This window comes from Sphingopyxis sp. (assembly GCF_016704835.1).
GTDB lineage: Bacteria > Pseudomonadota > Alphaproteobacteria > Sphingomonadales > Sphingomonadaceae > Sphingopyxis.
Map to the genome: position 1 here is coordinate 57,419 of NZ_JADIZJ010000001.1, position 111,182 is coordinate 168,600.

Here is a 111,182-nt window from a genome sequence, read left to right on the forward strand (position 1 = left end):
GTAAAGCTGCCGCTGTCGGCAACGGCGGCGAAACAGGCCCAGCCTTCATAATCGGGTAGCAACATCAAACCTTCCCGCTCTCACTCCGTTCGTGCTGAGCTTGTCGAAGCACCGTCCTTCTTCTTGCGACTGCCCGCAGACAGAAGAGCCGTTCGACAAGCTCAGGGCGAACGGATCGAACGACATAGATTGCCGTCAAAACGGAAACGATACATTTCCATCTACGCTATTTCAGAAACGATCCCAAACCCTATCTTGTCCTCAACACAGCAGCCCGCCGGGCATTCAGCAACGGCGCGACGGAAAGGACAAGGCAATGATCGACATTCGCAAATTCGACACGCTCGGCCACGCCGACCACGGCTGGCTCGACGCCCGCCACCATTTTTCCTTTGCCGATTACCATGACCGCGATCGCATGGGGTGGGGCGCGTTGCGCGTCTGGAACGACGACGCCATTGCGGCGCAGTCGGGTTTCCCCCCGCACCCCCACCGCGACATGGAAATCATCACCTATGTCCGCACCGGCGCGATCACCCACCGCGACAGCATGGGCAATCAGGGCCGTACCGCTGCGGGCGACGTCCAGGTGATGAGCGCCGGGACCGGCGTGACGCACAGCGAGTTCAACCTTGAGGACGAGGAAACAACATTGTTCCAGATCTGGATCATGCCTGACCGTGATGGTGGAAACCCCGGCTGGGGCGCACGCCAGTTTCCCAAGCATAACCGTTCGGGCCAGTTTGTGACGCTGGCAAGCGGGATCGAAAGCGACATCGACGCGCTGCCGATCCGCGCCAATGCTCGCGTCGCGGCGGCGACGGTGAATGCGGGGGAGAGCATCTCCTACGACCTCGAAGCTGGGCGCCATGCCTATCTGGTCGCCGCTAAAGGACGCGTTCGGGTCAACGGCACGGAAGCCGATCCGCGCGACGGCATCGCGTTGCGCGATGTCGGGATGATCACCGTCGAGGCCATCGACGACGCCGAACTGGTGCTCGTCGACAGTCTATGACGACGCCCACGGGCCGCCGTCTTGTCCCCTCCCTTGAGGCGGCGGTCCACCCTGGTGCCGCGAGTTCCCCCGGCTCGCGGCACCTCCCCATCGCTCCCAATCCAAACCAAAGGAGTCATCACATGTCCCATATTCTTCGCATCGACGCCTCGGCCCGCCACAGCGGTTCGACCACCCGTCAACTCGCCGACCAGCTCGTCACCCGCCTCGTCGAACAGGGCTATGGCAGCGCCGTCACCCGCCGCGACCTCGCGCTCACCCCGCCCGCGCTGCTGACCGAAAGCTGGGTCGGTGCCAATTTTACCGACGATGCCGACCGCAGTGACGACCAGCGCGCCGTGCTCGCCCATTCGGATGAGCTGATCGCCGAACTCGAGGCCGCCGACACGATTGTCATCGGGGTTCCGGTTTACAATTTCGCCATCCCCGCCGCGCTCAAGGCGTGGGTCGACCAGATCGCCCGCGCCCGCCGCACCTTCCGCTACACCGAAACCGGCCCCGAAGGGCTGCTCAAAGGCAAAAAGGCCTATCTGGTCGTCGCATCGGGCGGCGTGCCGGTCGGCAGCGACTATGATTTCGCCACCGGATACCTCCGCCACGTCCTCGGTTTCGTCGGGATCACCGATGTCACTGTGATCGAGGCGGGCCAGCAGATGATGGACGGTGAAGCGGTGACACGCGCGACCGCCGCCATTGATGAACTGAAGCAGGTCGCCTGACATGTCGAAGCGCCTTCTGCCGAGCCTGTTCCTTTCGCACGGTTCGCCGATGATGGCGCTCGAACCCAGCCCGGCGCGGGATTTCCTCGCCGGGCTGGGTAGCCTCTTCCCGCGCCCGCGCGCCATTCTGGTCGTGTCGGCGCATCATGACGCGGCGTATCAAGGCGGCCGCTCCGCGGTGACCGCTTCGCCTGCGCCGCCGACGATCCACGACTTCGGCGGCTTTCCGGACGAACTGTTCGCGATGCGCTACCCCGCGCCGGGCGATCCGGCGCTAGCGCACCGCATCGTCGGCCTGCTCGCCGACCATGGGGTCGCCGTGACCGCCGATCCCGACCGCGGGCTCGACCATGGCGCGTGGGTGCCGCTGTCGCTGATGTATCCGCAAGCCGACATTCCGGTCGTTCAGCTGTCGATCGCAGCGAACGCGCCACCCGAATGGCATTTCGCGCGCGGTCAGGCGCTGACGCCACTCCGCGATGACGGCGTGCTGATTATCGGGTCGGGCAGCATCACGCACAATTTGCGCGCGCTGTTTTCCGAGCGCCTCCCGATCGACGCCCCTGCGCCGACATGGGTCACCGGCTTCACCGACTGGATGGCCGATCGCATGGCGGCGGGCGCCGTCGACGATGTGCTGCATTGCGTCGAACGCGCGCCGCACGGTGCCGACAATCACCCGACCCCCGACCATATCCTGCCGCTGTTCGCCGCCATGGGCGCGGGCGGGAAGCAGTTCCATGCTGAGAGACTGCACCACAGTACCACTTATGGCTTGCTCGCGATGGACGTTTACGCTTTCGACTGAACGCCAGCCCGCCTATAGCGCGCCATGCTCCTTTCAGACCGTGTCCTGTTCCTCGATGGCGAGGCCCTCGTCATCGACAAGCCCGCTGGCCTCCCGGTCGACGCCCCGCGCGACGGCAGCATCAGCCTTGCGAATCATCTCGACCTGCTCAACTGCGGTGCACCGGCTCGACCGCGACACCTCGGGCTGCCTTCTGCTCGCGCGCAATCCCAAGGCGCATGGCCGCTTCACCCGCGCATTCGAGGACCGCGAGGTCGAAAAGCAATATCTGGCGATCGTCGACGGCGTACCCGACGCCGACAGCGGCACGATCAACCTGCCGCTGAACAAGGTGTCGAGCGCAGAGGATGGCTGGCGGATGGTCGGCGATCCGAAAGGCAAGCCGTCGATTTCGCATTGGGAAAAGCTGGCCGTGGTCGATGGCCGCAGCCTGCTGCGCTTTCGCCCCGAAACCGGCCGCACCCACCAGATCCGCGTCCACGCGCACGAAGGGCTGGGCTTCGCACTCGTCGGCGACCCCATCTATGGCCGTGGTGGGACGAAGACGCGCACGCTGCTCCACGCCGAACGGCTGGTCGTAAAACGTGACGTCAAGCCGTCAGTAATCGCCGAAGCGCCGTTCCCCGACGCCTTCGTCGCCTTGGGCTTTGCTGCGCCGGAGGGAGCGGAACCAACGCGTGGCTGAGATCTCCGAAAGCGCGATTTCGGAAAAGTTTCTCGCCGGGACGGGACCGGGCGGGCAGAATGTCAACAAGGTCGCGACCGCGTGCCAGCTGCGCGTCAATGTCTATGCGCTGGGGCTCGATCTCGAAACCTTCAAGCGCTTGAAAACACTCGCGGGCAGCCGGATGACGACCGACGGCGAGCTAATCATTCTGGCGCGCCGATATCGGACCCAGGAAGGCAACCGCGCCGATGCGCGCGAGCGGCTGTCGGCGCTGATCGACGCTGCGCTGGTGCGCCCCGAACGCCGGATCAAGACCAAGCCGAGCAAGGCCGCCAAAGCGCGCCGTGTCGACAGCAAGAAAGCGCGCAGCAGCGTCAAGGCCGGACGTGGACGGGTGCGCGGGTCCGACTGAAACGCTCACGATGACAAGTCTTTACCGTCTCGACGCTCCCGCCGCCGCGATCGCCGCGGCGTTTGCTGCCGAGGCGGGCGAAGACCCATGGACCGGCGATTATGTCGCCACCGGTCGGCCCGCGCCGGTGATCGTCAGCGACGGCCGCGGCGGCGCGCGCCGTTTCCTGCGCCCAAAGCTGTGGGGCGTGCCGCCCCCGCCGCGCGGCGACCGGCCGGTGACGCATGTCCGCAACCTGCAAAGCCCGTTCTGGATCGGGACGCTGCGCCACGCCGAACTGCGTTGCCTGATCCCCGCCACCGCCTTTGCCGAGTGGTCGGGACTGGAGGGTGCGCGCCGCCAGCGCTGGTTTTCGGTGCCGTCGCTGCCGATCTTTGCCTTTGCCGGCATTCACCGTCAGGGCGAGGACTGGCCCTGTTTTGCAATGCTCGCCACCGATCCCAACTGGCTGGTCGGCCAGTATCAGCCGCATGCGATGCCGGTGATCCTGCACCCCGACCAGCATGCCACCTGGCTGAGCGGTGAATGGCGCGACGCGCTAGCGCTTGCCGCCCCCTTTCCCGGCCAATTGATGACGGTCGCAGACACGCCGCCAATGTAGGCAAAATTCACCATGTCTCTTCACTTCGAGGTAACCACCGACGCGCTAGAAGCGTGGAAATGAACATATAGGACTGGGACCAAAGCAGTGCTGGGCAATCGCATCATCGAAACCAAACGACCCGCCGTCACCGGCCGCCGCGCCGAACGGGCACCCGTGAAAGGGCGCGCGCGCTATCGCGAGCCGGGGCTGAACCCCTTTGACGTTGAATTGTTCGACCTGTCGTCGACCGGCTTTCGCATGGTCACCTTTTTCCGCCCGCAGATCGGCAAGCATATCTGGGTCAATCTGCCCGGGTTGCAGCCGCTCGAAGCGGTCGTGCGCCGCGCCGACGGCAACAGCTATGGGTGCGAGTTCGTCGATCCATTGCATCCGTCGGTGGCGAAGCATTTGCAGGTGAAGCTGCGCTAATCGGTCGTATCAATCGGCCGTCATTGCGAGAAGCCGAAGGCGACGCGGCAATCCAGAGCAGCGCGAGTCCGCCTCCGGATTGCTTCGCTTCGCTCGCAATGACGACAGGGTTTAGCCCTCCGCTTTTTCCGACTTCTTCAAAATATGCTTCCACTCCTCAGGCGTCACGCGCCCGACTGAGAGCCGCGACTGGCGGATCAAATCCATGTCGGCGAGCTTCGGATCGGCCTTGATCGCCGCCAGCGTCACCGGATGCGTCAACGCTCGCACCGGTTCGACGCGCACCACGACCCACGGCGCGCCTTCGTCAGCGGTCGGGTCGGGGAACGCCGTTTCGGTGACGCGCATGATCCCGACGCATTCCTTCCCGATATTGCTGTGGTAAAACAACGCTTCGTCACCGATCTGCATCGCTTTCAGATTGAGCTTGGCAGTGTGGTTGCGCACCCCGTCCCAGATGCCGGTGCCTTCGCGCAACAGCTGCTCCCACGGATAGGCGTCGGGTTCGGATTTCATCAGCCAATATGATTTTGCCATGCCGCTCTCTTAGCAAGCATCGGCGGTTTGAAAAGAGCGAGCCTCTTTCCCTGCCCCGCCGACACCCCTACATGCGGGAACAGAGTCGCGGTCGCCCAAGCGCCGCCCCAAAATGGATGATGATATGACCGCCGCTGTTCCCACCATTTCGATGTCGCTTCCCGCCGACGAGTTCGCCCGCAATTTCGGCGCCTCGTTCGAACGCTTCGGCTTTGCGATGATCACCGATCATGGCATCGACCCGGCGCTGATCGACGATGCCTGGGACAAAGCGAAAGCCTTCTTCGCGCTGCCCGAAGACACCAAGCGCGCCTATCACATCCCCGGCGGCGGCGGCGCGCGCGGCTACACGCCGTTCGGGACCGAGATCGCCAAGGGCGCTAAGGAAGTCGACCTCAAGGAATTCTGGCACGTCGGCCGCGACCTGCCCGCCGGACACCGCCTCGCCGCGCAGCAGCCAAACAATGTCTGGCCCTCCGAGGTCGACGGATTTCGCGCCGTTTATGACAAATTGTTCGCCGAGTTCGACCGCGTCGGCGGGCAATTGCTGTCGGGCATCGCCCGCTACCTCGGCCTCGCGCCCGATTTCTTCGACGACACGGTGCTCGACGGCAACAGCGTGATGCGCCTGCTCCACTACCCCCCCGTCGAAGCGCCCGCAAAAGGCATCCGTGCCGAGGCACATGAGGATATCAACACGATCACGCTGCTGCTCGGCGCCGAAGAAGCAGGCCTCGAAATCCTCGACAAGGATGGCAGCTGGCTCCCGGTCAGCCCGCCGCCGGGTGCGATGGCGGTCAATGTCGGCGACATGCTCCAGCGGCTGACCAACAACAGGCTCCCCTCCACCACCCACCGCGTCCGCAACCCCGACGCGGGCCGGGCGAGCGTGGCGCGTTACTCGATGCCGTTCTTCCTGCACTTCCGTTCGGACTATCCGATCGAGACGCTCGAAAGCTGCATCGATGAGGCGCATCCGAACCTGTATCCGACGCCGATTACGGCGGATGCGTATCTGCAGGAACGTCTGCGCGAGATCGGGTTGAAGAAGTAGCCGATGTGAAACAGGAAAGACGGCGCTGGAATGCCAGCGCCGACCCCGGCATTCACTGCCCTTGGTAAAGTGACCGCGCGTATTGCAGCCTGCGAACACTTGATGCGTGAAACTCTCGGCGGTCTAGAGGTTGAAGCGGCAAAGCGGGCCGGGAATGCCGGTCCGGACCGATTCAAATCCTACACCGCGAAAATGCGCAAAGGGGACTTTGGTCAATTGTCCCACCGCCTCCGAACGAAGTTCAAACTTCCTGACGATCCTTGGCTCCAAATCTTAAAGGACGCCAAAGAAATGCAAAATGCAGTAGCGGATGATTTTTGGTCGCCAAATTATGCGCTTCTTCGATCTGAAACTGGAATTGAGATTATCGTTCGGCATTGCAATTTGCTCACGAGTCATTTCCAATATCTCGGCGAAGAACTGTTGCATGTGACAGGCTTGGGTTTGCAGGCTTCTCTTCAAACGATCGACGATCCTGGATTTATCGAAGATACGATTGTGGGTTTCGACGAGAAGCTGATGGCGGCCGACGTCGCCAGCGCGAATCTGCGACCGTGGGTTCACGCGATCAGCGCGGCCCTACCGCCCCTCCCAATAATCAAACACCGCCTGCTGCTGCTCGCGGATAAACCGCGCCGCCGCGGCGCCCTCCCACGGCCCGTCATAGCCGAGCAGCAGCGCAATACCGCCGACCCACCAACCCTGCCCCGGCAGCCGATCCGATTCCCGCACCACCAGCACCGCGAGATCGGGTTCGCCGTCGAGCGCGCACAGCCGGTCGACCTCGGCCAAGGTCTTGCACACGGCGCGCATCTTGGGTCGGGTGAAGCGAAACCCCAGGTCGCCGAGCAGTTCGGAGTAGCTGACCGCGCGGCCTTCGCGCGCGGCATCGGTCAGGATCGCGCGGATGCGCGGGGCGTCGCCGAGGGCGCTGGCGTCGGCGGCCAGCGCCGCACCGCCTAAACCTTGGTCTTTGGCGGCCATGGAATGAATCCGGAGGTTCGCGCGACATAGGCGGCATAGTCGGGCCGCGTCTTGTGCAGCCCTTTTTCGAGCAGCGCCTTGCCCGACCATTTGGTGAGGGTGAAGGTCAGGAACACCGGCCCGATCACGCTGGCCAGCGCGACCCACGGCCCGATGTCGGCGGCGATCAGCCACAGCCCCCACCATGTCAGTGCGTCGCCGAAATAATTGGGATGGCGCGTGTAGCGCCACAGCCCGGTGTCGAGCACCTGCCCCTGGTTCGCGGGATTCTTGCGAAACGCATCGAGCTGCGCATCCCCGATCGTCTCGAACGCGATGCCGATCAGCGCCGCAACGACGCCGATAGCGGCGAGGAGGCCGACGCCGCTCGCCGCCGCGCCGCCGCTCGCCCAGATGCCGATCTGCGCCGGCAGGCAGGTGACTAACAGCAACGGCGCTTGGGTCAGGAAAACGGTGAGCAACGCCGCCTTGGCCCAGCTCCACTTTTTTGTTTCGATCGTGCGCGACAGGATCTTGGTATAGCGCGGATCTTCGCCATGCTTGACCCAGCGCAGCCCCAGATGGATCGCCAGCCGCAGCCCCCACAGGCTGGTGAGGCCGAGCAGCAATTTGGCATGCAGCGCGTCCGATCCCGCCTGCCACGCCGCACCCCATGCCAGCAGCACCATGCCGAAAGCCCAGAAGGCATCGATGAACGACACGTCGCGGATCGCCACCGAGATCGCCCACAGAATCAGGGTCACCCCAAGCAATCCGGCGAAATTAAGTGCCAGCAGCAACAGCAGGTCGGTCATGCGCACATCTCCATCTCAGGTTCGTCGTCGCCGACAATATCATCGATCGAGCGCACCGCGCGGTCAGGAATTTTGGGGACGCAGGTGCGATACACCTCGAGCACCTTGAGCATATCGGCGCGAAAATCGCCGCTGGGCCAGATCAGCGGGCCGAGGCCGCCGGTCTTGGTGCCATAGTCCATGAATCCGACGACCATCGGCACCTTTGCCGCCAGCGCGATCTGATAAAAACCCGTGCGCCATTTCGTCGTCTTGCCGCGTGTCCCTTCGGGCGCGACGGTCAGCATGAATTCGGCGCGGCGCGCGAATTCGGCGACCATCTGCTCGACGACATTGCCGCCGCCGCGGCGATCGACCGGCACCCCGCCCATCTGCTTCATGAAGCCGCCGAGCGGCCAGCGGAACAGCGACAATTTGCCCATGAAATGTGCGCGCAGCCCCAGGTCGGCGGTGAGGCCGAGGAAATTGACGAAATCCCAGTTGCTGGTGTGCGGCGCCGCGATCAGGATGAAGCGCCGTGGTTCGGGCACCTGTCCCAATGCGCGCCAACCGCGCGCCCGATACATCGCCAGCAGCAATCGCCGCACCATCCGCGCCACCGGCCCCGGTGGAACATCGCTAATCGTCGTCACGCCGTCTCCTCTACCCGGCGCACGGCTTGCGCGAAAGATCGGGGCTTCGCAAGGGGGCGCGATGACGGGTTGCGGCCCGCGGCGCTTTCTGCTCCCTTCGTCGGCCGAACCAGAGAGGGAAATACGATGAAAATGCTGGCTGCGCTGCTGTTGTCCACGCTGACGGTGAGCACGCCCGCGCTCGCCGCCTACCCGGCACCGCGCCCCGACCAGCTGGCGTTTCGTGAAATCTACAAGGAACTGGTCGAAACCAACACGACGCTGTCATCGGGCAGTTGCACGCTGGCCGCCGAGCGCATGGCGGCGCGATTGAAAGCGGCAGGGATCCGGGACGCCCAGCTGACCCTGTTCGCGACCCCCGAAAAGCCGAAGGAGGGCGGCCTTGTCGCCGTCTATCCTGGCACCTCGAAGAGTGCAAAACCGATCCTGTTGATCGCGCATATCGACGTCGTCGAGGCGAAGCGCGAGGATTGGGAGCGCGACCCATTCGTGATGGTCGAGGAGAATGGCTATTTCTATGGCCGGGGCGCCGCCGACGACAAGGCTCAGGCGGCGGTGTGGGTCGACACGCTGATCCGCTTCCAGAAGGCGGGGTACAAGCCCAAACGCACCGTCAAGATGACGCTGAGCTGCGGCGAGGAAACCAATGGCGCGTTCAACGGCATCGAATGGCTGGCGGCGAACAAGCGCGACCTGATCGACGCCGAATTTGCGCTTAACGAGGGCGGCGGCGGCGACAGCGACGGGAAAGGCAAGGTGATCGGCCAGTCTGTGCAGGTCGGCGAAAAGACCTTCGCCAACTTCCGCCTCGAAACGCGCAACCCCGGCGGTCACAGCTCGGCGCCGGTCCCCGCCAACGCGATCTACCAGCTCGCGCGCGCGGTGACAAAGATCGAGGAGTATCGCTTTCCGCTCGAAATGACCGCCACGACGCGGCGCTTCTTTGCCGAGGCGGGCGCGGTGCGCGGCGATGCGACCGGCGCCGCGATGGTCGCGCTCGCCAAGAACAACGATGACAAGGATGCCGAGGCGATCGTCAACAAGGATCCGTTTCTGCACAGCAATTTGCGGACCACCTGCGTCGCGACCTTGCTCGACGGTGGCCACGCCGCCAACGCGCTGCCGCAGCGCGCCGGGACCAATATCAACTGCCGCATCTTTCCGGGGCACAGCATCGAATCGATCAAGGACGAGCTGGCGAAGGTGATCGGCGACCCCGGCGTCACCATCACCCAGCTGCCTCCCAAACGCCCCGCCCCGCCCGCACCACCGCTCGATCCCAAGATCATCGGGCCGATGGAAAAACTGGTCGCAAAATATTGGCCGGGGCCGAAGGTCATTCCGTCGATGGCGAATGGCTATACAGACGCGACCTTCCTGGGTGCGGTCGGCATCCCGACCTATGGCATCCCTGGCTTGTGGGGCGACCCGGACGGAAATGGCGTCCATGGCCTCAACGAACGGATGGAAGTGAAATCGGTTTATGTTGGGCGCGACTATATGTTCGATCTGGTGAAGGCCTATGCGGATTAGCCGTCGCTGAGCCGACCACTGGAACGAACTGGCAATGACCGCTGCGGACATCGATCTTCCCTGCCGCGAAGCGATGGGGAGGATCGGCCGGATGCCGCTCCTTATTTCAGACCGCCCCAATCGACGCCAACCGACGCCTCACCGGTCCGGCCCTGCCAACCGATGCACCGGCCCGAACTGCGCAACCGCTGCGCCGACGAACGGCAGCGCGACGAGCCATAGCCGCACCCCGGTCACACCTTCGGGGCTCGCAATGCTGATCGCCGCCGTGGCGCCGAGCCCCGCGCAGATGAGCAGCAGCCCGACGATCAGCCGCCAGTGCGGGACCGACCTGCCGCTGCCGCTCGCGCGCTCGTGGCGCGCAAAAGCCATGATCAGCGGAAAGAGCGTCACGATATAGAGGGCGAACCAGATCGGCCGGGTGAGCCACCACGCCGCGCTGCCCGGAGCGACGCCGAGGCCGATCCCGCCGAGCAGCCATGCCGCGATCATCACGAGCACAAACGCGGTGAGGTGCCACAGATAGATCGTCATGATCATTCCGTTGACGAGCACCACCGCGGTCCAGAGGCGTAAATTTTCGAGCATCCGCCGCCCCACTGGTTCCAGCGCAAGCGCGAAACCGCTTTGGGCAATGCCCAACGCAAGCAAGGCCAGCGTCGGCGGCATCGAATTGCTGAGCCCGCTCCCCGGCACGCCAATCATGGCGACCGGATAAGGTCCAAGGCCGACGAGGAGACCGAGCGCAAGCAGTCCGCCGAAGCCCCACGGCAGCGCCCTGCCCGGCGCCAGCCTCCCTTCGCTCCAGGCAAAGCCGAGCTGGTGGATCGCCAGCCAGACGAACGCGAAGTTGAGGAAATTTACGTGAGGGACATCGAAGCGTAGCGATACGACATCGATCGCGACTGCGGCCGCGACAAACATCCAGAAGGATGCGAACCCCCAGCGCTTCCAAGCCCTCCATGTCAGCGGCACCACCGCCGCGACCATCAGATACACCGCGAGGAACCACACCGGGATCAGCGCCAGTTGCGCCGCCATCGCAACCACGCCGCGCTCGATACCCAACATCGTGCCGAACAGGGCAACGATCGTCCAGATCAGGAACAGCGGTAGCACCGGGTTGATCAGCCGCTGCAGCCGTCCGCTGTACCAGCTGTCATAACTGCCGCCTTTTCGCAGCGTCGCCGCCCACGACATGCCGTTCGAAAACCCGCCAACAAGGAAGAACAGCGGCATCACCTGAAACCCCCAGGTCAGCCACTGCGTCCACGGCAAGATACCGAGCAGGTGCCCGCCCTCGACCGCGCCATCCTTCATATAGGGCGCAGCGACCAGCCAATGCCCGACGACGACCGCGAGGATCGACAGAGCGCGGAGGAAATCGACATAGCGATTTCGTTCCGGCGGTGCCTGCTCCGCCATCTCTTTGGCGCGCGACCAGACACTTTTGCGAACGGCGCCAGTGGTTTCGTTCAAAATGTCGTCCCTCTTGAGATTGTTCGCACAAGCTAGTGTCGCTCAACACTAACGCAAGCCTTTGCCTTGGCGCGCCAGCCTTGCTATCGCGCCGCGACCATGGCGACCACCACCGACGATCCCGACAATCCAGAACCCGTCCCCGGCATGACCGACACGCCGTTCGGCAGCGCGCTGTCCGAACGCTATCTGGTCTATGCGCTGTCGACAATCACCGCGCGCTCGCTGCCCGATCTGCGCGACGGCTTGAAGCCCGTCCACCGCCGCCTCTTGTGGGCGATGCGCGCGATGCGGCTCGATCCGTCGCAGGGTTACAAGAAATCGGCGCGCGTCGTCGGCGACGTCATCGGCAAATTCCACCCCCATGGCGACGTCGCGGTTTACGACGCGATGGTCCGCCTCGCGCAGGATTTCTCGCTGCGTTACCCGCTCGTCGACGGCCAAGGCAATTTCGGCAATATCGACGGCGATAATGCCGCCGCCTATCGCTACACCGAAGCGCGGCTGACACGCGTCGCGGTCGATCTGATGCAGGGTCTTGACGAAGGTACGGTCGATTTCAAACCGACCTATAATGGCGAGGATGAAGAACCTGAAATCATGCCGGGGCTGTTCCCCAACCTGCTCGCCAATGGCGCGAGCGGGATCGCGGTCGGCATGGCGACGAACATCCCGCCGCATAACGCCGCCGAGGTGATCGGCGCCGCGCTGCTGCTGATCGAGAACCCGCAGGCCGAGCTGTCCGAACTTCTCGAGCATGTCAAAGGCCCCGATTTCCCGACCGGCGGCATCGTCGTCGACAGCGCCGAGACGATCGCCCACGCCTATGCCACCGGCCGCGGCGGTTTCCGCGTCCGCGCGCGTTTTTCGATCGGCAAGGCCGACAGCGTGTGGGAAGACAGCGGGATTGAGAAGTTGCCCGGCGGCACTTGGCAGCTGGTGATCAGCGAGATTCCCTATGGGGTCGCCAAGGGCAAGCTGATCGAGCAGATCGCGCAGTTGATCGCTGACAAAAAACTGCCGATCCTCGAGGATGTGCGCGACGAAAGCGCCGAAGATCTGCGCATCGTCATCGAACCCAAGAGCCGCAACGTCGACCCCGAGATCCTGAAGGAAAGCCTGTACCGGCTGACCGACCTTGAGAGCCGCTTCGCGCTTAACCTCAACGTGCTCGACGCGACACGCACGCCGAAAGTGATGGGACTGCACCAGCTGCTCACCGAATGGCTGCAGCATCAGATCGTCGTGCTGGTCCGCCGCGCGCAGCACCGCATTGCCAAGATCGACGACCGGTTGGAGCTGGTTGCGGGTTACATCATCGCCTTCCTCAACCTCGACCGGATCATCGAGATCATCCGCACCGAGGATGAACCCAAGCCGGTAATGATCGCAGAATTCATCCTGACTGACCGGCAGGCCGAAGCGATATTGAACATGCGGCTGCGCAGCTTACGCAAGCTGGAGGAAATGGAGCTTAAGCGCGAGCAGGCGGACCTCACCGCCGAGCGCGAGGAGCTGGTCAAACTGGTCGAAAGCCCTCAGCGCCAGCGCACCAGGCTGCGCAAGGATCTGGAAAAGCTGCGCACGGTGTACGGCCTCGACACGTTGCTCGGCGCGCGACGCACGACAATATCCGAAGCCGCGCCGGCACGTGACATTCCGCTTGATGCGATGATCGAGAAGGAGCCGGTGACGGTGATCCTGTCGAAACGCGGCTGGATTCGAGCCCAGCGCGGCCATGTCGCCGCCGACCAGTGGGCCGAATTCAAGTTCAAGGAAGGCGACGAACTGCTGTTCGCCGCGCACGCCCAGACCACTGACAAGCTGCTGATCGCGGCGAGCGACGGGCGGTTCTTTACCATCGGCGCCGATAAGTTGCCCGGTGGTCGCGGGTTCGGCGAACCTCTGCGGCTTATGGTCGACATCGACCCCGAGGCACGGATCGCCGCGATGATTCCGGCGAGCGCCGACGGCCGACTGCTGCTCGCCTCGTCAAGCGGGCATGGGTTTATCGCGCAAATGGCAGAGGTGGTCGCTGAAACGCGCAAGGGCCGCAACGTCGTCAACCTCAAGACCGGCGCCCAGCTTGCTGTCGTGCGGCCGATCGCTGCCAGTGACGACAGTGTCGCGGTGGTCGGCGAAAATCGCAAGCTGGTCGTGTTTCCGATCAACGAAGTGCCGGTGATGGCACGTGGTCAGGGCGTCATGCTGCAACGCTATCGGGATGGCGGACTGTCCGACGCGGTCAGCTTCGCCTTCGCCGACGGGCTAAGCTGGGCGATGGGCGGCGATACGGGGCGGACGCGGACCGAGACCGACCTTGTCCCTTGGCGCGTCGCGCGCGGCGCTGCGGGGCGGATGCCACCGACCGGCTTCCCCCGGAACAATCGCTTCGGCTGACCGCATTTTCACTTTGCCGTAAATCGCTTCTTTACTCTCGGCCCCTTAGGTCATGGCCAATGGGGAAAGGTCGCACAAAACCCGCTGTTATGCCACTTGATCGAACCGGTGAAGACCGGCCCTTGCTGTTCGTCGGCTGGATCGACGCGCTCCCGGTGCCAGCGGCGCTGATCCGCCCGCTCGCGCGCGGCAATTTTCGCCTGCACGCCAGTAACGCGGCGTTCGACCGGCTGAGCCTGTCACCCGTCGGCGCCGACGCCCCGATACAGCTGTTGCGCGCGATCGAACGCGCGGCGCAATCACCCGCCGACACGCAAGAATTCAGCTGTCAGCTGGGGGATGGCGTCGCCGCGCGCGATCTGCGCGGATCGATAGGGCCGCTGCCAACCGAATCGGGCGACGAAAGCCTGTTCCTGTTGACGCTTATCGACCGCACCCAGGAAATGATGACCGAGCGCAATCTGCGCCGCGAGCTGGTGTCGGACAGCCTGACCGGGCTGCCCAACCGCGCCGGCTTCGAAGAAATGGTCGAACAGCGCGGCGTCACCGACGGCATCGGCGCTGATCATGCCGTCCTGCTTCTCGACCTCGCGCGCTTCAGCCGCATCAACGAACATATCGGCCCGATGGCGGGCGACGAACTGATCATCACCGTCGCACGGCGGCTGAAATCGAGCCTGCGCAGCGGCGACATCTTGGCGCGCACCGGCGGCGACGAATTTGCGATTTCGACCCGCGTTGCAGGCGGGCGCGCCGATGTGCGCGAAATGGCACGTCGCATCCGCGGCTGTTTTGACCATCCGTTCCGCATCGGCGAGCTCAAGGTCAGCGTCGATTGCGCGCTTGGCTGTGCAATCCAGCCTGCGACCGAAGCCGATGTCGCCGACCAGATCCGCCATGCCCAGATCGCGCTGAAGCGCGCCAAGCAGACCGACCGCATCGAAATTTACGAACCCGAATCCGCGATGTTGTCGGACAATCGCTTCGGGCTCGAAACCGAACTGCGCAACGCGATTGAGGAAGACCGGCTTCACCTCGCGTTCCAGCCCCTGATCGAGCTGGCGACCGGCAAGGTCGCCGGGTTCGAAGCGCTCGCGCGCTGGGACAAGCAGGATGGGCATTCGATTTCGCCCAGCGAATTCATCCCGATTGCTGAGGATTCGGGCCTGATCGTGCCGCTCGGCCAGTGGGCGATCGGCAAGGCCGCGGCGGTGCTCGCCGATTGGGACAAGGCGAACGACGGCAAGACGGTCGATTGCTATGTCTCGGTCAATGTGTCGGCGATCCAGCTGCTACGCGACGATGTGGCGGCGGTGGTGCGAGGCGCGCTCGCAAAGCACAAGATCGGCGGCGAGCGATTGATGATCGAACTTACCGAAAGCGCGATTATCGGCGATCCCGACCTTGCCTTGTCGGTACTCAGCGAGTTGAAGGCGCTCGACGCGCGCGTCGCGATGGACGATTTCGGCACCGGCTATTCGAACCTCGCCTATCTGCAGCGCCTGCCGCTCGACGTGCTCAAGATAGATCGCAGCTTTGTCGAACATATGGTCGACGACCGCGACAAGGTCGCGATCGTCCGCACGATCCAGAGCCTCGCCGAAGTGCTGGGAATGAAAACCACCGCTGAAGGGGTCGAGACCGCCGACCAGGCGCGGCTGCTGTCGGCGCTCGGCTGCGATTTCGGGCAGGGCTATTTGTTTGCACGGCCGCTGGAAGGCGCTGCGGCGCTCGATTTCTGGCGTCAGTCGCTGGTGCGCCCGATCTTCTGATCGACCAGTTCGGCGACACGGTCGGCGTCGGGGAAATCCTCGGCGACCCACGCCGCCTCGACGTCCTTCAGGATGCGCGCAACCTCTGGCCCGACCGCGATCCCGCGCGCGACGATGTCGCCGCCTTTGACCGGCAGTTGCGGCACCTCCCATCCCGCCAGGTCGCGCACCGCAGCGGCCTTGCCCGCGATCAGATGCACGTCGCGCGCCGTATCGACCCCGATCGCATGCGCAAGCTGCCGGATCGGCCGCGCCACATCGTCGCGATGCCCTGCCACGGCCGCCAGATATTTGCGCTGCCGCGTCGATAACCGCAGGCGGCTGGCCACCTGTTCGGCGCGCGCGGGATCGGCAGGAAGCAGCGCCGCAAGACGGCGGTACGCCGCAGCCGCCACCCCCGCCGCCTGCTCATTCGCGAGCAGTCGGTCGAGCGTCACGGAACAACCCGGATCGAGTTCGGGCAGCATCACCGCAAAGATGCCGTCCGCTGCCATCTGGGCGACGATCGCGCGCGGATCGGGCAGTGCCAAAATCTTCGTCAGCTCGTCGGCGATCCGCTCGCGCGACAGGCTTTTGAGCGACTGGCGCGCCGCAATCACCGCCGCATGGCTGACCGCGTCGAGCGCGCCGCGCCCGAAGCGCGCCGCGAAGCGGTAGAAGCGCAGGATGCGCAGATGATCCTCGGCAATCCGCGTCGCCGCATCACCAATAAAGCGCACACAGCCCGCGTTGAGATCATCGATCCCGCCGAAAAAATCGTCGACCGCGCCCGTTTCGGGATCGGCGTAGAGTGCGTTGATCGTGAAATCTCGCCGCGCCGCATCGTCGCGCCAATCGCTGGCAAAGGCGACCATCGCGCGGCGCCCGTCAGTTTCGAGATCATGGCGGAGCGTCGTAATCTCATGATGGTCGCCGCTGGCGATGGCAGTGACGGTGCCGTGCGCGATGCCGGTCGGGATCACCTTGATGTCTGCTGCCTCCAGTCGCCGCGTCACCTCCTGCGGCACGAGCGTCGTCGCGAGATCGATGTCAGTGGCGGCGAGGCCCAGCAACGTGTCGCGCACGGCGCCGCCCACGATCTTGACCGCTCCGCCGTCAGCGTTGAGCGCTGCAGAGATGCGGTGCAGCCCGGGCCGCACGCGCCATTCGGCGTCGGGCAATGCCGTCACCGGTGCCAGCCCGTCGGCATCCGCCGCGCCAGATTGATGATGATCCCCGCCGTCACGCCCCAGATCCGCCGTCCCTGCCAGTCCATGTCATAATAATGCCGGTCCTGACCCTGCCAATGCGCCTGCTGGCGCGCATAATTGGCGGGATCAAACAGGATGTCGAGCGGCACCTCGAACCAGTCCTCGACCTCGTCGGGATTGGGATCGAGCGGCAGATCCGGCGGGATGACGCCGAGCACCGGGGTGATGATATAACCGCTGCCCGACCGATAGGGTTCGCTCACCCCCGCCACCGTCACGTCGCGCGGGCTGAGCCCGATCTCCTCCTCGGCCTCGCGCAGCGCGGCGTCGATCGCGTCGCGGTCGTCGGGGTCGATCTTTCCGCCCGGAAAGGCCACCTGCCCCGCGTGGCTGCGCAACCATTGCGGGCGCTGGGTCAGGATGACGCCGGGGTCGGGACGGTCGGTAAAGGCGATCAGCACCGCGGCATCGCGCAAGGTCGGGGTGCCGAGATACGCCTCATCCTCCCCCGCATCGGGCAGCAGATTGTCGAGCGCGGCGCGCAATTTTACCGACAGCATCAGCGATCCACCAATGGAAATCGCGCGCCGTTCGACCAGATCGCGGGGGAATCGCTACCGTCAGCAAGCGCCATTTCGACGATCTCATAATAGAGCGCGCGATCGACCCGCGCCTCTAACCCATTGCCGATTGTACCGCGAACGTGCAGCCGCGGGTCGGGACTGTCGGCGTCGCTGCCAAAGCTCAGCGGATGGTCGGCGCCCGCCATGACCAGATCGTCGGTATCGAGTCGAAAGACGAGCCGGCGCGCGGTGCCTTCGCTGTCGGTCTTCATCTCGACGGCGCGGAAAGGGGTATCCTCGACCGCGATGCTCAGCTTCTCGGCGGGGGTGACGAGGACGTGGCTGCCATCAGCCTCGCGGCGCAGGATGGTCGAGAACAGCTTGACCATTGCGGGCCGGTTGATCCGCCCGCCCTCATGATACCAGCTGCCATCGGCGCGGATTTCCATAAAGCTGTCGCCGCTGCGCTCCGGATGCCATTGGTCGACCGGCGGCAGCTTGCGCGCCGCGAGCAGTTCGGCGGCTTCAGTGAGCGAGAGTTGCGCGAAGTCCTTGGGGAGTGAGGGCGCGGGCGTTACCATGGGACCGACATAGGGGGCGCGGCGGTGGGTGCAACCCCATCACGTCGCCCCCCGCGAAGACGGGGCTACGGGTAACCCGAACCAGCTTCGCCGCGTGAACCGGCGGCGGCCCCGCTTTCGCGGGAGCGACGGCGTTATCTCGGCCCGATCATCCCCGCCTCGGTCGGCAGGTCATGCCCGTTGATCGCGCGCGCCAGCAGCCGCTGCCGCTCAAACGGGCCCGGCAGATCCCACGCCGCGGTCGCGTCGGCATCGAAATGGAAAAAGCGCCCATAATATTCCGGGTCACCAATCATCATCAGCGCGCCGTCGGCCTCGCTTTCCGCCGCCGCCAGCATATGCGCCATCAGCACCCGGCCATGCCCGCCGCGCTGGAGGTCGGGGCGCACCGCGACCGGTCCGACCATCAACAGCGGCGTCGCGGTACCGCTGGCGTCGCGATGCGCGACCGGCCAGCACTGGATCGTGCCGATCAACACGCCATCGTCGACCAGGGCAAAGCTCAGCGCCGCAACCGCCTCCGCGCCAACGCGGATGCGGTACGCGGTTCGTCCAAAGCGATCGGCCCCGAAAGCGGCGTCGAGGAGATCCTCGACCGCCTGCGGTTCGATGTCCGACAATGGAAGTAACTCGACCAACGCGCGCCCTTTCGCTAATGCGGCGGCGCTTTAGGGTCCGAGGCCGACATTGCAAAGCCGAATGTCGCCGCGGCAGAAACAGGATTTCTTGTGACCGATACATTGTGGCTGGAGGTGGACGGGCTGATCGCCCAGGTGCTGACCGGCATTTATTCCGAAGAAACGCACCTGCCGCAACCGCTGCGCATCGGGGTTCGCGCGCGGCTGACCATGGCCGATCACTATGATCCCATGACGCCATTGAGCGCATCCAAAAATTACATGCACCTGAAATTCGCGGCGACCGAGGGCATTCCCAAGGATGTCCATTTCGTGCTGATCGAAAGTGTCGCCGACCATATTATCGACACGCTATTCCTGCAGGATGACAAGGTCGAGGAGGTCGAGGTGAAGATCATCAAGCTCGCGATCGCCGAGGACGGCGAAGCGATCGGCATCACGATGCGGCGGGCGCGCAAGTGACGCAGAAGCTCGCTCTCGTCACGGGCGGGCTCCACCGCGTCGGCGCCGCGATTTCGGCGCGGCTGGCGCGCGAAGGCTATATGTTGGCGATCCACAAGCGCAGTCCGGGCGATGCCGACGCGGTGCTCGCCGATGCGCTGGCCGAAACGGGCGCGCTCAGCCACCGCTTCGCCGCCGACTTGAGCGATCCCGTCGCAGTCGATGGCTTGATCCCGGCGGTCATCGCAAAATTCGGTCGCGCCCCCGACTTGCTCGTCAACAACGCCGCACTTTTCGCTGAGGGGGAGTGGGCCGACCTGTCTGCAACGGTGCTCGCCCAGATGATGCAGGTAAACCATCATGCGCCGGTAATGCTGGCGAAAGCGCTCGTCGCCGCAAGCGACGGCGCGCGTCCCGCGATCGTCAATATCGTCGATCAACGCGTCGCCCATCCAGTGCCCGATCAGCTCGCCTATAGCCTGTCGAAATCGGCGCTGTGGCAGGCGACGCAAACGCTTGCGGTCGCCTTTGGCAGCCGCGCGCGGGTCAACGCCGTCGCTCCGGGGCTGACGCTGGCAACCGACAATTATTCGCCAGCTCAGGTCGAGCGGCTCGCGGGGCGTATGCTCCTGGGGACGCTGCCAACTCCGGTACAGATCGGCGACGCCGTCGTCTATCTCGCGCGCGCCGAAGCGGTGACCGGGCAGACGATTTTCGTCGACAGCGGCGCGCATCTGGCGCCGATGGGCAGGGATTTCGTGGTGCTGGAGCGCAATTGAAATATAATCCTCCCTGTCGCGCAGCGATGGGGAGGTGGCAGCGCGAAGCGCTGATTGAGGGCCTTTGGCGCTGCCGCCGCCGCCCCTCCACCACGCGATTTGCCAGTGATCCCTCTCGCCATCTCTACGCCACAAGGTGGATCAATAGCGTCAACAAATATGCACCGCCTTGGTCACCAGATACCCATCCAGTCCTTCCGGCCCGCTCTCGCTTCCGAAGCCCGATTCCTTGATCCCGCCGAACGGCGTGTCGAGGGTCGAGATGACAAAGTTGTTTATCCCGACCATCCCGCTTTCGATACCATCGGCGATCCGGTTGATGCGGCGACCATTCTCGGTGAAAGCGAAGGCGGCGAGGCCGTAGGGTAGCCGGTTGGCCTGCTCCAACGCCTCATCCTCGGTCCCGAACGGGCGGATCAGCGCCATGGGTCCGAATGGCTCATGGTTCATCGCATCGGCATCCAGCGGGACGTCCGCGATTGCCGTCGGCAGAAAGAAATAGCCGTCACCCGTCGCCGCGCCCCCCGCGATAACGCGCGCGCCTTTAGCGGTTGCGTCGGCGATCAACGCCTCAAGCGCTGGCGCGCGACGCGCGTTGGCGAGCGGTCCCATCTGGGTATCGGCGTCGAGCCCGCTGCCGATCTTGACCTTCGCGGTCCGTTCGGCAAAGCCCTCGACGAACGCGTCGTAAATCCCCTGCTGAACATAAAAGCGCGTTGGCGAGATGCACACCTGCCCGGCGTTGCGGAATTTCTGCCAGACCACCTTGTCGAGCGTGGCTTCGAGGTCGCAATCGTCGAAAATCAGCACGGGGGCATGACCGCCTAATTCCATCGTGATCCGCTGGACGCGGTCGGCGGCCAGTTTCATCAGATGTTTGCCGACCGCGGTCGATCCGGTGAAGCTGACCTTGCGGATCACCGGACTGGCGAGAAGATGGCGGCTGATCATGTCCGGGTCACCATAAACGAGCTGGACGACGTCACCAGGGATGCCGGCGTCGGCGATGCAGCGCATGACTGCGCTGGTGCAGCCCGGGGTTTCCTCGGGCGCCTTGGCGATGACGACGCAGCCCGCGGCGAGTGCCGGGGCGATCTTTTTGACCATCAGGTTGACCGGGAAGTTCCAGGGGCTGAACCCCGCAACCGGACCGACCGGCTGGCGCAGCACCATCGTTCGCTGGCCAGCAGGCCGCTGAAGCACACGCCCCTCGATGCGCTTGCCCTGCTCGGCAAAATAATCGAACAGCCCCGCCGCCGACAGCACTTCGCCGCGGGCTTCGGCGATCGGCTTGCCCTGTTCGAGCGTCAGCAGCGTCGCGATATGTTCGATGCGTTCGCGGATGAGGGCTGCCGCCTTGTGCATCAACGCCCCGCGTTCGTCGAAGCTCTTGGCGCGCCACACTGGCCAGCCCCGCTCCGCCGCAGCGAGCGCCTCGTCGAGGTCGGCAGCGGTCGCGATCGGCAGTTCGCCAATCGTGCCCGCGGTCGCAGGGTTATAGACGGGCCGCCCTTCTCGCCCCTCGCCGCTCCGCCAGGCGCCGTTGATGAAGAGCTGGAGGTCGGCGTCGTAGGTGGCGGTCATTGAAGGACTTTCATTCTGGAGCGTCGTCATTGCGAGCGAAGCGAGGCAATCCAAGGCGGCTTACACCCACACTGAATTGCCGCGTCGCTTGGCTCCTCGCAATGGCGATGATGATATAGTCGCCCTCAGCGATAGTTAAAGCTGATGCTGATCCGCTCGCCCTTACCACTGTGCGGCATCACTTCGTGGCGCAGCCAGCTTTCCCACAGGAACACCCGCCCTGCAGCGGGCTCGGCATAGACGAAAGGCAGCAGATGCTCGGGCGCATCGTCGCTGCGGCCGGGCGCCGCCATCAGCATCGCGAGGCGCGGATCTTCGAGTTTCAGCGCACCCGATCCTGGCGGGACCGCGACGTAGAACGTCCCCGACACGATGCTGTGGGGGTGGATATGACCGCTGTGGGTGCCGCCCGGTTTCAGGACATTGACCCACAGGCTGTCGAGCTTGAGCGGCTTGGCGAGGTCGAAATGCGCCGCCTTGGCAAACGCCTTCACTTCCTTGTCCAACAGGCGCTTGAGGTCATGGAACGCTGGATCACGCTCGGGCAGATCGTTCAGGCTCGCATAGCTGGTATAGCCCGCATAGCCATGATCCCGGCTCCACGCGCGCCCCGCGCCATCTTCCTTGGCAAACATCCGGCCGCTGCCCTCCAGTTCGGCGAGCAAGTCGGGGGTGCCGATGTCGGCTTCGTAGAAAGTTGTGGCGAACAGCGAACGAACGGGCATGATGGCCGCAAAGCACAGCCAATGTGGACAAGCAAGGGGAGTCGAGGATGGCCGAGTTCGAATTGATCGCCGACGGATTGCGCTTTCCCGAAGCCCCGGTGGTGATGGACGACGGCAGCGTCATCGTCGTCGAGATCGAGGCGGGGCGGATCACGCGCTGCTGGCCTGGCGGGAAAAAGCAGGTCATTGCGACCCCCGGCGGCGGCCCCAACGGCCTCGCGATCGGCCCCGACGGCAAGCTTTACTGCTGCAACAACGGCGGCTTCAACTATGTCGAATCGGATGGCTACCTCGCCCCGCACGGCATCGCTGAGGATTATTCGGGCGGCCGCATCGAACGGATTGACATCGACACTGGCGCGATCGAGACCCTCTATAAATCGGGCGATCAAGGCGTCGTGCTGCGCGGCCCCAACGACATTGTGTTCGACGGCCATGGCGGCTTCTGGTTCACCGATCATGGCAAGGTCGACTATGCCAAACGCTGCCACGACATTGTCGGCATTTTTTACGCCAAGGCAGACGGCAGCCTGATCGAGGAAGTGATCTTCCCGTCAAACAACCCCAATGGCGTCGGCCTGTCACCCGATGGCGACGCGCTTTATGCCGCCGAGACGTACACGTGCCGCCTGATGAAGTTCAACATCATCGCCCCTGGCAAGGTCGCGCCTGACGCTGGCCCCGGCGGCCCCGGCATCCCGCTATATCGCCCCGCGGGCTATAAATTCTTCGACAGTCTGGCGGTAGAGGCGTCGGGCAATATCTGCGTTGCAACGATCGGCGAGTGCGGGATCAGTGTCGTTTCGCCGCAGGGAGAGCTGGTCGAATTCGTCGCCACCGACGATATCTTTACCACAAACATTGCGTTCGGCGGCTCCGACCGGCAGGACGCATATCTGACCCTGTCGGGTACCGGGCGTCTGGTAAAGACCCGCTGGGCCCGGCCTGGACTGCAATTACAATATTAAGGGGCACAGATGCACCGTGAAACCCACGCCGCAAGCCGCATTGGTTGGCTGCGCGCCGCGATCCTCGGCGCCAACGACGGGATCGTGTCGACCGCCAGCCTGATCGCCGGGGTCGCCGCTGCGGGCGCATCGGGCTCGGCGATTCTCGTGACCGGCACCGCGGGGCTGGTCGCGGGCGCCATGTCGATGGCGGCGGGCGAATATGTGTCGGTTAGCTCGCAGGGCGACGCCGAAAAAGCCGATATCGCCAAGGAAACCCTCGAACTCGCGACCGATCCCGAATTCGAGCTCGAAGAACTGACCCAAATCTACCAGCAGCGCGGGCTCGACCGTCCACTCGCCGAGCAGGTCGCCACGCAGCTCACCGCGCACAACGCGCTCGATAGCCATTTGCGCGACGAGCTTGGCCTGACCAGTGAACTGGCGGCGCGCCCGATCCAGGCGGCAGCGGCTTCGGCGGGGAGTTTCACTGTCGGCGCGGCGCTTCCTTTGGCGATCGTGCTGCTCGTGGACGGCCCGTCGCTGCCATGGATCGTTTCGGCGGCCTCGCTGATTTTTCTCGCCGTTCTCGGCGCACTCGGCGCGTGGGTGGGGAAAGCGCCGATCGCGCGCGCCGTCCTGCGCGTGGGGTTCTGGGGCGCCGTCGCCATGGGAGTGACGATGGCGATCGGATCGCTGTTCGGGACCGCAGTCGGCTGACGAGCGCGTCTTGCGCGATTGTCAGCGCGGGCTGCATCTGTATGACTGTCCGCCACTCCGCGAAAGCGGCACGACAATCGGAGGGGTCCGCAATGAACTTGAAGCGCTGGGCGATCGACATCGATCGCGACGATATCACGCAAGCCCAGCTGGTCGCCGACCCTGATACGCCGCTCGCATCGGGACAGGTTCGCGTCCATGTCGACAGCTATGCGATGACCGCAAACAACATCACCTATGCGGTGTTCGGCAAACCCGCAGGGTTGTTCGGAAACGACCAGGGCTACTGGGATTTCTTCGCCGAACGCGGCGCGCCCGGCCGCCTGCCCGTCTGGGGTTTCGCCACCGTCACCGAAAGCGCCGCCGAGGGCGTGGCGATCGGCGACCGCTTCTACGGCTATTATCCGATGGCGAGCGAAGCCGTACTGACCGTCGGCAAAGCCGGGGCGGGCGGCTTCACCGACGTCAACCCGCGCCGCATCACCTTGCCTGCGATCTACAACCAGTATCAGCGGATCGAGGCGCTGGCCGACTATCGCGCCGCTGACCATGATTATTGGCCGGTGTTCCGCCCGCTGTTCCTGACCGGTTGGCTGATCGCCGACCAGTTCGAGGATGAAGGCGACTATGGTGTCCAGCAGATCTTGATCGCGAGCGCGTCGAGCAAGACCGCGATCGGGCTTGGCTTCGCGCTCAAACAGCGCGCCGATCGCCCCGAAACGATCGGGCTGACCAGCGCCGCCAATGTCGAGGCGCTCGCCGCGCAGGGTATTTACGATCGGGTGATCAGCTACGACCAGATCATGACGCTCAATGCGGCCACGCCCGCGGCGCTGGTCGATATGGCGGGCAATGGCGCAGTGACGCGCGTCGTCCACAGCCATTTCGGCAATCAGCTGCTGGCGTCGATCATCGTCGGCAAGTCGCACTGGGACGCGCAGGCCGACGTTGAGGGTTTGCCAGGCCCCGACCGCCAGGGGTTTTTCGCCCCCGGACGTAGCCAGAAACGTATCGCCGACTGGGGCGGTGCGGTGTTCGGCCAAAAGATCGCCGCAGCCTGGCTCGCCTTCATGGATATTGCTCCGCGGCTGGCATCGGTCGATAAGCGCAGCGGCGGCGACGCGGCGCTCACCGCCTATCGGGAAATGCTCTCGGGACAGACCGACCCCGGAACGGGGATCGTCGTCGTCCCATGAGGGTCGTGAGCGAGCATCCTCGTCAGTCCGCGCCGGAAAGGATAGAACCATGCTCCGTACCCTGATTGTCGCCACGACCATCGCGCTTTCGCTCCCGGCCGCCGCCGCCGAAACGCCCAAGACCGTGCCCGCGCGCAAGGCCGACCTCGCCGACCGCGTCGCCGGCACGTACAAGGGCGCGGTCATTTCCGACGCGCGCGGATCGTCGCGCGACAATGTCACGATCACCGTCACCCGCGTCGGCGCTAACAAGGTCGAGGTCAAATCCGGCTATGCGCGCATCCCGTCGGTCACCATCCCGCTCGAAAAGGCGATGGACGCCATCCTCGCGGCCAACGGCCCCTATGTCTTTCTGCTCGACACGGTGAGGTCGCCCGATCGGCTCGATCTCACCATCGATGACGCCAGCTGGTCGGGCACGCGCGTCGCCAGCCCCGCCCCGAAATAAGGTTGGCCCTTTTTCCATGACCTGCAGCACCGTGATTTTCGATTTCGGCGGGGTAATCACCTCGTCGCCGTTCGAGGCGTTCAACCAGCTGGAGGACGAACGCGGACTGCCGCACGATTTCGTCCGCCGCGTCAACGCTGCCGATCCCGACAACAATGCTTGGGCGAAGTTCGAGCGCGCCGAAATCGACGCCGCCGCCTTCGACACATTGTTCGCCAATGAGGCGCGCGCGCTGGGGCATGCGCTGGAGGGCGAAGCGGTGCTCGCGGTGCTGGCGGGTGCGGTGCGCCCGGCGATGGTCGCGGCGCTCGACACGCTCAAGGCGGAGGGCTTTGCGATTGGCTGCATCACCAACAATGTGCCCAGCGGACACGGCGCGGGCATGGCGCGCAGCTTCGCGAAAGCCGAAGAGGTCGCCGCGATCATGGCGCGCTTCGACCATGTCATCGAATCGAGCAAGGTCGGGGTCCGCAAGCCCGATCCACGGATTTACGAAATGATGTGCGAAGCCCTCGGCGTTGCACCCGCCGCCTGTATCTATCTCGACGACCTCGGCATCAACTGCAAACCCGCCGCGCAGCTGGGCATGCACGCGATCAAGGTGACCAGCGGCGAGCAGGCGCTGGCCGACCTGTCGGCTGCGCTGGGGATGCCATTACCCTGACAACGCGCCTTGCGCTCGCGACCCGAGTGACCGTTTGGGCTGGAGAACGGACTTTTTCTATGTCGTCATCCCGGCGAAGACCGGGATGACGAGGTTGTTGATGGCCGCTTCGAGTCGTTCGCCCCCGCCCTGCTCAGTTGCTCACATCGGCAAGGTTAAGCAGCGCCGCGCGCGCAAAAATCTGCGTTAGCACCGGTTCAGTATCGGCGACGCGCATTGCGACCTGAAACTCGACCGGCGCCAGCGCGGGCATGCCCCCGATTTCCACGAGCGCGTCGCTTTCCACCTCGGCGCGCACCATCGGCTGCGGGAAAATGCCGATTCCCCCGCCCGCCTTGGCAATGTCGATCATCGTTCGCGCATTGTTGCACAGGTTGAGCGATTTTTGCGCGATCCGCGACGCCGCGATCGCCTCGCGCATCCGGCCGTGGATCGGCGAGTGGCTGGCGAGCGACCAGACGGGCAGACCGGTGTCGCCGCCCGCAAACGCTGACGCGACCGCCGGACTTGCGAGCCACACCAGTTCCACTTCACCGATCGGGCTGGTCTTGAGCGCCGGATGCGCGATCGGTCCGGCGGCAAATGCGATGTCGGTGCGCCCGGTCAACAGCTGCTGGATCAGGTTTGCGGTCAGATCGATTTCGATCTCGAGCCCGACGTTGGGCATGTCGGTCTTCAGGCCTGCGACGAAGGCGGGCAAACAGCTCGCCGCCGCGATCTCGCCCGCGCCGATCCGCACCACCCCGCTCGCCTCGCCATAACCGCCGCTGCGGAGCAGCGCATATTGCATGTCGCGCAGCAACGGATCGCAATCGCGCACCAGCTTGCGCCCCGCGGCGGTGAGCGACATCGTGCGGCCGTCGCGCCGGAACAGCGACGTCCCCAGGCGCTGCTCCAGCTCGCGCATCCGCGCCGACACCGTCGGCTGGGTGGTATTGAGTCGCTCGGCGGCCGCCGAAAACGTGCCGAGCCGGTCGATCCAGAGCAGGGTTTCGAGGTGATAGAGCGCGACACGATTGATCGACATCGTCTATGTATAAACACAAATTAGAACAATTAGAATTGATGAATTAAATGCGCCAAGGTCGGCACGCCATCACAGTCAGGAGAGCCATCCCATGGGAAAGAAGCAATATCCCACCGCCGCCGCCGCGCTGGAAGGTCTGCTCTTTGACGGCATGCAGATTTGCGCCGGCGGGTTCGGCCTGTGCGGCATTCCCGAGCGGCTGATCGATGCAATCCGCGATGCTGGAACGAAAGACCTCACCATCGCCAGCAACAACGCCGGGATCGACGGCGAAGGGCTTGGCAAGCTGCTGCGCACGCGGCAGGTCAAAAAGATGATCTCGTCCTATGTCGGCGAGAACAAGGAGTTCGAGCGACAATATCTGGCGGGCGAGCTCGAGGTCGAATTCTGTCCGCAGGGCACGCTCGCCGAACGCTGCCGCGCCGGCGGTGCGGGCATCCCCGGCTTTTATACCAAGACCGGCGTCGGCACCGCGGTGGCCGAGGGCAAGGAAGTCAAGAATTTTGACGGCCAGGATTATATCCTGGAGCGCGGCATCTTTGCCGACCTGGCGATCATCAAGGGCTGGAAAGCCGATGAGAGCGGTAACCTCATCTTCCGTAAGACCGCGCGCAACTTCAACGCGCCGATGGCGACCGCGGCGAAGATCTGCGTCGCCGAGGTCGAGGAAATCGTCCCCGTCGGCAGCCTCGACCCCGACGTCATCCACCTGCCCGGCATCTATGTGAAGCGCATGATCATCGGCGCACCCTATGACAAGAAAATCGAATTCCGCACGGTGCGTCCGCGCGAGGCGGCGTGATGCGCGCGCTTCCGTTCGTCGCTTCGTTGCTACTTGCGGGCTGCGCGACCGCTCCTGCTGATATCACAACGGCTCCGCCACCGCCGTCCGCCGCGATCCCGGCCGAAGCCGCCAAGCCGCCCGTGGCGCTGCAGTATCTCTATGGTTCGACCGAAGCTGCCGTCGCGGTGCGCGCGACCAATGCCCGCATCGCCGCCTATGGGCTTGAACGGATGAAGCAGCGCCCTCAGGATAGCGTCGTGCTCGCCGCCAGTGCGACGATGGCCGCGCCGACCTTCGAACCGTGCGGCAACAAGCCGTTCGCCGCGGTGTTCGACGCCGACGAGACGCTGATCTGGAATCTTGGCCCGATGCGCTATTTCGCGGAAAAGGGCAGCGCGTTCGATCCCAAAATCTGGGACCAGTGGGAAAAGAGCGGCGCGGGCAAGGCGGTCGCGATGCCCGGCACGGTCGAGATGGTCGGCAAACTGCGCGCGGCGGGTATCACGGTCATCGCCAACACCAACCGCAGCGCGACGAATGCCAAGGGCAGCGAAGATACGCTGCGCGCCGCCGGACTCGGCGACTTCAAGCATGGCGAGACTTTGTTCCTGATGGGCGACGATGCCACCGGGTCGAGCAAGGACGGGCGCCGCGTCACCATTGCGGCAAAATATTGCGTCATCATCCTCGCCGGCGATCAGCTCGGCGATTTCAGCCAGCAGTTCAATGTCAAGGACTTGCCCGCCGCGACCCGCACCGCGCTCGCCACTGGTCCCGCCGCCGCTATGCTATGGGACAAGGGCTGGTTCCTGTTCCCCAACGCCGTCTATGGCCCCTGGGAAAAACTGGGCTGGGACGACACTTTTCCCTCCGACAAAAATTGGGAGCCGAAATAATGCCCTGGACCCGCGACGATATGGCGGCGCGCGCCGCAAAGGAACTGCAGGATGGCTATTACGTCAACCTGGGCATCGGCATTCCGACGCTGGTCGCGAACCATATCCCCGCGGGGATGACGGTCACGCTCCAGTCGGAAAACGGCATGCTCGGCATCGGCCCCTTCCCGCTCGAAGGCGAAGAAGACGCCGATCTGATCAATGCGGGCAAGCAGACGATCAGCGAGGTCCCGAATTCGGCCTACTTCTCGTCGGCGGACAGTTTCGCGATGATCCGCGGCGGGCATATCGACCTCACCGTGCTCGGCGCGATGGAGATTGCCGAAAATGGTGACATCGCCAACTGGATGATCCCGGGCAAGATGATCAAGGGCATGGGCGGCGCGATGGACCTCGTCGCCGGGGTCAAGAAGATCATCGTCGTGATGGAGCACAACGCCAAGGACGGCAGCCCGAAATTCATCCCGGCCTGCACCCTGCCGCTGACCGGCAAGAATGTTGTCGACATGATCATCACCGACCTCGCGGTTTTCCGCCGCGACGATCATGTCAGCCCGTTCAAGCTGATCGAACTCGCGCCGGGGGTGACCGCCGAGGAGGTCGCCGGAAAGACCACCGCGCATTATATCGCCTGAACCCCATGGCTAGCGTGGCCGCCAACCCCGGCTCGACCTGGCTGCTGATCGGCGGCGAACTTTCCGTGGTCGCGGCCCTGCTCCATATCGCGTGCATTTTTTGGCGGTCCCGATTGGTATCGCTTCTTAGGCGCCGGCGAGGGCATGGCGCGTGCGGCGGCGCGCGGTGACTGAACCCCGGCGCTGATCACGCTGGCGATCACCGCGGTGCTGCTGATGTGGGCCGCCTATGCCTTTTCGGGTGCAGGCACTTTGCCTCGCTTGCCTTTACTCCGCACCGGGCTGGTCACGATCACCGCCATCTATCTGCTCCGCGGGCTGATCTTGGTACCGCTTCATCTGGGGTGGCCGCAACACACCGACAGCTTCGCGATCTGGTCGTCGCTGACCGTTTTCCTATATGGTACGGCTTATGCTATCGGCACGACCAAGGCATGGCATTATCTGACAGTCTGAAACCGTTCGGGGGTGACGGCGAAGGAAGTCACGGCTAAGACGGCGATCAATTATGAGGTCGCAGTCCAATCAAGCTTCGATGCCGCGCGTATTCCTTCTCCTGATCGCGACTATCGCATTGGGGTTTTCGGGCTGGTTTGGTATTCATGCCCTTGGCGGGAACCAGCCGCTCGCTAGTGTTCCCATCCCGATCATGGCGCCGGAAAACCTCCCCCAAACCCCTTCCCAATGGCGCGGCCGGATCGACTATCGCGCACTCGACCAGCAACTCGCATACCTCGCGCAGCGCCCCGAAATGGCGGGGCTGGCGGTGGCGGTGGTCGAGGACGGCGAATTGCGCTTCGTGCGCGCCTACGGCGTCACCGACGTATCGACCGGTACGCCGGTCACCGCGCAGACGATGTTCCGCTGGGCCTCAGTATCCAAAACCACGACCGGCGTGATGGCGGCGGCGCTGGCAAAGGACGGCGCGCTCGATCTCGATCGTCCGGTCGCCGACTGGCGCACATCGCTGCGGCTTCCGCGCGGCGCCGAAGCGCAAGTTACGCTGGACGATCTGCTCGCCCAGCGCACCGGCCTCACCAAAAACGCCTATGACGAAAAGCTGGAAGAAGGACAGAGCCCGGTGCTGATCCGGGCCGGGCTTGCCGCCGCGCCGCTGCAATGCGACCCCGGCACCTGCCACACGTATCAGAATGTCGCCTTCGATGCGGCGAACGAAATCTTGACGGCGGCCGCTGACAAACCCTTTTCCAGCGCGGTCGAAGATCGATTTTTCCTTCCACTCGGGATGGTTAGCGCCGGTTTCGGCATGGAGCGGCTGACCGGCGCTAAAGACTGGGCCAAGCCGCACCGCGGTCATCGGACCCTGCCGGTCAAAGAGGCCTATTGGCGCCTCCCCGCCGCCGCCGGTGTCGAGAGCGATATCGTCGATTTCGCCAAATGGATGCAGGCGATGATGGGATCGCGTCCCGATGTGCTGCCGCAATCGGTATTGCGGCTCGCCCACCGCCCCCGCGTCGGTACCGCGCGGCTCTATGGCGGCACGTTGCGTCAGGCGACCGGCGATGCGTCCTATGGCCTTGGCTGGCGGAGCTTCACCTATGGCGGCCACCGGCTCGAAGGCCATTCGGGCGCCGTGGCGGGCTATCGCGCGACAATGATTTTCGAACCGGCAACGCGGACGGGCGTCGTCGCGATGTGGAACAGCGACTGGGGCTTTCCCTTCCGCATCCCTTTCGCAGCGATCGACAGCTATCACAAGCGCGCCGACGCGGGCTGGCTCGACCTCAGCGAACTGCCGCCAGCGGCGGGCGTCGCCGCGGCGCCGCACCCGGTTGTCGGGGCGGGGAAAGGATAGTCGTAAAGACGCGAAATCGTCCGACCGGAGCGCGAAGCATGTACGAACTGATCACCGCCAATCGCAATTATTCGAGCTGGTCGCTGCGGCCGTGGGTGCTGATGGCCGCGCTGGGCATCGCGTTTCGGGACCGTGTCGAACCCTTTACCAAGCCCGCCAATTACGGCGATTTCCGTCGCTTCTCGCCGACCGGGCAGGTCCCGGCGCTGCTCCACGAGGGACGCACCATTTATGATTCGCTCGGCATCGCGCTCTATCTCGCCGACCGGCACGACGGCGTGTGGCCGAACGATCCTGACGCGCGCGGCTGGGCGCAGTGCGCAGCCTGCGAAATGCACAGCGGCTTTGCGGCGCTGCGTAACGATTGCACGATGAATGTCGGGGTGCGCGTCACGCCGAAGCCGATGTCAAACGCCCTGCAGACCAATGTCGCGCGGATCCGCGAGCTGTTCGAGGAAGGGCTGGCGAAATTTGGCGGGCCATGGCTTGCGGGCGCCGATTTCACCGCGGGCGATGCCTTTTTCGCCCCGGTTGCATTTCGCATCCGCACCTACGGCCTTGATGTCGGCGCCGGGCAGGCGTGGGTCGAACATATCCTCGCGCATCCCGCGATGCTGGAGTGGGAACGGCAGGCGCTCGCCGAGAGCTGGCGCGAGGTCGGGCATGAAGAAGAATTGCGTACTTGCGGGGCAATTACGGCAGATTATCGGACGCGTTCCTAGCGCCAAAAAGCACCGTTGGCCCTGAGTCTGTCGAAGGGCTGCCTTCTCTTTGAACGTCGCAAGGAAGAACGGTTCTTCGACAAGCTCGGGACCAACGGATTTGGTTTAGGTCCGATTCAATCGACCAACGCCTCGCGTACCACCGCAATCCCCGCTTCGCGTTGCACCTTCAATTCCGCCTTCAGCTTCGCCGGATCGCGCGCAAATACGAAACCAAAGCTGACCCCGCCTTCCTTGCCGATCGTCGCATGGTGCAGCCTGTGCGCCTGCACCAGCCGCTTGGCGTAGCCGCGCCGCGGCACCCAGCGGAAATAGCGCTGGTGCACCAGCCCATCGTGCACCATCGTATAGATAATGCCGTAAAAGAGCACCCCCAACCCGATCCATGTGCCCGGTGCCCATGCGCTCGCGCCCATGATCATCGGGCTGCCCACCGCGAACATCGCTATGCTCAGCGCCGCACCGAACAGCCCGAACAGGTCGTTCTTTTCCAGCATCTTGTCGTGCGGCTCATGATGGTCGCGGTGCCAGGCCCAGCCGAAGCCGTGCATGATATATTTATGGCTAGCCCAGGCGACGAGTTCCATCGCGAGGATGGTAGCAAGCACGAGCGCGATTATGGCGGGCAGTGACATGCGGCGAATATAGGCGCGCCTGCCCGGTCACGCCACTCCCTTCCCCGTCATCCCGGCGAAGGCTGGGATCTCGCCGGTGCGTCCGCCCTCAAGGGTGAGATCCCGGCCTTCGCCGGGATGACGGCATAAAGATGGCCAGGACGGATCGCCGCGAGCCCGACGACCGAAAATTGCGTTTCTTATCGCCACCAGCTTGCAAAGTTGTGCCGCTGATCTAAGGCAACGCCATGACTCGCCCCCGCACCCTGTATGAAAAAATCTGGGACGCGCATGTTGTCGAACAGCGCCCCGACGGTACCTGCCTGATCTTCATCGACCGCCATCTCGTCCATGAAGTCACCAGCCCGCAGGCGTTCGCCGGGCTTCGTGCGAGCGGTCGGACGGTGCGCCGCCCCGACCTGACGCTCGCGGTGCCCGACCATAATCTGCCAACGACGGCACGCAAGGATGCGGCGGGCAACCGGCTGCCGATCGCCGATCTGGAAAGCGCCGCGCAGCTCGCCGCCCTCGAAACCAACGCCCCGGATTTCGGTATCCGCTATATCGACGCGGTCGCCGCCGAACAGGGCATCGTCCATGTCGTCGGGCCCGAGCAGGGCTTCTCTTTGCCCGGCACCACGATCGTCTGCGGCGACAGCCATACCGCATGCCATGGCGGCATCGGCGCGCTGGCGTTCGGCATCGGCACGAGCGAGGTCGAACATGTGCTCGCGACGCAGACCCTGTTGCTCCAGCCCGCGAAAACGATGGAAGTGCGCGTCGAGGGCGAAGTCGGCCTCGGCGTGACCGCGAAGGACATCATCCTTCATATCACCGGCACGATCGGCGCTGCGGGCGGCACCGGCCATGTCATCGAATACACCGGAAGCGCAATCCGCGCGCTGAGCGTCGAGGGGCGGCTGACGGTCAGCAACATGGCGATCGAGGGCGGCGCGCGCGCCGGGCTGATTGCGGCGGATGCGACGACCTTCGCCTATCTCAAGGGCCGCCCCTATGCGCCAAAGGGCGCCGACTGGGATGCTGCAGTCGCTTATTGGACCAGCCTCGCGACCGATCCGGGCGCGACCTATGACAGGACGGTGGTGATCGACGCCGCCGAAATCGCGCCCAGCGTGACCTGGGGAACCAGCCCCGAGGATGTCGTGCCGATCACCGGCATCGTTCCCGATCCCGACAGCTTTGCCGACCCGTCTAAACAGGCAGCAGCCGCCAAGTCGCTCGCCTATATGGGTCTCGAACCCGGAATCCGGATGCAGGACGTCGTGATCGAGAATATCTTCATCGGTAGTTGCACCAACAGCCGTATCGAGGATCTGCGCGCCGCCGCGGCGGTGCTGAAAGGGCGTCGCAAGGCCGACAATGTCAAATGGGCAATCGTCGTCCCCGGATCAGGACTGGTAAAGGCACAGGCCGAAGCCGAAGGGCTCGACCGCATCTTCACCGACGCAGGTTTGGAGTGGCGCGAACCCGGATGTTCGGCGTGCCTCGGCATGAACCCCGACAAGGTACCCGCGGGCGAACGCTGCGCCAGCACCAGCAACCGAAATTTCGTCGGCCGGCAAGGTCCGGGTAGCCGCACGCACCTCGTCTCGCCCGCTATGGCGGCGGCGGCGGCAGTGACCGGACGGCTCACGGACGTACGCGACTTGATGGAATGAGCGCGTGACAGAGGGAGCCAAGAGCATGATCTGGAAAGCTATCGCATCGGCCGCAGCGGCTTTGGCACTGGCCGTCCCTTCCCTGGCGCAGGACAAGCCCGCTACGGCGAAGGTCAGTCTGACCCGGCTCGATTGCGGCACGGTGCGGGTGAACCGGCTCAACGCCTTTTCGGACACTGAGGCTTTTCCGGGACAGAGCCGCGATCTGACCGTTGGTTGCTACCTGATCCGCCACGGCGACGAGCTGATGCTGTGGGATTTAGGCTTGCCCGGCGCTCTGAAGGGCGCGGCGCTTGCCGCGACCGGAGATATGTCGGCAACCGTGCACCGCACACTTGTCGAGCAGCTCGCCCAGCTTGGCATCAAGGCAGAGGATATCGATATCGTCGGGGTCAGCCATTCCCATTTCGATCATATCGGCCAGCTACCCGATTTTCCCACGGCGAAGCTCTATATCGGCAAAGGCGACTGGGACGTGCTGACGCAGAGCGACAAGCCGGCCTTTGTCGACCCGACACCTTTCGCGCGTTGGATCAGCGGCGGCAGCACGGTCGAACCGGTCGCGCGCGACCGGGATATTTTTGGCGATGGTAGCGTGATGATGTTCGACATGCCGGGGCATACCCCAGGCCATCACGCGCTGGTCGTGCGGCTGGCGGGCCATGGACCGATCCTGCTCAGCGGCGATCAGGCGCATTTTCAGGAAAATTACGACAGCGAAGGCGTGCCGATCTTCAACACCAACCGCGCCGATACGCTCGCCTCGTTCAGCCGTTTCAAGGCGCTGGCCAAAAATCTGAAGGCGACGGTGATCATCCAGCACGAACCGCGCGATGTGGCCAAGCTGCCCGCCTTCCCCAAGGCGGCCGAATAGCATGGCGCCGATCGAAAAGGTCGAAGGCCGCGCCATCCCGTTCGGGCTGAAGAATGTCGACACCGACGTCATCATCCCGGCAAAATGGCTCAAGACAATCAGCCGCGAAGGGTTGGGCAAGGGCGCGTTCGAAACGCTGCGCGCCGACCCCGACAACCTGTTCGATCAGCCCGAATACAGGCAAGCGCCGATCCTGATCGCGGGTGACAATTTCGGTTGCGGGTCGAGCCGCGAGCATGCCGCCTGGGCGCTCGGCGACCTCGGCATCCGCGTCGTCATCGCCCCCAGCTATTCGGACATTTTTTCGGGCAATGCGGTCAAAAACGGCATCCTGCCCGTTGTGCTGCCGCAAGCGGCGATCGACCGGTTGATGGAGGTCGCGGCGACCGATCCAATCCATGTCGATCTCGACACCCAGACGGTGACGACGCCGTTTCAGGACCGTTTCAGCTTCGACATCGACCCGTTCCGCAAGATGTGCCTGCTGAACGGCCTCGACGAAATCTCGCTCACCGAAAAAAGCGATGCGGCGATCGCCGCACATGAACAAAAAATGGCGGCAACGCAGCCTTGGCTGATTCCCGCGAAAATATGAGGAGAAGATGATGAAGGCTCTCTTGTCGACCGCCACCGGCGGCCCCGAAACGCTGGTCCTCGGTGAATTGCCGCGGCCAACCGCGGGTGCGGGCCAGATCGTCATCGACGTCAAGGCATGCGCGGTCAATTTCCCCGACACGCTGATCATCGAGGACAAATATCAGTTCAAACCCGCGCGCCCCTTTGCCCCCGGCGGCGAAGTCGCCGGGCTGGTTGCTGAGCTTGGCGAAGGCGTGACCGGGTTCAAGGTCGGCGATCGCGTCATCGCGGGCTGCGGCAATGGCGGCATGTCCGAAGCCGTCGCGGTGTCGGTCCACAACGTCTATCACCTGCCAGAAGGCCATGACTTCGCCGAGGGTGCCTCGCTGCTGATGACCTATGGCACCAGCATCCATGCGCTGGTCGATCGCGGACATATCCAGGAAGGCGAGACTTTGCTCGTCCTCGGCGCCTCGGGCGGCGTCGGCATCGCCGCGGTCGAACTCGGCAAGGCATTCGGCGCCCGCGTGGTCGCGGGCGTATCAAGCGAAGAAAAGGCCGAGATTGCACGCCAGGCAGGCGCCGATGAAGTCGTGATCTATGGCCGCCAGCCCTTCGACAAGGATCAGTCCAAGGCGCTGGCGAACATGTTTAAGGAAGCGGTTGGACCTGGCGGCGCCAATGTCATCTATGACGCCGTCGGCGGTGATTACGCCGAGCCGGCACTGCGCTCGATCGCATGGGAAGGCCGCTTTCTTGTCGTCGGCTTCCCCGCAGGCATCCCGCGCCTTCCACTCAACCTCACCTTGCTCAAAAGCTGCGACGTCGCCGGCGTGTTCTGGGGCGCCTTTGTCGCCCGCGAGCCGGAGCGCAATCGTGCGCATGTCGCGCGCCTGTTCCAGCTGTGGGAACAGGGCAAGATCAAACCGCGCGTCACTGGCACCTACGCCCTCGCCGATGGTGGCAAGGCGATCGCCAAGCTTGGCGATCGAAGCGCGGTGGGCAAACTGGTCGTGACGATCTGAAATATCGCCCCGATCCCGCGTTGACGGCGGCGCTGCGCGTTCTCGCGGCGCCGACCGGACGACTGGAAGTGAGGGTCACCCCCGGCGCCGGGCGCGACGATGTGACAATCGAAGGGCGAAGCGTGCGTCTGCGCGTCACCGCACCACCCGCTGACGGCGCCGCGAACGAGGCCGTTTTGCGCCTGCTTGCTGCGGCGCTCGCCCGTCCGCGCCGGGACCTCACCCTGCTGCGCGGCGCAACGGCACGGGTCAAACTCATCGCGGTCGCGCCCGATTGATTTGCCCCAAGTTAACGCTTTCGCAGTAGCTAGATCCTATATCCCATCGCAGGACTTTCTGGGTCAGGGTGCAACAATGGCGACTCGCCGCGTAAAGGCTGACGAAAGTAACGCGAGTATCGCGAATATTTCGCGTACCCGCCGCGCGCAGCTCGTCGCGGAGTTCGAGGGCGAGCTCGGTATCGACTATAAAGCCCGCGCCGCCGCCGCCGAGGCCGAACGCCGCTGGATCGCGCGCAAGACCTTCATCGTGTGGATGATCGCGCTGATCTTCTTTGCCATCGCTTGCCAGAAGCTGTGGATCATGGGCCAGGACGTCGATCAGCCCTTTTCGGACATCAACCCGATCGAAGAGTGGTTCTAGACCGGTTCATCGGCTTGGGTCCAAGTTCAGCCGCGCGGGACCAAAATCGTCACTGCAACCATCCCGGTGGGCGTTTCTCGCTGAGCGGAAGCGCCACATCTTTGCCAATTAATAGACCCGCGCCTTTGGCTTGATATACGCGACATCATCCGACAGCGTATATTCGTGAACCGGGCGGTAATCGAGACGGACGCCGCCACCCTTGCCGCCCCAGCCGTCGAACCACGCGACAGTGTGCTTCATCCAGTTCGCATCGTCGCGGTTTGGAAAATCCTCATGCGCGTGGGCGCCGCGGCTTTCCTTGCGGTTGTATGCCGAATGCATCGTCACCGTCGCCTGACTGATCAGATTGTCGAGCTCGAGCGTTTCGACGAGATCGGTGTTCCAGATCAGGCTGCGGTCGGTGACGCCGACGTCATTCATCCGCTGGTATGTCTTGGTCAGCTTTTCCTTGCCTTCCGCCATCAGTTCGTCGGTGCGGAACACCGCGGCGTGCGCCGACATGGCGCGCTGCATTTCGGTGCGGATTTCGGCAGTCGGCGACCCGCCCTTGGCATGACGGAAATGATCGAGGCGGCCGAGCGCCAGATCGGCGCTGTCGGCTGGCAGCGGCTGCTGCGCTGCGCCGGGCTTGATGATGTCGCGCAGGCGATGCCCGGTCGCGCGGCCAAAGACGACGAGGTCGATCAGGCTGTTTGATCCGAGGCGGTTTGCGCCATGGACCGACACGCATGCCGCTTCGCCGACCGCGAACAGGCCGGGCACGACGGTGTCGGGACCCTCCTTGCCAAGCGTGACGACTTCGCCATGATAATTACACGGAATACCGCCCATATTATAATGGACCGTTGGCACGACCGGCAGCGGCTGGCGGGTCAGGTCGACGCCTGCGAAAACCTTGCCGCTTTCGGTGATACCGGGCAGCCGCTCGGCGAGCACCGCGGGATCGATATGGTCGAGGTGCAGGAAGATATGGTCCTTGTGCGGGCCGACGCCGCGGCCTTCGCGGATTTCGAGCGCCATCGATCGCGACACGACGTCACGCGACGCCAGATCCTTCGCCGAAGGAGCATAGCGTTCCATGAACCGCTCGCCTTCCGAGTTGGTCAGATAGCCGCCCTCGCCGCGTGCACCTTCGGTGATCAGCACGCCCGCGCCGTATATGCCGGTCGGGTGGAACTGGACGAACTCCATGTCCTGCAACGGCAGCCCGGCGCGCAGCACCATGCCGCCGCCATCGCCGGTGCAGGTGTGTGCCGAGGTCGCGGTAAAATAGCTGCGGCCATAGCCACCGGTCGCAAGCACGACGGCCTGGCTGCGGAAGCGGTGGATACTTCCGTCGTCCATGCACAGCGCGATCACGCCGCGGCACTCGCCATTTTCCATGATCAGGTCGAGCGCAAAATATTCGACGAAGAAGTCGGCGTCATATTTCAGCGACTGTTGATATAGCGCGTGGAGCATCGCGTGGCCGGTGCGGTCGGCGGCGGCGGCGGTACGCTGGACCGGCGGGCCTTCGCCCATATTCTGCATATGGCCGCCGAAGGGGCGCTGATAGATGGTGCCGTCGGCGTTGCGCGAAAACGGCACGCCAGCGTGTTCAAGCTCATACACCGCCTGCGGCGCTTCGCGGACCATATATTCGATCGCGTCCTGGTCGCCGAGCCAGTCGGAACCCTTGACCGTGTCGTACATGTGCCATTGCCAATGGTCGGGCGAATTGTTGCCGAGGCTGGCGGCGATGCCGCCTTGCGCCGCAACGGTGTGGCTGCGCGTCGGGAATACTTTGGTGATGCAGGCGGTTTTGAGGCCCGCTTCGGCGCTGCCCATTGTCGCGCGCAGACCCGATCCGCCAGCGCCGACGACGACGGTGTCATAGATATGGTCGATGATCTTGTAAGCGTCGGTCATGTCACATGCCCCCCGGGCCGGCCACGACGGGTGCCAGCGCGATCCGGGCGATCGTGAAAATCCCGTAGGCGGCGCCGCCGATGGCGTAGAAATTGAGCAGGACGAGCGCGAGCAGGCGCATCGGCCCGTGCACATAATCCTCGATCAGCACCTGCAAACCGAGCCGAAGATGCCAAAACACACTGACGACCATCAGGATGAGGGCCAGCGCGACCATCGGGTTCGTCGCCCAACGCAGCACCGCGCCATGATCACCGAGTGGCAACCGGATCAGCGACACGAACAGGAAACCGACGAGCAGAATATTGCCGAGCGCAGTCAGCCGCTGCTGCAGCCAGTGCTGCGAACCATGCCCCGACGAGCCAAGCCCGCGAACCTTACCGAGATGCGATCCGTCGCCCATCAGAGTGCTCCCGCCATGATATATAGCCATGTCGCGGCAGTCGCGAACACCCCCGCGGCGATCACGACGGTTGACCACAGCTTGTTGGTCTTGAGCTCATAGCCCGCTCCGGTATCGAGCACGAGGTGACGCAGGCCCGAAAACAGATGCTGGAAAAACGCCCAGGTCAGCCCGATCAGCACGACTTTGCCTAGGATATTGGTGATCTGATGAAACAGGGTGATTTCGGGGCTGGGGTCGTGCCAGATGCACGCAACAAACGCCGCATAAGCCTCCGGCCCCGTGGCGATAGCACCAAGCCACCAAAGGAAAAGGCACGCGCCGACAATCGCCAGCCCGTCGCCACTGGCGCGGTGAAGGATCGAGACCGCCATTGCCGGTCCCCATTTATATACCTGCAAATGCGGCGCGCGCGGGCGCGCATTCGGTTCGTTGCCAGCCATATCAGCCCCGTTTCTGACTCTATCCGGTCGATGGGCGCCGGTTTAGCGCCATGGCTGCGATATGCAATTGCTTAGCGGGCGTAGACGGGAAGAAATCGGCAGCGGTCCCGGTCAGCATCCGCTTGTCTCCGGATAGCGTGCGATCCGCGTGAACACACGTTGGAACCGCCCTGTTCCGGCGGCCAATCGCACCGGCGCATATCGGAGCGTCGCCGCGGCTGGGAGGCACGGTGGGACGGCGAGACAAGCAGCTTGATATGTAGGCGAGAGCCGAGAGGCTCATCTCTGTCCTGGCCTCATCGAGGCTTTTTGTGAGGATATGGGCGCTACGCGTCCATGACTTCAGCGTTCCGAACACATGTTCGACGGTTCGTCGCCGGACAAGCATCGCGTCGGGCATTTGATCAAGCCTGACCTGCATGGCGTTGAGGACGTCCTCATGCTCCCAGCGCTTCAGTCGCTTAGTCTTTTCAGGCGTGCAACGCGGCCTGAGGGTGCAGGGATGGCAAGCGACCAGATTGCGATGAAATCCTGCCATCGGTCTGCAACTTCGACGAAACGGCCCATCTCGATGCGTCCCGCAAAATTGGGGAAATATTAGCATATCCTCGCGTTTTTACACCGCCTCGCTCGCCTGCCGAAGTCCTTAATGCACATGCGCCAGCTTGTCGGGGTTGCGCATCACATAGATACCGACGACTTTGCCGTCCTCAATCTCCAGCGCGGTGGTTTGAAGCTCGCCATCGGACTCGCGGGTGACGAAGCCCGGCAAGCCGTTGATCGTCCCAGCGTGGACCAGCGTCGAGCCATATTTCCCGAACAGCACCGCGAGGCTGCGGTGCAGTTTCATCACGATTTCAAAGCCGAGCACCGGCTCCATCGCCGCCGGTCGCTTGCCGCCGCCGTCGGACCACATGCCGACGTCCGCCGCGAGCAAGGCGCCGAGCGCCGCCATGTCGCCGCTGCGCGAGGCGGCATAGAAGGCGTTCGCGATCCGAAGCCCCTGCTTTTTCTCAAGCTTGAAGCGCGGGCGCGCGTCGCGGACGTGGGTGCGGGCGCGCGCGGCGAGTTGGCGCGTTGCGGCGGGATCGCGGTCGATCGTCGTTGCAACCTCGTCAAACTCGACGCCGAAAACATCGTGGAGCAGGAAGGCGGCGCGTTCGAGCGGCGACAGCCGTTCGAGCGCGATCATCAGCGGCAGGGTGACATCGTCCTCTTCATCCTCTTCAACCAGCGGGTCGGGGAGCCAGGGACCGACATAGGTCTCGCGCTGGTGGCGTGCCGATTTGATCTGGTCAAGGCAAAGCCGGGTTACCGTCCGGCGCAGGAACGCCGCCGGTTCGCGCACCGCACCCCGGTCGGTGCCGAGCCAGCGGATGAAGGCATCCTGCACCACATCCTCGGCGTCGGCGACCGAGCCGAGCATGCGGTAAGCGACGCGCATGAGCAGCGGACGCAGCGGGTCGAAACTGTCCGCCGCGTCCGCCCCGTCATGGCAACCCGGTCGGGTCATCAGGCCGCCTTGGCCGCTGGCTGTTCAAGCCACAGGTCGAACCCGACCGCGATGCGGTTCCAGCCATTGATGATGTTGATCATCAGTGTCAGCTTGACCTGTTCCTCCGCAGTGAAATGCGCTTCGAGCCCGGCTTTCGCAGCGTGTTGCGTGTGGCCTTCGGACAAACGGGTTAAGGCGTCAGTCCACGCCAGCGCGGCGCGTTCGCGAGGTGTATATACGGGGGCTTCGCGCCACGCCGCGAGCAGATAGATGCGCTGCTCGGTCTCGCCCTTGGCGCGCGCTTCGGCGGTGTGCATGTTGATGCAATTGGCACAGGTGTTGAGGATCGAGGCGCGGATCTTCACCAGCTCGATCAGGCTCGCCTCAAGGCTGTCCTGCACCGTAAGGCTGACGCCCATCCACTGTTTCATCAGCTGCGGTGCGGCGGCGAAAGGGTCGTTTACGGTGGTCATGTCATGTCTCCATGCTGGGGTTGCATGGACATGACGAAACAGGATTGGCGGGTGTGACATCGCGCGCGAATAAATTGCGCGGACGTCATTGCGAGCGAAGCGAAGGAATAACGAGAATCTCAGAAAAAGTTCATGCTCCCGGCCCCTCATAGGCATCGACGATGCGCCCGACGATCGGGTGGCGGACGACGTCGGCGCTGGTGAAGTAGCTGACGTTGATGCCTTCTACGCCTTCCAGCCGGTTAACGGCATCGGCGAGACCCGATGACGCTGGGATCGGCAGATCGACCTGTTTGGGGTCGCCGCACACGACCATACGGCTATTCACGCCAAACCGGGTCAGGAACATCTTCATCTGCGGGATCGTTGTGTTCTGCGCTTCGTCCAGGATGACGAAGGCGTCGGCCAGCGTCCGCCCGCGCATGAACGCCAGCGGCGCGATCTCGATTTCGCCGCTCGCGATGCGCCGCTCGACCTGTTCTGCGGGCAGGCAGTCGTGGAGCGCGTCGTAGAGTGGACGCAGGTACGGATCGACCTTTTCCTTCATGTCGCCGGGCAGGAAGCCCAATTTCTCGCCCGCCTCGACGGCGGGGCGCGACAGGATCAGGCGCTGGACACTGCCGGTGATCAGCTGCGCGACCGCTTGCGCGACCGCAAGGTAGGTCTTGCCCGTCCCCGCCGGACCGAGCGCGAAAATCACGTCGTCGCGCGCCAGCGCTTTCATATAGGGAACCTGCGACGGCGCCCGCGGTACGATGGTCTTTTTGCGCGTGCGGATCATCACCGTCGGCGCTTCGTCCTTGTCGTGACGGATGATGCCAGCGAGCGTTGGCTGCGCGGACATCGCGATTACGCCGTCGACCATTCCGGCGTCGACCTCCTGCCCCTGTTCGATGCGGTTGTAGAGATCGACAAGCACGTCACGCGCCCGCGCCGCAGCTTCAGCCTCGCCCTCGATCTGCACCCGGTTGCCGCGCGCCGAAATATAGACGCCCAGACGGTTCTCAATACCGACCAGGTTGCGGTCGAACTCGCCAAACAAAATGCCCAGTAGCTGCGTTCGCTCAAATTCCGCGGTCAGTCGGACGCGGTCGCCGGGTTCGGCGGGGGTCGAGGCGGTCAGCGGGCGTTTGGACATATGGGCAATTCACCTAAGCTAAGAACGATCCTGTGTACTCCCGCGAAGGCGGGAGTCCATCACCGATAGTTTCGGAATTCGACAGAAGGAGACGGAGCGTGTCTTCGGGGAGACAGCTTCCGCCAGCCGCACTAGGGCCCTGACTCTAGGCGACATCTTCCATCAATGCTTCGGCGCCAACGCTGTTTGCACCGGCCGACACGATTTGCACGTCGATCATGTCACCGATCGCGAGGCCCGGGGCGATCACATGCGCCGACTGGAGCCACGGCGTTTTGCCGATCAACTGCCCGTCGAGCTTGCCCTTGCGTTCGAGCAGCAGCCGCGTCGTGCTGCCAACCGATGCCGCATTAAACGCCTGCTGCTGTTCATTGAGCAGCGCCTGCAAGCGCTGGAGGCGATCATTCATCACCTCCTCTGAAATCTGGTCATCCATTGTCGCCGCGGGGGTGCCGGGGCGGCGCGAATATTTGAAGCTGTACGCCATTGCGTAGCGCGTCTCGTGGATCAGATCGAGCGTCGCCTGAAAATCCGTCTCGGTCTCGCCGGGGAAGCCGACGATGAAGTCGCCCGAGATCGCGATGTCGGGGCGCACCGCGCGGACGCGCTCGATGACGCGCAAATAGCGGTCGATACTGTGGCTGCGGTTCATCGCGGCGAGGATGCGGTCGCTGCCTGCCTGCACCGGCAGGTGGAGGAAGGGCATCAGCTTGTCGATCTCGCCATGCGCGGCAATCAGTCCGTCGGTCATGTCGTTGGGGTGGCTGGTGGTGTAGCGGATGCGTTCGAGCCCGTCTTCGCGCGCCAAATCGCGGACCAGGCCGTCGAGGCCGATAACTCTGCCTTTGTCATCCTCGCCGTCCCAGGCGTTGACGTTTTGGCCGAGCAAGGTGATCTCGCGTGCGCCGCCCGCGACCAAGGCACGCGCCTCGGCGATCAGATCGGCAAACGGTCGGCTGATCTCGGCGCCGCGGGTGTAGGGGACGACGCAATAGGTGCAGAATTTGTCGCAGCCTTCCTGCACGGTCAGGAACGCGGTGGGACGTTGCCCCGCGCCGCGCGCCGGTAGCGCGCCAAATTTGCTCATTGCGGGCATGTCGAGATCGACCGCCTTTTCGCCGCGCGCGGCGCGGGCGAGCAGGTCGGGCAGGCGGTGATAGGCTTGCGGGCCAACGACGACATCGACGCTGGGGGCGCGGCGGGCGATTTCGGCGCCCTCGGCCTGCGCAACGCAGCCCGCGACGGCGATCGTTGGGCGGCTGCCATCGGCGCGTTTCAATCGGCCGATGTCCGAATAGACCTTCTCGGCCGCCTTTTCGCGGATGTGACAGGTGTTCAGCACGACCAGGTCGGCGTCGGCACCGTCGTCGGCGGCGACATAGCCTTCGGCACCCAGCATCTCGGCCATGCGCTCGCCGTCGTAGACGTTCATCTGGCAACCGAAGGATTTGACGTGGAAGGTCTTGGCGGTCTTAGGAGAGTCGGATGTCATCGGCGCGCTATAGGCGATGCCGCGGCGCGGCGGAAGCCGCCGCGAGCGCATCGGCGATGGCAGCGCGCGCCGCCTCATTGATCGCCTTGCGGTCGTGCTCGGCCTCATCGGGCAGCGGGTCGAGATAATGGATGGTCAGCGGGATCGGCCGCTTGCGCGCCAGCAGCCGCTTGAAATTGTCGAGCCCCGATTCGGGATCGAGCCAGGCAATATCGTTTGCCTGCGAACCATAATCGAGAAGCACCGGCTGGACTTGCAATTTGGGCGGGGTCGGGATGATCGCCTGGAACAGCGAGGCGCGAAACGGCAGCAAGCCGTCGCCCGTGCCCGTGGTACCTTCCGGGAACAGCGTCACCGGACGTCCGCGCGCGAGGGCGTCGCGTAGGCTGTTCGCCTGGCTGTGGATGTCGCGCTTCGCTTCGCGCTGGACATAGATGGTGCTGTTTTGATCGGCAAGCCAGCCGACGAACGGCGTCGTTTTCACTTCCGCCTTCGACACAAAGGCCGAACGCGCAGCACCGCCGAGGGCGAGGATATCGAGCCAGCTGACGTGGTTCGCCACGAACAGCACGTCGCGACGCAGCCGGGTGCCGGTGGTGCGAATGCGCAGTCCGGCGATCCAACCCGCGGCGTTGAGGAATGCCATGACCATCGGCGAAGGCCGTCCGGCGGCGCGGTAAAGCAGGTGCGGAACGATCAGGAACAGCAGCGCCAGCACCATCAGCGTCAGTCGGGCGACCGTCCGCCAGGTGATCGCGGCGCGATCAGTCGCGCTTGCGATCGAGCGCGACACCATAAAGCTCCATGCGATGGTCGACGAGGCGGAAGCCCAGCCGTTCGGCGATGACCTTTTGCAACGCTTCGAGTTCGGGATCGACGAATTCGATCACTTTGCCCGTTTCGACGTCGATCAGATGATCATGATGCGCCTCGGGCGCGGCTTCGTAGCGCGAGCGGCCATCGCCAAAATCATGGCGATCAAGAATGCCCGCCTCTTCGAACAGGCGCACAGTGCGATAGACGGTGGCGATCGAAATGCCGCTGTCGATCTTTGACGCGCGCTCATACAATGTCTCGACGTCAGGATGATCCTCGGAATCCGAAATCACCCGCGCGATGATGCGGCGCTGCTCGGTGATGCGCAGCCCCTTTTCGTGGCACAGGGCTTCAAGATCGATTGTACCGGACATGCTGGCCTTTCCTGCAAGATGCAGCCGTGTCTTTCGTAGCGTAACTGTATAGGGTCACGCCGGCGATAGGACAAGGGCGGCACCCTGCGGCACCGTCCTGTCCGACCCGGGTTTAGGCCTTGACCTTGCGCTTGCGCCCGCCGCCACGGCCCTTGGTGCCAAGGCCGATTTCTTTCGCCAGCGCACGGCGCCGTTCGGCATAGTTGGGCGCGACCATCGGATAGTCGGCAGGCAGGCCCCATTTGGTGCGATAATCGTCAGGGGTCATACCATAATGCGTCATCAGGTGGCGGCGCAGCATCTTCAGTTTCTTGCCATCCTCAAGGCAAGTGATGAAGTCGGGCTTGACCGAACTGCGAATTGACACCGCAGGCACCAGCTTTTCCTCGATGACCGGCGCGGAGCCGAGCCCCGTCAAAGCGGCGTGAACATTGTTGATGAGCAAAGAAAGATCGGAAATCGCGACGCTGTTATTGCTGACGTGCGCGGCGACAATGTCCGCGGTCAGTGTAACGAGCATCTCATTGGTATCGGCTTGGTCGGACATGAGACTATTCCTTATTGTTTTGACCCAGAAGCTGGACGGCGAACATTGGAATTCTTGTTACACCACTTACAATGTTGCCACTTTGCGCGCGGTCGCGCAACAACCGATCAGTTATCCCTGGCCAAAAACGGCGTTCGCCGCATGGTAATCGCGTCGCGCATCTTGCCGTCATTGCCGCGATAATAGGCAGCGCGCCGACCAACTTCCGAAAATCCGGCGCGCGAATATAGATGAACCGCGTCATTGTCAGCGCGCATTTCGAGAAAATACTCATTGGCGCCTTGAGCGGCGGCCCAAGTCTGCCAGTCCTGCATCAACAGCCTGCCGATCGCGCGGCCGCGCCAGGCCGGATCGACGGCGAGCAGCAAGAGTTCGCTTTCGGGTCCGGCGATACGTGCCGCCGAAAAGCCGCACGGTTGTTCGCCGTCCCACGCGATGCAGACGCGCGCCGAGGGCAAGGCAAACAGGGTGAGCAGCTGCGCGCCGCTCCACGCCTCACCATAGGCCGGTTCAAAGGCCGCATCCATGACGCGCATGACCGCCGCCAGATCAGCAACGCGCGCGGTGGCGAGGCGAATGTCGCCCGTCATGCAGCAGCCATTGGCTTGGCGTCGGGCGCGCGGCCATAGATTGGGCTGGGCTGGTCGAGCAGCGCTCCGGGCGGCAGGCGAAGAAAGGCCCGCGCGTCGGGCAGCTTCGCCAGTGCAAGACCGATACCGCGGCGCGCGACGAATTGTTCGGCGCGGTTGCCGACGACGAGTTCGTCGGTCAGTGCGACGGCTTCATCGGGCTGTAGCGAGCGGAGATCCGCGCGCGGCGAAAGGTTGGCGGCAAAAGGCTGAACAAACCACTGGCCATGCCCGCCCTCCATCACGACGAGCGCGCCGCCCGCAGCGGCAATCGCGTCGGCGGCACCGGCCGCGACCAGTGCGAGCGTTGAAAACCCATGCACCGGCACCTGCCAGCCCAATGCCAGGGCGCGTGCCGCGGCAACGCCGATGCGCACCCCGGCAAAACTGCCCGGGCCGCAGCCGACGACGATCGCCTTGGCTTTGCCGCCGTCGATGAGTTCCGCGATCAAGGGGACCAGTCGTTCGGCATGGCCTCGGCCGATTACCTCGTGACGATAGTCGACGACGTTCGCGCCCTCCAGAAGCGCCACCGAGCAGGCCTCGCTTGCCGAATCGATCACGAGCTGGCGCATGAAGTTTAGAGGTTCCGGTTCAGGCGATACGGTTGAAACGCTCGAAGTCCGGGCGCGGACTGCGCGCGAATATCGTCGCCGGATCGCCATAGCCGAGGGTCGAGATGAAATTGCTCTTCACGCTTGGCTGGTCAGCAAAAAAGGCCGCATCGACGGCATCATTGTTGAACCCCGACATCGGCCCGGTATCGAGGCCGAGCGCGCGCGCCGCGAGGATGAAATAGGCGCCCTGCAAGCTGGAGTTGCGAAACGCCGTTGTCTTCGCCAACTCGTCATTGCCGACAAACCAGCTACGTGCATCGGCATGCGGGAAGAGTTCGGGCAAATTCTCGTAGAATTCCATATCCATGCCGATAATCGCAGTGACCGGCGCTTTCAGGATTTTCTCCGCATTGGCGGGCATCGCAAGCGCGGCGAGCTTTTGCTTGGCGGCGTCCGAGGTGCACCAGATGATCCGCGCCGGCAGGCAGTTTGCGCTCGTCGGGCCAAATTTCACCAGATCCCAGATCGCGTGCAGCAGAGTCTCAGAAACGGGCTTGACATGATAGCCGTTGTACGTGCGCGCGGTACGAAACAGCTGGTCGAGAGCGCTGTCGGATAGCGGCTCGCTCATGGGCATACTCCTCGGTGAAAATCGGTCAGACGGCGTGAACCGCCGTTACCTCGGGAACATAATGTTTCAAGAGCGATTCGATGCCGTTCTTGAGCGTCGCCGATGAGGAAGGGCAACCCGCGCAGGCGCCCTGCATCTTGAGATACACATTACCCTTGTCGAAACCGCGATAGACAATGTCGCCGCCGTCGTTGGCGACCGCAGGGCGGACGCGCGTTTCGATCAGCTCCTTGATCTGCTCGATGATGTCGGCATCAGCCGGGTCGTCGGCAAAGCCAGCCTCATCCTCTGCCGGCACCGCAAAGCCCGCGCTGGCGGCGTTGAACAGCGGCACCCCGGCGAGAAAATGGTCCATCAGGATGCCGAGCACGTCGGGCTTGAGATCGCTCCAGCCGACGCCAGGCGCAGCGGTAACGGACACGAAATCGCGGCCAAAGAACACGCCCGTCACATCGCCGAGCGAAAAGAGCGCGCTGGCCAGCGGCGAAGCCTCGGCCTCTTCGGGGCTGGCAAAGTCGCGGGTCCCTGCCTCCATCACCGCCTTGCCGGGCAGGAATTTGAGCGTCGCAGGATTCGGCGTCGATTCGGTTTCGATCAGCATGGGGTGCATGTGGGACGCCATCGCCCTTTGTGCAAGCCGATTGGGGCGCTAGACGCCGAGGATGCGCCGCTTCACTCACTTTGCTGCTCTCGACTGGTCGGGCGCGCGCGGACCGCGGCAGCGCGGAATCGCGCTCGCGGTGGCGAGAGGCACCGGCGCGCCCCAACTGGTGCGTCCCGGCCATGTCTGGTCGCGCGCCGAAATCCTGACATGGTTACAGGATGTTGCGGCAGCGGGCGCCGACATGCTGATCGGTTTCGATTTTTCCGCCGCCTTTGCCTTTGCCGATTGCGGTGCCTATTTTCCCGGATGGGCCGATAGCCCCTCCGATCTGCCCGCGCTGTGGGCGCAGGTCGAACGGCTCACCGCAGAGGACCCGAATTTCGAGATCGGCGGATTTCTGGCGCATCCCGAGACGCGGCGGCATTTTCGGCATGCACAGGGCGATGTCGGCGACTTGTTCGCGCCCGGCACCGGGCGGCTGCGGGTCGTAGAACAGCATCAGCGCACGACCAAGCAGGCCGCGAGCGTGAGCAATTTTAACCTGATCGGCGCGGCGCAGGTCGGCAAAGCGAGCCTGGCGGGGATGCGATTGCTTCATCGGCTCCACCCTCACCTGCCGCTGTGGCCGCTCGATCCCGTACCGACGACAGGTCCGCTGCTTGTCGAAATCTACACCGGCGTCGCAGCGCGCGCCACCGGCATGGCCGCCGGGCGCAGCAAGATTCGCGACGGCGCCGCGCTCGACACTGCGCTGGCGGTGTTGGGCTCACCGCCGATCGGGATGACCGGTCCAACCAGTGACCACGCGAGCGACGCGCTGATGGCCGCCGCGTGGCTCCGCGCGGTCGCGAACAATCCTGCGTCATGGTCGCCACTGCCACTGACCGACACCCTCGCGTGCACCGAAGGCTGGACCTTTGGCATAATATGAAGCAAGGGGCTTCCCGCGCCGGCTTAGCGCAGTTGGTAGAGCAACCGCCTTGTAAGCGGTAGGTCGTCAGTTCGAGTCTGACAGCCGGCACCACGCAATCCTAGCAAGAATGCGGATTCCGCTCCGCCCCGTCAATGGAGCAAACTAACCGCCTCTTTTCGGTAGCTTGCGAGGCATACCCGTCACAAGATGTCGGTCAGAGACGCAGCAGAAGCACCCGGACGCGCCATTCTCGGCCCGAAGTCTCTACCCCCGGTTTCGTGGCTCCCCGATGCACATCGATGCTTTTGAACTTAGACCGCCCGCAGCGGCGTTGGATTAAGCGAACCCGAGCACAATCCGCTGCGCACCCCATTCTATGGGGATGCCATTCATCCGTAGCAAGCGGCGGGCGTTGAGCTGCCTCGGCTGACGCCCATCTGTGGACGCCCCAAAAGACGCAAGCGGTTTTTTGGAGGTAATGCACGTAGTCGGATGCTGCCATCTGTCCGGCCTCTGATGCAGCATCGGAGGCTGCGGGCCCGTATGGGAGTTCGCGGACCGGAACCACATCACCCACAGCGTGCTCGCGGCACGGTGGTTAGCCCTGGTTCTTCCGGCCCCGTCTCGCCGACTGTTGTGCCATACTCTCCTTCGACCGACTACGCCTTCCGGCGACCTCTGGTCCGCCTTGGCTTACGCCGCGGCTGCGACCGGAGCTCTGTAATCCTCTTCTTTCACTAGCACGGCCCAGATGATCCGCGCTGTCTTGTTGGCAAGGGCAACCGTGACCAGCATACGCGGTTTCCTCGCCATCATCTGCTCTAGCCATGAGCCCTTAGGCGCGCCTCGCTTGCTGGCCTGCAGGACCACCGCACTGCAACCGATGATGAGCAATCGCCGCAGGGTGCGCTCGCCCATTTTGGATATCGAGCCCAGCTTCTGCTTGCCGCCCGTCGACATCTGCCTTGGCGCCAGCCCTAGCCACGCCGCAAAGTCCCGTCCCTTGGTGAAGGTTTCTGCCGGCGGTGCCAGAGCCGCCAATGCGGTGGCCGTAATCGGTCCAACCCCAGGGATCGTCATCAGCCGCCTGGCAACGGCATCCTCACGAGCCCGCCGCGTAATCTCCTTGTCGAGTTCGCCGATCTTCTCGTTCAGCTCCTCCAGCAGGTCGAGCATCGTGCGGAACATCGCCCTGGCTGCCTCGGGTAGCGACGAGCCCATCTCTTCCTCAAGCAGATCGCCGAGCATCGCAACGTGCGACGGGCCTTTGGGCGCTACCCAGCCATATTCAGTCAGATGGCCTCGGATGGCATTGATCAGCTGGGTACGTTGCCGCACCAGCAGGTCACGAGTCCGGAACACCAGGCCTGACGCCTGCTGCTCTTCACTCTTGATCGCCACGAACCGCATGCTCGGGCGCTGGGCGGCCTCGCAGATCGCCTCCGCATCCGCCGCATCATTCTTGTTCCGCTTCACGAACGGCTTCACATACGCCGGCGGGATCAGCTTTACCTCGTATCCCAGCCGTGTGAGCTCTCGGCCCCAATGGTGCGCTCCCCCACAGGCTTCCAGCGCGACCGTACAACGCTGGTGCCCAGCAAAGAACTCCAGGAGCTTTCCTCGACCGATCTTGCGGCTGAACAGCGCCCGCCCGCTCGAATCCGCGCCGTGCGCATGAAAAACATTCTTCGCGATATCCAGACCGATTATGCTAACTTCCGACACGGACGCCTCCTCTAGTGGTGTGACAACACCTCCACTATGGCACATCGATGCCGCCGGGGGGCGTCCACCCCATCACACCGGGAGGGATGACCCGGCCCGACGTGGCGGCCCCGGCGCCACCATCAGCAACAGCAACCAAACTACACACGCTAGCGGATTTGAAATTTGCAATGCATCTTCTATTCACGCAAACTCGACTGAAATCAGTCTGGGGTCGTGTTAATCAACAGGGAGGTTTTCATGAAAACCGCTTATCGTTTGTCGATTCTCGCCGCGGCAGCAGCGTCGATAGGGGCGGGTTTCCTCGCCACCTCTCATGCTCAGACTGCCGAAACAGAGCGGTATCGCCCCGATCGCCCGCCCGAAGCAACGATCTATCGTGACGCGGGCTACCGCGGCCCGGCGGTGTTCATCGGCGAGGAGAAACCAAATCTTGGCCTCGCCTGGCCGGTCAATTCGATCCGAGTTCCCAGCGGGCGCTGGGAGCTGTGCGAAAAGACGCGTTATCGAGGGAATTGTCGGACAATCGACCGTGATATGCCGATGCTAAACAATGTCCTGCGCGGTCTCACAATCCAGTCCATTCGGCCTGTCGGCGGTGGCGGTGGGCAACCGCCCGCGAACGACCAGGTGGCGCGCGGCAACTTCGCCGAATTCCATACTCAACCTTCGACGGGCAACTATCGCGTGCAAGCCTGCGCGCGGGGCTCGGCGACCGCCAATTGCGCAGCGCAGACTGCCGACACATGGTGCCGATCGATTGGCTGGAACGGGTCGGCGCGCGAGCACTTGGAAACAGTTAATGGACGGGTTTATCTTGCCGACGTGCTGTGCGTTCGCTCGAGCTATTGAGGGGAGACACGATATGAAAACGACAACTTTTATTGCAGCGGGCGCCGCCTTCTTTGCACTGGCCGCATGCTCTTCGGTGCCCCGTAACACCGGGACCACCTATCAGTGCGACCGAGGCACTAAGTTGAAGGTCGATTATGTCGGCGACGGCGCGATTGTGCGCGTTAACGGGGGCCGCACAATGTTGCTCAAATCAACCCCAGCCAACCGCGGCCAAGTTTATGAGAATAAGAGCGGTGCACGGCTGCAACGCGACGGCAATGGCGTAGCGTGGAACACTGCAATGCGCTCGGCCGCCGAAAACTGCCGCGCGGTCAACACACCACTCTGACGAGCCAGAGCGATGAGGGCCGGGCGGCAGCTCGAGCCCGCTTCGACGGCTATTTTGTAACGTTGGCAAAGCCCTTGGGGCGATTGGGCAGATCGAACGTAACCGTCCGATTGCTAACGCGATGCCGTGATCTTGAGGCGGGCTGCGAGTTCTGGGTCAACGACGAAGTCATCGAGGAACTGGTGCCAGGCCGTGGTTGTGAGGCGTGCTTCGCTGAGCATGTTCGTCAGTTCGTCGATGCCGTCGTCAGTCAGAGCTGTGATGGCCTCAGTCGCCTTCGATCGGACGCTCGAGGAAGGCCGTCACCCGCTCGTCGATCTCCTCGCACAGCCGGCTGACCTGGCTCTTGGAAATGCCGCTCATTCCCATGGCCTTGACCAGATCTTCGACCGAACGGGTTGATATCCCTTGGATATAAGCTTCCTGGATGACCGCCGTCAGCGCCTTCTCCGCCACCCGGCGAGGCTCGAGAAAGCAGGGAAAGTAACTGCCTTTGCGCAGCTTGGGGATCTTCAGCTCGACCGTGCCCGCGCGGGTCTCCCAATCGCGGTCGCGGTAGCCGTTACGCTGAGCGAGCCGCTCCGCATCCTTCTCGCCGCCCGAACAGCCGCCCACTTCCAGTTCCATCAGGCGCTGCGCGGCAAAGCTGATCATGTCGCGCAGAAAATCGCCATCGGCGCTCTTCCCAACCAGCGCATTCAAGTCCATCTGATCCTTGGTCATCGGTGTTCTCCGTAAGTTGAGTTTTGCAACACAAGCTTACCGAAGTTCGCCGATGACCACCCGCGAAACTGACCGGACACTACAGCGCTTTTTCGATTAGCGCGTGTCCGGTCAGCTTCGCTACCGGCAGAACCTACACCACCGTCGGGGACACGACTGCGCGCGGACGCACTTTCCACCAATTGGCAGAGAACCGTATAAAACTAATCGCAGTTTGACTTACGAAGTTCCCGACGCATGATTTTCCCTGAAGATGTCATTGGCAAGTTGACTACGAACTTATATTTTCTCGGACGTTTATACGCAGCTAACTTATCATCACAGAATTCCGACAGATCTTGTTCGGTACATTCCGATCCTTGGGCACGAACGACGTATGCGCACGCGAGTTCGCCTTTCACCGGATCGGGTAAAGCTCCGACTGCAACCAAGGCAACGCCCGGGTGCCCAGCGAGAACGCGTTCAATTTCGGCGGGATAAATATTGTACCCGCCGGTGATGATCAAATCTTTCAGCCGGTCGACAATGAACAGGTGCCCGCTGGCGTCTTTTATCCCAATGTCGCCAGTGCGTAGCCAGCCCGAATTGATTGTGCGAGCGGTGGCATCGTCGTCGCGAAAATAGCCGAGCATCACAATGGGTCCGCGGATGACCAGCTCGCCGGGTACGCCAGCAGGCGCGTCACGCGTGAAATCATCAAGGTCGGCGATCCGGGTTTCTACACCCGGCAGCGACACTCCGATTGATCCGCTAGGGCGCCGCACATGCGGAAAATGGGTCGCGCCCAGTCCCGAAATCTCGGTCATGCCCCACAGCTCGATCAAGGGAGCGCCCGAGGCTTTCTCCCACCGCTCCACCACCGAAGAAGCTATTGTCTGTCCACCGACTGTGCATCGAGTCAGCGAGGAAACATCGCGAGTGCTCAAATCGCTGCTATCAAGCATCATGGCGTACATCGCGGGAACGCCCTCGATCATCGTAGCGCGATGTTGTTCGACGAGGCGCAACGCTTCTGCCGGATCGAAACGCTCCATTAAGACAACGGTACCTCCCATCAACCAAGTCCCGTTTATGACGACATTTCCATAGACGTGAGGCGCAGGGAGAGCCGAGATTACGACATCGGAGCTCGTTTTTGCATGCATTGCTGCTGTAGCAGCGCAGTTGTACAGCACTGCGCGATGACTTTGCATTGCACCTTTCGGATGGCCGGTAGTTCCCGAGGTATAGCCAATCGTGCTGACGTCATTCTCGGATGGGCCAGCCGTATCGGGTTGAGTACTTGCACAAAGCAGGCGCTCAAACTTGGCGGCGCCCGGCGTCCGGCCGTCAAAGTCGATAATTGTTCGCAGCGAAGGCAAACGATCCACAAGGGGCATGGCACTGCGAGCTTCCGAGGCTCCTGCAAATAGCATCACCGACTCACAATTCTCTAGAATGAATGTCAATCGGCGTGCAAACGGGACCCCCTATCGGCGCGCAAAAGGGACCCCCTTACACGATGGCGCAAGGTTGATCGGACACGCGCCGTTGCGCTGCGCGCGGCGTAGGGAGGGCGGAGCCCGACCGGAGGCGCGCGCAGCGCAAAGCATCTCTTATTCGGAAGTCAGCGGGGGCGATCAGCTGCGGTTTTTAAAGCGCCAGCTGTCATTGCCGGTCTCGACGATATCGCAATGATGAGTGACACGATCGAGGAGCGCGGTGGTCATCTTGGGATCGCCGAACACCGTTGGCCACTCGCCGAACGCGAGGTTGGTGGTGATGATAACGCTGGTCTGCTCGTAGAGCTTGCTGACCAGATGGAACAGCAGTTGGCCGCCTGAGCGGGCGAACGGCAGATATCCCAGTTCGTCGAGCACGATCAGGTCGAGGCGGGATAGCTGGGCGGCGAGAGCGCCGCTCTTGCCGATTCTGGCCTCCTCTTCGAGGCGGGTCACCAGATCGACGGTGTTGAAGTAGCGGCCTCGCGCACCCGAGCGAACGACATTGGCGGCGATGGCGATGGCAAGGTGGGTCTTGCCGGTGCCCGTGCCGCCGACCAGGACGATGTTGCGCCGAGCGGGCAGGAACGCGCCGCTGTGAAGCGAACGCACCAGGCCTTCATTGATCGGTGTGCCCTCGAACCGGAACGCATCGATGTCCTTCACGACCGGCAGCCGGGCGGCCGCCATCCGGTATCGGATCGACGCGGCATGGCGATGTGTTGCTTCCGCCCGCAGGAGGTCGGTCAGTATCTCCATCGTGGTGCGCTGGCGCTGAAGGCCGGTGGTGACCGCATCGTCGAACGCGCCCGCCATGCCCTTGAGCCCAAGCCCGCGCATCGCCTCGATCATGTCATGCCGCTGCATCGAAGGTCCTCAGCTGGTCGTAACGGGCGCAGTCGGCGATCGGCGGATGGCGCAAGGCGCTGTCCTCGGAGGTGATGATGGTGAGCGGTCGCGGCGGTTCGCGCCGCCGCGCCAGGATGTTGAGGATCAGGTCGTCGCTCGCCGTGCCGGTCGCCAACGCCTCGCGCACGGCCGCTTCGACCGGCTCCAGGCCATCGGTCAGCACGGCCGACAGCACGCGGACGAACCGGCGGTCGGCATCGTCGCCATTGCCAAGCTTGCGGCGCAGGCGCGCCAGCGCCGGCGGCAGATCCCAGTCCTGGAAGGGCGCACCGTTCCGCAGCGCTCCGGGCTTGCGGGCCAGCACCGGCAGATAATGCCAAGGGTCATAGATCGTGCGGTTGCGCCCGAAGTAGCGGGGATGCTCGGCGACAACCTCCTCGCCGCAGCGTACGACGATGCGGTCGGCATAGGCCCGGACCTGCACCGTCCGCCGCGCCAGCGTCGAGAGAACCGAGTAGCGGTTGCGATCGAAGCTGATCAGGCAGGTGCCAGTCACCGCATGCTCGCTCTCGTTAAAGCCGTCGAACGGTCCAAGCATCGGCTGCAGCGCGGATCGCTCGATCTCCAGCGCCTGCGCCACGGTCAGCTCGCCCTGTTCCGGGTGGGGCTGCCGTTCCGCCCAGCGCTGGCACTCGGCCTCCAGCCAGCCATTGAGCTCGTCGAGACTGGCGAACCGCAACCGGGGTTGGAAGAAGCGGCCCCGGATCGTCTGCACCTGGTTCTCGACCTGGCCCTTCTCCCATCCCGCCGCCGGCGAGCAGGCGGTCGGCTCGATCATATAATGGTCGGTCATGATCAAGAAGCGCCGGTTGAAGACCCGCTCCTTGCCGGTGAACACGCTCGTCACCGCCGTCTTCATATTATCGTAGATGCCGCGGCCCGGCACGCCGCCGAAGAAGGCAAAGCCGCGCGCATGCGCGTCGAACAGCATCTCCTGGCTCTCGCGCGGATACGCCCGGACATAGACCGCCCGCGATGCACACAGCCGCATATGCGCAACCTTCACGCGCATCGGCTTGCCGGCGATCTCCACGTCCTCATGGCTCCAGTCGAACTGATAGGCCTCGCCCGGCTTGAACATCAGCGGGATGAAGGCGGTAACACCATCGCCGGCATCCTTGCGTCGGTCGGCCTTCCAGCGCGCCGTGTATCGGCGCACAGCATCGTAGGAGCCCTCAAAACCTTCGCGCACCAGCAGGTCATGGATCCGCGTCATCCGCAGCCGCTCACGCCTGCCGCGCACCTCGTTCTCTTCCAGCAGTGTGTTCAGGCGATCCTGAAACGGCCCGATCCGCGGCAGCGGCTGAACCTTGCGCTGATAGTCGAATGCGCCTTCCGGCGCCCGGATCGCTTTGCGGATCACCTTCCGCGACACACGCAAATCCCGCGCGATCGCCTTGATCGCCTTGCCACCGGCATACTCGCGCCGAATCCGAACCACCGTCTCCAAAACCAACATCCCGATCTCGCCGCCTGATTATCCAGCCGGCTGCTTAAACCATCGAAATGAGGGGTCCCTTTTAGACGCCGATCACCCCGCTAACGGGGTCCTTTTTGCACGCCGATCCACAAGAATGAACGCGAGTTCGTCCTGAGTCAGCATGACGTTGATCGGGTTCACAACCGCCCCGGCTTTGAGTATGCCGTGATAAGTAACGAGCCATTCCCAGCGATTTTGAGAGAACAGTGACACCGCCTCACCGGGTTGGACGCCCAGCTTGGCAATTTCGCAAGCGAGGCTATCGCTCATTCGGTTCAACTCGCCGAAGGTGAACGACTCCGACCCGCAAACTAATGCAATTTTGTCCGCGAACTTCTTAGCGGCGTTCGGCAATATGTCACCGGGGCCGATCATCGCTCTGCCCCCGCATTGATCGGTTCCTCGGTCGGCTTCCGCGGCGGTGGTGCGGACGTGGCGTTGAAGTCGGCGAGATGGACGTCGCGAAGTTTGTTCCAATATTCGACATTGAGAAACGGCATGATGACACAGACCCTGCCATGCTCGTTGCGAAAGTATGTTTGCACTTTTTCGTGCTTCCATACCATTCGATCATGAAGCTCATCGACCTCCTCATTATATTTTTCCGTTGAGTCCTGCCGAGGCTCGATCGAAGTAATATGCTTCGAATTCATCTTTCCGAGGAGACGCCGGACGTATCGCATCTGCAGCTCCATAAAAAACATGAAGCTGCCAGCCACGGGGAAAGAATGAGGGCCGCCGAGCATAAACAGGTTTGGAAAGCCGGGCGTGGCCACGCCGAGATACGTTTTTGGGTCATCGTCGTTCCAAGCTTCGCGGATCGTCACGCCGTCCCGGCCAATTACCTCAAAACTGGACAGGAAGCGGGTGGCATCGTAGCCGGTAGCCCAGACGATAACATCCGCCTCAATGTGTTTTCCCGACTCCGTGACGACGCCCCCGTGAGTGACGGCCCTGGCACCCTCAGCGAAAAGCTGGACGTTTGGTCGGAGCAACGCACGGTACCAGCCATTGTCGAGAAGCATTCGTTTGCCGTAAGGGGGATAATCTGGAATGACTTTGGTCAGCAAATCCTCTCGCCCGTTGACTTGCTCTTTTATGTAATTCACAAAAAATCGGCGATGCGCGAAGTTTCTTGCGTTCATCGCGAGATCCGGACGCTCCCAAGCAGGGTCGGCGCGCAGGCCTGTGAGAACCTTGTCGCCGAACTGCCAAAAGAGGCGCGCCCAATACCATGCTCGGTAAAGCGGAAAGTTGGCGAGCAGATATCGGGTGCTATGTGAGATCGCTTCACCGAATTTTTCAAAAGGCGCTACCCATTGCGGCGACCGCTGCAGAATCGTGAGTTGGCCGACGCACTCCGCGATCGCAGGAACCACTTGCATTGCGCTTGCCCCTGTCCCGACCACGACTACCCGCTTGTCCACCAGATCCAGATCTTTCGGCCACGCAGAAGTATGGAACTGGCGGCCTTTGAAGTCCGTCATACCCGGAAGCTGTGGTAACTTAGGCTTACCGAAAATGCCGACGGCCGTAATCACCACCTGCGCCTGGAGCACCTCCGTTTTGCCGTTTGGAGATCTAGTCCGCACATGCCAGCAGTGTTCGGTATCGTCCCACGTGGTGCTCAAAACTTCGGTGTCGTATTTGACCTTCTCATTCACATTCAGACTGTCGATCACATCGTCGAAATATGTCAGGAGATCATCACGAAGGGTAAAGTGATGCGACCAGTCCTTGCTTCCGAACGAATAAGAATACAGGTGGCTTGGTGTATCGACGCCTGCGCCGGGATACCCGTTTTCAAGCCACGACCCGCCGCTGCGACCGTTCCGTTCGATGATCTGAAACGAGGCGCCCATTTCCTGCAAATGTTTGGCAGCAACGGTTACCGCCAGACTCATCCCGATGAGGATAACGTGGAAACCATCCGCGACGGGCGCGGCAGTCTCCTCATATTGGTCAAGCGGCTGGCCGGAAAACCGCGCTAGCTCCTCACGCATCATTCGACCATATTCTTCGGGAACAGACTCGCCCAGAAAGGCGGACATCATGCTAATGGCCTGCTGCTGAGACGGCAAGGCAATCGCAAGCGGCTTGCCCGCGCTGAGGCCGCGGAGCACGATGAGTGCTGCACCTCGCACCTCATCCTGATAAACCGGCTCTAATCCGCCGCTGTCATGATCGTCTAATCCGGCCGAAGCTGTCGGTCGATATGGCGACTCCAGCCACTTCCCATCGCCGGTAGCCTGGAAAAGCAACATCAAAAGAACCGGGATGTTCGCAGTTTCAACCGCGAGTTCGAGCTCGGAGAGGTGGGCGTCACCCGGCGAATTGTTCTCGAGCGACGTCATGACTTCAGGCCCCTTCATACAATGCTTCGATCTGCTCGGCGTGTTTTGCTTCAATGACATGCCGCCGGAGCTTCATGGTCGGACTGACTTCCTCCCCCTCGACTGACCACTCGCGGTCGACGAGGACCCAACGCTTTACCTGTTCTGCGCGCGACAAGTTCTGGTTGGCCCGCTCAACCGCCCGCGCGATTTCTGACACGATGTCTTTAACTTGGACGAAGTGGGACAAATCTCCTCCAACCCGCTGCCCAGTTCAACGGCTATCGAGCTGGCAGCTGTGCGATCGAGCATGATCAACGCAACGTTATATTTTCGACCATCTCCGACAACGCAGACTTGTCCAATCAGCGAGCTTGCGCCCTTTAATTCGGCCTCGATATTCATCGGTGACATGTTTTTACCGGCGGAGTTGATGATCAATTCTTTCTTTCTGCCAGTAAGTTTGAGATAGCCGTCCATGGTCCATTCTCCCGTGTCACCGGTATGGAGCCAGCCTTCGCCGTCGATCGTTTCTGCAGTTTGAACCGGGTCGTCGCGATATCCGCGCATGATGGTAGATCCGCGAACCAGAATCTCGTTGTCGCTTGCAAGGGTGATTTCGACATCGGGAAGCGGCTTACCTACGGTGCCGAACTTGATCCCCTCTGGCGGGTTCCACGTCGCGATGGCAGAAGATTCAGTCATACCCCAGAGTTCCGGCAACGGCATGCCGATCGCCGCGAAGAATTCATGAACATCGAGCGGCATCGGGGCAGCACCTACCATCAAGGTCATTACATCGCCGAACCCCATTCCATCGCGGAGTCCGCGGAATACTGCCTCTTCTGCGGCCCTATGACGTTCGATGTCAGCGGCATTGGTGTCGCTACCGCCTGCACGGGCGCGCCAAATGCGGATCCCTGCCTGAATCCCGTCGGAGAACAGGTTGCGGCGAGCTTCGTCCAAGGCGGCCACTTTTGTTTCGATTTGCGTTTTCAGTTTTTCCCATATTCGCGGCACCGCCATGAAAAATGTTGGGCGGGCCCGCTGTATGACTGAGTAGAGCTGACTAACATCAGGGCAGCAGAAGATGCCAAAACCCATGATATTGGATGCATAAATACCTGTCGTCCTGTCAGCAATATGCGCAGAGGGTAGATAAGAGACGATGCGACCGAAGGGCTGAATGGGCCATACTTGTATGAGTTTTTCCCATTGAGATAGAAGGTTGGCGTGCGTCAAATCCACCGCCTTGGGCGGACCCGTGGTCCCCGAAGTAAATACAAGGACGGCCGAGTCGTCGGGCGATACCGCGCGCCATGTCGCGTCAAAGTCGAATGTCTCCGATGTCATTTCGGCAAGCTCATCAAGTGTCAGAAATTTCCCATCCACCGGACCATCGACGAGGATGATGTGCTCGACCTTACAAGCAGCCATGTCGACGGCTGCCGATAGCCGGTCGACGAAGGCGCGCTCCGTGATAACGACCCGGGCTTCCGTCCGACGCAGCGTCTCCGAAATCTGGCTGATCGATGCGGTATTATAAACTGAATAAGCCACCGCGTTGAGATGCTGGATCGCCGTGTCCGCCAAAAAGAACTCCGGCCGGTTGGTAAGCATCAAGCCGACGACTTCGCCCTTGGAAACGCCTAGCCGGTTCAGGCCTGTCGAGATACGGCGAACCTTTTCGCCATACGCGGTCCAGGATATACACACATCATTGCTGTCATCGCGCCACACGAGCGCTGGCGCCTCTCCTTGGATGGCTACGTTAGCCTGAAAGCACTCGCAGACGCTATTTCGAAGGCTGAAACGTTCAGAATGAAAAGTCGCTCCGTGATCGTCGTTCAATTCACCTGACTGCGGCCTAACTTGCATCTTACTCTCCCGATCCCTGCATTTTTTGAACCGCGAGTCTTGGTCCAGACCCTATGGTACATTGTGAAGTGACTTCACTTTACTATGTTTGATGGTTCTTGCAACCCCGTGGTCAATCTGGGATTGCATCGCACAAGCTGATCTTGTTGACTGGAGAACTATGTCAAAACTGCTCGCCCAAACGCCGCGTGCAAAGTCCAAAAAATTGGCCAAGGCTCCGCACGGGACCGGGCATGCCCGTATCCGAAAAGCAGCCGAAGACCTGTTGATTGAAAAGGATGGCATTCTAGACATAGCGGAGCTCGCGAAGCGAGCTGGCGTGGCGAGCTCACTGCTTTACCGATATTATCCGTCGAAAAATGCGCTTCTCGCCGCGATCGTTGAGAATTTCTACGATCGATACGATCAAGTCGTCTTTAAGGTACCGAATGATCCTGCGGTAGGATATGCGGCAGGGATCAGGCGGCGACTGGAACAAATGGTGTTGTTCCACTATTCCGAACCATTAGCTGCAACCGTATTGTGCCGATTGGGGAGCACCGCCGATGTCGCTATAGTGGAACTGAAGCGTATCGAAAGTCACATCGACGCTGCTGCAGCGCAGGTTCGGCAGGGCCAGCGGCTCGGGGAGCTGCCGGGCGAGATCGACCCAGAGGTTGCCGGAGCCGTCGTTATAGGCGGGACCCATCAAGCTCTGGCCCGAGTCTTGACACGCGAGAAGCGCCCGTCTCCCGAATGGTTGACCGGCGAGCTTTGGCGGGCTTTCAGCCCTGTGCTTCATCTTTCAATTTCCGATTAGCACCGCGGCAGCCTAACCACTTCGTCAAATGTGATTGAACGAAAGCAAGGCGGTTCAACCTCAAACACCGGCCCCCTCAACAACCTCGTACCCGATTGTTGGTCCGCGCCATGTTGACAGCGGAAGTCAGCAAGGGAAAATTCGCAGCACGCTGGCGGTGACGAGACAAACGCCCGGCGGGCAGCACTATCTGCCGCGCTGCCGAGCGCCTGTCTGGATTTGACGTTAAATCGCGTTAAAAGGCGTAGGACAGCTCGATACCTGCTGACCGTCCCATGCCGACATGACGTGATAGATTGTCCACCTGCCTGAAAGTGTCTGTCCAATAATATTTATCGAAAAGATTTTTGACCCAGACCGTGGCTCGCCAACCCTGGTCGGGATTTGCGACGCCGAACCGGGCACCCACGATCTCGTACCCGGCGATCGCGACGAGGGGCGCTCCCCCGAATGCGCTGGTCGAGCTGCTTTGCGAAGAAATGCTGGCACCAGCGAACATGTTCAGTTCGCTCGAAACCGCCGTTTCATAGTCGGCGCTCGCTTGGAACGACCATCGCGGCGAAAAGGGATAGCTGTTCCCTCGGAAATTTGCCGCTACGCCGAACGGGTCGAAGTTGAGAAAGTCTTTTGTGACTTCGGTATCGAGATAAAGACCGCTTGCGCGCAATGACAACCCGTCGACCGGTCGTGTTACTACGGAGGCCTCAATTCCCCACGCGCGGGATTGCGGGACGTTAACGAGCGCCTCGAGCGCGCCGAGAACACCACCTGGATCGATGATCCGACCGCGCAACTGCTTATCCGTATAATCATAATAGAACGCCGACGCTTCGATATGGGTGGACCTGATCACATCCGCTTTAACGCCCCCTTCGAAGGCGAGTACGGACTCTTGGCTCACAGGCCGTAGTGCCAGCGAACTTGTTGCGTTGATGTTCGGAAAGCTGCCTGACTTATAGCCTTTGCTGGCTGTGAGGTAGATCAACGTGGATGGCGACGGCTTGAAATTCACACCGGTGCGCCATGAGATATTGTCCTGCGCCAGAGTGGCGAAATGGACGCCAGGGTTTGCCGTTACGGCGTCCAGCGTGATGCAAGTCCCCCGTGCGATAGGAATGACCGGTGTCGGATTGGGCATGCGAGATTTGATAACCCCCTGAATAATCGTCAGTCCGGCCGCAAGATTGCCATCGACGTCGATCGTGCACCCGGAAAACTCATTCCGATATTTGGTATATCGCACCCCGCCGATAACCGACACCTCATCGGTCAACTCAAACTCAACACTGCCGAAGATCGCCTTGGTTGTAATTTTTTGCTGATCGGACGCCAGTGATGCCGCGAACGGCTGAATGCCAAACGGCAAGAATCCGCGCGCGCTGGAGGTTCGCACGACAAAGGCAGTGTTCGCTTCTTCTGTCTTGTCGCGAGCATAACTGCCACCGATCGTAAACTCGGCTCGCCCATCCAGCAGATTGCCCACCAAGCGCAGCTCTTGGAAGATGGATTTCACCGAGCCGATCTGTCGCACCGAGAAGACATCAAGCGCACTTCCGTCCGTATCGCGGAAGTTATTCTGTTTATAATCCTGATAGGAAGTCGTCGAGATCAGGTCGAGGGAGTCCGACAACTCCAGTTCGGCTTTCACCGAGGCCGAATAATAGTCTCTGTTGGCTCGCAGCGCCTTGTCAGCGTCCCAATCGGCGATCCCTGGCTCAAACGGCGCCGGTATTTGGGCCGCAACCTCTGGGGTCACCCTGGCGGGCACTTGGGGGTCACTCGATATAGTGCGACTGCAACGGTGTCCGACCGGTCCCTGAAGCCGGCAAGGCTCAATGCGACTTTAAGGGTCGAAGTCGGAGTCCACTCTAACTGCGCCCGACCGCGAAGCAGGTTTTTGCTGCCGTTTTCGTCATCGCGCGTGTAGCTCTGCTGCCAGCCCCCCCCTCGGTCATAGCCAACGGCGAACCGAGCCCGCAGATTTTCGCTGATCGGACCGCCCACAGCAAACGTACCGGCAAATCCACCGAAGCTGTTCAATCCGACGTCAACGCTGCCAGCGAGCACCGAAGTCGGTTTAGCGGACACATAATTGATTGCTCCGCCGGTCGAATTTTGCCCGTAAAGCGTCCCTTGGGGGCCCTTTAAGACTTCTACGCGCTCAGTATCGAGCGTCGCCAGATCAGCCATGATGGGAAAGGGATAGCCAATCTCGTCCAGATAGACCGAGACAGCCGGCGATGCTGCAAGCGACTCCTCGTACAGGCCGACGCCTCTGATTGTATAAATCGGCGAACCCTTCTGACTCTCCGCAAAGGTAAACCCGGGGACGATTCGGGCAAGGTCCGCAGCGTTGTTGATGCCCTGCGCCTTGAGATCATCATTGGAGAAAGCGGATATTGCCATCCCGACGTCGTTGATCGACTGCGCCCGCCGCTGGGCGGTAACGATAATTTCGTCCGGGGCGCTTGCCACCTCCGGGGAAGGCTCCACTTGTGCGTATGCAGATTCTGCAGAAAGGACGCAAAGCGATGAGCCAATCAACATACCGATCTTAATGCATTTCATTTCGCTCTCCCATGTCAGATAATTATTATTGTTTTTAATAACAATGACGAAAATTCTGCAAACTATTAATATATTAATCGAAAATTGGCGTAGCCTTACTCAGAAAGGACTTAATCCCGATTTCTGGAATGCCGCTCGCAAAATGATCGACTGCCGTAGCGAGTTCGAATTCGCTTGCTTCACGCGCGGTCATGTCGGCTTCAATGCGCAGCATGGTTTTTAGCTGGGAAAGTGCTTTCCCGCTCAGGCCGGAGAACGAAGCTGCCGCTTCCGCCGCAGCATCCTCGAGTTCGGCTCGAGGGACGATCTTGAATATCAGTCCGAAATCCTGCAGTTCATTCGCGCTATAAAGCTGCCCCATGAGCAGCATCTGGCTCGCACGAAAATGACCCATCGCTTGAACTAGTTTACGTGCGACGCCGGTTGCCGGCAGCAGTCCATAGCGGACGTGGCCATCCCCTATCATCGATCCGTCCGCAGAGATGATGACGTCGCAGCAGAGCAGGATTTCGAGACCGCCTCCGACGCACGTCCCGTTGATCGCTCCGACGACAGGCTTGGACAATTCCCGCATCGCGGAAATGAAATGACTGAACGGCTGCAGGAATTCCGCCGCCACGCAATCCCGCTCCAGAAGGAGCGAGCATAGGTCAGATCCACGCCGGCACAAAACGCGTCGCCAGATCCGATCACCACGATCGATCGCACCGCATCGTCCGCCTCCGCGCAGGCGAATGCTCCTTGCAGCTCGGCGATCAACTGGGGATTAAGGCTGTTGAGCGCATGCGGCCGGTTCAGTCGGATCCACGCCACGTCACCTTTGACCGCGTAAATCACTGTGCTAGGCGAAAGATGCAGCGTATTCATCGATTCAGCCGATTCTGCGCCGCACGGTAGACTTGCCACCTGTCGTTCCGCGGTTCACTCCGACCAAACCTCGAAGCCCAGCATTATTGCCGAACGCCTCGTCCAGCCGCATTCCGGCTGCAAGAAGGCCGCCATCGACGGGTATGGCTGCCCCGGTGATGAACCGGGCGGCATCGCTCGCAAGAAAGCCGATCACCTCTGCGACGTCTTCCGGCTGCCCTATATCGGGCCAAGGTTGAATGCCGCGCAGGTCATCCGAAATTTGTTCCGCGCTTGCGCCGACGAGCGGGGTAGCGATAACGCCCGGACAAACTGTGTTGACCCTAATCCGATTGGTCGCGAGTTCCGCCGCAGAAGACTGTCCGAACATTATGACCGCAGCCTTTGCGGCGGAATAGGCCTGCGGAGCGCCACCGCTTCTTAACCCACCTACCGAAGCCGTATTGACGATCGAACCACCTTCCCCCTGCCGGATCATTGCCCGACTACCGTGCTTCGTCCCGAGGAAAACTCCCCTTACCAATATCTCGAACGTGTAATCCCAGTCTTCCGTTTCGATTTCCGTTACTGGCCCAAATGCCCCGCCGATGCCGGCGTTGTTGACGAGGCAGTCAAGGCGGCCAAAGGAGTCGACGGCACAATCGACCGCGGCAACGATTTCGTCTTCCTGAGAGACGTCTGTCTTGATGAAACGAAAGTTCGCTGGGCTGCCGACGCTGGACGTGAGGGTCTCACCTGATTGCTCATTTAAATCCGCTGCGACGACGTTCCAGCCCCGATCGAGAAACCAATGAACGCTGGCAAGCCCGATCCCGCTTGCGCCGCCGGTAACGAGTACCGAGCGCCGCAGTTCGGGATTTTGGATCAATGAGGACACGGCTCTTCGATCCTTCAAATGTGGATGACGTTGTTCGGATCGGGTCTGTTCTCGGCATCGGCCTGCGAATAGTCGCCAAAAGCCCGATCGCGTGCGGCGGCTGCGGCCGGCACGCCTTCCTTCTCCGCAAGCTCAAGAAATTTCAGCGCTTCCGGAGTGTTTCGCATCATACCGTCGAACATGCAGCCGATGGTTTGCACTTGGGAAAGGCCCATTGCCTCCACCGCCCGATTCACAACCAGCTTATTGGCTGCCAACTGCGATTGGGGAATGGTCGCCAATGCAAGTGCCTGGTCGCGCACAGTGGCTTCCAACTCGGCGAACGGCACGGATTTGTTGATGACGCCCAGTTCGGCAGCGAGCTTGCCCGACATCGACTTGCCGGTGAGGCCATATTCCTTGGCTTTGGTCAGCCCCAGACGATAAATCCAGAGGCCGGTCAGATAAGCGCCCCACAGTCGTGGCCCCGGCGTTCCTATGCATGCATCGTCGGACGCGATGATGAGATCGGCGGCCAATGCCAGTTCGCTGCCACCGCCCAGTGCGTAGCCATGGACCATCGCGATGACGGGCTTTGGGGAACGCCACAGCGACATGAAGTTCTGGACCGGTCCGCCGGGTGCGGTCAGCCAAACGAAATCCTTGCCGATATCCCACTTGCCATCTGTCTTGATATCGTCGTCCCACGCGTGAAAACCGTCCGCAAAATCGAACCCCGCACAGAAGGACCGACCCGCCCCGCGCAGGACGATAACCGATACGTCTGGATCGTTGCATGCAACGCCGACCGCCGCTTCGATTTCCGCCGGCATCGGCGGCACCAGAGCATTAAGGCGCGAAGGGCGGTTAAGCGTGATCGTGGCAATGGCGCCTTCGACGCCATAAATTATCGTCTCGAATTCCACTGCTAGCTCTCCCAAATCCCACAACCACTGCATGTGTGAAGTGAATTCACTTCTCTTTAGATTGATCAGCGGGGTTTGGCAATAGGCCTTGCGCTTACGCGCTCCAGGTTTCGATTAGTACGGAGGGACGGCACCGGAGGCGACGGAGCCTATACTTGGAAAGGGGGCTCGAGTTTCAGCCTAGTTTCGGGGTCTGGCCGATAATATTCGCCCATATGCGTTCGGGCTGGAGGCGCGCAGCGCTCGTGATTCTAGCGTCAACTCAATGACCGCTTTCGGGCTCACGCGGCAGGACGTGGAGCAGGAAGCGGCGGATGAACTCGTCGGAGCTGAGTGTCATGACGCGTTGGCGGTCGGCGCCGTCGCGGCGGTAGTCCTTATAACGCATGGTCACGCCAGCATCGCCGAACGCGAGCAGGCGCCGGTTCGAGATCGCGACCCGGTGGGTGTAGCGCGACAGATAGGCGAGCACCGCCTCGGGCCCGGCGAAGGGCGGCTTGGCATAGACGACCCAGTGCTTCTTCCGGGCCGGCGACAGGTGACGAAGGAATGTCCGTCGTTCGGCGAGCGGCGCCATTGCACCAAAGAAGCTGAGACGCCGGGCATCGTATAGCGCCAGCAACTGGGTCAGGAACAGGCGACGGAACAGTCGTCCAAGTACGCGCACCGGCAGCAGGAACGCAGGCCGAGACGATATCCAGCGCTTCCCACCGGGGGCGATGCCGCCGCCGGGCACGATCATGTGCACATGCGGATGATGCGTCATTGCGGATCCCCATGTGTGGAGCACAGCCGCGTCGAGCGCATGTTCAGCAAGCTAAAACAGCAACGACGCATTGCAACACGCTATGACAAAACCCTGCTCTCGTTCGAGAGCTTCCTCAACCTCGCCGCCACGCGACTATGGCTGAAATCTTTTGTCAACACGACCTAGCGGACTGGAGACTTAAGACTTTACGTTCCGGACCAAACGATAATTCGGGTGGGGAAGAGCCAGTATCAGGACGGTGCTCTATTTCGGACGTTATAATGTCGGATAGGCTTGTCCAGATGGTCGGCCTCAACAATCCCGATATCGGTCAGGTGACGGAGGCGCGACGCAAGAAAGGCATCTCCCAAGCCATTTCGCGGATCGCCATGTCCCATCGCTTGTCCGACAACGCGAGCGGCAAGCGTCCATTGCGGCGGGCAGCTTTCCAGGAGCAGCCCATCGTGCGCCGAAATCGGCCTGAACACCAATCGGCCTTTGGCATCGACCTCGCGAAGCGGCTCCGGTCTCCCTGCAATGTCCACAAACTCATCGGCCAGTGCTTTCACCTCCGATGTTCCGAGCGGAATCGCCTCTTGGGCAAAAATCACCAGGGCTTCCGGGGGGTGGACGGCCACCGAATGATAGTTTTGGCGAGCCGGGACCTTCACCTGACATAGCGAAATATCGATGCTTCCCAACCAATGGCAAGCCATGCGCAGCATGACATGGTCAGCGCCACTTTCGCTCACCCAAATGAGAAGGTGGCTCGGCCGATCCTGGCTCAGGCGCGCATGCAAATGACGCCATGGCGCGAAAGCGTCGGTCGGATCGAAACCATATTCATCCGAGAAATGTGGGCTTGCAGGAGGCTCTGGCTCGCTTGTGCCGATGGCATCGAGCGATCGCCAGAAATTCGCGCGTTCGTATCCATCCGATAACGGACCGAGCGAAAGATCGTCCATTATGCAATATATGTCGCCGGACAGGCCAAGTTCCTGCGTCGCGAAACGCAAGCTTCCCGCCGCACTCACCGACGCGACGAGATGGGCATTAGTCATGGCGTTTCCTCGCGGTAGCCTATGCGGAGCCGAGGGCTATAAGACTCGCATCGGCCCGTTCCATAGGGGAAATACTCTCCGTCGTGCAAAGACAAGCTCACCCGCAAGTCGCGTCCACTTCGGGCCCTTTTTTTGCCGTTGAACCTTACCGCACCGAGTGCCCATTACTATTGCCGGACTTGGCCGCTGCACGAACATGACGTAATCGCGGGAGCGCCGGCCATTGGCCAGGAGCACGAGATTACTGGAAGGTTGGTTGCTACCCGATAAGATGAAGTACGGGCTCACGATTGTCGACCGGGCCCAGCATCAAAGGAGGACATGGACATCAAGCAATGTCGGTGCAGGCCGGTCCAGGACCGTCCTTCGAAATGATCGAGCCCAAGTTTGATCTTCCCCCGGATCGGCGGACACACTGGGTTATCCGGTCATGCTCTGCTCGGCTTGCTCGGGGGTTAGATACCCGAGGGCCGAGTGCATGCGGTGCCGGTTGTACTAGCCTTCGATGTATCCAAACAGGGCCTGCCGCGCTTCGGCCTGCGTCGCCCATCGGCACTGATGGACAAGTTCGACCTTGAGGGCGTGGAAGAAGCTTTCCATTGGGGCATTATCGTAACAATTGCCCGTGCGGCTCATCGAGGGCGTCGCACCGATCGCGGCCAAGTGATCGACATAGGCGCCCGCTGCGTATTGCGATCCGCGATCCGAGTGACAGATGAGACCGCGGTCGGGCCTCTGCCGCTGGGCAGCCATCATCATGGCCGCCAGTGGCAACTCGGTCCGCATGTGATCGCGCATTGCCCATCCAACGATCTTGCGGGTTGCAAGGTCGAGCACCGCGGCCAGATACAACCACCCTTCACCGGTCGCGATATAGGTAATGTCGGCGAGCCAGATCCGGTTCGGCGCGGTTGCCACGAAGTTCTGAGCCAGCAGATTCGGAGCGATCGGCAAATAGTGACGGCTGTCGGTGGTGCACGGCCGGAACCGGCGCCCTGCCAGTGCCGGGATACGGTGCCGACGCATCAGGCGCTCGACGCGGCCACGGCTGCATCGATGACCTTCCGCCCGCAGGGCGGCATGCATTCTCGGCGATCCGTATCGCCCTTGATGCCGCGCCTGGAGCCGGCGCACGTCGTGCAGCAATGCCAAGTTCGCCGTGGTCCGCGCGCTCGGCGCACGGACGCACCAGTCGTAATAGCCGCTCCGCGACACGCCGAGCATGCGGCACATGACGTTCACCGGCCAGGTGGACGCATGCTGCTCGATAAAGGCGAACTTCATCGCGGCATCTCCGCAAAGATACCGACCGCTTTACCTCACTGACGCTGCTCGCTGAACCAAGAACACAGTCTCTCGCCGCATTAGAACCCAGACGATCCTCGCCAGCTTGTTGGCGAGAGCGACGACCACCGTATTATGGTGACATCGCGCCTGTAGGCCGCGCAGCCATTCGCCCAGTGCTGTGTCGCCTTTTGCCAGACTGGGCAGCGCGGCTCTCGCGCCGTGGATCAGGAGCGTCCGGAGATAAGTGTTCCCTCGCTTGCTGATCCCCAGCAGCCGCGGCTTCCCACCTGTCGTATGCTGTCGCGGAACGAGACCCAGCCAAGCTCCGAGATCTCTCGCCTGGCCAAAGGCTTCTGCTCGACCAACTGCGGCGACGAGGGCCGTGGCGTTGAGAGCGCCGATGCCGGGAATCGTCGTCAGGCGCTTGGCCACTTCGTCCGTGCGGGCGAGTTGGGCAAACTCCTGATCCTGTGCATCAATGCGGCGATCGAGAGCAGCCCATTCCGCGCGCATGTCGACCAGAAGGTCGCGGAGACGGCTGGAAACCAGCAGATTGTCGTCAGCGAGCATCTCATCAAGGGCCTTCTCGAACTTGCGGCGTCCTTGAGCTGCCGTAATGCCACGCTCAAGAAGCACGGCCCGCACCTGATTGATCAGCGTCGTTCTCGCTCTTACCAAACGCGACCGCACGCGATGCAGCGACTGAATGTCAAGCTGCTCTTGGCTCTTCAACTCGACGAAGCGCATCGTTGGTCGGGTCGCGGCTTCCGCAATTGCCTCCGCGTCACGGTCGTCGTTTTTCTGGGCTTTGACGTAAGGGCGCACATATTCGGGTGGCATGAGCTTCACCGTGTGACCTTGGGCGAGCAACAGGCGGCCGAGATAATGGGCACCACAGCAGGCCTCCATCGCAACCGTGCACGGCATATATTTCGCCGCAAAACTCGCGATACTCGCTGGTCGCATCCGTCGACGCAGCACTACCGCGCCCTGTTCATCCAGCGCCGCAACGCTGCAGCTGTTCTTGCCTAAGTCGATACCGATCATAACAATGGTCATTACTCGCTCCTCTCTGACTAGCACCAACATCGTAGCTTGATGTCGGTGAGTTGGGGCGGGCCATTCCATAAATCCGTCCGCGCCGTGATCACCGCCTGACCCACCGAATGTCTGCGGGAGGAATTTGAAGATGGCCTGACGGTATACCGACGCCCCGATAGCCTGAGTTAAAAAATGGCACTTTGATGCCGTCGTTTTTATGAGGCCTGGGTCGTGCGGCTCTCCATCTTGGCAACGGCTTTGCCGCTATGCCGTAACCGGACGTCGTTCGCCAAATTCGCCTGTCCAACGAGTGATCGATACAACCATCGCATTATGACCATGGGGAATAACCAGGCGGCATTTTGAATTGGACGGATTGGCAGAAAAATCTGATGCGATGCAGGATAGAAAAAAATGTTGGGGGAGAGATAAATCATGTCACGATATCTATTGCTGACGACGACCGCTGGGTTCCTGTTGCCGGGCACGGCGTTTGCCCAAGACACACAGGCACAGCGCGGCTCGATTTCGGCGGCATTTGAAAATGAAATTATCGTTACCGCAACCAAAAAGCCAATGGAGAGAATGTGCAGGATGCGGTGATCGCAATTACCGCATACGGCGCCGAACAGCTAGACGCGCTTCAGGTCCGCGACGTCTCAAGTCTGAGCTTTAAAATGCCCAACGTATCGCTGGACGATGTTGGAACGGTCAAGGGTGTAGCTAACTTTGCGGTTCGCGGTCTGGGCGTCAATTCGTCCATTCCCTCAATCGAGCCCGCCGTTGGCGTGTTTGTCGATGGCGTCTATCTCGGTATCAATGCCGGGGTCGTGTTCGACACGTTCGATCTCGGCGGCGTCGAGGTGTTGCGTGGCCCTCAGGGGATATTGTTCGGTCGGAATGTGACCGGCGGCGCAGTCTTGCTCAAGACCAGCGATCCCAAAAACGAGTTCGAGGCATCGGCAAAGTTTATTGCAGAATCCGGTTTGCGCGGAACCGGTGGCAACTATTACGCCATGGGAACGGTGACGGGTCCGTTGGTAAAGGACGTATTATCGGCGAAGCTTGCGATATACTACAACAAGGATGACGGCTGGTTCAAAAACTTTCTGCCAACCGGTGGTAGCGAAACATTTGGCAAATCAGACACCGCAATCATAAGGAGTGCGATCAAGTTCGCGCCCGATGGCGCCGGTGACTTCACCTTGAAGTTCGAGCATGGTGAGTCCGATGGCCAGGGCCCGGCAATGCAAAGTCATACGGGCGGGTCCGGGCTCGCTGGACGAATAGTTAATTTCGACCGCGAAAGTTTTGATTTTTCGATTGATGAACGAGGCTTCACGACATCCAAATGGAACCAGCTTAGCGCGACGTTAAATCTGGACGTCGGCTTCGGGGACGGCGTGATCACCAACGTATTTGGGTGGCGGGAATTTCGCCAGAATGCACGCATTGATGTTGACTCGACGCCAGCATTTCTGTTCCATACCGACGCCGGAATAGCTCAAGATCAGATCTCAAACGAGCTGCGATATGCTGGCCGTTTTGGTGAGATGATCGACATAACGACTGGTATCTATTATTTTTCGCAGAAACTTGAGTATGCCGAAGCGCGCGATCTGTTGGGGGTGCGCTGACGCAGCACGGCGGCGGTGTGCAAGATTCAAGGACTTTGGGCGTGTTTGCGCAGGCCGATTTTGATTTGACCGAAAAGTTTTCGATCAACGCAGGTGTTCGATACTCGAATGATAAGAAGCAGGTCAGAATTGCTTCGCTTGTCCGGAATATTAGACGCCCCTGCAATGTCATACAAAATACTTGTCCGATAGATTTTACCGGTTCGGTCGCAGCCTCGAACTGGTCACCAAAGATCGGCGCTGCTTATGAATTTAATGACAATGCGCGGGCCTATGTGCATTGGGCGCGCGCCTATCGCGCCGGCGGATTCAATTTGCGAAACACAGCGATCGATACCATCAATTTCGGACCGGGACCGTTTGAGGACGAACGTGTCGATTCCTTTGAGCTTGGGGTCAAAACCGAACCCATGCGCCGTTCGCGCTTGAATGTAGCAATCTTCTATAACCTGATCAATAATATGCAGCGTGAGGTTAACCTCACCGATCCATTCGCTGGCACCGTTCAGGTCATCAGAAATACTGCCGATGCGACCGTGTTTGGGTTTGAGATCGATGGCCAGACCGAAATCACAAGCGGTGTATTCCTAGAAGGCTCGCTCGGCTATTTAAAGGGCGAATACCAGAATGTTACTTTCGATCTCAACGGCGATGGCGCAATCAATGCCGCCGATGCCGACCTGAAAATTCCGCGTCTCGCAACTCTGACCGCAAATGTCGGACTGACCGTCGAGCAGGATACCAGTCTTGGCCAATTGTCAGCGCGAGTAAATTATTCGCACCGGGACAGAGTTGCATTTACCGACAATAATCTCGGCTTTTTGAATCCCGCCGATCGGATTGACGCCAGCCTTTCGCTTGCAGCGCCGACCGGCAATGTTGTGATAACAATATTCGGCAAGAACCTGACCAATGATGTCCAGCATGGTAGTGACACACAGCTTCCCGCGATGTTGGGCCCGGTCCCACTAGGGGAACAGCCTCCCCCCTTGTCGCGCGGACGGACCTTAGGGCTGGAATTGAAGCTCAAAATAAATTGACATAATCTCCATAACGCCTGGGATTGATCGCGCTATAGCGCGTCAATCCGGGCTTGGTGGCGGCGAAGTGTAACGGCAATAGTCCGCCTCCGGTCATCAATCTGTTCCCCGTCAGCATTTAGGTGTTTGATCCCACGGTTTAAGGTGCGATCCTTTCGTTAGAATGGAAGGCAGCAGTATGGGACAGGTACGTCACGGGAGCGCCACGACCACGCACACCGTCCGAGCAGCAATACAGCGATCGCAAGCTTCGCTCGCGACGCTGAGCCGAGAGTTGGGGATCAACCCCAAGACAGTGGCGAAGTGGCGCAAACGGGCGACGGTCGAGGATTTGAAGACCGGGCCGAAGGCCCTTCACTCCACAACCCTGACCGAAGCCGAAGAGGCGGCGGTCGTTGCGTTCCGGCGTCACATGCTGCTACCGCTGGATGACTGTCTCTATGCGCTGCAACCGTCGATTCCGCATCTGACGCGGTCGGCGCTGCATCGATTGTCCGTCGTCAGAACATTCGGCACAACTCGCGCCGCAAACGCGCGATCTCGGACGCTTGATCCGCTGGCGACCCGATCGCCGATACTGGCGGCTTCGCCGCCGGGCTTACGAGCATGTCGTTGCTATCCTGCAACTTGCGCTGCCAACGGCGCAGCATTGTTGGCATAATCCCGAGCTCAGCTGCCACTTCGGTCTGCATGCGACCGCTGGTCTCCCACAGCGCTACTGCCTCGCGCTTAAACTCATCCGTGAACCGACGCTTTGTCGTACTCGTCATCATACACCTCCTGGCTCCGCGGAGCCTATCATCGGTGTCCGTCAAATCGAGGGAAGATCATCATCCTTTGGCGAACATAAATGATCGTACCGATGAGCGTCATCACATATTCGGCAAGCTCCCGGTCGAATGTGCCATTCGGCGAAAAGAACGCCGAATTTTTGAGGATGGTCCATGTGTAGTTGCGCGGGATGGGTGCGTTGGTGCCAGAGACTTTTAGCTCCCGATAATTCCGGCGGCTTTTAGATTTGCGATCCGCTCGGACTGATAACCCATTGCGATGAGTATGGCTTCGGTATCTTCTCCTGCCTTACATGACATTCTAGGTGCTGCCGTCCCGGTTACACTAAAGCGCGGCGCCGGTGCTGGCTGGACTTTGCCATCGACTGTTAGGAAGGTTTCACGGGCTCGATTGTGCGGGTGCAGCGGCGCCTCGGCCAGCGACAATACAGGAGCAAAACAGGCATCGGTGCCTTCAAGAAGCGTACACCACTCGTCGCGGGTTCTGGTCTGGAACAATTTTTCTAGGCCAATTTGCATCGCCGGCCATTCCTTTGCGTCGAAATGATTGGCGGGCAATTGCGAAGCACCAGTCAGTTGAAGCAATTCATGGTAGAATTGCGGCTCTACCGGGCCGATCGCAATGAACTTGCCGTCGGCGGTTTCGTAGGTGTCGTAGAACGGCGCACCTGTATCGACCAGGTTTGCGCCGCGTTCGTCACGCCAGCGTCCCGCTCCATAGAGCGACCACGTCATGCTTGCGAGGACGGCAGCGCCATCAACCATCGCGCAATCGATCACCTGCCCTTTGCCGCTTGCCCGGGCATGCAGGATCGCGCTTACCATGCCAAAAGCGAGCATCATGCCCCCGCCCCCGAAATCGCCCACCACATTGGCGGGTGGCGTTGGCTTCTGGTCGGCGCGGCCATAAGTGTGAAGGTTGCCCGCAAGCGCGATATAGTTGATATCGTGTCCAGCCGCCTGCGCATAAGGGCCCTCTTGCCCCCAACCGGTCATCCGGCCGAAGACCAGGCGCGGATTCTCCTTCAGCAGGACATCCGGACCAAGGCCCAAGCGCTCCATCACACCTGGACGAAACCCCTCGATAAGACCATCGGCGTCGCGGCACAGACCCTGAACGATTGAGATGCCTTCGGGAGATTTCAGGTCGATCTTCATCGACCGGCGGGAGCGCGCCAATATGTCGGCGGTAACCGCGGGCGCGACGGCTAGTCCGTCGCCGGGCCGTTCGATGCGGATCACCTCCGCTCCGTGATCGGCAAGCATCATGCCGCAAAACGGTCCTGGCCCGATACTGGCGATCTCGATGATTCGCAATCCAGCCAACGATCCCGTCATGCACTCTCTCCCAGACTAAAAAAGAAAGACTGGGGCAGCCGCCGCCATTGTCCAAGTTCATTATTATCGCTGGCCATGCCTGAATGGAATGATATGCTAGGTGTTTGATCCCACGGTTTAATGGTGCGATCCTTTCGTTAGAATGGAAGGCAGCAGTATGGGACAGGTCCGTCACGGGAGCGCCACGACCACGCACGCCGTCCGAGCAGCAATACAGCGATCGCGGTTCATCTGTCGCCAGACCTTGCGCACCCCGTAAACGCCGAAGTTCTTGGCAAAGACGCGCAGCACCTCGGGCTTCAGATCGCGATCGCGCCGGGCACGATCTGATAGCCTTCCTGGATCTTGTCGCTGAGCGACACGCTCGTGGTAGGTGGATGGGGCGATCGGCAGAACCCGGCAGATCGGCTCGACCCCATAAACCTCACGATGCTCGTCAATGAAGGCAGTCATCTCCTGAACGGGCGGTCGAGCTCCGCCTGGGCAAAATATGCTGATGCCTTGCGCAAGATCTCGTTGGCCTGGCGCAACTCGCGGTTCTCGCGCTCAAGGGACTTGAGCCGGTCAGCCATCTCGGTCGGCACACCGGCGCGCTTGCCGCTATTGACCTCGACCTTCTTCACCCACTCATGAAGCGTCTGCGGAACGCAGCCGATCTTCGCTGCGATCGACACGATGGCTACCCACCGTGACGGATGATCGCCTTCGTGATCCAGGACCATCCGTACCGCACGTGCGCGGACCTCAGGTGCAAATTTGTTTGTTGTCTTACTCATCGCAGACCCTTCCTCTCAGGAGTTAGGGCCTCCGGCAATCCCGGGGCGCTTCAGCCTCGCCCATGCCAGGGTCGAGATCGCTGTCTGGGTGGATGATTACAACCGGGAGAGACCGCACTCATCCCTTGGCTACGCAACCCCGGCGGGGTTCGCCGCCGAACTGGATCAGCAATGGCCTGCTTCAACCGCGCTCATGCGCAACGAAGTGACCTGCACCCGGAATTCTGGACCGTTTCGAGCTGGAAAATTCCAGTTATGATCGGAGGGCCAGAATACGGAGGGTTTGATGAAGAGATCGAAGTTTTCGGAGGCGCAGATTGCTTTCGTGCTCAAGCAGGCGGACGATGGGACGTCGGTCGGCGAGGTGTGTCGCAAGGCCGGGATCAGCGAGGCGACGTACTACAACTGGCGCAAGAAATACGCTGGGCTGATGCCGTCGGAGATGAAGCGTCTGCGCCAGCTCGAGGACGAGAACGCCAAGCTCAAACGGCTGGTTGCGGATCTCAGTCTGGACAAGGCGATGTTGCAGGATGTCGTCTCGCGAAAGCTCTGAGGCCTGATCGGTGGCGCGAGCTGGTCGATAATGTTCGCAGCACATGGCAGGTCAGCATACGGCGAGCCTGCAGCGTGCTCCGGGCGGAACGATCCAGCTACCACTATCGTGGCAAGGGCACCGATCAGGCCGACCTCAAGCAACGGATCAAGGAGATCGCGGAGACGCGGGTACGGTACGGCTATCGCCGTATCCATGTCCTACTGCAGCGCGAAGGCTGGGCGATCAACGGCAAGCGAGTTTACCGGCTTTACAGGGAGATGGGTCTGCAACTGCGCAAGAAGGCGCCGAAGCGACGGGTAAAGGCAAAGCTGAGGGAAGGCCGCTGTGCGGCCTCCCGCGTCAATGATGTATGGGCCATGGACTTCGTCCATGACCAGTTGGCGACCGGTCCGAAGCTGCGTGTTCTGACGGTCGTGGATACGTTCAGCCGCTACTCGCCGGCGGTGGTTCCGCGGTTCCGCTTCCGCGCTCCGGATGTGGTGGAAGTACTGGAACGGGTCTGTGCCGAGGTCGGCTATCCAGCCTCGATCCGGGTTGATCAGGGCAGCGAGTTTATCTCCCGCGAGCTGGATCTGTGGGCCTACATGAAAGGAGTGACGCTCGACTTCTCGCGGCCTGGCAAGCCAACGGACAATGCGTTTATCGAGTCCTTCAACGGCAAGTTCCGGGCGGAATGTCTGAACCAGCATTGGTTCATGAGCCTGGATGACGCGGTCCGAAAATGCGAGGCTTGGCGTAGAGACTACAACGAAGTACGACCGCACAGCGCGATCGGCAACAAACCGCCGATATCGCTCATGTTGGCATCAGCGGTACATGGCCCGCCCTGATGCACGCACGCTGGAAGGCCGCCAGCCAAGTGGTCCAGCATCGGGGTGCAGGTCAGAAGCGGCTGGGCTCTAATCCCGGCTGGTGGAAACCAGGGGGTCATGTCAGTTGCCCCAATGCACTTCGCTAGTCTTACATTCAGTCACGGATATCATGTCGGATGCTTGGGAGCGACATGGGCTTCCCCCCATCCTCCAAAGGCTAGCCAGCCTCCATCTACAGGAAGGGTTGCGCCTGTGACATAAGCGGCGTTCTCGCTTGCGAGAAAGATCACCGCGTTTGCGACATCCTTCTCAGCGCCCAGGCGCCCCAGTGGGACGCGCGCTGTGATCTTGCTCCGCACTCCCGTGCCGTCTGTCATATGATCCAGCATCGGCGCGTCAATTACGCCAGGTGCGACGGCATTCACGCGAACGGAGTACCGGGCGAGCTCTGTCGCGAAAGTTTGAGTCAGCATGATAACTGCTGCCTTCGACACGCCATAAGCATGCGATGCAGGAAACCCGCGGACGCCCACAATCGATGCGATGTTGACGATTGCGCCCGCCCGTCGGGAAATCATATGTGGTGCAACGGCTCGACACATAAGGTAGGTTCCGCGCTGGTTGACGTCGATTACACGCTGCCATGCGTCGATGTCCTGTCGGACAACGGGAGCCACTTCACCTGCGATGCCCGCATTATTTACGAGAATGTCTATGCCGCGCCAGCTCTCTACCTGAGCCACAATATCGTCAACATCGCTAGTTCGGCTGACATCGCCTGGCACCGCAAGGCCTTTTGGTCCTACACGGGCAAGCGTCTCTGCCAACGCATCTTTGGTAACATCGTTAATCGCAACATACGCGCCAGCATCAACCAGAACTTCAACTATTTTCGCGCCTATGCCGCTGCCGCCACCTGTCACCAGTGCAGTTTTTCCAACCAAGCTTGCTTGTAACATTTCCCAATTTCCAATTGATTCCAGAAATATATCATGTCAAAATCTCTGCTATTAGCGCTTAACTAGAGATTTATCTCGATATTCGCGCACTCGCTGTTGATGATCGGCACCGATATTTGTGAGCGCTTCGTAGGCAAGCCCGACATCCATCATGGCGTGTGCGAACTGCTTGAGACCGATGTTGATGGTAACTTTGCTCCACCGGATAGCCTTGGTCGATCCCGCAACCAGTTCATCCGCGAATTCGTCCACTAGGGCATCGAGCGATTCCGCCGGGACGCTGTAGTTGATAAGGCCCATTTCAGCAGCCTTGGGCGCCGGCACCCTTTTGCCCGTCAGCAGATACTCCTTCGCACGGGCATAGCCGATCAACTGCGGCCAGATAACCGCGCCGCCATCGCCCGCTACCATACCGATCGATACATGGGGGTCAGACAGATAGCTAGTTTCGGCCGCAAAAATGATATCGCAGAATAGTGCGAGCGTTGCACCAAGACCAACCGCGGGACCATTGACCTTGGCAATGATCGGCTTATCGCAATCGAGGATCGAAAAGATGATACTTTTGGCTTCTACCATAGTCGTCTCGAAACTCTCGGGGTTGTCGATCGCATCCTGCATCCAGTCGATGTCTCCGCCCGCACAGAAGGCCCTGCCTGCTCCAGTAAGAACGATCACGTCTGAATCCGGGTCGGCATTCGCATCTGTAAAGACGTGCGCGAGTTCGGTATGCAATGCAGCATCGACTGCATTTAATACTTCGGGCCGCGCAATGGTCAGATAGAGAATGCGACCACGGCGATAGATATTTATGGATTTATAGCGTTGGGTGTCCATGTGGCTATCCTAGATTGAGCGACCAATGATTTCGCGCATGATCTCCGACGTCCCGCCATAGATGCGGGTGACGCGGGCATCGCGCCACATGCGCGCGATGGGCATTTCGTTCATATAGCCATGACCTCCGTGCAACTGGAGGCAGGCGTCCATCACCTCCCATTGCGTCTCGGTATGCCAAAGCTTGGCAGCGGACGCTTCTGCTGATGTCAGCTTGCCCTGTAGATGGCGAGAGAGCGCCCAGTCGATATGCGCCCATCCGACCTGCAGTTTCGTCCTCAGATCCGCCAAGGCGAAGCGGGTATTCTGCAAATCAAAAACAGTCTTTCCGAACGCCTTACGCTGCTTTACATAATCGACCGTGATGTCGAATGCCCGCTGGGCATTTGCTTGAACGCCGATCGAAACCGAAAGTCGCTCTTGGGGAAGCTGGCTCATCAGACAGGCAAAGCCGCGATTTTCCTCCCCGAGCAGGTTCGTAATCGGGACGCGAACATCCTCGAAAAAGAGCTCGGAGGTGTCTGACGACTTTTGTCCGATCTTGTCGAGGTTGCGGCCGCGCTTGAAACCTTCACGGGTTGCCTCGACAATCAGAAGCGATATGCCCTTGGCACCGCCTTCGGAATTCGTGCTCGCCGCGACGATGACGAAGTCGCAATGCTGTCCGTGGCTAATGAAGGTTTTCTGCCCTCGCAGAACATAATGGTCGCCCTCGCGCCGAGCGCTTGTGCGAATGCTTTGGAGGTCAGAACCCGTACCAGGTTCGGTCATTGCGATCGCAGCGATCGCTTCCCCGCGCGCCATTTGCGGTAGCCAGGCCTGCTTCTGTTCCTCGGTGCCGTAGCTCGTTAGATATTCGGCGATGATGTCGGACTGAAGCGGAAACGTAAGATTGCTCGCGGCATAAGAAATCTCTTCATTAACAACTGCATTGTAGCGAAAGTCGAGGCCCATGCCGCCATATTGCTCGGGCACGGAAGGGCAAAGCATCCCGGCATCTCCGAAGGTGCGCCAGATTGAACGAGGAACGATACCTTCGTCTTCAAATGAGTCGAGGTGCGGGACAATATCTCGGGCAAGGAGTCTGCGGACTTGATCGCGAAAGATGTCGAGTTCCGTATCGTAGAGGGGCCGGTCAGCCGTATCGAGCATGGATGAGGTACTTTCTAATCTTTGGAGTAATCAAGAAACCAGCCGGTCGCGGCCTTCCCAGTATTTCTTGCGCAGTTCGGTTTTCAGAACCTTGCCCGGGCCGGAGAGCGGTAACTCGATGACAAAGTCGAATGAGCGCGGACATTTATATCCTGCAATCAGCTGCTTGCAGTGCGCAAACAGATCTTCCCCGGTGGCAGTAACGTTGGGTTTGAAAATCACGAAAGCATGGACGCTCTCGCCCCACTTCGCGCTCGGAATGCCGATCACCGCAGAGGATTGGACTGCCGGGTGCTGCGCAAGTGCATTTTCGACTTCAGCCGAATAGACGTTCTCGCCGCCCGATACGATCATGTCCTTGATGCGATCAACCACATAGAGGAACCCCTCGTCGTCGAGATAGCCCGCATCGCCAGTGTGCATCCACCCTTCCCGAATGACCTCAGCGGTTTGTTCGGGCTTGTTCCAATAACCCAGCATCACGTTTGGCCCACGCACGATGATCTCGCCCTTTTCCCCACTGGGAAGCATATGCCCATCCGGATCGACGATCCGTATTTCGACACAAGCTCCAGCCCGCCCAGTTGCACCCATTTTGCCAAGCTTGCGGCCTTCGACTGTGTGATAGAAGGCCGGGAGAATAGTGGCGAGCGGCGACAGCTCCGTCATCCCGTACGCCTGTACGAAACGCGTTGAGGGAATGGCGGCGAGTGCACGTTCGATTACCGCCTCGGCAATAGCAGAGCCGCCATAAATAATATGCTTGAGGCTTGAGAGGTCGCGCCCCTCATGCATCGCTGGGTGATCAACTAGCATCTGTACCATCGTCGGAACCAGTACCATTTCGGTTACCCGCTCGTTCTCAATCGCGTCGATCACTGCCTCCGGCGAGAACGCAGGGATGACACAATGGGTATTGCCAAGTATCCAATGTGAACACCCAAGCGACAGGTCTGCCAGATGGAACATGGGCGCCACGTGCAGACAGTTGCCGGGGCGTGTGAACATATCCTCAGTCGTGGAGGCCAGAGCCGATACCATAAAATTGAGATGGCTGAGCATCACGCCCTTGGGCGCGCCGGTGGTGCCCCCGGTGTAGAATATACCAAACAGGTCGTTCCCCATCCGCCCTGCATCAGACACCGGATCGGTATCAGCAATCAACCTTTCGAAAGATAACATCCCCTCAGGTGCCGGACCATCCCCGGCGTGGATGAGGACCTTAACTGGGCTGTCGTCACCGCTCAATTCGGCAGCTAGGTGCTTGAAATTGTCATCGACTATCAGGATCTGTGAACCGGAATCCGTGAGAGAATAGCGAATTTCCACTGCGCTCCAGCGCAGGTTGCAGGGATTGATCACCCCTCCACCCCACGGCACTGCGACAACATATTCCCAGAAGCGATCGGAATTGAGGCCAAGCATCGCGATCCGGTCACCTGTTTTCATCCCTAGCGCCTGAAGAGCGCCCGCGAGACGGGCAATTCGATCAGCATGTTGCCGGAAACTCCTTCGTCTTTCCCCGAAAATCGTCGCAACGCGGTCGGGGTGTTGCTGGAGTGCGCGATGAAGCGGTTGGGTGAAGTTCATAGGCCAGTTCCATTTATGACAAGCAAGGAGCAACGTTGGCGCGCGTACGGTCTTGTGGATGGTGCCCGGCTTTGGGAAATTCGAGCAATGCGTGAAACGATCCATCTAGGGGGGGGGCGTCATGCCTCAGATCCCTGTCAAGCCACCCGAACACATCAGAACCTCTCCGCTAACGTAATCGCTTTCGGGAATGCAGAACAGGTATACCGCGCCGGCCGCCTCGTCGGGTGTACCGCTCCTGCCAAGCGGGATCGTATGTTCCATCATCGCCATAAGATCCGGATTGACCCCGATTTTAATTTCCCGCCCTTCGATATTGGCGGTTGCACCCTCGCCAGCCGCGGCCTCCGTCAGCCGGGTTTTGATTGAACCATAGGCAACGCAGTTGACCGTTGTGTTCATTCGCCCCCACTCTTTTGCGAGCGTCTTGGTAAGACCGGTAATCCCGGCCTTTGCGGTCGAATAATTTGTCTGCCCCGCGTTGCCGAACAGACCGGCGACCGACGAGATGTTGACGATCTTGCGAACATTGCGAATGTCGGCCTCGGCGTCTAACTTAGCCAAATTCCGGATCACCGGTTGGGCGGCACGCAGGATGCGGAATGGCGCGGTAAGATGCACGTCGATCATGGCGTACCATTGTTCGTCGGTCATTTTCTGGATGACCGAATCCCAAGTATAGCCGGCGTTGTTGACGATAATGTCGAGTCCCTTGAATTGCTCGGTCGCGGTGCTGATCAGCCGCTCGGCAAAGTCAGGAGCGCCCACGCTCCCGGCGCATACAACGGCTTCGCCACCCAAAGCTCGAATTTCTTCGATGGTTTCCAGGGCAGGAGCTTCGTCGAGGTCGTTGATGACTAGACGTGCGCCTTCGCTGGCGAGCTTGAGGGCGATTGAACGCCCGATCCCACGTCCCGAGCCTGTAACAATAGCGACTTTGCCTTCTACTTTCCGCGACATTCCCAATTCCTTCAATTCAAGTGTTTGTTTAGTCGAGAGCGACCAACGCTTCGCCGGCGATCTTCAATTGGCCGTGCTGATTCGCACTGAACAGCTCGATGCGCGCACAGCGCTCGCCGTCGAAATCGAGGATTTCGGCGACCTTGCCACTGACGGTAATGCGATTGCCGAGGTGGGTGATCCCGCTGAACCTCACATCGAACTTGCGGAGGCGATGTTGAGGTGCCCAACTAGTGAGCGCACGGCCCATCCAAGCCATGCCCAGCATGCCGTGAGCGAAAACGTCAGGCATCCCGGCTTTGCGAGCAAAATCGAGATCTATGTGGATCGGGTTGAGATCGCCCGATGCCGGACCGAACAGCGCCAATGTGGTGCGGTTGATTGGCGGCAGAACAAGTTCAGGCAGATTTAGCCCAACGACGACCTCGGCAAGGTTTTTTATTGTCATGACTTAGGTTCCCAATACCGGAGTTTCAGTTGCGCACCACGAGCACGGCGCGAAGCTCAGCGACCAGTTCGCCGGCCGCGTTGCGCGCTTCGGAAACCTTTTCGACGAATTCGAGCGCTCCGCCCTTCTTATCGTAAACGTCAGTCACGCGTGAGGTAACGGTGATTGTTTCCCCCGCGCAGACAGGTCTCTGATAAATAAAGCCCTGCTCACCATGCAGCAGGCGGGCGAGCGGGATCCCCATCGCGTCGAGCATCGCGCCTGTGGTATCGCTGTCCATTTCCGCAGCAAACAGAAAGGTTGGCGGCACGGGCAGATCGGCATAACCGGCCGCCTGTGCTGCACCGACATCAGTATATACCGGATCGACCTCGCCGATCGCTCGGGCGAAAGCGAGCAACCGACCTCGTTCGATCTCGATCGTCGAATGACCGATCTCGTAGCCGATCCAAGATTTATCAATCATCTGCCTGTTACCTTAATACATTTCAAAAGTAGTGATGACAAAGCCACCGCTGAAGTAGCGCAATCGCCGACACGACGTTCCCAACAGCATTCCAAGACGAAGTATCTCCTGTAATCTGGCGATTTTCGCCTTGATTTGCAGGGAAGGCTAATCGCGAACGTGATACTCTACCAGTTCAATTTGATGCTCTTGTATGCCTATATGGAATGGCTGTTGCCGGAATTGCGCTTGAACCCTGCGGTATAATTTCTGCATGTAGACTATCGAATCGGGTCAGATTTCCCGACAGCGTGGTCGGGCAAAGCCTGCCAGAAGTGGAGTGATGCTAACATGTCTGAAGACCCGGTTTTGTTCACCCAGCACGATGGCGTTGCCTGCCTCACGCTCAATGCGCCAGACATGCTAAACGCTATGAACAGGCGCGGATTCGAGCTGCTGATCGAGGCAATGGACCGGATTGATTCAGAGCCCGAAATTCGCGCCCTGATCTTGACGGGTGCTGGCAGCGCTTTCTGCTCGGGCGCATCGATCCAAAGCGACTTTTTCCTTGCTGATGATCCTGCCAAGCGACACTCGGCGACGAAAGAGATCATGGACAGTTGCGGCACCCCCTTAATGGAAAAGCTTGCCAAGCTCCGGGTACCGACTATCGCCGCCGTCAATGGTCCCGCTGGCGGGGGCGGCGTCGGGCTGGCGCTTGCCTGTGATCTTGTCATCGCCGCGCCTGCTGCCAAGTTTGTGCTGACGTTCACCCCCAAGCTCGGGATGATTCCCGATCTCGCCACAGTTTGGCAATTCGCGCGTTCGATTGGCCGGTCCAGAACCATTCGCGCTGCCTATCTAGGAACCCCGATTAGCGCCGAAGAAGCAGCGGATGTAGGGCTAATCTGGAAAGTGGTGCCCGGCGAAAGCCTTATGGAAGAAACTTGGTCGATTGCGCGGCAACTCGCCGATGGACCCACGCAAGCCTATTCGCGGGTCCGTCAGATCGTAGACGCGGCAACAATGTTATCGTTGCGCGAACAGGTTGAGCTCGAAGCGGAGATACAGCCTCGACTGATGGCCACCCAGGACATGGTAGAAGGCGCGCGGGCCTTTCTTGCAAAGCGCAAGCCCATCTTCAAAGGGCATTAGGCGTTTAGTCCCGGCATTTGGTGGATCGGATTGACGATGAATCGATCTGGTTCTGAAGTCCAGCATTTGCAGATATATTCGTAGGGAGTGAGGCCGCTGAGTGTCTTGAGCCGGCGTGCAAAGTTGTAGGTTGCGATGAAGTCGGCGAGGTGTACCCGTAACTGGTCGTGGCTTTCGTAGTGGAAGCGTTTGACGGTGGCTTCCTTGATGGTGCGGTTCATCCGCTCGACCTGCCCGTTGGTCCACGGATGGTTCGGTTTGGTGAGCCGGTGCTCGATGTCGTTTGCCCCGCAGATCATGTCGAAGCGCATCTGGCGCGACCAGGCGGTGTTCCGGTTGCGGGGCTGCTCGGCGAACTGAATGCCATTGTCGGTCAGGATAGTGTGGATGCGATAGGGTACGGCTTCGAGCAGGTGCTCGAGGAACTCCCAGGCCGTCTGCCTGTCAGCCTTGTCGACCAGCCGGGTGACCGCAAACTTACTCGTGCGATCAATGCCAACGAACATGGAGCTTGCCTTCGGCGGTCTGCACCTCGGCAATATCGATGTGAAAGAGCCGATGGGATAGCGCTTGAAGCGCTGGCGCTTCGGCTTGCCTCCCTCGATATCCGGCAAGCTGGATATGCCATGCCGCTGAAGACATCGATGCAGCGCCGACCACGTCAGATGCGGAATCGACGGTTGCAGCGCATAGAGACAGTCATCCAGCGGTAGCAGCGTGTGACGCCGGAACGCAACGACCGCCGCCTCTTCGGCTTCGGTCAGGGTTGTGGAGTGAAGGGCGTTCGGCCCGGTCTTCAAATCCTCGACCGTCGCCCGCTTGCGCCACTTCGCCACTGTCTTGGGGTTGATCCCCAACTCTCGGCTCAGCGTCGCGAGCGAAGCTTGCGATCGCTGTATTGCTGCTCGGACGGCGTGCGTGGTCGTGGCGCTCCCGTGACGGACCTGTCCCATACTGCTGCCTTCCATTCTAACGAAAGGATCGCACCATTAAACCGTGGGATCAAACACCTAAGATGTGAACCCATAAATGGGATCGAGAACTGGTGGGTTACCTGATTAAATGTCCCGTTGCGGGAAGAACACGAATCCCGCCGACTATCTTGCCATCGTTAAACTCATCGCAATCAGCATCTGATGTCAGCCACGATAAGTTGACACCCTATACCGCTCATTGAACTTTTTTCGTTGATTGCCACACTATTCCTACTAGTGATGGCACATGATCAATTTCGTTCGCCTTCGACACGTTGTTGCAGTGGATCGGGAAGGTTCCTTTTCGCGCGCAGCAGAAGCTCTCAACGTGACGCAGTCGGCCATAACGAAGAACGTGGCCGGGGTAGAGGACGAAGTGGGGCACCCACTGTTCGAGCGAAACGCGCGCGGCGCCACCGCAACACCGGAGGGCCGCGACTTTATTGACCGGGCCAGCAGAATCATAACTGAGATCGACCTGCTTGTAGCCGATGTCCGCAAGCAGCGTCGCGGCGAGCGACGGCTGCTGCGCATCGGGGTATGCCCACCTGCTATCGCACCGTTCCTCAGCAAGGCGCTAGCCGAACTGGTGAAGGATTTCCCAGATCTAAGCCTTCACCTTTCGGCCTTGACTTCTGAGCGAGCCCTGCGGTTTCTCAAGCGTGGCGATTTCGACGTCGTGGTCGGTCCTACCGAAATCTTCGAATACGATACACAATTGGAACGGGCCGATATCGGAGTTCTCAAGGCCTTCATGTTCGTGCGGAATGGCCACCCCCTTGCTGTTATGAAGAACGTATATGAGCAGGACCTGAAACAATTCCGGATTTTGGCGCCGGAACATTTTATATCATATTCAGGGGTCTACGACCGGCTTTATGTCGACACCGAGCACAGCCCGGCAGAAATGATCAGCGTAATTGATCACTTCCCTCTAGTCACCAGCATAGTGCGTAACAGCGACAGGATCGGGGTCGTCGGCGGAGGATACCATCGTTCTGAGCGGTTCAAGCGTCACTTCACGACACTTGACATCGACCTGTTCGAGCCGATGTCGGTCAGTTGCGCGACACTGCGCGTTCAACAATCCAAGCCAATCGTTGACAACCTGATTACATTGCTCGCCGCCACATGGGGCGAATCACCGATATGATGCGGAAGCAACGAGGCTGTAGTGAGTATGTAACGTCGGGCGTCGTTCCGCGTACTTAAGCGCCAGTAGATTTTGGAAGCGTTTTTGTACGCAGATGCATTCGGCGCTGACAAATTAGGGTCAGGACTCATTGATCACAGCCAGAACATGACGGTTGCGGCGAGGGCGACGGCGGAGAAGAAGGCCTTGGAGCACCTGTCATAGCTCGTTGCGACGCGGCGCCAGCCCTTGAGGCGGCCGAACATGATCTCATGCGGCCCCGGCTTTTGTAGCGGCGCTTATCGTATTTGATGGCCTTATTCCGGGATTTGCGTCCGGGGATGCAGGGGGTGATGCCCTTTTCCTGCAAAGCATCGCGGAACCAGTCGGCATCATAGCCGCGGTCGGCCAGCATCCATTGCGCTTTGGGCAGACTGTCGAGCAAATCTGCCGCGCCAGTGTAGTCGCTGACCTGGCCAGCGGTCATGAAGAAGCTGATCGGACGACCGTTCGCATCGGTCACAGCATGCAGTTTGGTGTTCATGCCGCCCTTTGTGCGACCGATCAGACGTCCCGGACCCCCTTTTTTACCCGTAGGCTGGACGCCGTGCGGTGCGCTTTGAGATAGGTGGCATCGATCATGATCGTCTTGCGGTCGGGAGCCTGGGGTGCGGCCAGACCTTCCATCATCCGAACGAAGATGCTCTTGTCGCTCCACCGCTTCCAGCGGTTGTAGAGCGTCTTTGCCGGGCCATATTCTCTCGGCGCATCGCGCCAACTGAGCCCATTTCGGTTGACGAAAATGATACCGCTCAGAACGCGACGGTCATCAACCCGCTGTCGGCCATGGCTCTTCGGGAAATAGGGCTGAAGACGCGCCATCTGCTCGTCCGTCAGCCAGAATAGATCACTCACATTCAGGCTCCTTGCGGTCGCCTGACTCACAATCGCTATCTCAAATCAATGGGTCCTGACCCTAGGGAGGCGAAAGTTGTCGCCAAATGATGAACTACACAGAAGTCCGTGGACGAAATGCCGCTGCGCGTGTGCGGACATTATTCCGTGTGAGAATAGTTCTGAACCATTTTGAACTGGACCAAGCACTGATGAGCGCCCGATAAGCCTCCGAGAGCAGCGAATTTACAGAAAGAAGCAAAAATGGCGAATTCTGAACGCGAAGTCCTTGTCGCCGGCGTCGGCATGGTTCCCTTCACCAAACCGGGCGCCGGTGCGACCTATGACGAAATGGGGCCGCAAGCGATCCGCCTTGCTCTCACCGACAGTGGCATCGATTATGCCGATGTCGAACAGGCTTATGCCGGCTATGTTTATGGCGATAGCTGCTGTGGCCAGCGTGTCGTATATCAGGTCGGACTGACCGGGATTCCCGTTTTTAACGTCAACAACAATTGCTCGACCGGCTCGACAGCGCTTTTTCTTGCGCGGCAGGCAATTGCAAGCGGCGCTGTGGAGTGTGCGATCGCTGTTGGTTTCGAACAGATGACGCCGGGCGCATTGGGTGCGATCTTTACCGACCGGCCCAGCCCCTTTATTGACTTTGACACCGCGACCAATGCGCTCGTCGATGTGGAACTGCCTCTGGCGCTCAAATATTTTGGTGGAGCGGGCCGTTCGCACATGCAGAAATATGGCACGACCATGCGCGATTTTGCGAAGATCCGCGCCAAAGCGAGCCGTCATGCTGTGAACAATCCGCTATCAGTCTTTCGCAAGGAGATGAGCGAAGAGGATGTACTTGGTGAGCAACTGATCTGGCCCGGCGTCATGACGCGCCCAATGGCCTGCCCGCCAACTTGCGGTGCGGCGGCCGCGATTCTCGTTTCACCCGAGTTCGCAAGGCGCAATGGCCTCGCGCCCGGCGTTCGCATCGCCGCACAAGCCATGGTATCGGATCAGTCCTCCACCTTTGATACCAGCGACATGATGCAAGTTGTCGGTTACGACATGACGGGACGCGCGGCAAAGCAAGTCTATGAAGTGGCCGGCATCGGCCCAGAAGACATCCGCGTTGTTGAGCTCCATGATTGCTTCGCTCAAAATGAGCTCATAACCTACGAGGGGCTTGGCCTTTGCCCTGTAGGCGGGGCACAGAAGTTCATCGCCGATGGCGACAACAGCTATGGCGGGCGGGTGGTCACAAACCCGTCAGGTGGACTTTTGTCCAAAGGACATCCACTGGGCGCGACCGGCCTTGCCCAATGCTATGAACTGATTCACCAACTGCGCGGCACCGCTGACGCACGGCAAGTCGATGGCGTACGCCATGCACTTCAGCACAATCTCGGCCTAGGCGGAGCGTGTGTCGTCACGCTTTACGAGAAGGTCTAACTGAGTGATGCTTGCCAGCCCTATCTTGACTGGCCGGTAACTGGCGGTTCCTCTCTGCGACCAGAAGTTTTCTGCTTTCCTTTCAGTTTGATCGAGACCTTGCCACAGTCAACGGGGAAGCTGTTATAACAGATATATAACACCACTCGTGTTCCTTCGGACGCTGCCTCAGCGATCTTGAAACAGAATGGCGAGATCAAATTCTTGCCTAATGTGAGTTAGCGAGCTCACCACTTAGTCGAGCTAAGGTCTGTGGACATTTAGCGTAGGGCGATTTTGATGGCGGCAAGGTTGATCATGGCGCGGTAGCTCTGATCTGTTTTTTCGTAGCGTGTGGCGATCCGCCGGAATGCTTTGAGAGGTCGTGTCCCGAGCGGTGGTGTAGCTTCTGCCGGTAGCGAAGCTGACCGGACACGCGCTAATCGAAAAAGCGCTGTAGTGTCCGGTCAGTTTCGCGGGTGGTCATCGGCGAACTTCGGTAAGCTTGTGTTGCAAAACTCAACTTACGGAGAACACCGATGACCAATGATCAGATGGACTTGAATGCGCTGGTTGGGAAGAGCGCCGATGGTGATTTTCTGCGCGACATGATCAGCTTTGCCGCGCAGCGCCTGATGGAACTGGAAGTGGGCGGCCTTAGCCCATTCGCCGATTTTGATAAAGCTTGCGACGATTTGGTTGATGTCGATCTGCCACTTGCGTTGCGCTATTTTGGCGGAGCAGGTCGAGAGCATATGGAAAAATACGGCACAACGATCAATGATTTTGCAATAATCCGTGCCAAGTCGAGCCGCCATACCGCAAAAAACCCTTTGTCGGTTTTTTGCAATGAAATAACAGAGGAAGAAGTGCTTGGCGCGCAGATGATATGGCCCGGCGTGATGACGCGACCAATGGCTTGCCCCCCCACCTGCGGCGGCGTGGCAGCTCTTTGGGTCTCGCGTTACGCCATGGTATAAGCGCCAAGGTCAAGATTGCGGCACAGGCAATGGTGAGCGATACTCCGTCCACGTTCTTGTCAAACAGTATGATCGAACTCGTCGGTGCCGACATGACCAAACGGGCCTCCCAGGCTGTTTATGAAGCTGCGGGTTTATGGCCGCGGGATATTGGGGTTGTCGAGTTGCACGATTGTTTCGCGCATAATGAGCTTATTACCTACGAAGGTCTTGGGCTGTGCGGCGAAGGAGAGGCATCGCGCTTCATCGCCGATGGCGACAATACCTATGGCGGACGGGTAGTTACCAATCCATCGGGCGGCCTGTTGTCAAAAGGACATCCGCTTGGCGCAACGGGACTCGCCCAATGCTACGAGCTCACTCACCAGCTGCGCGGAAGCGCCGAGGCGCGTCAGGTCAACGGTGTGCGCCATGGCCTCCAGCATAATCTGGGTCTTGGCGGCGCTTGTGTGGTGACTCTTTATGAGAAAGTCGATGCTTAGCCTATCCAGAGCCTCGAGCAGGTCTGTTTTTCAGACAAGTCGAGAATTTTGGGTACGGTGACCGATCATAACGTCAAGCAATGGTGGATCCAATCTGATGCAGGAGGGAAAATCTTCTTCCACGTCGACAGCGTTTATTCGGATGGACCAGTGAAGGAAAACCAGTACGCATCGCAAAGCTGTGGTGACAATCCAAGATTTTGTGCGATAACTCTCCGATAGCAATCCCAAGGCCGCCGAAGTGCAGACGTGAAACAGACTTGGCACCAGTCCCTGCTCACCAGTTCGTGGTCGCGGAATTTGCCGTGCGATGTTCAGTCCGAAATCATGGCCAGTGCAAGTTCGCACCGGCTTGACCAAGACGCCGAAATCATTCGTCAGGGTGAGCCCTTCTCGGGGCTGATCTGCCTGCTTTCTGGCGCGATGCACGTGATCGGCACCGCCCGGTGCGGAGACGAATTGCTGATCGGCGTGCTGCGACCGGGCGACTGGACCGGATTTCTCGCCGCTTTGGATCGCGGGAGTTACGCTTTCTCGGTGCGAGCGCTGGTCGAATGCCGCGTGGCTCGGCTAGATGCAGCTTCGACGCAGCGGATATTTGAAAGGGATCTGGAGAGGTTCAAACTGCTACTGGCGCCGGAACTGGCCGTATCGCGGGGAACATATCACTATTTCGTCGAGACTTCGTATCGGCCGCCGATGCTCCGGCTGGCGGAACGGATGATCGGGCTGGGACGCTGGCCCTATTCAGATGCGCCCGGAGAGGTTTCGCGGCTGGAGAAAATCTCCCAGACGGATCTTGCGAATGCCACGCGCCTGTCGCGCCAGACGATCAATGCGTGCCTCGGCAAACTGGGCGAACAGGGCGTAGTCAATGTGGGTTATCGCACGGTCGAGGTGATCGATCTGTATCGCCTCGGCTTGATTGCAACGGGTGACCTGCTGCTGGAATAATTCAGCGTCAACTGTCGTCTGACCGACAATTCCTTGGTCGATCAAGGCTATTGTGCGCAGTGGACGGGGAAATGACCTGGGAGAGGATCATCCGGCCGGAGTCTTTGGTGTCAGGATGAGCGCGCTTGCAGCACTTTCGGTATTCTTGGCTATAGTGAGCGGCGATGCGGAATCGCCCAGCACCGCTGTTGCTTCCACGCAGTCAAGCCCGCAGATCGAGGCCGCCGACCCCGAAGATTTCGCCGCCCGGTCAATTGTGCTGAACAACGGCGTGCGCGGGCGCATCATTTCGTTCAAGTCGCGCAACCCCTACCACTTTCGCGAATGGTTTAAAGGCGACCACGGCGCTGTGTCTGAACTGACGGGGCAGCTCTTCGTCCCTCCCGGCAATACAAAGCGGCCCCTGATCGTGGTCGTCCCCGGCAGCGGCAACATCGGCCCGCACCATCTTGAGCAAGCCAGATCGCTGGTGGACGAAGGCTTTGCTACCTTTGTCATCGATCCCTTTCGTGGCCGCGGCATCCATTCGACCGCAGCCGACCAAGGGCAACTGAGCTGGGCCGCAAGCGTTCATGACGTTTTCTCGGCGATCGACGCCGTTGCCGGCGACCCCGGGATTGACCCCAATAGGATCGGTCTGCTCGGCAGCAGCCGGGGAGGCTTTGCTGTCATCAGCGCCATGATGGCGCAGGTTGCCTCGCACAATGGCGGCAAGGGTTACACAATCGGCGCTGCCTTCGCGGGCTACCCTTGGTGCGGCTTGCAGTTCTGGCGCCCGCGATTGCTGCCCGGCACCAGTCTGGAGATATTGGCCGGCAACCGCGATGACTGGGTGTCCGTCCAGCAATGCCAGGATCTCGTCCATGCCCTTGCACAGGATGGCGGCTCGGCGCGGATCAAACTCCTCGATGGCGCCGGCCATGCCTTCGACCGTGCTGGCCTGCCCCCGACAAGGCTGCCCGATATCTCACGCACCAGCAGCTATCCGACTGTCTACATGGATGATGACGGCAACTTCATGGACCCGGGCACAGGCGCGATCGATCCGGAGATGACGGCCGATTTCTTCCTCAAACAAGTCGTTACAGGCGGCTTCATTGAACACGGCGTGACCATCGGCTCAAGAGCGGGCGAAGCCGAAACATACATGGCAGAAATGCTGCGGTTCTTTCGCCGCGAGCTTGGCGACACACTTTAGGCAGGGAGATTGTCATGCGATTGCTGATCTGCTTGGCGGGCGCGCTGTCTATCCTTGTCCCGAGCCACGGTGCAGTCATCGCCGCGCAGGAGCCGGGCGCGATCCTCGCTCAGGAGCCAATGCCGGATGCCCCGGCGGGCATGATGGCCTGGCGTATCCGCTACATGACCGGCGGGCGCGATGGGGTCGCAAGTCAGGAAGCGACCGCGGCGATCATGGCGCCCTCAGATACCGCCGATCGTGCGCCTCGCGGGGTCGTGGCATGGACGCACGGCACCTGGGGCGTCGCCAGCAAATGCGCGCCTTCGCAAGGCCCGCGATTCTTCGAGGCGACCCCAGCCGTCAGTGCAGTCATGATGGGCTATGTCGTGGTCGCACCCGATTATCCCGGCCTTGGCACCGATAGTGTGCACCCCTACCTGATCGGACAGCCAACGGGGCAATCGGTGATCGACGCGGTCCGCGCCGCACGCGCCATGCCAGCCCTCAACGCTGGTCGGCGCTACGTCGTGTGGGGCGAGAGCCAGGGCGGTCACGCCGCACTTTGGACGGCGATGACTGCTTCGACCGCACCGGAGCTTGAGCTTATCGGTGTGGCGGCCGGCGCGCCGCCGACCGATCTTGCCGCCAATTTCCGCGAGGCAAGCGATCCTAATGCCCGCGCCTACCTAACCGCGCTGACCGCCGACAGCTGGTCGCGATACTTCGATACGCCGCTGGATATCGGCAAGCGCCGGACGCCCGGGATCATCCGCAAGCTGGCGAGCAATTGCATCTCGTCGACTGCGATGCCGCGTCTGGGCGCGCTGGTCGGAATGATCGCGCTGCGCAGCGACCTGAAGAACGACGATTTCGCCGCGCGCAAGCCGTGGTCGCGGATCATGGCCGCAAATTCCGTGAGCCCGAGTTTCTCAGTGCCGCTGTTGCTGGCACAAACCCGCGAAGATCCCCTGGTATCGCCCCAGGTGACGCGAACCTTTGCGCGCAAGGCGTGCCTGCGGGGACTCAAGGTGCGATGGATCGACTTGCCGGGCAAGGATCACGCCACCACCGCCAGCCAGAGCGCTTTTGCCACACTGCAATGGATAGAAGACCGCTTCGGCGGCGCGCCCGCACCCGATGATTGCGGCGCCCTTCGTTAGTCTGCAACTCGCGACCCCCACCCGCAATCTTTCAAGGAGTAGATACCGATGAACAACCGCTTTCCGATTGCCACTGCACTGGCGCTTGCTGGCCTCGTCGCCGCTTGCGCCCCGGCTGCGCAGAACGATGCTGATGCAAATGAGGCCGTTGCCTCAGCTCCTCCAGCCACCGCCGCCCCCGCCGCCACTATGAACCACGCCGAATGGGCCGGAAAGTGGATCGGCGTTGAAGGCATGTTTGTCGAAATCACGCCAACCAAAAATGGCGGCTATTCGCTCACCATGCAGTCGGATCTCGACACCGTGGGGACTTACATCGGCACGGACGCCGAGGGCGGCATCGCCTTTGAACGCGGCGGCCAGCAGCTACTGCTCAAGGCATCGACGGGCGACCAGACGGGTCTCAAATACCTCGCCGGCAAATCGAACTGCCTGATGGTCGCCGAGAGTGAAGCTTACTGCCGCGATTAAGCTGCACACGAAGGAGAATGCGAAGATGAACGCGATTGCAAACCGTGCGGCATTGGCTGCAATGCCGCTTCTGGCCGCAGCAGCTCTTCTGAGTGCCGATGCCGGGCTGGCACAAGACGACAAGATGGCCCGCCCGGGAGGCGAAGCGACGATCTACCGCGATGCCGACTACCGCGGCCCCGCTGTGTTCGTGGGCGAAGCGAAACCCGACCTCGGCCTCGCATGGCCGGTCAATTCGATCCGCGTCAAAAGCGGCACTTGGGAGCTGTGCGAGCGTCCCAATTTCCAAGGCACTTGCCGCAACTATGATCGCAACACCCCGGTGATGCTTTCGCGTTCGAGCGGGCTGACGATCCAGTCGATGCGTCCATCCGTGTCGGGCGGAGGCAGCAGTTTTATCGGTGTAGAGGCACGCGATCAGGTCACGACCGGCGCCTTCGCCGAGTTCCACACCGAACCTGCCGTAAGAGGATATCGCATCCCGGCCTGCCCGCTGGGCCGCGTCACGGCCAATTGCGCTGCGAGGACCGCCGACAATTATTGCAGGACAATCGGTTGGAACGGCTCGGCGCGCGAGCACATGCAGACCGTTGGCCGGGTAGCGTTCCTGGCAGACGTGCTTTGCGTCAAATCGAACTACTAAAGAGGGGTCAACCAAATGCGCATTTTCACCACAACATTCGCCGCGATCGCCGCGACTCTGCTTTCCGGCTGCATGACCACGCAGCCGGCGAATCTTGGCACCACCTATGAATGCGATCGCGGCACGCGGCTGCAGGTGAGCTACCTGCGAGAAGGCGCGCTTGTCCGCATCAACGGCGCGCGCGCCATCCCCTTCCGCGAAACGCCGAGCAACGCCGGAAGCGTCTATGAAAGCGCGGGCAACCGGCTAGCGAGAAATGGAAACACCGTGACCTGGAACACCGCTGCCCGTTCGGCCCCGGAAACCTGCCGCGTCATTAACACGATCCAGTGAGGTTTCAGGGGCATCCCTGCCTGCCTTCGGGCACGAGAGCGGCAATTGAACGAGGCACAATTGCCGCTCTCATACTGGAACTCGACATCTTAACCCCGCGTGATGCTGATCTGCCCCCTTCTGAGTGGTCCGAAACTGATGATATTTTGGATGACGAAGGAGATTTGGAATGCCGAGCAAGAAGAATCGCCCGGAAGAGATAAGCTGCGTGAAGCGGAGGTTGTGCTGGTGCAGGGCGCCACGATTGCGGAGGCGTGTCGCCGGATCGCGATCAGCGAACAGACCTATTATCGTTAGTGCAAGTAATATGGCGGCCTGAAGACCGATCAGGCGCGTCGGATGAAGGATCTGGAGAAGGCGAATGTGCGGCTTCGCCGCGCGATCTCGGACCTGACGCTCGACAAGCTGATCCTGCAGGAGGCCGCCCGGGGAAACTTCTGAGCCCCGCGCGCCGACGGCGTTGTATCGATCATATCAATACGGTGATGCCGGTGTCCGAGCGGCGGCTCTGCCGTGTGCTTGGGCAATATCGAACAACGCAGCGCACCCCACAGATTTTGTCCGCAGTGAAAAGGACCAGAAGAAGCGGATGGAGAAACTCGTCAAACTCAACGCCGAGCATTTCGCGCGAACCGCCAAGGTCACCGACGACGAGTTCGAGGTGGTGACCAGTATCACCTCGGCAAACGGCTTTAACGAAAAGGGCAGCTTCTCGGCCCGCGTCCGCTCGGGCAATTTCGTGCGTGCCCTTGTCGCCAAGCCGACAGGGGTCATGCGCTGGCAGATTTATCAGTCGGTGACATACAGCGGCGAGTGGCGCCGGTTCACATCGGCCAATATGAACATCGGTGATCGCCTGGTATCGCGTGAGCTTGAGGTTATATCGCGCGACATCATCACGTGCGACTATGGACTATGCGTCTATCGCGAAATCGTCGCCATCACTCTCGAAGGGTCGGAAGCACAGGCACTAACGGCATCGACCAATACGGCGCCGGGTGCCGTTTTATCCTTCAGGCTAAAGGCGCAAAGCGGGATCGACTGGGACGATGATATACCGCTTGCGGAATTGGCCGGCATCGCACGCGTGGTAGCAGATTATCGGCAGAAGGCCGGCATCAAATAGGCGCGCATGCTTCAATATAATTCCCAAGGCTCGGTGCCATCGTCTTCGCTGCCCCAGTCGTCGCCGATGGCCTCGATCGTGCCATCTTCATGCGCCACATACATGGTCGGCCCTACACTCAACGCGCTTAGGCCAGAAACACCCTGCTGGCGCAGAACCCAGTTCAACAGCTGGGTCAGTGCGTCAGCCTGGTCATCAAAACGTGCATTCGGGAACCCAAGCAGTTCGGCCTTGAATTCCGGCAGCCACGGCGCTTCAGGCGGAAGCAGCAACTGTCCGCCTTCGATCTGCCCCGACGCCCCCGCCATGCGCGATACCTTGTCCAGTTCGGGCCGGCGCGGGATCGGCAGCGGCACGCCTCTGGGTTGATCGTTGCGCAGCGCCTGAAGCAGCTGCTGCCCCGATGCTGCGTCTTCGATCAGCAGCGTCTGCGGGCGATATTCCTGGGCCAGGCGGATTGCGTGCCGCTTGAGATCGGGGAACGTCAGCTTCCGCCGAAACACGTCAAGAATGCGGACTTCAGAATGATAGACGTTGGCGGTGATACACACCGACCAATCATTGTGGACGCCGTCTTTGCTGGCGGTATCCCATGATTGCATGATGTGGCCCGGCCTGGCGGCGAGATCGGCGTCGGTATAGGTTCGCAACCATTCCCCCTTCACCATGTTGCCGACGGCGGGAAGCGGGTTCTGCTGATACTGGGCCTCGAAGGCGAGCGAGCCCATCGCAAGTTTCTGTGCTTCCAGCACAGCGAGATTCTCGCGCTCGGGGTGCAGAATGTCGCCCGCCTTGCGAAAATGCATCTTGCCGCGCGGCAGGGCGATGATCTCGTCTTCGGCTGCGATGGCCGACAGGCGCAATTCCCGCCACCCCGGCGTTTCGAGAAGCATGCCGGCGAGATCATGCTCGTGAAGCCGCTGCATGACGGTGATGATTGCGCCCGACGCTTTATCGTTGAGCCGCGAAGTGAGCGTCGAGCGGAACCAGTTGTTCACAGCTTCACGCGTCGTTTCAGAATAGGCTTCGTCGGGCTTGATCGGATCGTCGATGATCAGGATATCGCCGCCGCGCCCGGTCAACGTGCCCGTGATCGAGGTCGCGAGACGCCCGCCGCCGCGGGTGGTCTCAAAGTCACCCGAAGCCGACCGCTTTGCGACAGGACCGTGCGCGGGAACAGCTCGCGGTACCAGCCTGTCTGCATGATCGCGAGGCAATCGCGCGCAAGTTTACCCGACAGCTCGTTTGAATAGCTGATGCACACGAAGTTTCGGCGCGGATCGCGCCCGAGCATCCACGCGACCCATGCCACCGATATGGCAATCGATTTGAGGTTGCGCGGCGGCAGGGTTACCAGGAGCCGTTGATTCTCGCCGCGGTCGATCCGGTCGAGTTCATGGGCGATCGCGTCGAGGTGCCAGTTCCAGCTGATCGGATCGCCGCCGCGGATAGACGGGAAAGCCTTGCGCAGGAATGCCCGGAAATCGCGCCGCATAAGTTCGTTCAAGACGAGCGCTGGATCATTGGGGTGCATCATGATCGCCCCCCTCTTTCGTGCCTTCCTGGTCTGCCGGTGGCGGCCGGTCATCCTGCCCACGTGCTCCAGCTTCAGTCTCGGGATGGCCGAGCTCGCCCAGCATGTCGTCGAGGATGGCCTGATCCTGCGGCGACAGACGGCGCCGTTCGGTTCCGCGATCTTCGGTGCCAAGAACCTGCACGATGAGCGGCAGCAGCGTTCGTGCGGCCTTCAGATCTCCGGCAGCCGCGCGCGCCGCGAGGGCCATGACAACCAGTTGTTGGCGCCGCCCGGTGACCGGCTTGCCGTTGATCTGGATCGTCTGCTTGGCGTCCAGCTCGTCGGCGAGGTCGGTCTTGAGGCCCTTTTTGCCTTTCTGCTTTCCTTTCGGGTTACCCGACTGCCCCGGCGGAAAGCGGCTGTGCTTCGGCGGCTTGCCATAGCCCACCTCATAATCACTCTTCCCGTCAGCCATGGTCCACCGCCTCGCCGATCGCGAGATCGGCTTCGAGATCGGCGAAGCGGGCGCCGTCCTCGCGGATGGCATCGAGACCAGAGGCCGCCATCAAGCGGCGGATGCTGGTGTCGCAATGCAGCGGATCGAGTTCGATCGCCGCACCGCGGCGCCGAGTTTTGTGTGCAGCAATCAGCGTCGTTCCCGAACCGCTGAACGGGTCGAGGATGAGGTCACCGCGGTTGGAGCAGTCGAGGATTGCATCGGCGACAAGCGCCGTCGGCTTTATCGTCGCGTGCGCGGCCAGGTCGCGGTCACGCCCCTTGCGGAAGCTGTTGGCGCCCGCGTGCTCCCACACATTGGTTCGATAACGTCCGGTCTGGCCAAGACGAAAATTGTTGGTATGTTTGGCGGTGCCAGATTTGAAGACGAAGAGCAGCTCGTGCTGCGAGCGATAGAATGTTCCCATGCCCGCATTTTGCTTTTTCCAGACGACGAGCTGCTTGAACCCGGAATACACGCCATCTGCCGCATCGAGCATCTCGCGGATGTGTCGCCAGTCCATGCAGTGATAATGGATCGAACCGTTCGCGGCGAAGCGGACGCAGTTCCGGAAGATGGTACGCAGGAAGGCGGTAAATTCAGCGGCGGTTAGCTCGCCTGACGCCTCGGCGAACTCGCGGTGGCGATGCTTGCCGAGCCCGGACACGTGGCCGTCGCTCGGAACATTATATGGCGGATCGCTAAACACCATGTCTGCGCGATCACCGCCCAGCAGCGTCTCATAGCTTTCGACGCTGCGAGCATTGCCGCAGTAGAGACGGTGCGGCCCAATCCGCCACAAATCGCCCTCGCACGATACCGGCCGGACATCGAGATCGGGCAGCTCGATCTCTTCTGCTTTGTCTTTGACCACCTCTTCGGGCAGCGAAAAGTCCAGGTCAGCCGTCGAAAAGCCGGTGATCTCTAGATCGTATCCCCCGTCAAACAGAATGCTCAACTCGTTGGCGAGCAGATCCTCATCCCAGCTGCTCAGCTCTGCGATGCGGTTCTCCGCGAGTGCGAAGGCACGGCGGTCGGCGTCGGTCAAAAAGCGCGCCCGAATGGTTGGAACGGCCTCGATACCCAATCGCCCCGCGGCTTCCCAGCGCCCGTGGCCTGCCGCGATCATGTCATCGTCGTCGATGATGATCGGCACGAGGAAGCCGAAACGCTCGATGCTTGCCGCGATCTGGGCCAACTGCTTGTCGTCATGTTTGCGCGCGTTGGTCGGGTTGGGCTTCAGCCCTTTGCGCGGCATCATTTCGATGCTTGGGTTGTCGAACGTCATTACGTTGCTCCTCACAATGGAGCATCTCTACTGACGCCAATTTCTCGACTGCGCGAAGCAAATGCTAACCCCGAAATGCGGACTTAGAAATTTCGCATCAAAAATGGGTGACGTGGCCACCAAGCAGCAACTTGTGTTCAAATTCCGTAAGTGGCCGGCCACGATGGGTCGTTCTGATTTCGACAATCTTGTTGACGATGGTTGTGTCGGCAAGCGGTGGCTCGACGACACGCAATAGCGCCCCAATCGAACGAGCTTCGGGTGAACTGAGCCGCGGCGGTTTTGCAAAATTGGATTGACCGCGTTGAACGGTGGCGCGCTTGCCCGTCAGCGTCTCCAGGTACAGCATCAAACCGCCAATGGCGTCTCGCAGTACATTGTCCTTCCGGTTCTTCGCGAACGAAGCCTCGCCAAAGCGGGCGAGCATCTTTTTGAAACACGGCGAGATCAGCGAACAGATTGGCCTGGGCCCCTGCTCCGCCTTTCAGTTCTGAAAAGCGGACATCGAACAGCACTTGCATCACCGGAGAGATTTGACCGGCCTCGTCGCGCAACCTGCCGATCAATCGAGCCATTTCTCGTGCTCGGTTTGCGTCTTCATGAATCGACGGAGAGTTGAATCCCAAAAATCTGCCAAGGGCGAAGGCATTTACATGGGCGACGAGCGCTTGGCGGATATGCTGAGCATCCGGCGACAAGCTCATGCCGAGATCCTCCATCACGCCGTCGATCAACGATGGCTCGACCACCGGCGGTTCAAACGGCGACGAGGGTGTTTTGGGTTTTTGCGAGCTGATTGCCATCATAAATTCCCTGCATCGCGTCTTAGGGAAATATACAATCACAGGCTAGGGAATCAGCCGTTCCTAATGCCCACAGCTGACTGAATCTGGGGATGGATTGCGAAATTCCCTGCAAATACCCTGCAATGCAGGGAATTCCGGTGCGAGACCCGTCCGGTGCAGACTGCGTCGCGCACCACGCGGTCCCAGCCAGAATGCGGGTTCCGCTACCTGTAGTGAAAGCCCAAGGCTAACCGCCTTGTTACCGCGACTTGCGAGACGTTGCCGTCACGCCGTGCTCGGCCCGGAGTCTCAACCTACGGCCTTCGTGGCTCTCCAATGCAGATCGCGCTATTGAAGTTTGCCCCTCCCCCCGTGGGAGGCCAGCCGATGAACGGCGGTTAGAGCCGGCACCAACGAGACGGCGGCGCTTCTACCGCTTGAGGCGTGGCCGTTCCGACGAGAGTTGTACAACGCATCGGCACGGCAATGCGAGGGTGTTGCGCATGTTAAGAATGGTGTATCCTTCCGCCGTCGGTGTGCATTGACGCGGATGGAACGGCGAATTCGCGCGGTGGAGACAGCGACTATTGCGACAGACTTGAACCGATCTCTACCACCGCATTTGGGCGGCGCGAACGCGGAAGAGTCTGGCTAGGAAGCGCTTCGGCATGCCGAATGATGATCGTCCTGCGCCGCGCGGTGCCGTCGGCGCGGAAATCGTGGCCGAGGAACTCAGCCTGTTGTTCGATGGCGTGCAAGGCCATGCCATCTGCCTGCTCGATGCGACGGGCAAGGTCTCCACCTGGAACCAGGGTGCGCACCGGCTGATCGGCTGGTCGGAAAAAGACGCGGTCGGAAGCGACACCGCGATTTTCTACCCTTCGGACGCCGTCGATGCCGGTAAACCCGCCGAACATCTCGCGGAGGCCGCTCGGCGTGGCAGGTTGGAAGCCGAAGAATGGCTGGTCCGCCGGGACGGGTCGGACTTTCTGGCTCAAATCTCGATTACCGCCCTTCACCGTGACGACGGCGCTCTGCGCGGATTCGCTACGGTGGTGTCGGACATCACCAGCCGCCGCGCGACCGAGGATGCGCTGCGGGCGCAGGAAAGCCATTTGCGCTCGATCCTGTCTACGGTCCCCGACGCGATGGTCGTCATCGACGACCAGGGCAAGATCCTGTCGTTCAGCGCCGCGGCCGAGCGCTTGTTCGGCTACAGTGAAGCGGAGTTGCTCGGCGCCAACGTTAGCGCCCTCATGCCCTCGCCCGACCGCGATCGCCACGATGGTTATATCGAGCGCTATCTCGCGACGGGCGAGAAGCGGATCATTGGCATCGGACGCGTCGTCTTCGCACAGCGCAAGGATGGCTCGACCTTTCCGATGGAACTTTCGATCGGCGAGGCGACTGGCGAGGTGCATCCGCTATTCACCGGCTTCATTCGCGACCTCACCGAACGCCAGAATACCGAGGCACGGCTCGAAGCGTTGCAGTCCGAGCTCATCCACGTCTCGCGGGTCAGCGCGATGGGAACAATGGCGTCGACGCTTGCCCACGAGCTGAACCAGCCGCTCACCGCTGTCGCCAATTATGTCGAGGCGATCCGCGACATGTTCGCGAAGCCCGAACCCTACGATCATCCGATGATCCGCGAGGCGCTTGACGATACCGCCAAGGAGGCGCTGCGCGCCGGGCATATCGTGCGCCGACTGCGCGATTTCGTCGCGCGCGGAGAGGTCGAAAAGACGATCGAGAAATTGCCGGCTCTCATCAACGAGGCAGCGGTGCTGGGATTGATGGGGGCACGCGAAAAAGGGGTCGAACCCCGCTTCGACCTCGATCCTTATGCGTCGCCAGTTCTCGTCGACAAGGTGCAGATCCAGCAGGTGCTGATCAATCTCATCCGCAACGCGGTCGAGGCCATGTCGGCAAGCCGGGAGCGCCGCTTGACCGTGTCGAGCCAGCCCGACCAGCCCGGTTATGTCCGCGTGATCGTCGCCGATACCGGTCCCGGTGTGGCTCCGGAGGTCGCCGAACAACTCTTCACCGCCTTCGTCAGCACCAAAACCGAAGGCATGGGGTTAGGGCTGTCGATCTGCCGGACGATCGTCGAAGCGCATGGTGGACGCATCTGGATGGAGGCGGGCGCCGATGGCGGCTCTGAATTCCACTTCACCCTGGTGAGCGCGAATGCGGGGGACCGGGATGCCGGATAGAAAACTGGTCCACATCGTCGATGACGAGGACGCCATCCGGCGCTCGGCGAGCTTCATGCTCAAGACGTCGGGATATGCGGTCGAAACCTGGGCGACCGGCGTCGCCTTCCTGAAGGAAGTCCGGCACATCGAAGCGGGCTGCGTCCTGCTCGACGTGCGCATGCCCGACATGGACGGGCTCGAAGTACAGCAGGCCTTGCTCGAGCGCGGCGTCACCATGCCGGTAATCGTCCTGACTGGCCATGCCGACGTCTCGATTGCGGTGCGAGCGATGAAGGCGGGTGCAGTCGATTTCCTTGAGAAACCGTTCGAGAAAGCGGTGCTCATCGCGGCAATTGAAACGGCGTTCGACCGCCTGGAGAAAGCCGACGGGGCAGCGGCGCGCACCGCCGAGGCCAATGTCGTGCTCGGTGTGCTGACGCCGCGCGAGCGCGAGGTGCTCGACGGGCTCGCGCAAGGCCTGCCGAACAAGACGATCGCCTATGATCTCGGCATCTCGCCGCGAACGGTCGAGGTGCACCGCGCCAATCTGATGGCAAAGCTCGAAGTGCGCAGCCTCTCGGATGCCCTCCGACTTGCTTTCGCTGCCGGGCTGGGAGCCTGAATATAGGGACCAATACGTAGCGCGGCGCAGCGTTTCTCGATCTAAGAGCGGCTATGGCTCGAAAACCTGCCCGCATATGAAAAGCCCGTCACGCCCGAAACCGTCGATCGGCGACCTGACCGATCGCGAACGCGAGGTGGTTGCGGGTCTCATCCGGGGGCTGACCAACAAGCAGATCGGTCAGGAACTCGGTATCAGTCACCGCACCGTGGAAATCCATCGTGCGCGCGCGATGCGAAAACTGGGCGCGCCGACGCTCGCCGCGCTACTCGCGTTCGTACTTCCGCAGCGCGGCAAGCTCGAAACCCATCGACCCGCCTGACAGTCTTCTGATTGTGGGATTGTCCGGTCTGTCCGTAAGGGTCAGCTTGCTTGAGCTACCGTAAATCCGAGGAACAGCAGCGAGGCACCCGTCATGACCGCCGTTGCCGCCCAGCCCGCCCAATGCTGGGCCCGCGAAATGGTCAACCGACCCATGGCGCGCCTGTTGCGTGCAATCAGCATCATCACGATCATCAGCGGTGCGGCCAGTACGCCATTGACAACGGCGGCCCAATAGAGCGCCCGCGCGGGGTCTATTCCAACCGCATTGAGCGAGGCTCCTGCCAATGTGGTCGCGGCGATTGTGCCGTAGAACAGTCTTGCCGACAGCGGCTTTGCATCGAGACTTCCCGCAAGCCCCGCCATCTCGGTCACGGCATAGGCAGCCGAGCCGGCCAGCACGGGTACAGCGAGAAGGCCCGTATCGTCGTGCCGAGGATGGCGACGAAGGCTGTGGCATAGGCGGCGCTAAAGCGGATATCGGGAACAAGCATCGACCTGAGCGCCGTTCCCCAAGGAACATGCGCGACGAACAGCACGGCGACGTAGGTAAAAAGGCTGAGCGTCGACCATTTGAGGATCGCCGCATAGCGCGGATAGCTCAGCCCAACTTCAAGGACGATACATAGGATGCCGAACAGCAAGGTATAGAATCCACTGCTTCCGCCCGCGAGCAGCGCTAGCGCAGCACCCATGGCACTGAGGTCGGCGCCAAGATTGATGATGTTGGCGGCAAGGAGCAGCGAGACCACCATCCATAAAAGCGGGCGCGGATAATGGCGGCGCAGATTTCGGGCGATCCCGGCGCCAGTCACACGACCGATTTCAGCGGCTATTTGCTGGATCGCCACCATAAGCGGGAAGCTGAGAACAAATGTCCAGGAAAGCCCGTATCCGAAGGCGGCGCCGATCTGGCTATGCGTGCCGATCCCACTCGGATCGTCGTCGGCCGCCCCGGTGACGAGCCCGGGCCCAAGCGCACGTAGGAATGAGCGCATGCGACCGTTTTCGCTGGCGGAGGCGCGATAGGCAAAATCGTCCTTGATGATCAGCAACCTTTCTCGTTGGTGGTCTGAAACGGTTAGTCGCGGCGTCTTGCTGCCCACATGCGGAAAACTACTTATCCGCGTCGCTGCCAATTGCGTGCCAAGCGGCATCGGCATAGCGTGGGGACGACCGAAGTTGCTGGCTGCACGAGGCCAGGCAAGTGCAGGGCGTTTCGGGACCGTGCGGTTGCAACAGCGGCCGATCCTCAACTGCGCAGCATGCGATCGGCGGCGGTGCGGAGCCTGCCATCTCGCCGGCGCCAGCATCGTTTACCGGAGCAAAAACGGGACCATTGCCAATCCAGCAACGACGCTCGCCAAGAGCGGGAGCGAGGCGACCCAGCCGCGACGCGACCGCAAGAGCATGGGCGGGATCGCGGCTTTCAGCAGGTTGTTCGCCAAAACAGGCGCGGCTACCACCAACCCGGCCGTCCGCTCGTCGAATACGCCAGCAGGCAGGCCCCCGATCGTGATGATCGCCGCATCGACATCGGCGATCCCCGAGATGGCCAAAATGATCGCCAGGCCGGACTCGCCGATCCTTGTCATCAACCAGCGTGCGAGCAGCGCCATGACCATAACCAATCCGGTCAGGACGAGCGCCGGCCCGAAATTTAGCGGATTGCGCACCGTCACGGCGCTCGCCGGGACCGCAGGTGCGCGCCGTGCGGTCAGCAGCCCCCAGACCGCGGCGGCAATGCTGACCAGCGCTGCAGGGGCTATCACGAGCGCCAGGGACGCAAGCGCGACCGGAGCGATCAGCGCGACGAGAAGGATGACACGCACCAGCATCACCGCCGACGCGATAGCAATGCCGGCAACCAGCGTCGCCGCGTTTTCGTCATTGTCGCGCAGGCGCGTCGCCAGCCGTCGTAACTGCCGTCGAGGACACCATCGCGCCGGTGGCGGCCATTGCCAGCGTGCCTGGCGTCGCGCCGAGACGTTTGCTCGCGATATAGCCCGCGAAGGAAAAGCCTGAAACGAACACCACAACAAGCCAGAGCTGACGCGGATTCCAGGCCTCATAAGGTCCAAGATGACGATCGGGCAGCAGCGGAAGAATGACGAGCGCGATCAGTGCGAAGCGCGCGATCGCGCTTACTTCGGATTCAGTAAGGCCTTCGACCCAGCGATGAAGCTGCGGTCGCAGCGTCAGGAGGAGCGTGGTGCCGACGGCGACGATTGCGGCGATTTGTCCCTCGCCCCGCGTCGCAAGAAGGCCGCAGACGAGCGCGATGAGTGCGGCCAGGCCCGCCGTGCCGCTGACACTGCCGTTTCGTCGCCCGGTCCGTGCATATCCGAAAAGGACGAGTAGCGCGGCGACGGCGAATACGATCATTGCCGCTGTACGATCGGTCGATCCCAATACTCCGGCGAGGCCTCCCGCGAGTCCCAGAAGGCCAAAGGTCCGGATGCCGGCAAAGCGGCTGCCGTCGACTTGGTGACGAAGCGTCCAGCCGCGCTGGATGCCGATCAGCAGGCCCAGCCCGAGCGACATGCCCAGCCCGGCAAGGACGGGCCATTGATCCGGCTTGAAGAAATTCGTCCCGAGCTCGGACACACACGCCTCCTGACGCTGTAGCGAGCCGCCGAGCCGGCCGTGGACGCCCCGATGGGGCCCGATTCGTCAGCCGTCGGCGTCGTGCGCGCAATTGATGCAGCGGGTAGCATTAGGCAGGGCATCGAGCCGCGCTTCGGCGATAACCTCGCCGCAGGCCACGCATTGACCATAGGTGCCAGCGTCGAGCCGGGCGAGGGCCTGCCTGATGTGCGCGATATCCTCGATCGCGGCGCGTTCGATGCCGTCGAGCGCTTCATCGTCCTCGCGTGCCACCGCCTGTTCGGACAAATCGTCATCGAGCGGTTCGCGCTGCGCCTCCTCGATCCGTTCGACGCGCGCGCCGAGCGCGGCGAGGCGCGCTTCAAGTCTGTCCCGCACGGCGTCGGTTCCAGGCATCATTTGCCCTTCCGTTCGGCGATCATGGCGGCGACATGGTCGAGCAGGTCGAGCCGCTGCTTCTTGAGGTCTTCGAGCCGCTCGTCCGAGGCGGCTTCGAGGCCGCTTTCGATCCTGGTGATCTCGCGCGACAAAAGGTGATGACGCTCGGCGAGGCCGCGAAAGGGCCCGCTTTCGACCTTGAGCGCATGCAGGTGCAACGCATCCCCTGGAAACAGGGCGTGGAGATCGTGGCCGACTTCGCTCATTATATTTCCTCTTCGATCTGCGCGGCGAGAAATGCCGCTCACGACGGCGTCGAGCGCCCGGCGTGCCCCCTGTGATGCGGCGAAACCGAGGCCCCGTCGCTACGCAATTCCCCTTAAGGGCGAGGATTGGTTCGCCCCTGTCGGGCTGAGCGTACCTGCTGATACCGCACGAGCACCTCGCGCATTGCCGTGACCGCTTTCGCGCGTGTGGCAGCGTCTTCGATCTGGGCCAGTTCGGCTTTCAGGTTGGTCGCGAAGTCGGCGTAGCTATTCTGCCAGTCGCGCCCGATCGCCGCCTGTAGCGCCGGGTCGCCGGTCTTGGTCCGCTTTGCCGGCTTCCCGGCAGAAAGACGATAGGTTTCCCCCATCGCGGGGGTGACGATCGTCGCAGCATATTCGCGCGATTGCGTCAGGTGCCGCAGCGCTTCGATTGCAGGTCCTTCGCCGTGCGACAAAAAGAGGCTGCCGGCGATCGGTTGGCGCGCGTCGAGCCAGGCGAGCAGGTCGTCTTGGTCGGCGTGCGCGGAATAGCTGTCAATGCGGCAGATCTGCGCACGCACGGCAATGTCCTCGCCCGAGAGGCGCACGCGCGTCGCTCCATCGACGATGATGCGTCCGAGCGACCCCTCGGCCTGATAGCCGACAAAGAGGATCGTCGATTCCCGCCGGGCGAGATTATGCTTGAGATGATGGCGGATACGCCCACCTTCGCACATGCCCGAGGCAGCAAGGATGATCGCTCCCGACACGCTGTTGAGGCGGATAGAGGCGTTCACATCTTCGACGAAGTGAAAGGCCGGATGGTCGAAGACCGCGCCGTTGAGGTCTTCGAGGGCTTCGGCATATTTGGCAAAGACGCTGGTCGCGCGGTTCGCCAGTGGGGAATCGATGAAGATGGGCGCAGCGGCCATTTGCTTGGCGTCGATGAGCGCGGCGAGGTCGAGCAGCAGTTCCTGAGTCCGTTCGAGTGCGAAGACGGGAATCACGAGATTGCCGCCGCGAGCAAGCGCCGCTTTAACTTCGGCGCCCAGCAGACGCCGCCTTTCCTCGATCGTCAGGTGATCGCGCTTGCGGTCGCCATAGGTGGCCTCGCAGACGACATGATCAAAGCTTGCCGGGCTCTGCGGGTCGGGATGGAAAGCCTTGTTCTCGGGACCAAGGTCGCCCGAGCACAGAAGATGGACGCCCGCGATCTCCAGTTCGACCGAAGCAGAACCCAGAATATGTCCCGCATTCCAGAGCCGGGCGCGAAACCCTGGAACCGGTTCGAACCATTGTTCGAGATCGACGGCCTTGCTCTGTCGCCAGGCCGCAAGGCCGTTTTGCTCGGTGTAAAGCGGTTCGAAAGGCGGCTGACCGGCCCGATCGCGGCGGCGGTTGCGCCGCGCAGCATCGCTTTCCTGAATGCGTCCGCCATCGGCGAGCATAAATTCGAGCAGATCGGATGTCGGCGCGGTGCACCAGATATCGCCGTCGAACCCATCGGCGACGAGCCGCGGCAGCAGGCCGCTGTGGTCGATATGGGCGTGCGTGAGAATAATGGCGTCGACATCGTTTGCTGAAAAGGCGAACGGGCTGCGATTGAGCGCTTCCAGCGTGCGCGACCCCTGGAAAAGTCCGCAATCGACAAGCAGGCGCTTGCCGTCATGGCAATATTCCATGCACGATCCGGTGACCGTGTTGGCGGCGCCATGAAATGTCACCGAAAGATCGTCGCTCATACTGCCTCGCACCGCTGCGCCGCGACATTTCGGCGCGGACATGGACCCTCGGGAATGACCTTCCCGCGTCGCCAGCATGGGCCGGCGGACCGCTATTCCTAATACGTACTGTTCCTGACTCACGCGGTCGCCGGACTCGCATAGAAGGCAAGGCATGAACCACGTGCCCGCCAGTATCCCGTCCCGTCGCGGCTCCCCATCGTGAGCGACTGTTCGTCCTGCCCAGTGCGCGGCCGCGCCATATGCGCGAGCCTGGACGCCGGGGAACTGGCCGAACTCGGCCGGATGGGACGCCGGCAGCGCGTGAAGGCAGGGCACACGTTGTTGTGGGAAGGCGATGACGTTCCGTTGGTGGCAAATGTGCTGAAAGGCGTGCTTAAACTCGTCGTCGCCGCCGCCGACGGGCGCGAGCAGATCGTCGGGATCGTCTTCCACTCCGACTTCATTGGCCGGCCATTCGGCAAGGAAAGCCCCTACCGCGTCACCGCGATGACCGATGCCGAGGTCTGCATCTACAATCGCAACAGCTTCGACGCCTTCGCCGGAGCGCATCCGCATCTCCAGCAAAAGCTTCTGCAACGAACGCTCGATGAGCTCGACCGGGCGCGCTACTGGATGATGTTGCTCGGCCGCAAATCGGCTGGCGAGAAGGTAGCGTCCTTCCTGCTGGAAATGTCCGAACGCCTGTCAGGCCACCGCGGCGTCATCGGGCGCGAGGCGGGCTTTGAACTGCCGTTCGGGCGCCAGCAGATCGCCGACATATTGGGGCTGACGGTCGAAACGACATGCCGGCAATTGACGCGGATGCGGGCTGCCGGGCTGCTCGACCTGCCCTCGCGTCGCGAAGTGG

112 protein-coding genes, 1 tRNA gene, 17 pseudogenes and 1 other annotated feature (2 of these 131 running past the window's edge) are annotated in these 111,182 nt (G+C 61.3%); of the genes and pseudogenes, 58 read left to right on the forward strand and 72 right to left on the reverse strand.

What is annotated here, in order from left to right:
* Positions 1-65, reverse strand: the beginning of a protein-coding gene (locus IPF76_RS00270; protein WP_293838074.1) for a LysR family transcriptional regulator. It extends 862 nt beyond the left edge of the window; 65 of the gene's 927 nt are visible here — the first part of the coding sequence; it begins with the start codon at positions 63-65; the stop codon falls past the left edge of the window.
* Positions 66-316: 251 nt separating this feature from the next.
* Between IPF76_RS00270 and IPF76_RS00275 the strand changes: the two genes are divergently transcribed.
* From IPF76_RS00275 to IPF76_RS00305, 7 genes and pseudogenes are all read left to right on the forward strand, one after another.
* Complete coding sequence (locus tag IPF76_RS00275; RefSeq protein ID WP_293838077.1) at positions 317-1,015, forward strand: pirin family protein; 699 nt, start codon at positions 317-319, stop codon at positions 1,013-1,015.
* Between the two features lie 122 nt (positions 1,016-1,137).
* Positions 1,138-1,734: an NAD(P)H-dependent oxidoreductase gene (locus IPF76_RS00280; protein WP_293838080.1), complete on the forward strand. Its 597-nt coding sequence runs from the start codon at positions 1,138-1,140 to the stop codon at positions 1,732-1,734.
* 1 nt (position 1,735) lies between these two features.
* Entirely contained in the window at positions 1,736-2,542 is an 807-nt protein-coding gene (locus IPF76_RS00285; RefSeq protein WP_293838083.1) for a class III extradiol ring-cleavage dioxygenase, read from the forward strand.
* 24 nt (positions 2,543-2,566) lie between these two features.
* Positions 2,567-3,227 (forward strand): annotated as a pseudogene (locus tag IPF76_RS00290) (RNA pseudouridine synthase).
* Positions 3,220-3,621 carry an alternative ribosome rescue aminoacyl-tRNA hydrolase ArfB gene (arfB, locus tag IPF76_RS00295; RefSeq protein ID WP_293838086.1) on the forward strand — a complete coding sequence of 134 codons (402 nt, stop codon included), beginning with the start codon at positions 3,220-3,222 and terminating at the stop codon, positions 3,619-3,621. Before IPF76_RS00290 ends, arfB begins: the two are co-directional and overlap by 8 nt.
* A gap of 10 nt (positions 3,622-3,631) precedes the next feature.
* Positions 3,632-4,222, forward strand: a complete 591-nt coding sequence (locus IPF76_RS00300) for an SOS response-associated peptidase family protein (protein ID WP_293838088.1) — start codon at positions 3,632-3,634, stop codon at positions 4,220-4,222.
* A gap of 87 nt (positions 4,223-4,309) precedes the next feature.
* The gene (locus IPF76_RS00305; protein WP_293838091.1) at positions 4,310-4,633 is read left to right on the forward strand and encodes a PilZ domain-containing protein; all 324 of its coding nucleotides are present in this window, start codon (positions 4,310-4,312) and stop codon (positions 4,631-4,633) included.
* A 111-nt stretch (positions 4,634-4,744) separates the two neighbouring features.
* On the opposite strand, the gene IPF76_RS00310 is transcribed toward IPF76_RS00305, so the two are convergent.
* Positions 4,745-5,170: an EVE domain-containing protein gene (locus tag IPF76_RS00310; protein ID WP_293838094.1), complete on the reverse strand. Its 426-nt coding sequence runs from the start codon at positions 5,168-5,170 to the stop codon at positions 4,745-4,747.
* 124 nt (positions 5,171-5,294) lie between these two features.
* On the opposite strand from IPF76_RS00310, the gene IPF76_RS00315 reads away from it, so the two are divergent.
* Positions 5,295-6,224, forward strand: a complete 930-nt coding sequence (locus IPF76_RS00315; protein WP_293838097.1) for a 2-oxoglutarate and iron-dependent oxygenase domain-containing protein — start codon at positions 5,295-5,297, stop codon at positions 6,222-6,224.
* Positions 6,225-6,803: 579 nt separating this feature from the next.
* Here IPF76_RS00315 and IPF76_RS00320 read toward each other — a convergent pair.
* Genes IPF76_RS00320 through IPF76_RS00330 form a run of 3 tightly spaced genes read right to left on the reverse strand, consistent with a single transcriptional unit; the run spans position 6,804 to position 8,634 of the window.
* Positions 6,804-7,208, reverse strand: a complete 405-nt coding sequence (locus IPF76_RS00320) for a ribose-phosphate pyrophosphokinase (RefSeq protein WP_293838100.1) — start codon at positions 7,206-7,208, stop codon at positions 6,804-6,806.
* Positions 7,184-8,002, reverse strand: coding sequence for a DUF1295 domain-containing protein (locus IPF76_RS00325; RefSeq protein WP_293838103.1), 819 nt, complete (start codon positions 8,000-8,002; stop codon positions 7,184-7,186). The genes IPF76_RS00320 and IPF76_RS00325 overlap by 25 nt, the downstream gene beginning before the upstream one ends.
* Positions 7,999-8,634, reverse strand: a complete 636-nt coding sequence (locus tag IPF76_RS00330; RefSeq protein WP_293838106.1) for a lysophospholipid acyltransferase family protein — start codon at positions 8,632-8,634, stop codon at positions 7,999-8,001. The genes IPF76_RS00325 and IPF76_RS00330 overlap by 4 nt, the downstream gene beginning before the upstream one ends.
* 126 nt (positions 8,635-8,760) lie before the next feature.
* On the opposite strand from IPF76_RS00330, the gene IPF76_RS00335 reads away from it, so the two are divergent.
* The gene (locus IPF76_RS00335) at positions 8,761-10,167 is read left to right on the forward strand and encodes a M20/M25/M40 family metallo-hydrolase (RefSeq protein WP_293838109.1); all 1,407 of its coding nucleotides are present in this window, start codon (positions 8,761-8,763) and stop codon (positions 10,165-10,167) included.
* Positions 10,168-10,305: 138 nt separating this feature from the next.
* Here the strand turns inward: IPF76_RS00335 and IPF76_RS00340 are convergent, their stop codons facing one another.
* Entirely contained in the window at positions 10,306-11,646 is a 1,341-nt protein-coding gene (locus tag IPF76_RS00340; RefSeq protein WP_293838112.1) for an acyltransferase, read from the reverse strand.
* A gap of 99 nt (positions 11,647-11,745) precedes the next feature.
* Here IPF76_RS00340 and parC point away from each other — a divergent pair, with 99 nt between their 5' ends.
* Entirely contained in the window at positions 11,746-14,046 is a 2,301-nt protein-coding gene (gene parC, locus IPF76_RS00345; RefSeq protein ID WP_293838115.1) for a DNA topoisomerase IV subunit A, read from the forward strand.
* An 89-nt stretch (positions 14,047-14,135) separates the two neighbouring features.
* Positions 14,136-15,818, forward strand: coding sequence for a bifunctional diguanylate cyclase/phosphodiesterase (locus IPF76_RS00350; protein WP_293838118.1), 1,683 nt, complete (start codon positions 14,136-14,138; stop codon positions 15,816-15,818).
* On the opposite strand, the gene IPF76_RS00355 is transcribed toward IPF76_RS00350, so the two are convergent.
* From IPF76_RS00355 to IPF76_RS00370, 4 genes are all read right to left on the reverse strand, one after another.
* Positions 15,791-16,987: a CCA tRNA nucleotidyltransferase gene (locus IPF76_RS00355; protein WP_293838121.1), complete on the reverse strand. Its 1,197-nt coding sequence runs from the start codon at positions 16,985-16,987 to the stop codon at positions 15,791-15,793. The two genes, IPF76_RS00350 and IPF76_RS00355, sit on opposite strands and share 28 nt — an antisense overlap.
* A complete protein-coding gene (locus IPF76_RS00360) occupies positions 16,984-17,568 on the reverse strand; it encodes a CoA pyrophosphatase (protein WP_293838124.1) in 585 nt (194 codons plus the stop codon). Before IPF76_RS00360 ends, IPF76_RS00355 begins: the two co-directional genes overlap by 4 nt.
* Complete coding sequence (locus tag IPF76_RS00365) at positions 17,568-18,152, reverse strand: DUF1285 domain-containing protein (RefSeq protein WP_293838127.1); 585 nt, start codon at positions 18,150-18,152, stop codon at positions 17,568-17,570. The genes IPF76_RS00360 and IPF76_RS00365 overlap by 1 nt, the downstream gene beginning before the upstream one ends.
* 134 nt (positions 18,153-18,286) lie before the next feature.
* The gene (locus tag IPF76_RS00370) at positions 18,287-18,790 is read right to left on the reverse strand and encodes an N-acetyltransferase (protein WP_293838130.1); all 504 of its coding nucleotides are present in this window, start codon (positions 18,788-18,790) and stop codon (positions 18,287-18,289) included.
* Between the two features lie 90 nt (positions 18,791-18,880).
* Between IPF76_RS00370 and IPF76_RS00375 the strand changes: the two genes are divergently transcribed.
* Positions 18,881-19,252 carry a dihydroneopterin aldolase gene (locus tag IPF76_RS00375; RefSeq protein ID WP_293838133.1) on the forward strand — a complete coding sequence of 124 codons (372 nt, stop codon included), beginning with the start codon at positions 18,881-18,883 and terminating at the stop codon, positions 19,250-19,252.
* On the forward strand, positions 19,249-20,010 hold the full coding sequence (locus IPF76_RS00380; protein ID WP_293838136.1) for an SDR family oxidoreductase: 762 nt from the start codon (positions 19,249-19,251) through the stop codon (positions 20,008-20,010). The genes IPF76_RS00375 and IPF76_RS00380 overlap by 4 nt, the downstream gene beginning before the upstream one ends.
* 150 nt (positions 20,011-20,160) lie before the next feature.
* Here the strand turns inward: IPF76_RS00380 and IPF76_RS00385 are convergent, their stop codons facing one another.
* Both IPF76_RS00385 and IPF76_RS00390 read right to left on the reverse strand, forming a co-directional pair.
* Positions 20,161-21,594: an NAD-dependent succinate-semialdehyde dehydrogenase gene (locus IPF76_RS00385; protein ID WP_293838139.1), complete on the reverse strand. Its 1,434-nt coding sequence runs from the start codon at positions 21,592-21,594 to the stop codon at positions 20,161-20,163.
* Between the two features lie 125 nt (positions 21,595-21,719).
* Positions 21,720-22,319 carry a TIGR02466 family protein gene (locus tag IPF76_RS00390; RefSeq protein WP_293838141.1) on the reverse strand — a complete coding sequence of 200 codons (600 nt, stop codon included), beginning with the start codon at positions 22,317-22,319 and terminating at the stop codon, positions 21,720-21,722.
* A gap of 47 nt (positions 22,320-22,366) precedes the next feature.
* Here IPF76_RS00390 and IPF76_RS00395 point away from each other — a divergent pair, with 47 nt between their 5' ends.
* The 5 genes from IPF76_RS00395 to IPF76_RS00415 all read left to right on the forward strand — a co-directional run bounded on the left by IPF76_RS00395 (position 22,367) and on the right by IPF76_RS00415 (position 26,294).
* Positions 22,367-23,287 (forward strand): SMP-30/gluconolactonase/LRE family protein, encoded by a 921-nt coding sequence (locus IPF76_RS00395; protein ID WP_293838144.1) that lies wholly within the window; start codon positions 22,367-22,369, stop codon positions 23,285-23,287.
* Positions 23,288-23,296: 9 nt separating this feature from the next.
* Positions 23,297-23,986, forward strand: a complete 690-nt coding sequence (locus IPF76_RS00400) for a VIT family protein (RefSeq protein ID WP_293838147.1) — start codon at positions 23,297-23,299, stop codon at positions 23,984-23,986.
* Between the two features lie 92 nt (positions 23,987-24,078).
* A complete protein-coding gene (locus IPF76_RS00405) occupies positions 24,079-25,182 on the forward strand; it encodes a DUF2855 family protein (RefSeq protein ID WP_293838150.1) in 1,104 nt (367 codons plus the stop codon).
* A gap of 49 nt (positions 25,183-25,231) precedes the next feature.
* Positions 25,232-25,630, forward strand: a complete 399-nt coding sequence (locus IPF76_RS00410; RefSeq protein WP_293838153.1) for a hypothetical protein — start codon at positions 25,232-25,234, stop codon at positions 25,628-25,630.
* Positions 25,631-25,646: 16 nt separating this feature from the next.
* Positions 25,647-26,294, forward strand: a complete 648-nt coding sequence (locus tag IPF76_RS00415) for an HAD-IA family hydrolase (protein ID WP_293838156.1) — start codon at positions 25,647-25,649, stop codon at positions 26,292-26,294.
* Positions 26,295-26,427: 133 nt separating this feature from the next.
* Here IPF76_RS00415 and IPF76_RS00420 read toward each other — a convergent pair whose 3' ends face one another.
* A complete protein-coding gene (locus IPF76_RS00420; RefSeq protein ID WP_293838159.1) occupies positions 26,428-27,321 on the reverse strand; it encodes a LysR family transcriptional regulator in 894 nt (297 codons plus the stop codon).
* A 91-nt stretch (positions 27,322-27,412) separates the two neighbouring features.
* Between IPF76_RS00420 and IPF76_RS00425 the strand changes: the two genes are divergently transcribed.
* From IPF76_RS00425 to IPF76_RS00450, 6 genes are all read left to right on the forward strand, one after another.
* Positions 27,413-28,123: a CoA transferase subunit A gene (locus IPF76_RS00425; RefSeq protein ID WP_293838162.1), complete on the forward strand. Its 711-nt coding sequence runs from the start codon at positions 27,413-27,415 to the stop codon at positions 28,121-28,123.
* Positions 28,123-29,001 (forward strand): HAD family acid phosphatase, encoded by an 879-nt coding sequence (locus tag IPF76_RS00430; protein ID WP_293838165.1) that lies wholly within the window; start codon positions 28,123-28,125, stop codon positions 28,999-29,001. The genes IPF76_RS00425 and IPF76_RS00430 overlap by 1 nt, the downstream gene beginning before the upstream one ends.
* Entirely contained in the window at positions 29,001-29,636 is a 636-nt protein-coding gene (locus IPF76_RS00435; RefSeq protein WP_293838168.1) for a CoA transferase subunit B, read from the forward strand. The genes IPF76_RS00430 and IPF76_RS00435 overlap by 1 nt, the downstream gene beginning before the upstream one ends.
* A gap of 207 nt (positions 29,637-29,843) precedes the next feature.
* Positions 29,844-30,092, forward strand: coding sequence for a hypothetical protein (locus IPF76_RS00440; RefSeq protein WP_293838171.1), 249 nt, complete (start codon positions 29,844-29,846; stop codon positions 30,090-30,092).
* A gap of 79 nt (positions 30,093-30,171) precedes the next feature.
* A complete protein-coding gene (locus IPF76_RS00445; protein ID WP_293838174.1) occupies positions 30,172-31,452 on the forward strand; it encodes a serine hydrolase domain-containing protein in 1,281 nt (426 codons plus the stop codon).
* 38 nt (positions 31,453-31,490) lie between these two features.
* Complete coding sequence (locus IPF76_RS00450) at positions 31,491-32,174, forward strand: glutathione S-transferase family protein (protein WP_293838176.1); 684 nt, start codon at positions 31,491-31,493, stop codon at positions 32,172-32,174.
* 116 nt (positions 32,175-32,290) lie between these two features.
* On the opposite strand, the gene IPF76_RS00455 is transcribed toward IPF76_RS00450, so the two are convergent.
* Positions 32,291-32,809 (reverse strand): sterol desaturase family protein, encoded by a 519-nt coding sequence (locus tag IPF76_RS00455; protein ID WP_293838179.1) that lies wholly within the window; start codon positions 32,807-32,809, stop codon positions 32,291-32,293.
* A gap of 227 nt (positions 32,810-33,036) precedes the next feature.
* Between IPF76_RS00455 and leuC the strand changes: the two genes are divergently transcribed.
* The 6 genes from leuC (at position 33,037) to IPF76_RS00485 (ending at position 37,584) form a co-directional block, all read left to right on the forward strand.
* Positions 33,037-34,467, forward strand: coding sequence for a 3-isopropylmalate dehydratase large subunit (leuC, locus tag IPF76_RS00460; RefSeq protein ID WP_293838182.1), 1,431 nt, complete (start codon positions 33,037-33,039; stop codon positions 34,465-34,467).
* Positions 34,468-34,492: 25 nt separating this feature from the next.
* On the forward strand, positions 34,493-35,341 hold the full coding sequence (locus IPF76_RS00465; protein ID WP_293838185.1) for an N-acyl homoserine lactonase family protein: 849 nt from the start codon (positions 34,493-34,495) through the stop codon (positions 35,339-35,341).
* Between the two features lies 1 nt (position 35,342).
* Complete coding sequence (gene leuD / locus IPF76_RS00470; protein ID WP_293838188.1) at positions 35,343-35,936, forward strand: 3-isopropylmalate dehydratase small subunit; 594 nt, start codon at positions 35,343-35,345, stop codon at positions 35,934-35,936.
* 10 nt (positions 35,937-35,946) lie between these two features.
* Positions 35,947-36,942, forward strand: coding sequence for an NADPH:quinone oxidoreductase family protein (locus tag IPF76_RS00475; protein ID WP_293841822.1), 996 nt, complete (start codon positions 35,947-35,949; stop codon positions 36,940-36,942).
* Between the two features lie 20 nt (positions 36,943-36,962).
* Positions 36,963-37,220 carry a DUF167 domain-containing protein gene (locus IPF76_RS00480; protein WP_293838191.1) on the forward strand — a complete coding sequence of 86 codons (258 nt, stop codon included), beginning with the start codon at positions 36,963-36,965 and terminating at the stop codon, positions 37,218-37,220.
* A 76-nt stretch (positions 37,221-37,296) separates the two neighbouring features.
* Complete coding sequence (locus tag IPF76_RS00485; protein WP_293838194.1) at positions 37,297-37,584, forward strand: hypothetical protein; 288 nt, start codon at positions 37,297-37,299, stop codon at positions 37,582-37,584.
* A 108-nt stretch (positions 37,585-37,692) separates the two neighbouring features.
* Here IPF76_RS00485 and sdhA read toward each other — a convergent pair whose 3' ends face one another.
* The 15 genes and pseudogenes from sdhA to IPF76_RS00560 all read right to left on the reverse strand — a co-directional run bounded on the left by sdhA (position 37,693) and on the right by IPF76_RS00560 (position 49,094).
* Positions 37,693-39,495, reverse strand: a complete 1,803-nt coding sequence (sdhA, locus tag IPF76_RS00490) for a succinate dehydrogenase flavoprotein subunit (protein ID WP_293838197.1) — start codon at positions 39,493-39,495, stop codon at positions 37,693-37,695.
* Between the two features lies 1 nt (position 39,496).
* A complete protein-coding gene (sdhD, locus tag IPF76_RS00495; protein ID WP_293838199.1) occupies positions 39,497-39,898 on the reverse strand; it encodes a succinate dehydrogenase, hydrophobic membrane anchor protein in 402 nt (133 codons plus the stop codon).
* Positions 39,898-40,341, reverse strand: a complete 444-nt coding sequence (sdhC, locus tag IPF76_RS00500; protein WP_293838202.1) for a succinate dehydrogenase, cytochrome b556 subunit — start codon at positions 40,339-40,341, stop codon at positions 39,898-39,900. Before sdhC ends, sdhD begins: the two co-directional genes overlap by 1 nt.
* Before the next feature lie 259 nt (positions 40,342-40,600).
* Positions 40,601-40,852 (reverse strand): annotated as a pseudogene (locus IPF76_RS00505) (transposase); the annotation flags it as partial.
* 135 nt (positions 40,853-40,987) lie between these two features.
* Entirely contained in the window at positions 40,988-41,854 is an 867-nt protein-coding gene (locus tag IPF76_RS00510) for a sigma-70 family RNA polymerase sigma factor (protein ID WP_293838205.1), read from the reverse strand.
* Complete coding sequence (locus tag IPF76_RS00515; RefSeq protein ID WP_293838208.1) at positions 41,854-42,309, reverse strand: carboxymuconolactone decarboxylase family protein; 456 nt, start codon at positions 42,307-42,309, stop codon at positions 41,854-41,856. The genes IPF76_RS00510 and IPF76_RS00515 overlap by 1 nt, the downstream gene beginning before the upstream one ends.
* A gap of 130 nt (positions 42,310-42,439) precedes the next feature.
* Positions 42,440-43,447 (reverse strand): PhoH family protein, encoded by a 1,008-nt coding sequence (locus tag IPF76_RS00520; RefSeq protein WP_293838211.1) that lies wholly within the window; start codon positions 43,445-43,447, stop codon positions 42,440-42,442.
* A gap of 145 nt (positions 43,448-43,592) precedes the next feature.
* Positions 43,593-44,939, reverse strand: a complete 1,347-nt coding sequence (miaB, locus tag IPF76_RS00525) for a tRNA (N6-isopentenyl adenosine(37)-C2)-methylthiotransferase MiaB (protein ID WP_293838214.1) — start codon at positions 44,937-44,939, stop codon at positions 43,593-43,595.
* A gap of 7 nt (positions 44,940-44,946) precedes the next feature.
* Positions 44,947-45,735, reverse strand: coding sequence for a 1-acyl-sn-glycerol-3-phosphate acyltransferase (locus tag IPF76_RS00530; RefSeq protein ID WP_293838216.1), 789 nt, complete (start codon positions 45,733-45,735; stop codon positions 44,947-44,949).
* Positions 45,704-46,129 (reverse strand): Fur family transcriptional regulator, encoded by a 426-nt coding sequence (locus IPF76_RS00535; RefSeq protein ID WP_058805138.1) that lies wholly within the window; start codon positions 46,127-46,129, stop codon positions 45,704-45,706. Before IPF76_RS00535 ends, IPF76_RS00530 begins: the two co-directional genes overlap by 32 nt.
* Before the next feature lie 112 nt (positions 46,130-46,241).
* Positions 46,242-46,676 (reverse strand): MucR family transcriptional regulator, encoded by a 435-nt coding sequence (locus IPF76_RS00540; protein WP_293838218.1) that lies wholly within the window; start codon positions 46,674-46,676, stop codon positions 46,242-46,244.
* A gap of 107 nt (positions 46,677-46,783) precedes the next feature.
* On the reverse strand, positions 46,784-47,266 hold the full coding sequence (locus IPF76_RS00545) for a GNAT family N-acetyltransferase (protein WP_293838221.1): 483 nt from the start codon (positions 47,264-47,266) through the stop codon (positions 46,784-46,786).
* A complete protein-coding gene (tsaB, locus tag IPF76_RS00550; protein ID WP_293838223.1) occupies positions 47,263-47,880 on the reverse strand; it encodes a tRNA (adenosine(37)-N6)-threonylcarbamoyltransferase complex dimerization subunit type 1 TsaB in 618 nt (205 codons plus the stop codon). Before tsaB ends, IPF76_RS00545 begins: the two co-directional genes overlap by 4 nt.
* Positions 47,881-47,899: 19 nt before the next feature.
* Positions 47,900-48,493 carry a malonic semialdehyde reductase gene (locus IPF76_RS00555; RefSeq protein WP_293838226.1) on the reverse strand — a complete coding sequence of 198 codons (594 nt, stop codon included), beginning with the start codon at positions 48,491-48,493 and terminating at the stop codon, positions 47,900-47,902.
* Between the two features lie 25 nt (positions 48,494-48,518).
* Positions 48,519-49,094 carry a NifU family protein gene (locus tag IPF76_RS00560; protein ID WP_293841825.1) on the reverse strand — a complete coding sequence of 192 codons (576 nt, stop codon included), beginning with the start codon at positions 49,092-49,094 and terminating at the stop codon, positions 48,519-48,521.
* Positions 49,095-49,155: 61 nt separating this feature from the next.
* On the opposite strand from IPF76_RS00560, the gene IPF76_RS00565 reads away from it, so the two are divergent.
* Both IPF76_RS00565 and IPF76_RS00570 read left to right on the forward strand, forming a co-directional pair.
* Positions 49,156-50,028 carry a hypothetical protein gene (locus IPF76_RS00565; protein ID WP_293838229.1) on the forward strand — a complete coding sequence of 291 codons (873 nt, stop codon included), beginning with the start codon at positions 49,156-49,158 and terminating at the stop codon, positions 50,026-50,028.
* Between the two features lie 17 nt (positions 50,029-50,045).
* Positions 50,046-50,121 (forward strand) — tRNA-Thr (locus IPF76_RS00570).
* Between the two features lie 582 nt (positions 50,122-50,703).
* Here the strand turns inward: IPF76_RS00570 and IPF76_RS00575 are convergent.
* Complete coding sequence (locus IPF76_RS00575) at positions 50,704-51,735, reverse strand: IS110 family transposase (protein WP_293838232.1); 1,032 nt, start codon at positions 51,733-51,735, stop codon at positions 50,704-50,706.
* A gap of 240 nt (positions 51,736-51,975) precedes the next feature.
* Between IPF76_RS00575 and IPF76_RS00580 the strand changes: the two genes are divergently transcribed.
* Together IPF76_RS00580 and IPF76_RS00585 are read left to right on the forward strand one after the other, a co-directional pair.
* Positions 51,976-52,587 (forward strand): beta/gamma crystallin-related protein, encoded by a 612-nt coding sequence (locus IPF76_RS00580; RefSeq protein WP_293838235.1) that lies wholly within the window; start codon positions 51,976-51,978, stop codon positions 52,585-52,587.
* 13 nt (positions 52,588-52,600) lie between these two features.
* Complete coding sequence (locus tag IPF76_RS00585) at positions 52,601-52,918, forward strand: MliC family protein (protein WP_293838238.1); 318 nt, start codon at positions 52,601-52,603, stop codon at positions 52,916-52,918.
* 270 nt (positions 52,919-53,188) lie between these two features.
* Here IPF76_RS00585 and IPF76_RS00590 read toward each other — a convergent pair.
* The 7 genes and pseudogenes from IPF76_RS00590 to IPF76_RS00620 all read right to left on the reverse strand — a co-directional run.
* Positions 53,189-53,641: pseudogene (locus tag IPF76_RS00590) on the reverse strand (transposase); the annotation flags it as partial.
* 203 nt (positions 53,642-53,844) lie between these two features.
* Positions 53,845-55,056 (reverse strand): AMP-binding protein, encoded by a 1,212-nt coding sequence (locus IPF76_RS00595; RefSeq protein ID WP_293841828.1) that lies wholly within the window; start codon positions 55,054-55,056, stop codon positions 53,845-53,847.
* 204 nt (positions 55,057-55,260) lie between these two features.
* Entirely contained in the window at positions 55,261-55,989 is a 729-nt protein-coding gene (gene istB / locus IPF76_RS00600) for an IS21-like element helper ATPase IstB (protein WP_293838241.1), read from the reverse strand.
* Positions 55,976-57,490, reverse strand: coding sequence for an IS21 family transposase (istA, locus tag IPF76_RS00605; RefSeq protein ID WP_293838244.1), 1,515 nt, complete (start codon positions 57,488-57,490; stop codon positions 55,976-55,978). The genes istB and istA overlap by 14 nt, the downstream gene beginning before the upstream one ends.
* A 72-nt stretch (positions 57,491-57,562) precedes the next feature.
* The gene (locus IPF76_RS00610) at positions 57,563-57,886 is read right to left on the reverse strand and encodes an AMP-binding protein (RefSeq protein ID WP_293838247.1); all 324 of its coding nucleotides are present in this window, start codon (positions 57,884-57,886) and stop codon (positions 57,563-57,565) included.
* Positions 57,883-59,883, reverse strand: coding sequence for an NAD(P)/FAD-dependent oxidoreductase (locus IPF76_RS00615; RefSeq protein WP_293838250.1), 2,001 nt, complete (start codon positions 59,881-59,883; stop codon positions 57,883-57,885). The genes IPF76_RS00610 and IPF76_RS00615 overlap by 4 nt, the downstream gene beginning before the upstream one ends.
* 117 nt (positions 59,884-60,000) lie before the next feature.
* Complete coding sequence (locus IPF76_RS00620; protein WP_293838253.1) at positions 60,001-61,695, reverse strand: AMP-binding protein; 1,695 nt, start codon at positions 61,693-61,695, stop codon at positions 60,001-60,003.
* 187 nt (positions 61,696-61,882) lie between these two features.
* Here IPF76_RS00620 and IPF76_RS00625 point away from each other — a divergent pair, with 187 nt between their 5' ends.
* Positions 61,883-62,521, forward strand: a complete 639-nt coding sequence (locus IPF76_RS00625) for a TetR/AcrR family transcriptional regulator (protein WP_293838256.1) — start codon at positions 61,883-61,885, stop codon at positions 62,519-62,521.
* Between the two features lie 235 nt (positions 62,522-62,756).
* Here the strand turns inward: IPF76_RS00625 and IPF76_RS00630 are convergent, their stop codons facing one another.
* The 7 genes and pseudogenes from IPF76_RS00630 to IPF76_RS00655 all read right to left on the reverse strand — a co-directional run.
* Positions 62,757-64,289, reverse strand: coding sequence for a TonB-dependent receptor (locus IPF76_RS00630; protein ID WP_293838259.1), 1,533 nt, complete (start codon positions 64,287-64,289; stop codon positions 62,757-62,759).
* On the reverse strand, positions 64,274-65,089 hold the full coding sequence (locus tag IPF76_RS00635; RefSeq protein ID WP_293838262.1) for a TonB-dependent receptor plug domain-containing protein: 816 nt from the start codon (positions 65,087-65,089) through the stop codon (positions 64,274-64,276). Before IPF76_RS00635 ends, IPF76_RS00630 begins: the two co-directional genes overlap by 16 nt.
* A 73-nt stretch (positions 65,090-65,162) precedes the next feature.
* Positions 65,163-65,759: an enoyl-CoA hydratase/isomerase family protein gene (locus tag IPF76_RS00640; protein WP_293838265.1), complete on the reverse strand. Its 597-nt coding sequence runs from the start codon at positions 65,757-65,759 to the stop codon at positions 65,163-65,165.
* A pseudogene (locus IPF76_RS20680) lies at positions 65,747-65,956 on the reverse strand (enoyl-CoA hydratase-related protein); the annotation flags it as partial. The gene IPF76_RS00640 and the pseudogene IPF76_RS20680, both read right to left, overlap by 13 nt.
* A gap of 4 nt (positions 65,957-65,960) precedes the next feature.
* Positions 65,961-66,833, reverse strand: coding sequence for an SDR family oxidoreductase (locus IPF76_RS00645; RefSeq protein WP_293838268.1), 873 nt, complete (start codon positions 66,831-66,833; stop codon positions 65,961-65,963).
* A gap of 14 nt (positions 66,834-66,847) precedes the next feature.
* Positions 66,848-67,738, reverse strand: a complete 891-nt coding sequence (locus tag IPF76_RS00650; RefSeq protein WP_293838271.1) for a crotonase/enoyl-CoA hydratase family protein — start codon at positions 67,736-67,738, stop codon at positions 66,848-66,850.
* A gap of 286 nt (positions 67,739-68,024) precedes the next feature.
* A pseudogene (locus IPF76_RS00655) lies at positions 68,025-68,531 on the reverse strand (transposase); the annotation flags it as partial.
* A gap of 3 nt (positions 68,532-68,534) precedes the next feature.
* Between IPF76_RS00655 and IPF76_RS00660 the strand changes: the two are divergent.
* Positions 68,535-68,672: pseudogene (locus IPF76_RS00660) on the forward strand (IS5/IS1182 family transposase); the annotation flags it as partial.
* A 65-nt stretch (positions 68,673-68,737) separates the two neighbouring features.
* Here the strand turns inward: IPF76_RS00660 and IPF76_RS00665 are convergent.
* The 3 genes and pseudogenes from IPF76_RS00665 to IPF76_RS00675 form a co-directional block, all read right to left on the reverse strand.
* Positions 68,738-69,547: a DUF3658 domain-containing protein gene (locus IPF76_RS00665; RefSeq protein ID WP_293838274.1), complete on the reverse strand. Its 810-nt coding sequence runs from the start codon at positions 69,545-69,547 to the stop codon at positions 68,738-68,740.
* A gap of 495 nt (positions 69,548-70,042) precedes the next feature.
* Positions 70,043-70,837, reverse strand: a pseudogene (locus IPF76_RS00670) (IS3 family transposase); the annotation flags it as partial.
* A gap of 24 nt (positions 70,838-70,861) precedes the next feature.
* Positions 70,862-71,893 carry an IS110 family transposase gene (locus IPF76_RS00675; RefSeq protein WP_293838277.1) on the reverse strand — a complete coding sequence of 344 codons (1,032 nt, stop codon included), beginning with the start codon at positions 71,891-71,893 and terminating at the stop codon, positions 70,862-70,864.
* Between the two features lie 569 nt (positions 71,894-72,462).
* Between IPF76_RS00675 and IPF76_RS00680 the strand changes: the two genes are divergently transcribed.
* From IPF76_RS00680 to IPF76_RS00690, 3 genes and pseudogenes are all read left to right on the forward strand, one after another.
* Positions 72,463-73,512: a TonB-dependent receptor plug domain-containing protein gene (locus IPF76_RS00680; protein WP_293838280.1), complete on the forward strand. Its 1,050-nt coding sequence runs from the start codon at positions 72,463-72,465 to the stop codon at positions 73,510-73,512.
* A 41-nt stretch (positions 73,513-73,553) separates the two neighbouring features.
* Positions 73,554-74,552 carry a TonB-dependent receptor gene (locus IPF76_RS00685; protein WP_293838283.1) on the forward strand — a complete coding sequence of 333 codons (999 nt, stop codon included), beginning with the start codon at positions 73,554-73,556 and terminating at the stop codon, positions 74,550-74,552.
* 178 nt (positions 74,553-74,730) lie between these two features.
* A pseudogene (locus tag IPF76_RS00690) lies at positions 74,731-75,042 on the forward strand (IS481 family transposase); the annotation flags it as partial.
* Between the two features lie 19 nt (positions 75,043-75,061).
* On the opposite strand, the pseudogene IPF76_RS00695 reads toward IPF76_RS00690, so the two are convergent.
* The 4 genes and pseudogenes from IPF76_RS00695 to IPF76_RS00710 form a co-directional block, all read right to left on the reverse strand.
* Positions 75,062-75,322: pseudogene (locus IPF76_RS00695) on the reverse strand (transposase); the annotation flags it as partial.
* A 56-nt stretch (positions 75,323-75,378) separates the two neighbouring features.
* Positions 75,379-75,521 (reverse strand): annotated as a pseudogene (locus IPF76_RS00700) (conjugal transfer protein TraH); the annotation flags it as partial.
* A 17-nt stretch (positions 75,522-75,538) separates the two neighbouring features.
* Entirely contained in the window at positions 75,539-76,681 is a 1,143-nt protein-coding gene (locus tag IPF76_RS00705; protein ID WP_293838286.1) for a CaiB/BaiF CoA-transferase family protein, read from the reverse strand.
* Positions 76,682-76,900: 219 nt separating this feature from the next.
* Positions 76,901-77,457 (reverse strand): annotated as a pseudogene (locus tag IPF76_RS00710) (transposase); the annotation flags it as partial.
* Positions 77,060-77,176 (reverse strand) — a sequence feature (AL1L pseudoknot). (Overlaps the previous pseudogene by 117 nt.)
* A 52-nt stretch (positions 77,458-77,509) precedes the next feature.
* Here IPF76_RS00710 and IPF76_RS00715 point away from each other — a divergent pair.
* Both IPF76_RS00715 and IPF76_RS00720 read left to right on the forward strand, forming a co-directional pair.
* A pseudogene (locus IPF76_RS00715) lies at positions 77,510-77,716 on the forward strand (integrase core domain-containing protein); the annotation flags it as partial.
* Between the two features lie 27 nt (positions 77,717-77,743).
* Positions 77,744-78,843 (forward strand): IS3 family transposase gene (locus IPF76_RS00720; protein ID WP_293838289.1). Its coding sequence is split into 2 segments (ribosomal slippage): positions 77,744-77,999 and positions 77,999-78,843, totalling 1,101 coding nucleotides; the frame shifts between segments, so codons are not numbered across the junction.
* Positions 78,844-78,992: 149 nt separating this feature from the next.
* Here the strand turns inward: IPF76_RS00720 and IPF76_RS00725 are convergent.
* The 7 genes from IPF76_RS00725 to IPF76_RS00755 form a co-directional block, all read right to left on the reverse strand.
* Positions 78,993-79,784, reverse strand: a complete 792-nt coding sequence (locus tag IPF76_RS00725) for an SDR family NAD(P)-dependent oxidoreductase (protein ID WP_293838292.1) — start codon at positions 79,782-79,784, stop codon at positions 78,993-78,995.
* Between the two features lie 51 nt (positions 79,785-79,835).
* Positions 79,836-80,621, reverse strand: a complete 786-nt coding sequence (locus IPF76_RS00730) for an enoyl-CoA hydratase/isomerase family protein (protein ID WP_293838295.1) — start codon at positions 80,619-80,621, stop codon at positions 79,836-79,838.
* Between the two features lie 9 nt (positions 80,622-80,630).
* Complete coding sequence (locus IPF76_RS00735; protein ID WP_293838298.1) at positions 80,631-81,773, reverse strand: acyl-CoA dehydrogenase family protein; 1,143 nt, start codon at positions 81,771-81,773, stop codon at positions 80,631-80,633.
* Positions 81,774-81,803: 30 nt separating this feature from the next.
* Positions 81,804-83,363 (reverse strand): long-chain fatty acid--CoA ligase, encoded by a 1,560-nt coding sequence (locus IPF76_RS00740; RefSeq protein WP_293838301.1) that lies wholly within the window; start codon positions 83,361-83,363, stop codon positions 81,804-81,806.
* Between the two features lie 126 nt (positions 83,364-83,489).
* A complete protein-coding gene (locus IPF76_RS00745; RefSeq protein WP_293838304.1) occupies positions 83,490-84,323 on the reverse strand; it encodes an SDR family oxidoreductase in 834 nt (277 codons plus the stop codon).
* Positions 84,324-84,351: 28 nt separating this feature from the next.
* Positions 84,352-84,771 (reverse strand): MaoC/PaaZ C-terminal domain-containing protein, encoded by a 420-nt coding sequence (locus tag IPF76_RS00750; protein ID WP_293838307.1) that lies wholly within the window; start codon positions 84,769-84,771, stop codon positions 84,352-84,354.
* 25 nt (positions 84,772-84,796) lie between these two features.
* A complete protein-coding gene (locus tag IPF76_RS00755; protein WP_293838310.1) occupies positions 84,797-85,237 on the reverse strand; it encodes a MaoC family dehydratase N-terminal domain-containing protein in 441 nt (146 codons plus the stop codon).
* Positions 85,238-85,567: 330 nt separating this feature from the next.
* Between IPF76_RS00755 and IPF76_RS00760 the strand changes: the two genes are divergently transcribed.
* Entirely contained in the window at positions 85,568-86,371 is an 804-nt protein-coding gene (locus tag IPF76_RS00760) for an enoyl-CoA hydratase-related protein (RefSeq protein ID WP_293838313.1), read from the forward strand.
* Here IPF76_RS00760 and IPF76_RS00765 read toward each other — a convergent pair.
* Positions 86,368-87,324, reverse strand: coding sequence for an IS481 family transposase (locus IPF76_RS00765; protein WP_293838316.1), 957 nt, complete (start codon positions 87,322-87,324; stop codon positions 86,368-86,370). The two genes, IPF76_RS00760 and IPF76_RS00765, sit on opposite strands and share 4 nt — an antisense overlap.
* Before the next feature lie 268 nt (positions 87,325-87,592).
* On the opposite strand from IPF76_RS00765, the gene IPF76_RS00770 reads away from it, so the two are divergent.
* Positions 87,593-88,498, forward strand: coding sequence for a LysR family transcriptional regulator (locus IPF76_RS00770; RefSeq protein ID WP_293838319.1), 906 nt, complete (start codon positions 87,593-87,595; stop codon positions 88,496-88,498).
* A 134-nt stretch (positions 88,499-88,632) separates the two neighbouring features.
* On the opposite strand, the pseudogene IPF76_RS00775 reads toward IPF76_RS00770, so the two are convergent.
* Positions 88,633-89,392, reverse strand: a pseudogene (locus IPF76_RS00775) (IS5 family transposase).
* A gap of 243 nt (positions 89,393-89,635) precedes the next feature.
* Between IPF76_RS00775 and IPF76_RS00780 the strand changes: the two are divergent.
* The gene (locus IPF76_RS00780) at positions 89,636-90,826 is read left to right on the forward strand and encodes a lipid-transfer protein (RefSeq protein WP_293838322.1); all 1,191 of its coding nucleotides are present in this window, start codon (positions 89,636-89,638) and stop codon (positions 90,824-90,826) included.
* Positions 90,827-91,086: 260 nt separating this feature from the next.
* On the opposite strand, the pseudogene IPF76_RS00785 reads toward IPF76_RS00780, so the two are convergent.
* Positions 91,087-91,185 (reverse strand): annotated as a pseudogene (locus tag IPF76_RS00785) (IS5/IS1182 family transposase); the annotation flags it as partial.
* A 159-nt stretch (positions 91,186-91,344) separates the two neighbouring features.
* Here IPF76_RS00785 and IPF76_RS00790 point away from each other — a divergent pair.
* The 10 genes and pseudogenes from IPF76_RS00790 to IPF76_RS00835 all read left to right on the forward strand — a co-directional run.
* A pseudogene (locus tag IPF76_RS00790) lies at positions 91,345-91,488 on the forward strand (IS256 family transposase); the annotation flags it as partial.
* Between the two features lie 365 nt (positions 91,489-91,853).
* Positions 91,854-92,267, forward strand: a complete 414-nt coding sequence (locus tag IPF76_RS00795) for a hypothetical protein (protein WP_293838325.1) — start codon at positions 91,854-91,856, stop codon at positions 92,265-92,267.
* 327 nt (positions 92,268-92,594) lie between these two features.
* Positions 92,595-93,221 carry a Crp/Fnr family transcriptional regulator gene (locus IPF76_RS00800; protein WP_293838328.1) on the forward strand — a complete coding sequence of 209 codons (627 nt, stop codon included), beginning with the start codon at positions 92,595-92,597 and terminating at the stop codon, positions 93,219-93,221.
* Between the two features lie 115 nt (positions 93,222-93,336).
* Entirely contained in the window at positions 93,337-94,419 is a 1,083-nt protein-coding gene (locus tag IPF76_RS00805; protein ID WP_293838331.1) for a dienelactone hydrolase family protein, read from the forward strand.
* Positions 94,420-94,433: 14 nt separating this feature from the next.
* Positions 94,434-95,561 carry an alpha/beta fold hydrolase gene (locus tag IPF76_RS00810; protein WP_293838334.1) on the forward strand — a complete coding sequence of 376 codons (1,128 nt, stop codon included), beginning with the start codon at positions 94,434-94,436 and terminating at the stop codon, positions 95,559-95,561.
* A gap of 48 nt (positions 95,562-95,609) precedes the next feature.
* A complete protein-coding gene (locus tag IPF76_RS00815; protein ID WP_293838337.1) occupies positions 95,610-96,032 on the forward strand; it encodes a hypothetical protein in 423 nt (140 codons plus the stop codon).
* 25 nt (positions 96,033-96,057) lie between these two features.
* Positions 96,058-96,675: a beta/gamma crystallin-related protein gene (locus IPF76_RS00820; RefSeq protein WP_293838340.1), complete on the forward strand. Its 618-nt coding sequence runs from the start codon at positions 96,058-96,060 to the stop codon at positions 96,673-96,675.
* A 15-nt stretch (positions 96,676-96,690) separates the two neighbouring features.
* Positions 96,691-97,008, forward strand: a complete 318-nt coding sequence (locus tag IPF76_RS00825) for an MliC family protein (protein WP_293838343.1) — start codon at positions 96,691-96,693, stop codon at positions 97,006-97,008.
* A gap of 169 nt (positions 97,009-97,177) precedes the next feature.
* Positions 97,178-97,553: pseudogene (locus tag IPF76_RS00830) on the forward strand (transposase); the annotation flags it as partial.
* 44 nt (positions 97,554-97,597) lie between these two features.
* A complete protein-coding gene (locus IPF76_RS00835; protein WP_293838346.1) occupies positions 97,598-98,134 on the forward strand; it encodes a hypothetical protein in 537 nt (178 codons plus the stop codon).
* An 11-nt stretch (positions 98,135-98,145) separates the two neighbouring features.
* On the opposite strand, the gene terL is transcribed toward IPF76_RS00835, so the two are convergent.
* The 5 genes from terL to IPF76_RS00860 all read right to left on the reverse strand — a co-directional run bounded on the left by terL (position 98,146) and on the right by IPF76_RS00860 (position 102,240).
* Positions 98,146-99,216, reverse strand: a complete 1,071-nt coding sequence (gene terL / locus IPF76_RS00840; RefSeq protein ID WP_293838349.1) for a phage terminase large subunit — start codon at positions 99,214-99,216, stop codon at positions 98,146-98,148.
* On the reverse strand, positions 99,213-99,671 hold the full coding sequence (locus tag IPF76_RS00845) for a hypothetical protein (protein WP_293838353.1): 459 nt from the start codon (positions 99,669-99,671) through the stop codon (positions 99,213-99,215). Before IPF76_RS00845 ends, terL begins: the two co-directional genes overlap by 4 nt.
* Entirely contained in the window at positions 99,655-100,125 is a 471-nt protein-coding gene (locus IPF76_RS00850) for a DUF5681 domain-containing protein (RefSeq protein WP_293838356.1), read from the reverse strand. The genes IPF76_RS00845 and IPF76_RS00850 overlap by 17 nt, the downstream gene beginning before the upstream one ends.
* Positions 100,118-101,434, reverse strand: a complete 1,317-nt coding sequence (locus IPF76_RS00855; RefSeq protein WP_293838359.1) for a DNA methyltransferase — start codon at positions 101,432-101,434, stop codon at positions 100,118-100,120. The genes IPF76_RS00850 and IPF76_RS00855 overlap by 8 nt, the downstream gene beginning before the upstream one ends.
* Positions 101,435-101,571: 137 nt before the next feature.
* Positions 101,572-102,240, reverse strand: a complete 669-nt coding sequence (locus IPF76_RS00860) for a hypothetical protein (RefSeq protein ID WP_293838362.1) — start codon at positions 102,238-102,240, stop codon at positions 101,572-101,574.
* Between the two features lie 647 nt (positions 102,241-102,887).
* Here IPF76_RS00860 and IPF76_RS00865 point away from each other — a divergent pair.
* The 3 genes from IPF76_RS00865 (at position 102,888) to IPF76_RS00875 (ending at position 105,361) form a co-directional block, all read left to right on the forward strand.
* Entirely contained in the window at positions 102,888-104,435 is a 1,548-nt protein-coding gene (locus IPF76_RS00865) for a PAS domain S-box protein (RefSeq protein ID WP_293838365.1), read from the forward strand.
* The gene (locus tag IPF76_RS00870; protein ID WP_293838368.1) at positions 104,425-105,039 is read left to right on the forward strand and encodes a response regulator transcription factor; all 615 of its coding nucleotides are present in this window, start codon (positions 104,425-104,427) and stop codon (positions 105,037-105,039) included. The genes IPF76_RS00865 and IPF76_RS00870 overlap by 11 nt, the downstream gene beginning before the upstream one ends.
* A 76-nt stretch (positions 105,040-105,115) precedes the next feature.
* The gene (locus tag IPF76_RS00875) at positions 105,116-105,361 is read left to right on the forward strand and encodes a LuxR C-terminal-related transcriptional regulator (protein ID WP_366498894.1); all 246 of its coding nucleotides are present in this window, start codon (positions 105,116-105,118) and stop codon (positions 105,359-105,361) included.
* Between the two features lie 41 nt (positions 105,362-105,402).
* Here the strand turns inward: IPF76_RS00875 and IPF76_RS00880 are convergent, their stop codons facing one another.
* The 6 genes and pseudogenes from IPF76_RS00880 to IPF76_RS00905 all read right to left on the reverse strand — a co-directional run bounded on the left by IPF76_RS00880 (position 105,403) and on the right by IPF76_RS00905 (position 110,332).
* Positions 105,403-105,762 (reverse strand): divalent metal cation transporter, encoded by a 360-nt coding sequence (locus tag IPF76_RS00880; RefSeq protein WP_293838371.1) that lies wholly within the window; start codon positions 105,760-105,762, stop codon positions 105,403-105,405.
* On the reverse strand, positions 105,732-106,415 hold the full coding sequence (locus IPF76_RS00885) for a divalent metal cation transporter (RefSeq protein ID WP_293838374.1): 684 nt from the start codon (positions 106,413-106,415) through the stop codon (positions 105,732-105,734). Before IPF76_RS00885 ends, IPF76_RS00880 begins: the two co-directional genes overlap by 31 nt.
* 261 nt (positions 106,416-106,676) lie before the next feature.
* A pseudogene (locus IPF76_RS00890) lies at positions 106,677-107,904 on the reverse strand (MgtC/SapB family protein).
* Positions 107,905-108,033: 129 nt separating this feature from the next.
* Positions 108,034-108,366 carry a TraR/DksA family transcriptional regulator gene (locus IPF76_RS00895; protein ID WP_293838377.1) on the reverse strand — a complete coding sequence of 111 codons (333 nt, stop codon included), beginning with the start codon at positions 108,364-108,366 and terminating at the stop codon, positions 108,034-108,036.
* Positions 108,363-108,611, reverse strand: a complete 249-nt coding sequence (locus IPF76_RS00900) for a DUF465 domain-containing protein (protein ID WP_293838379.1) — start codon at positions 108,609-108,611, stop codon at positions 108,363-108,365. Before IPF76_RS00900 ends, IPF76_RS00895 begins: the two co-directional genes overlap by 4 nt.
* A 113-nt stretch (positions 108,612-108,724) precedes the next feature.
* Positions 108,725-110,332, reverse strand: coding sequence for an MBL fold metallo-hydrolase (locus IPF76_RS00905; RefSeq protein ID WP_293838382.1), 1,608 nt, complete (start codon positions 110,330-110,332; stop codon positions 108,725-108,727).
* A gap of 201 nt (positions 110,333-110,533) precedes the next feature.
* Here IPF76_RS00905 and IPF76_RS00910 point away from each other — a divergent pair, with 201 nt between their 5' ends.
* On the forward strand, positions 110,534-111,182 hold the 5' portion of the coding sequence (locus IPF76_RS00910; RefSeq protein ID WP_293838385.1) for a Crp/Fnr family transcriptional regulator. The gene runs 41 nt beyond the window's last position; the window shows 649 of its 690 coding nt (coding positions 1-649); it begins with the start codon at positions 110,534-110,536; the stop codon falls past the right edge of the window.

Bases quoted from the DNA above. Each gene is read 5' to 3' on its own strand.
- IPF76_RS00275 (WP_293838077.1), top strand. From the start codon at position 317: ATGATCGACATTCGCAAATTCGACACGCTCGGCCACGCCGACCACGGC.
- IPF76_RS00280 (WP_293838080.1), top strand. From the start codon at position 1,138: ATGTCCCATATTCTTCGCATCGACGCCTCGGCCCGCCACAGCGGTTCG.
- IPF76_RS00285 (WP_293838083.1), top strand. From the start codon at position 1,736: ATGTCGAAGCGCCTTCTGCCGAGCCTGTTCCTTTCGCACGGTTCGCCG.
- IPF76_RS00300 (WP_293838088.1), top strand. From the start codon at position 3,632: ATGACAAGTCTTTACCGTCTCGACGCTCCCGCCGCCGCGATCGCCGCG.
- IPF76_RS00310 (WP_293838094.1), bottom strand. From the start codon at position 5,170: ATGGCAAAATCATATTGGCTGATGAAATCCGAACCCGACGCCTATCCG.
- IPF76_RS00315 (WP_293838097.1), top strand. From the start codon at position 5,295: ATGACCGCCGCTGTTCCCACCATTTCGATGTCGCTTCCCGCCGACGAG.
- IPF76_RS00320 (WP_293838100.1), bottom strand. From the start codon at position 7,208: ATGGCCGCCAAAGACCAAGGTTTAGGCGGTGCGGCGCTGGCCGCCGAC.
- IPF76_RS00325 (WP_293838103.1), bottom strand. From the start codon at position 8,002: ATGACCGACCTGCTGTTGCTGCTGGCACTTAATTTCGCCGGATTGCTT.
- IPF76_RS00335 (WP_293838109.1), top strand. From the start codon at position 8,761: ATGAAAATGCTGGCTGCGCTGCTGTTGTCCACGCTGACGGTGAGCACG.
- parC (WP_293838115.1), top strand. From the start codon at position 11,746: ATGGCGACCACCACCGACGATCCCGACAATCCAGAACCCGTCCCCGGC.
- IPF76_RS00350 (WP_293838118.1), top strand. From the start codon at position 14,136: ATGCCACTTGATCGAACCGGTGAAGACCGGCCCTTGCTGTTCGTCGGC.
- IPF76_RS00360 (WP_293838124.1), bottom strand. From the start codon at position 17,568: ATGCTGTCGGTAAAATTGCGCGCCGCGCTCGACAATCTGCTGCCCGAT.
- IPF76_RS00365 (WP_293838127.1), bottom strand. From the start codon at position 18,152: ATGGTAACGCCCGCGCCCTCACTCCCCAAGGACTTCGCGCAACTCTCG.
- IPF76_RS00385 (WP_293838139.1), bottom strand. From the start codon at position 21,594: ATGACCGCCACCTACGACGCCGACCTCCAGCTCTTCATCAACGGCGCC.
- IPF76_RS00390 (WP_293838141.1), bottom strand. From the start codon at position 22,319: ATGCCCGTTCGTTCGCTGTTCGCCACAACTTTCTACGAAGCCGACATC.
- IPF76_RS00395 (WP_293838144.1), top strand. From the start codon at position 22,367: ATGGCCGAGTTCGAATTGATCGCCGACGGATTGCGCTTTCCCGAAGCC.
- IPF76_RS00400 (WP_293838147.1), top strand. From the start codon at position 23,297: ATGCACCGTGAAACCCACGCCGCAAGCCGCATTGGTTGGCTGCGCGCC.
- IPF76_RS00405 (WP_293838150.1), top strand. From the start codon at position 24,079: ATGAACTTGAAGCGCTGGGCGATCGACATCGATCGCGACGATATCACG.
- IPF76_RS00410 (WP_293838153.1), top strand. From the start codon at position 25,232: ATGCTCCGTACCCTGATTGTCGCCACGACCATCGCGCTTTCGCTCCCG.
- IPF76_RS00415 (WP_293838156.1), top strand. From the start codon at position 25,647: ATGACCTGCAGCACCGTGATTTTCGATTTCGGCGGGGTAATCACCTCG.
- IPF76_RS00420 (WP_293838159.1), bottom strand. From the start codon at position 27,321: ATGTCGATCAATCGTGTCGCGCTCTATCACCTCGAAACCCTGCTCTGG.
- IPF76_RS00425 (WP_293838162.1), top strand. From the start codon at position 27,413: ATGGGAAAGAAGCAATATCCCACCGCCGCCGCCGCGCTGGAAGGTCTG.
- IPF76_RS00430 (WP_293838165.1), top strand. From the start codon at position 28,123: ATGCGCGCGCTTCCGTTCGTCGCTTCGTTGCTACTTGCGGGCTGCGCG.
- IPF76_RS00435 (WP_293838168.1), top strand. From the start codon at position 29,001: ATGCCCTGGACCCGCGACGATATGGCGGCGCGCGCCGCAAAGGAACTG.
- IPF76_RS00445 (WP_293838174.1), top strand. From the start codon at position 30,172: ATGCCGCGCGTATTCCTTCTCCTGATCGCGACTATCGCATTGGGGTTT.
- IPF76_RS00450 (WP_293838176.1), top strand. From the start codon at position 31,491: ATGTACGAACTGATCACCGCCAATCGCAATTATTCGAGCTGGTCGCTG.
- IPF76_RS00455 (WP_293838179.1), bottom strand. From the start codon at position 32,809: ATGTCACTGCCCGCCATAATCGCGCTCGTGCTTGCTACCATCCTCGCG.
- leuC (WP_293838182.1), top strand. From the start codon at position 33,037: ATGACTCGCCCCCGCACCCTGTATGAAAAAATCTGGGACGCGCATGTT.
- IPF76_RS00465 (WP_293838185.1), top strand. From the start codon at position 34,493: ATGATCTGGAAAGCTATCGCATCGGCCGCAGCGGCTTTGGCACTGGCC.
- leuD (WP_293838188.1), top strand. From the start codon at position 35,343: ATGGCGCCGATCGAAAAGGTCGAAGGCCGCGCCATCCCGTTCGGGCTG.
- IPF76_RS00475 (WP_293841822.1), top strand. From the start codon at position 35,947: ATGAAGGCTCTCTTGTCGACCGCCACCGGCGGCCCCGAAACGCTGGTC.
- IPF76_RS00485 (WP_293838194.1), top strand. From the start codon at position 37,297: ATGGCGACTCGCCGCGTAAAGGCTGACGAAAGTAACGCGAGTATCGCG.
- sdhA (WP_293838197.1), bottom strand. From the start codon at position 39,495: ATGACCGACGCTTACAAGATCATCGACCATATCTATGACACCGTCGTC.
- sdhD (WP_293838199.1), bottom strand. From the start codon at position 39,898: ATGGGCGACGGATCGCATCTCGGTAAGGTTCGCGGGCTTGGCTCGTCG.
- sdhC (WP_293838202.1), bottom strand. From the start codon at position 40,341: ATGGCTGGCAACGAACCGAATGCGCGCCCGCGCGCGCCGCATTTGCAG.
- IPF76_RS00510 (WP_293838205.1), bottom strand. From the start codon at position 41,854: ATGACCCGACCGGGTTGCCATGACGGGGCGGACGCGGCGGACAGTTTC.
- IPF76_RS00515 (WP_293838208.1), bottom strand. From the start codon at position 42,309: ATGACCACCGTAAACGACCCTTTCGCCGCCGCACCGCAGCTGATGAAA.
- IPF76_RS00520 (WP_293838211.1), bottom strand. From the start codon at position 43,447: ATGTCCAAACGCCCGCTGACCGCCTCGACCCCCGCCGAACCCGGCGAC.
- miaB (WP_293838214.1), bottom strand. From the start codon at position 44,939: ATGACATCCGACTCTCCTAAGACCGCCAAGACCTTCCACGTCAAATCC.
- IPF76_RS00530 (WP_293838216.1), bottom strand. From the start codon at position 45,735: ATGGTGTCGCGCTCGATCGCAAGCGCGACTGATCGCGCCGCGATCACC.
- IPF76_RS00535 (WP_058805138.1), bottom strand. From the start codon at position 46,129: ATGTCCGGTACAATCGATCTTGAAGCCCTGTGCCACGAAAAGGGGCTG.
- IPF76_RS00540 (WP_293838218.1), bottom strand. From the start codon at position 46,676: ATGTCCGACCAAGCCGATACCAATGAGATGCTCGTTACACTGACCGCG.
- IPF76_RS00545 (WP_293838221.1), bottom strand. From the start codon at position 47,266: ATGACGGGCGACATTCGCCTCGCCACCGCGCGCGTTGCTGATCTGGCG.
- tsaB (WP_293838223.1), bottom strand. From the start codon at position 47,880: ATGCGCCAGCTCGTGATCGATTCGGCAAGCGAGGCCTGCTCGGTGGCG.
- IPF76_RS00555 (WP_293838226.1), bottom strand. From the start codon at position 48,493: ATGAGCGAGCCGCTATCCGACAGCGCTCTCGACCAGCTGTTTCGTACC.
- IPF76_RS00560 (WP_293841825.1), bottom strand. From the start codon at position 49,094: ATGCTGATCGAAACCGAATCGACGCCGAATCCTGCGACGCTCAAATTC.
- IPF76_RS00565 (WP_293838229.1), top strand. From the start codon at position 49,156: ATGCGCCGCTTCACTCACTTTGCTGCTCTCGACTGGTCGGGCGCGCGC.
- IPF76_RS00580 (WP_293838235.1), top strand. From the start codon at position 51,976: ATGAAAACCGCTTATCGTTTGTCGATTCTCGCCGCGGCAGCAGCGTCG.
- IPF76_RS00585 (WP_293838238.1), top strand. From the start codon at position 52,601: ATGAAAACGACAACTTTTATTGCAGCGGGCGCCGCCTTCTTTGCACTG.
- IPF76_RS00595 (WP_293841828.1), bottom strand. From the start codon at position 55,056: ATGCTATTTGCAGGAGCCTCGGAAGCTCGCAGTGCCATGCCCCTTGTG.
- istB (WP_293838241.1), bottom strand. From the start codon at position 55,989: ATGCAGCGGCATGACATGATCGAGGCGATGCGCGGGCTTGGGCTCAAG.
- istA (WP_293838244.1), bottom strand. From the start codon at position 57,490: ATGTTGGTTTTGGAGACGGTGGTTCGGATTCGGCGCGAGTATGCCGGT.
- IPF76_RS00610 (WP_293838247.1), bottom strand. From the start codon at position 57,886: ATGATCGGCCCCGGTGACATATTGCCGAACGCCGCTAAGAAGTTCGCG.
- IPF76_RS00615 (WP_293838250.1), bottom strand. From the start codon at position 59,883: ATGAAGGGGCCTGAAGTCATGACGTCGCTCGAGAACAATTCGCCGGGT.
- IPF76_RS00625 (WP_293838256.1), top strand. From the start codon at position 61,883: ATGTCAAAACTGCTCGCCCAAACGCCGCGTGCAAAGTCCAAAAAATTG.
- IPF76_RS00635 (WP_293838262.1), bottom strand. From the start codon at position 65,089: ATGAAATGCATTAAGATCGGTATGTTGATTGGCTCATCGCTTTGCGTC.
- IPF76_RS00665 (WP_293838274.1), bottom strand. From the start codon at position 69,547: ATGACTAATGCCCATCTCGTCGCGTCGGTGAGTGCGGCGGGAAGCTTG.
- IPF76_RS00675 (WP_293838277.1), bottom strand. From the start codon at position 71,893: ATGACCATTGTTATGATCGGTATCGACTTAGGCAAGAACAGCTGCAGC.
- IPF76_RS00705 (WP_293838286.1), bottom strand. From the start codon at position 76,681: ATGACGGGATCGTTGGCTGGATTGCGAATCATCGAGATCGCCAGTATC.
- IPF76_RS00725 (WP_293838292.1), bottom strand. From the start codon at position 79,784: ATGTTACAAGCAAGCTTGGTTGGAAAAACTGCACTGGTGACAGGTGGC.
- IPF76_RS00730 (WP_293838295.1), bottom strand. From the start codon at position 80,621: ATGGACACCCAACGCTATAAATCCATAAATATCTATCGCCGTGGTCGC.
- IPF76_RS00735 (WP_293838298.1), bottom strand. From the start codon at position 81,773: ATGCTCGATACGGCTGACCGGCCCCTCTACGATACGGAACTCGACATC.
- IPF76_RS00740 (WP_293838301.1), bottom strand. From the start codon at position 83,363: ATGAACTTCACCCAACCGCTTCATCGCGCACTCCAGCAACACCCCGAC.
- IPF76_RS00745 (WP_293838304.1), bottom strand. From the start codon at position 84,323: ATGTCGCGGAAAGTAGAAGGCAAAGTCGCTATTGTTACAGGCTCGGGA.
- IPF76_RS00750 (WP_293838307.1), bottom strand. From the start codon at position 84,771: ATGACAATAAAAAACCTTGCCGAGGTCGTCGTTGGGCTAAATCTGCCT.
- IPF76_RS00755 (WP_293838310.1), bottom strand. From the start codon at position 85,237: ATGATTGATAAATCTTGGATCGGCTACGAGATCGGTCATTCGACGATC.
- IPF76_RS00760 (WP_293838313.1), top strand. From the start codon at position 85,568: ATGTCTGAAGACCCGGTTTTGTTCACCCAGCACGATGGCGTTGCCTGC.
- IPF76_RS00765 (WP_293838316.1), bottom strand. From the start codon at position 87,324: ATGGGACAGGTCCGTCACGGGAGCGCCACGACCACGCACGCCGTCCGA.
- IPF76_RS00770 (WP_293838319.1), top strand. From the start codon at position 87,593: ATGATCAATTTCGTTCGCCTTCGACACGTTGTTGCAGTGGATCGGGAA.
- IPF76_RS00780 (WP_293838322.1), top strand. From the start codon at position 89,636: ATGGCGAATTCTGAACGCGAAGTCCTTGTCGCCGGCGTCGGCATGGTT.
- IPF76_RS00795 (WP_293838325.1), top strand. From the start codon at position 91,854: ATGATCGAACTCGTCGGTGCCGACATGACCAAACGGGCCTCCCAGGCT.
- IPF76_RS00800 (WP_293838328.1), top strand. From the start codon at position 92,595: ATGGCCAGTGCAAGTTCGCACCGGCTTGACCAAGACGCCGAAATCATT.
- IPF76_RS00805 (WP_293838331.1), top strand. From the start codon at position 93,337: ATGAGCGCGCTTGCAGCACTTTCGGTATTCTTGGCTATAGTGAGCGGC.
- IPF76_RS00810 (WP_293838334.1), top strand. From the start codon at position 94,434: ATGCGATTGCTGATCTGCTTGGCGGGCGCGCTGTCTATCCTTGTCCCG.
- IPF76_RS00815 (WP_293838337.1), top strand. From the start codon at position 95,610: ATGAACAACCGCTTTCCGATTGCCACTGCACTGGCGCTTGCTGGCCTC.
- IPF76_RS00820 (WP_293838340.1), top strand. From the start codon at position 96,058: ATGAACGCGATTGCAAACCGTGCGGCATTGGCTGCAATGCCGCTTCTG.
- IPF76_RS00825 (WP_293838343.1), top strand. From the start codon at position 96,691: ATGCGCATTTTCACCACAACATTCGCCGCGATCGCCGCGACTCTGCTT.
- IPF76_RS00835 (WP_293838346.1), top strand. From the start codon at position 97,598: ATGGAGAAACTCGTCAAACTCAACGCCGAGCATTTCGCGCGAACCGCC.
- IPF76_RS00845 (WP_293838353.1), bottom strand. From the start codon at position 99,671: ATGATGCACCCCAATGATCCAGCGCTCGTCTTGAACGAACTTATGCGG.
- IPF76_RS00850 (WP_293838356.1), bottom strand. From the start codon at position 100,125: ATGGCTGACGGGAAGAGTGATTATGAGGTGGGCTATGGCAAGCCGCCG.
- IPF76_RS00855 (WP_293838359.1), bottom strand. From the start codon at position 101,434: ATGACGTTCGACAACCCAAGCATCGAAATGATGCCGCGCAAAGGGCTG.
- IPF76_RS00860 (WP_293838362.1), bottom strand. From the start codon at position 102,240: ATGATGGCAATCAGCTCGCAAAAACCCAAAACACCCTCGTCGCCGTTT.
- IPF76_RS00865 (WP_293838365.1), top strand. From the start codon at position 102,888: ATGCCGAATGATGATCGTCCTGCGCCGCGCGGTGCCGTCGGCGCGGAA.
- IPF76_RS00870 (WP_293838368.1), top strand. From the start codon at position 104,425: ATGCCGGATAGAAAACTGGTCCACATCGTCGATGACGAGGACGCCATC.
- IPF76_RS00875 (WP_366498894.1), top strand. From the start codon at position 105,116: ATGAAAAGCCCGTCACGCCCGAAACCGTCGATCGGCGACCTGACCGAT.
- IPF76_RS00895 (WP_293838377.1), bottom strand. From the start codon at position 108,366: ATGATGCCTGGAACCGACGCCGTGCGGGACAGACTTGAAGCGCGCCTC.
- IPF76_RS00900 (WP_293838379.1), bottom strand. From the start codon at position 108,611: ATGAGCGAAGTCGGCCACGATCTCCACGCCCTGTTTCCAGGGGATGCG.
- IPF76_RS00905 (WP_293838382.1), bottom strand. From the start codon at position 110,332: ATGAGCGACGATCTTTCGGTGACATTTCATGGCGCCGCCAACACGGTC.